The organism is Sphingobium sp. GW456-12-10-14-TSB1 (genome assembly GCF_059424385.1).
This window is the reverse complement of sequence record NZ_JBWKZI010000001.1, coordinates 502,928-617,430: the sequence shown is the minus strand read 5'-3', so window position 1 is coordinate 617,430 and position 114,503 is coordinate 502,928. Positions and strand designations below refer to the sequence as shown.

General features: G+C 61.6%; 102 protein-coding genes, 2 tRNA genes and 6 pseudogenes (2 of these 110 running past the window's edge). 48 read left to right on the top strand and 62 right to left on the bottom strand.

What is annotated here, in order from left to right; all coding sequences use genetic code 11:
• The 3 genes from AC07X9_RS03095 to AC07X9_RS03085 form a co-directional block, all read right to left on the bottom strand.
• A protein-coding gene (locus tag AC07X9_RS03095) for a sensor domain-containing protein (RefSeq protein WP_086485474.1) crosses the window boundary here: on the bottom strand, nt 1–2,407 show its 5' portion. It extends 92 nt beyond the left edge of the window; 2,407 of the gene's 2,499 nt are visible here — the first part of the coding sequence; its start codon is at nt 2,405–2,407; its stop codon lies beyond the left edge, outside the window.
• A gap of 147 nt (nt 2,408–2,554) precedes the next feature.
• A complete protein-coding gene (locus tag AC07X9_RS03090) occupies nt 2,555–3,373 on the bottom strand; it encodes an arginyltransferase (RefSeq protein ID WP_017182541.1) in 819 nt (272 codons plus the stop codon).
• A 114-nt stretch (nt 3,374–3,487) separates the two neighbouring features.
• Nucleotides 3,488–4,735: a threonine ammonia-lyase gene (locus tag AC07X9_RS03085; RefSeq protein WP_017182542.1), complete on the bottom strand. Its 1,248-nt coding sequence runs from the start codon at nt 4,733–4,735 to the stop codon at nt 3,488–3,490.
• Nucleotides 4,736–4,831: 96 nt separating this feature from the next.
• Between AC07X9_RS03085 and AC07X9_RS03080 the strand changes: the two genes are divergently transcribed.
• Nucleotides 4,832–5,701, top strand: a complete 870-nt coding sequence (locus AC07X9_RS03080) for an NAD(P)-dependent oxidoreductase (protein ID WP_026002285.1) — start codon at nt 4,832–4,834, stop codon at nt 5,699–5,701.
• A 14-nt stretch (nt 5,702–5,715) separates the two neighbouring features.
• The gene (locus AC07X9_RS03075; RefSeq protein ID WP_414711420.1) at nt 5,716–7,437 is read left to right on the top strand and encodes an amidohydrolase; all 1,722 of its coding nucleotides are present in this window, start codon (nt 5,716–5,718) and stop codon (nt 7,435–7,437) included.
• 6 nt (nt 7,438–7,443) lie between these two features.
• On the opposite strand, the gene AC07X9_RS03070 is transcribed toward AC07X9_RS03075, so the two are convergent.
• The 20 genes from AC07X9_RS03070 to AC07X9_RS02975 all read right to left on the bottom strand — a co-directional run bounded on the left by AC07X9_RS03070 (nt 7,444) and on the right by AC07X9_RS02975 (nt 32,616).
• Entirely contained in the window at nt 7,444–9,186 is a 1,743-nt protein-coding gene (locus AC07X9_RS03070; protein ID WP_026002286.1) for a hypothetical protein, read from the bottom strand.
• 2 nt (nt 9,187–9,188) lie between these two features.
• Nucleotides 9,189–9,935 (bottom strand): FkbM family methyltransferase, encoded by a 747-nt coding sequence (locus AC07X9_RS03065; protein WP_017182546.1) that lies wholly within the window; start codon nt 9,933–9,935, stop codon nt 9,189–9,191.
• Nucleotides 9,932–11,077, bottom strand: coding sequence for a glycosyltransferase family 4 protein (locus AC07X9_RS03060; protein WP_017182547.1), 1,146 nt, complete (start codon nt 11,075–11,077; stop codon nt 9,932–9,934). Before AC07X9_RS03060 ends, AC07X9_RS03065 begins: the two co-directional genes overlap by 4 nt.
• Nucleotides 11,074–12,354 (bottom strand): hypothetical protein, encoded by a 1,281-nt coding sequence (locus tag AC07X9_RS03055; protein WP_037514363.1) that lies wholly within the window; start codon nt 12,352–12,354, stop codon nt 11,074–11,076. Before AC07X9_RS03055 ends, AC07X9_RS03060 begins: the two co-directional genes overlap by 4 nt.
• 14 nt (nt 12,355–12,368) lie before the next feature.
• Nucleotides 12,369–13,121 (bottom strand): class I SAM-dependent methyltransferase, encoded by a 753-nt coding sequence (locus AC07X9_RS03050; RefSeq protein ID WP_026002287.1) that lies wholly within the window; start codon nt 13,119–13,121, stop codon nt 12,369–12,371.
• Nucleotides 13,122–13,183: 62 nt separating this feature from the next.
• Nucleotides 13,184–14,311 carry a glycosyltransferase family 2 protein gene (locus AC07X9_RS03045; protein WP_017182550.1) on the bottom strand — a complete coding sequence of 376 codons (1,128 nt, stop codon included), beginning with the start codon at nt 14,309–14,311 and terminating at the stop codon, nt 13,184–13,186.
• A 2-nt stretch (nt 14,312–14,313) separates the two neighbouring features.
• On the bottom strand, nt 14,314–15,645 hold the full coding sequence (locus tag AC07X9_RS03040) for a sugar transferase (RefSeq protein WP_174703657.1): 1,332 nt from the start codon (nt 15,643–15,645) through the stop codon (nt 14,314–14,316).
• A gap of 123 nt (nt 15,646–15,768) precedes the next feature.
• Nucleotides 15,769–17,664 carry an XrtA/PEP-CTERM system amidotransferase gene (locus AC07X9_RS03035; protein ID WP_017182552.1) on the bottom strand — a complete coding sequence of 632 codons (1,896 nt, stop codon included), beginning with the start codon at nt 17,662–17,664 and terminating at the stop codon, nt 15,769–15,771.
• Nucleotides 17,665–17,674: 10 nt separating this feature from the next.
• A complete protein-coding gene (gene xrtA, locus AC07X9_RS03030) occupies nt 17,675–19,210 on the bottom strand; it encodes an exosortase A (RefSeq protein WP_017181314.1) in 1,536 nt (511 codons plus the stop codon).
• A complete protein-coding gene (locus AC07X9_RS03025; protein ID WP_017181315.1) occupies nt 19,207–20,430 on the bottom strand; it encodes a TIGR03087 family PEP-CTERM/XrtA system glycosyltransferase in 1,224 nt (407 codons plus the stop codon). The genes xrtA and AC07X9_RS03025 overlap by 4 nt, the downstream gene beginning before the upstream one ends.
• Entirely contained in the window at nt 20,427–21,500 is a 1,074-nt protein-coding gene (locus tag AC07X9_RS03020; protein ID WP_086485473.1) for a FemAB family XrtA/PEP-CTERM system-associated protein, read from the bottom strand. Before AC07X9_RS03020 ends, AC07X9_RS03025 begins: the two co-directional genes overlap by 4 nt.
• Before the next feature lie 66 nt (nt 21,501–21,566).
• On the bottom strand, nt 21,567–22,637 hold the full coding sequence (locus AC07X9_RS03015) for a FemAB family XrtA/PEP-CTERM system-associated protein (RefSeq protein ID WP_017181317.1): 1,071 nt from the start codon (nt 22,635–22,637) through the stop codon (nt 21,567–21,569).
• Nucleotides 22,634–23,482 (bottom strand): XrtA system polysaccharide deacetylase, encoded by an 849-nt coding sequence (locus AC07X9_RS03010; RefSeq protein WP_017181318.1) that lies wholly within the window; start codon nt 23,480–23,482, stop codon nt 22,634–22,636. The genes AC07X9_RS03015 and AC07X9_RS03010 overlap by 4 nt, the downstream gene beginning before the upstream one ends.
• A gap of 44 nt (nt 23,483–23,526) precedes the next feature.
• Nucleotides 23,527–25,014, bottom strand: coding sequence for an XrtA/PEP-CTERM system-associated ATPase (locus AC07X9_RS03005; RefSeq protein ID WP_017181319.1), 1,488 nt, complete (start codon nt 25,012–25,014; stop codon nt 23,527–23,529).
• A gap of 21 nt (nt 25,015–25,035) precedes the next feature.
• On the bottom strand, nt 25,036–26,637 hold the full coding sequence (locus tag AC07X9_RS03000; RefSeq protein ID WP_086485472.1) for a hypothetical protein: 1,602 nt from the start codon (nt 26,635–26,637) through the stop codon (nt 25,036–25,038).
• Entirely contained in the window at nt 26,634–27,548 is a 915-nt protein-coding gene (locus AC07X9_RS02995; protein WP_017181321.1) for an AAA family ATPase, read from the bottom strand. Before AC07X9_RS02995 ends, AC07X9_RS03000 begins: the two co-directional genes overlap by 4 nt.
• Before the next feature lie 14 nt (nt 27,549–27,562).
• Nucleotides 27,563–29,083 carry an XrtA system polysaccharide chain length determinant gene (locus AC07X9_RS02990; protein WP_017181322.1) on the bottom strand — a complete coding sequence of 507 codons (1,521 nt, stop codon included), beginning with the start codon at nt 29,081–29,083 and terminating at the stop codon, nt 27,563–27,565.
• A gap of 2 nt (nt 29,084–29,085) precedes the next feature.
• The gene (locus AC07X9_RS02985) at nt 29,086–29,733 is read right to left on the bottom strand and encodes an XrtA/PEP-CTERM system exopolysaccharide export protein (protein WP_017181323.1); all 648 of its coding nucleotides are present in this window, start codon (nt 29,731–29,733) and stop codon (nt 29,086–29,088) included.
• A 133-nt stretch (nt 29,734–29,866) separates the two neighbouring features.
• The gene (locus AC07X9_RS02980; RefSeq protein WP_026002079.1) at nt 29,867–31,099 is read right to left on the bottom strand and encodes a pyridoxal-dependent decarboxylase, exosortase A system-associated; all 1,233 of its coding nucleotides are present in this window, start codon (nt 31,097–31,099) and stop codon (nt 29,867–29,869) included.
• Complete coding sequence (locus AC07X9_RS02975) at nt 31,096–32,616, bottom strand: acyl-CoA ligase (AMP-forming), exosortase A system-associated (protein WP_017181325.1); 1,521 nt, start codon at nt 32,614–32,616, stop codon at nt 31,096–31,098. The genes AC07X9_RS02980 and AC07X9_RS02975 overlap by 4 nt, the downstream gene beginning before the upstream one ends.
• 62 nt (nt 32,617–32,678) lie before the next feature.
• On the opposite strand from AC07X9_RS02975, the gene AC07X9_RS02970 reads away from it, so the two are divergent.
• Both AC07X9_RS02970 and AC07X9_RS02965 read left to right on the top strand, forming a co-directional pair.
• Complete coding sequence (locus tag AC07X9_RS02970; RefSeq protein ID WP_026002080.1) at nt 32,679–33,695, top strand: GNAT family N-acetyltransferase; 1,017 nt, start codon at nt 32,679–32,681, stop codon at nt 33,693–33,695.
• A gap of 28 nt (nt 33,696–33,723) precedes the next feature.
• The gene (locus AC07X9_RS02965) at nt 33,724–34,014 is read left to right on the top strand and encodes a phosphopantetheine-binding protein (RefSeq protein ID WP_017181327.1); all 291 of its coding nucleotides are present in this window, start codon (nt 33,724–33,726) and stop codon (nt 34,012–34,014) included.
• A 107-nt stretch (nt 34,015–34,121) separates the two neighbouring features.
• Here the strand turns inward: AC07X9_RS02965 and trxB are convergent, their stop codons facing one another.
• The 5 genes from trxB to AC07X9_RS02940 form a co-directional block, all read right to left on the bottom strand.
• Nucleotides 34,122–35,084, bottom strand: coding sequence for a thioredoxin-disulfide reductase (gene trxB / locus AC07X9_RS02960; protein WP_017181328.1), 963 nt, complete (start codon nt 35,082–35,084; stop codon nt 34,122–34,124).
• A 183-nt stretch (nt 35,085–35,267) separates the two neighbouring features.
• Entirely contained in the window at nt 35,268–36,005 is a 738-nt protein-coding gene (locus AC07X9_RS02955; protein ID WP_017181329.1) for a proteasome-type protease, read from the bottom strand.
• 24 nt (nt 36,006–36,029) lie between these two features.
• Nucleotides 36,030–36,902: a transglutaminase family protein gene (locus AC07X9_RS02950; protein WP_017181330.1), complete on the bottom strand. Its 873-nt coding sequence runs from the start codon at nt 36,900–36,902 to the stop codon at nt 36,030–36,032.
• A 21-nt stretch (nt 36,903–36,923) separates the two neighbouring features.
• Nucleotides 36,924–37,856 (bottom strand): alpha-E domain-containing protein, encoded by a 933-nt coding sequence (locus AC07X9_RS02945; RefSeq protein ID WP_017181331.1) that lies wholly within the window; start codon nt 37,854–37,856, stop codon nt 36,924–36,926.
• 145 nt (nt 37,857–38,001) lie between these two features.
• Nucleotides 38,002–39,411 (bottom strand): circularly permuted type 2 ATP-grasp protein, encoded by a 1,410-nt coding sequence (locus tag AC07X9_RS02940; protein ID WP_026002081.1) that lies wholly within the window; start codon nt 39,409–39,411, stop codon nt 38,002–38,004.
• Between the two features lie 133 nt (nt 39,412–39,544).
• On the opposite strand from AC07X9_RS02940, the gene AC07X9_RS02935 reads away from it, so the two are divergent.
• From AC07X9_RS02935 to AC07X9_RS02910, 6 genes are all read left to right on the top strand, one after another.
• Nucleotides 39,545–40,387 carry an alpha/beta hydrolase gene (locus tag AC07X9_RS02935; protein ID WP_017181333.1) on the top strand — a complete coding sequence of 281 codons (843 nt, stop codon included), beginning with the start codon at nt 39,545–39,547 and terminating at the stop codon, nt 40,385–40,387.
• A gap of 97 nt (nt 40,388–40,484) precedes the next feature.
• Nucleotides 40,485–40,561: transfer RNA gene (locus AC07X9_RS02930), tRNA-Met, on the top strand.
• A 317-nt stretch (nt 40,562–40,878) separates the two neighbouring features.
• Complete coding sequence (locus tag AC07X9_RS02925; protein ID WP_254908028.1) at nt 40,879–42,429, top strand: type I restriction-modification system subunit M; 1,551 nt, start codon at nt 40,879–40,881, stop codon at nt 42,427–42,429.
• A complete protein-coding gene (locus tag AC07X9_RS02920) occupies nt 42,419–43,702 on the top strand; it encodes a restriction endonuclease subunit S (protein WP_140159555.1) in 1,284 nt (427 codons plus the stop codon). Before AC07X9_RS02925 ends, AC07X9_RS02920 begins: the two co-directional genes overlap by 11 nt.
• A gap of 8 nt (nt 43,703–43,710) precedes the next feature.
• Nucleotides 43,711–44,397, top strand: coding sequence for an abortive infection family protein (locus AC07X9_RS02915; RefSeq protein ID WP_086485470.1), 687 nt, complete (start codon nt 43,711–43,713; stop codon nt 44,395–44,397).
• Nucleotides 44,394–47,540 (top strand): type I restriction endonuclease subunit R, encoded by a 3,147-nt coding sequence (locus AC07X9_RS02910; RefSeq protein WP_086485469.1) that lies wholly within the window; start codon nt 44,394–44,396, stop codon nt 47,538–47,540. Before AC07X9_RS02915 ends, AC07X9_RS02910 begins: the two co-directional genes overlap by 4 nt.
• Nucleotides 47,541–47,568: 28 nt before the next feature.
• Here the strand turns inward: AC07X9_RS02910 and AC07X9_RS02905 are convergent, their stop codons facing one another.
• Together AC07X9_RS02905 and traA are read right to left on the bottom strand one after the other, a co-directional pair.
• Complete coding sequence (locus AC07X9_RS02905; protein ID WP_086485468.1) at nt 47,569–48,330, bottom strand: DUF6118 family protein; 762 nt, start codon at nt 48,328–48,330, stop codon at nt 47,569–47,571.
• Nucleotides 48,331–48,348: 18 nt separating this feature from the next.
• A complete protein-coding gene (gene traA / locus AC07X9_RS02900; protein ID WP_086485467.1) occupies nt 48,349–51,342 on the bottom strand; it encodes a Ti-type conjugative transfer relaxase TraA in 2,994 nt (997 codons plus the stop codon).
• 173 nt (nt 51,343–51,515) lie between these two features.
• Here traA and AC07X9_RS02895 point away from each other — a divergent pair, with 173 nt between their 5' ends.
• Together AC07X9_RS02895 and AC07X9_RS02890 are read left to right on the top strand one after the other, a co-directional pair.
• Complete coding sequence (locus AC07X9_RS02895) at nt 51,516–51,821, top strand: conjugal transfer protein TraD (protein ID WP_086485466.1); 306 nt, start codon at nt 51,516–51,518, stop codon at nt 51,819–51,821.
• A gap of 22 nt (nt 51,822–51,843) precedes the next feature.
• Nucleotides 51,844–52,074 carry a conjugal transfer protein TraD gene (locus tag AC07X9_RS02890; protein ID WP_086485465.1) on the top strand — a complete coding sequence of 77 codons (231 nt, stop codon included), beginning with the start codon at nt 51,844–51,846 and terminating at the stop codon, nt 52,072–52,074.
• On the opposite strand, the gene AC07X9_RS02885 is transcribed toward AC07X9_RS02890, so the two are convergent.
• Together AC07X9_RS02885 and AC07X9_RS02880 are read right to left on the bottom strand one after the other, a co-directional pair.
• A complete protein-coding gene (locus tag AC07X9_RS02885) occupies nt 52,071–53,585 on the bottom strand; it encodes a HEPN domain-containing protein (protein ID WP_086485464.1) in 1,515 nt (504 codons plus the stop codon). The two genes, AC07X9_RS02890 and AC07X9_RS02885, sit on opposite strands and share 4 nt — an antisense overlap.
• Nucleotides 53,582–54,034 carry a hypothetical protein gene (locus AC07X9_RS02880; RefSeq protein ID WP_495197978.1) on the bottom strand — a complete coding sequence of 151 codons (453 nt, stop codon included), beginning with the start codon at nt 54,032–54,034 and terminating at the stop codon, nt 53,582–53,584. The genes AC07X9_RS02885 and AC07X9_RS02880 overlap by 4 nt, the downstream gene beginning before the upstream one ends.
• A gap of 317 nt (nt 54,035–54,351) precedes the next feature.
• On the opposite strand from AC07X9_RS02880, the gene AC07X9_RS02875 reads away from it, so the two are divergent.
• A complete protein-coding gene (locus AC07X9_RS02875) occupies nt 54,352–54,609 on the top strand; it encodes a hypothetical protein (RefSeq protein ID WP_086485462.1) in 258 nt (85 codons plus the stop codon).
• Nucleotides 54,610–55,159: 550 nt separating this feature from the next.
• Here AC07X9_RS02875 and AC07X9_RS02870 read toward each other — a convergent pair.
• Nucleotides 55,160–55,732: pseudogene (locus AC07X9_RS02870) on the bottom strand (IS110 family transposase); the annotation flags it as partial.
• A 463-nt stretch (nt 55,733–56,195) separates the two neighbouring features.
• Here AC07X9_RS02870 and AC07X9_RS02865 point away from each other — a divergent pair.
• The 12 genes from AC07X9_RS02865 (at nt 56,196) to AC07X9_RS02810 (ending at nt 69,028) form a co-directional block, all read left to right on the top strand.
• The gene (locus AC07X9_RS02865; RefSeq protein WP_086485461.1) at nt 56,196–58,766 is read left to right on the top strand and encodes a TonB-dependent receptor; all 2,571 of its coding nucleotides are present in this window, start codon (nt 56,196–56,198) and stop codon (nt 58,764–58,766) included.
• 67 nt (nt 58,767–58,833) lie between these two features.
• Entirely contained in the window at nt 58,834–59,364 is a 531-nt protein-coding gene (locus tag AC07X9_RS02860) for a cupin domain-containing protein (RefSeq protein ID WP_086485460.1), read from the top strand.
• The gene (locus AC07X9_RS02855) at nt 59,357–60,541 is read left to right on the top strand and encodes a cytochrome P450 (RefSeq protein WP_086485459.1); all 1,185 of its coding nucleotides are present in this window, start codon (nt 59,357–59,359) and stop codon (nt 60,539–60,541) included. The genes AC07X9_RS02860 and AC07X9_RS02855 overlap by 8 nt, the downstream gene beginning before the upstream one ends.
• A 25-nt stretch (nt 60,542–60,566) precedes the next feature.
• The gene (locus AC07X9_RS02850) at nt 60,567–61,646 is read left to right on the top strand and encodes a Rieske 2Fe-2S domain-containing protein (protein WP_086485458.1); all 1,080 of its coding nucleotides are present in this window, start codon (nt 60,567–60,569) and stop codon (nt 61,644–61,646) included.
• Between the two features lie 110 nt (nt 61,647–61,756).
• Entirely contained in the window at nt 61,757–62,419 is a 663-nt protein-coding gene (locus AC07X9_RS02845; protein WP_254908027.1) for an FCD domain-containing protein, read from the top strand.
• Between the two features lie 216 nt (nt 62,420–62,635).
• Nucleotides 62,636–63,499 carry a fumarylacetoacetate hydrolase family protein gene (locus AC07X9_RS02840; protein WP_086485456.1) on the top strand — a complete coding sequence of 288 codons (864 nt, stop codon included), beginning with the start codon at nt 62,636–62,638 and terminating at the stop codon, nt 63,497–63,499.
• A 46-nt stretch (nt 63,500–63,545) separates the two neighbouring features.
• Nucleotides 63,546–64,424, top strand: a complete 879-nt coding sequence (locus tag AC07X9_RS02835) for an alpha/beta hydrolase (RefSeq protein WP_086485455.1) — start codon at nt 63,546–63,548, stop codon at nt 64,422–64,424.
• Between the two features lie 24 nt (nt 64,425–64,448).
• On the top strand, nt 64,449–65,486 hold the full coding sequence (locus tag AC07X9_RS02830) for an Ldh family oxidoreductase (protein WP_086485454.1): 1,038 nt from the start codon (nt 64,449–64,451) through the stop codon (nt 65,484–65,486).
• Between the two features lie 28 nt (nt 65,487–65,514).
• Nucleotides 65,515–66,057 carry a VOC family protein gene (locus tag AC07X9_RS02825; RefSeq protein ID WP_086485453.1) on the top strand — a complete coding sequence of 181 codons (543 nt, stop codon included), beginning with the start codon at nt 65,515–65,517 and terminating at the stop codon, nt 66,055–66,057.
• A gap of 27 nt (nt 66,058–66,084) precedes the next feature.
• Nucleotides 66,085–67,206 carry an alcohol dehydrogenase catalytic domain-containing protein gene (locus AC07X9_RS02820; RefSeq protein WP_086485452.1) on the top strand — a complete coding sequence of 374 codons (1,122 nt, stop codon included), beginning with the start codon at nt 66,085–66,087 and terminating at the stop codon, nt 67,204–67,206.
• Nucleotides 67,203–68,639 carry an aldehyde dehydrogenase family protein gene (locus tag AC07X9_RS02815; RefSeq protein ID WP_086485451.1) on the top strand — a complete coding sequence of 479 codons (1,437 nt, stop codon included), beginning with the start codon at nt 67,203–67,205 and terminating at the stop codon, nt 68,637–68,639. The genes AC07X9_RS02820 and AC07X9_RS02815 overlap by 4 nt, the downstream gene beginning before the upstream one ends.
• Nucleotides 68,636–69,028: a nuclear transport factor 2 family protein gene (locus tag AC07X9_RS02810; RefSeq protein ID WP_086485450.1), complete on the top strand. Its 393-nt coding sequence runs from the start codon at nt 68,636–68,638 to the stop codon at nt 69,026–69,028. The genes AC07X9_RS02815 and AC07X9_RS02810 overlap by 4 nt, the downstream gene beginning before the upstream one ends.
• On the opposite strand, the gene AC07X9_RS02805 is transcribed toward AC07X9_RS02810, so the two are convergent.
• Nucleotides 69,020–70,144: a CaiB/BaiF CoA transferase family protein gene (locus tag AC07X9_RS02805; RefSeq protein ID WP_086485449.1), complete on the bottom strand. Its 1,125-nt coding sequence runs from the start codon at nt 70,142–70,144 to the stop codon at nt 69,020–69,022. The two genes, AC07X9_RS02810 and AC07X9_RS02805, sit on opposite strands and share 9 nt — an antisense overlap.
• Nucleotides 70,144–71,328 (bottom strand): acyl-CoA dehydrogenase, encoded by a 1,185-nt coding sequence (locus AC07X9_RS02800; protein ID WP_086485448.1) that lies wholly within the window; start codon nt 71,326–71,328, stop codon nt 70,144–70,146. Before AC07X9_RS02800 ends, AC07X9_RS02805 begins: the two co-directional genes overlap by 1 nt.
• Nucleotides 71,329–71,420: 92 nt before the next feature.
• Between AC07X9_RS02800 and AC07X9_RS02795 the strand changes: the two genes are divergently transcribed.
• The gene (locus AC07X9_RS02795; protein WP_086485447.1) at nt 71,421–72,308 is read left to right on the top strand and encodes a LysR family transcriptional regulator; all 888 of its coding nucleotides are present in this window, start codon (nt 71,421–71,423) and stop codon (nt 72,306–72,308) included.
• A 103-nt stretch (nt 72,309–72,411) separates the two neighbouring features.
• On the opposite strand, the gene AC07X9_RS02790 is transcribed toward AC07X9_RS02795, so the two are convergent.
• Nucleotides 72,412–73,538 (bottom strand): IS3 family transposase gene (locus tag AC07X9_RS02790; protein ID WP_217884237.1). Its coding sequence is split into 2 segments (ribosomal slippage): nt 72,412–73,310 and nt 73,310–73,538, totalling 1,128 coding nucleotides; the frame shifts between segments, so codons are not numbered across the junction.
• A gap of 58 nt (nt 73,539–73,596) precedes the next feature.
• Here AC07X9_RS02790 and tnpC point away from each other — a divergent pair.
• Nucleotides 73,597–74,430: pseudogene (gene tnpC / locus AC07X9_RS02785) on the top strand (IS66 family transposase); the annotation flags it as partial.
• Between the two features lie 17 nt (nt 74,431–74,447).
• Nucleotides 74,448–74,693, top strand: a complete 246-nt coding sequence (locus tag AC07X9_RS02780) for a hypothetical protein (RefSeq protein WP_086485446.1) — start codon at nt 74,448–74,450, stop codon at nt 74,691–74,693.
• 415 nt (nt 74,694–75,108) lie between these two features.
• Here AC07X9_RS02780 and AC07X9_RS02775 read toward each other — a convergent pair whose 3' ends face one another.
• Together AC07X9_RS02775 and AC07X9_RS02770 are read right to left on the bottom strand one after the other, a co-directional pair.
• Nucleotides 75,109–75,414, bottom strand: a complete 306-nt coding sequence (locus AC07X9_RS02775; RefSeq protein WP_086485445.1) for a type II toxin-antitoxin system RelE/ParE family toxin — start codon at nt 75,412–75,414, stop codon at nt 75,109–75,111.
• On the bottom strand, nt 75,411–75,716 hold the full coding sequence (locus AC07X9_RS02770) for a type II toxin-antitoxin system RelB/DinJ family antitoxin (protein WP_086485444.1): 306 nt from the start codon (nt 75,714–75,716) through the stop codon (nt 75,411–75,413). The genes AC07X9_RS02775 and AC07X9_RS02770 overlap by 4 nt, the downstream gene beginning before the upstream one ends.
• A gap of 549 nt (nt 75,717–76,265) precedes the next feature.
• On the opposite strand from AC07X9_RS02770, the gene AC07X9_RS02765 reads away from it, so the two are divergent.
• On the top strand, nt 76,266–76,481 hold the full coding sequence (locus AC07X9_RS02765; protein WP_021316615.1) for a helix-turn-helix transcriptional regulator: 216 nt from the start codon (nt 76,266–76,268) through the stop codon (nt 76,479–76,481).
• Nucleotides 76,478–76,672 carry a helix-turn-helix domain-containing protein gene (locus AC07X9_RS02760; protein ID WP_086485443.1) on the top strand — a complete coding sequence of 65 codons (195 nt, stop codon included), beginning with the start codon at nt 76,478–76,480 and terminating at the stop codon, nt 76,670–76,672. Before AC07X9_RS02765 ends, AC07X9_RS02760 begins: the two co-directional genes overlap by 4 nt.
• Here AC07X9_RS02760 and AC07X9_RS02755 read toward each other — a convergent pair.
• Nucleotides 76,647–77,861 (bottom strand): tyrosine-type recombinase/integrase, encoded by a 1,215-nt coding sequence (locus AC07X9_RS02755; RefSeq protein ID WP_086485442.1) that lies wholly within the window; start codon nt 77,859–77,861, stop codon nt 76,647–76,649. The two genes, AC07X9_RS02760 and AC07X9_RS02755, sit on opposite strands and share 26 nt — an antisense overlap.
• 527 nt (nt 77,862–78,388) lie before the next feature.
• On the opposite strand from AC07X9_RS02755, the gene AC07X9_RS02750 reads away from it, so the two are divergent.
• The 4 genes from AC07X9_RS02750 to AC07X9_RS02735 all read left to right on the top strand — a co-directional run bounded on the left by AC07X9_RS02750 (nt 78,389) and on the right by AC07X9_RS02735 (nt 79,547).
• Entirely contained in the window at nt 78,389–78,604 is a 216-nt protein-coding gene (locus AC07X9_RS02750; protein WP_006948571.1) for a cold-shock protein, read from the top strand.
• 77 nt (nt 78,605–78,681) lie between these two features.
• Nucleotides 78,682–78,894 (top strand): hypothetical protein, encoded by a 213-nt coding sequence (locus AC07X9_RS02745; protein WP_017181334.1) that lies wholly within the window; start codon nt 78,682–78,684, stop codon nt 78,892–78,894.
• 96 nt (nt 78,895–78,990) lie between these two features.
• Nucleotides 78,991–79,188: a hypothetical protein gene (locus AC07X9_RS02740; RefSeq protein WP_017181335.1), complete on the top strand. Its 198-nt coding sequence runs from the start codon at nt 78,991–78,993 to the stop codon at nt 79,186–79,188.
• Entirely contained in the window at nt 79,188–79,547 is a 360-nt protein-coding gene (locus AC07X9_RS02735; protein WP_017181336.1) for a glycine zipper 2TM domain-containing protein, read from the top strand. Before AC07X9_RS02740 ends, AC07X9_RS02735 begins: the two co-directional genes overlap by 1 nt.
• A 60-nt stretch (nt 79,548–79,607) precedes the next feature.
• Here the strand turns inward: AC07X9_RS02735 and AC07X9_RS02730 are convergent, their stop codons facing one another.
• The 4 genes from AC07X9_RS02730 to AC07X9_RS02715 form a co-directional block, all read right to left on the bottom strand.
• Entirely contained in the window at nt 79,608–80,537 is a 930-nt protein-coding gene (locus AC07X9_RS02730; RefSeq protein WP_017181337.1) for an electron transfer flavoprotein subunit alpha/FixB family protein, read from the bottom strand.
• Nucleotides 80,534–81,283, bottom strand: coding sequence for an electron transfer flavoprotein subunit beta/FixA family protein (locus AC07X9_RS02725; protein WP_026002082.1), 750 nt, complete (start codon nt 81,281–81,283; stop codon nt 80,534–80,536). Before AC07X9_RS02725 ends, AC07X9_RS02730 begins: the two co-directional genes overlap by 4 nt.
• A gap of 96 nt (nt 81,284–81,379) precedes the next feature.
• Entirely contained in the window at nt 81,380–82,579 is a 1,200-nt protein-coding gene (gene sucC, locus AC07X9_RS02720; RefSeq protein ID WP_017181339.1) for an ADP-forming succinate--CoA ligase subunit beta, read from the bottom strand.
• A 146-nt stretch (nt 82,580–82,725) separates the two neighbouring features.
• The gene (locus AC07X9_RS02715) at nt 82,726–83,049 is read right to left on the bottom strand and encodes a hypothetical protein (RefSeq protein WP_017181340.1); all 324 of its coding nucleotides are present in this window, start codon (nt 83,047–83,049) and stop codon (nt 82,726–82,728) included.
• 74 nt (nt 83,050–83,123) lie between these two features.
• Here AC07X9_RS02715 and AC07X9_RS02710 point away from each other — a divergent pair, with 74 nt between their 5' ends.
• On the top strand, nt 83,124–83,522 hold the full coding sequence (locus tag AC07X9_RS02710; RefSeq protein WP_026002083.1) for a low affinity iron permease family protein: 399 nt from the start codon (nt 83,124–83,126) through the stop codon (nt 83,520–83,522).
• Between the two features lie 11 nt (nt 83,523–83,533).
• On the opposite strand, the gene AC07X9_RS02705 is transcribed toward AC07X9_RS02710, so the two are convergent.
• Together AC07X9_RS02705 and nhaA are read right to left on the bottom strand one after the other, a co-directional pair.
• Complete coding sequence (locus AC07X9_RS02705) at nt 83,534–83,713, bottom strand: hypothetical protein (RefSeq protein ID WP_140159554.1); 180 nt, start codon at nt 83,711–83,713, stop codon at nt 83,534–83,536.
• A gap of 121 nt (nt 83,714–83,834) precedes the next feature.
• Complete coding sequence (gene nhaA, locus AC07X9_RS02700; protein WP_017181343.1) at nt 83,835–85,031, bottom strand: Na+/H+ antiporter NhaA; 1,197 nt, start codon at nt 85,029–85,031, stop codon at nt 83,835–83,837.
• Between the two features lie 98 nt (nt 85,032–85,129).
• Between nhaA and AC07X9_RS02695 the strand changes: the two genes are divergently transcribed.
• The 5 genes from AC07X9_RS02695 (at nt 85,130) to AC07X9_RS02675 (ending at nt 90,780) form a co-directional block, all read left to right on the top strand.
• Nucleotides 85,130–86,542, top strand: a complete 1,413-nt coding sequence (locus AC07X9_RS02695) for a glycosyl transferase family protein (protein ID WP_086485441.1) — start codon at nt 85,130–85,132, stop codon at nt 86,540–86,542.
• Nucleotides 86,543–86,766: 224 nt separating this feature from the next.
• The gene (locus AC07X9_RS02690; protein WP_495197977.1) at nt 86,767–87,642 is read left to right on the top strand and encodes a hypothetical protein; all 876 of its coding nucleotides are present in this window, start codon (nt 86,767–86,769) and stop codon (nt 87,640–87,642) included.
• Between the two features lie 57 nt (nt 87,643–87,699).
• Nucleotides 87,700–88,614: a sulfite exporter TauE/SafE family protein gene (locus AC07X9_RS02685; protein WP_017182574.1), complete on the top strand. Its 915-nt coding sequence runs from the start codon at nt 87,700–87,702 to the stop codon at nt 88,612–88,614.
• Entirely contained in the window at nt 88,614–89,372 is a 759-nt protein-coding gene (locus tag AC07X9_RS02680; protein ID WP_017182573.1) for a TIGR02186 family protein, read from the top strand. Before AC07X9_RS02685 ends, AC07X9_RS02680 begins: the two co-directional genes overlap by 1 nt.
• Nucleotides 89,373–89,463: 91 nt before the next feature.
• Nucleotides 89,464–90,780: a DUF3422 domain-containing protein gene (locus tag AC07X9_RS02675; protein ID WP_086485440.1), complete on the top strand. Its 1,317-nt coding sequence runs from the start codon at nt 89,464–89,466 to the stop codon at nt 90,778–90,780.
• An 11-nt stretch (nt 90,781–90,791) separates the two neighbouring features.
• On the opposite strand, the gene AC07X9_RS02670 is transcribed toward AC07X9_RS02675, so the two are convergent.
• The 6 genes from AC07X9_RS02670 to AC07X9_RS02645 form a co-directional block, all read right to left on the bottom strand.
• On the bottom strand, nt 90,792–91,778 hold the full coding sequence (locus AC07X9_RS02670) for a threonine ammonia-lyase (RefSeq protein ID WP_017182571.1): 987 nt from the start codon (nt 91,776–91,778) through the stop codon (nt 90,792–90,794).
• Between the two features lie 137 nt (nt 91,779–91,915).
• Nucleotides 91,916–91,991: transfer RNA gene (locus AC07X9_RS02665), tRNA-Ala, on the bottom strand.
• A gap of 84 nt (nt 91,992–92,075) precedes the next feature.
• Nucleotides 92,076–92,528, bottom strand: a complete 453-nt coding sequence (locus AC07X9_RS02660) for a MaoC family dehydratase (protein WP_017182570.1) — start codon at nt 92,526–92,528, stop codon at nt 92,076–92,078.
• Between the two features lie 238 nt (nt 92,529–92,766).
• A complete protein-coding gene (locus tag AC07X9_RS02655; RefSeq protein ID WP_017182569.1) occupies nt 92,767–94,719 on the bottom strand; it encodes an acetyl/propionyl/methylcrotonyl-CoA carboxylase subunit alpha in 1,953 nt (650 codons plus the stop codon).
• Entirely contained in the window at nt 94,716–95,105 is a 390-nt protein-coding gene (locus tag AC07X9_RS02650; RefSeq protein ID WP_026002292.1) for an endonuclease domain-containing protein, read from the bottom strand. The genes AC07X9_RS02655 and AC07X9_RS02650 overlap by 4 nt, the downstream gene beginning before the upstream one ends.
• A 101-nt stretch (nt 95,106–95,206) precedes the next feature.
• Nucleotides 95,207–96,808 (bottom strand): carboxyl transferase domain-containing protein, encoded by a 1,602-nt coding sequence (locus AC07X9_RS02645; RefSeq protein WP_017182567.1) that lies wholly within the window; start codon nt 96,806–96,808, stop codon nt 95,207–95,209.
• Nucleotides 96,809–96,871: 63 nt separating this feature from the next.
• Between AC07X9_RS02645 and AC07X9_RS02640 the strand changes: the two genes are divergently transcribed.
• Nucleotides 96,872–97,210 carry a DMT family protein gene (locus tag AC07X9_RS02640; protein WP_017182566.1) on the top strand — a complete coding sequence of 113 codons (339 nt, stop codon included), beginning with the start codon at nt 96,872–96,874 and terminating at the stop codon, nt 97,208–97,210.
• 65 nt (nt 97,211–97,275) lie between these two features.
• On the opposite strand, the gene AC07X9_RS02635 is transcribed toward AC07X9_RS02640, so the two are convergent.
• Nucleotides 97,276–98,421, bottom strand: coding sequence for an isovaleryl-CoA dehydrogenase (locus AC07X9_RS02635; RefSeq protein ID WP_086485439.1), 1,146 nt, complete (start codon nt 98,419–98,421; stop codon nt 97,276–97,278).
• An 86-nt stretch (nt 98,422–98,507) separates the two neighbouring features.
• Between AC07X9_RS02635 and AC07X9_RS02630 the strand changes: the two genes are divergently transcribed.
• The 5 genes and pseudogenes from AC07X9_RS02630 (at nt 98,508) to AC07X9_RS02610 (ending at nt 103,417) form a co-directional block, all read left to right on the top strand.
• Nucleotides 98,508–99,398 (top strand): LysR family transcriptional regulator, encoded by an 891-nt coding sequence (locus AC07X9_RS02630; protein ID WP_017182564.1) that lies wholly within the window; start codon nt 98,508–98,510, stop codon nt 99,396–99,398.
• An 86-nt stretch (nt 99,399–99,484) separates the two neighbouring features.
• Nucleotides 99,485–101,932: a TonB-dependent receptor gene (locus AC07X9_RS02625; RefSeq protein ID WP_017182563.1), complete on the top strand. Its 2,448-nt coding sequence runs from the start codon at nt 99,485–99,487 to the stop codon at nt 101,930–101,932.
• A gap of 49 nt (nt 101,933–101,981) precedes the next feature.
• A pseudogene (locus AC07X9_RS02620) lies at nt 101,982–102,041 on the top strand (hypothetical protein); the annotation flags it as partial.
• 72 nt (nt 102,042–102,113) lie between these two features.
• Nucleotides 102,114–102,281: pseudogene (locus AC07X9_RS02615) on the top strand (transposase); the annotation flags it as partial.
• 89 nt (nt 102,282–102,370) lie between these two features.
• Nucleotides 102,371–103,417 (top strand): glycosyltransferase family 2 protein, encoded by a 1,047-nt coding sequence (locus AC07X9_RS02610; protein ID WP_198430265.1) that lies wholly within the window; start codon nt 102,371–102,373, stop codon nt 103,415–103,417.
• Here the strand turns inward: AC07X9_RS02610 and AC07X9_RS02605 are convergent.
• The 10 genes and pseudogenes from AC07X9_RS02605 to AC07X9_RS02560 form a co-directional block, all read right to left on the bottom strand.
• Nucleotides 103,327–104,904 carry a glycosyltransferase family protein gene (locus tag AC07X9_RS02605; protein WP_495197986.1) on the bottom strand — a complete coding sequence of 526 codons (1,578 nt, stop codon included), beginning with the start codon at nt 104,902–104,904 and terminating at the stop codon, nt 103,327–103,329. The two genes, AC07X9_RS02610 and AC07X9_RS02605, sit on opposite strands and share 91 nt — an antisense overlap.
• A gap of 120 nt (nt 104,905–105,024) precedes the next feature.
• Nucleotides 105,025–105,351 (bottom strand): annotated as a pseudogene (locus AC07X9_RS02600) (GtrA family protein); the annotation flags it as partial.
• The gene (locus tag AC07X9_RS02595) at nt 105,339–106,148 is read right to left on the bottom strand and encodes a glycosyltransferase (protein WP_017182559.1); all 810 of its coding nucleotides are present in this window, start codon (nt 106,146–106,148) and stop codon (nt 105,339–105,341) included. The pseudogene AC07X9_RS02600 and the gene AC07X9_RS02595, both read right to left, overlap by 13 nt.
• A 10-nt stretch (nt 106,149–106,158) precedes the next feature.
• Nucleotides 106,159–106,911, bottom strand: a complete 753-nt coding sequence (locus AC07X9_RS02590) for a cephalosporin hydroxylase family protein (RefSeq protein ID WP_017182558.1) — start codon at nt 106,909–106,911, stop codon at nt 106,159–106,161.
• 34 nt (nt 106,912–106,945) lie between these two features.
• Nucleotides 106,946–107,851, bottom strand: a complete 906-nt coding sequence (locus AC07X9_RS02585) for an NAD-dependent epimerase/dehydratase family protein (RefSeq protein WP_026002291.1) — start codon at nt 107,849–107,851, stop codon at nt 106,946–106,948.
• Complete coding sequence (locus tag AC07X9_RS02580) at nt 107,844–108,386, bottom strand: dTDP-4-dehydrorhamnose 3,5-epimerase family protein (protein WP_017182556.1); 543 nt, start codon at nt 108,384–108,386, stop codon at nt 107,844–107,846. The genes AC07X9_RS02585 and AC07X9_RS02580 overlap by 8 nt, the downstream gene beginning before the upstream one ends.
• Nucleotides 108,386–109,627, bottom strand: a complete 1,242-nt coding sequence (locus AC07X9_RS02575; protein WP_017182555.1) for a class I SAM-dependent methyltransferase — start codon at nt 109,625–109,627, stop codon at nt 108,386–108,388. Before AC07X9_RS02575 ends, AC07X9_RS02580 begins: the two co-directional genes overlap by 1 nt.
• Nucleotides 109,624–110,691, bottom strand: a complete 1,068-nt coding sequence (gene rfbG, locus AC07X9_RS02570) for a CDP-glucose 4,6-dehydratase (RefSeq protein ID WP_017182554.1) — start codon at nt 110,689–110,691, stop codon at nt 109,624–109,626. The genes AC07X9_RS02575 and rfbG overlap by 4 nt, the downstream gene beginning before the upstream one ends.
• The gene (gene rfbF, locus AC07X9_RS02565) at nt 110,688–111,578 is read right to left on the bottom strand and encodes a glucose-1-phosphate cytidylyltransferase (RefSeq protein ID WP_198430264.1); all 891 of its coding nucleotides are present in this window, start codon (nt 111,576–111,578) and stop codon (nt 110,688–110,690) included. The genes rfbG and rfbF overlap by 4 nt, the downstream gene beginning before the upstream one ends.
• A gap of 133 nt (nt 111,579–111,711) precedes the next feature.
• Nucleotides 111,712–112,178 (bottom strand): annotated as a pseudogene (locus tag AC07X9_RS02560) (transposase); the annotation flags it as partial.
• Between the two features lie 119 nt (nt 112,179–112,297).
• Here AC07X9_RS02560 and istA point away from each other — a divergent pair.
• A complete protein-coding gene (istA, locus tag AC07X9_RS02555; protein ID WP_021238707.1) occupies nt 112,298–113,812 on the top strand; it encodes an IS21 family transposase in 1,515 nt (504 codons plus the stop codon).
• Nucleotides 113,799–114,503, top strand: the 5' portion of a protein-coding gene (istB, locus tag AC07X9_RS02550; RefSeq protein ID WP_031304487.1) for an IS21-like element helper ATPase IstB. It continues 24 nt past the right edge of the window; 705 of the gene's 729 nt are visible here — the first part of the coding sequence; its start codon is at nt 113,799–113,801; its stop codon lies off the right edge, out of view. The genes istA and istB overlap by 14 nt, the downstream gene beginning before the upstream one ends.

Here is a 114,503-nt window from a genome sequence, read left to right as displayed (position 1 = left end):
GGTCGGCCTGCGCTGCGCTCTCCACCCCTTCGGCGACGACATCCATGCCGAAACTGCCGCCCAGCTTGACGATGGCGTCGACAATGGCCGCGTCGCCCGCATCCTCTTCGATGTTCGAGACAAAGCTGCGATCGATCTTCAATATATCAACCGGATATTGTTTGAGGTGGCTGAGCGAGGCAAAGCCGGTGCCGAAATCGTCCAGCGCGACGCGCACCCCCGCCTCTGAAAAATGCTGCAATGCCCGCTCCACCTGCCCGGCGCCGCGGCCCAGGAAAACAGTCTCGGTCACCTCTATTTCCAGATGTTCCGGCGGCACGGCGAACAGCGCAAGTTGTTCCAGCACCCGATCCGCAAAGTCCCCCCGCGCAAAATCGGCGGCGGACGCATTGATCGCGACGCGACCGGGATCATGACCGGCCTGCAACCATCCGCGCACATCGCGCAAAACGCTGTCGAGCATCTGTTCGGTCAACGCCACGGCAATTTCGGCATGTTCAAAACCAGCCGCTATGCTGCCGGGCAATTGCAGGCCCAAACGCGGATGATGCCAGCGCAACAGCGCTTCATAACCCAATACCTGGCCATTACGCAGATCAACCTTGGGTTGATAATAGGGTGTCACCAGCCGATCGGCGATGATGCTCCGGGCCATGCCGATCATTGAACTGCGCTGCTGTGCCTGCGCGCGCAGATCGGAATGGAACAGGGTCAGGCGGCCACGGCCGGCGGCTTTCGACGCATAGAGCGCCAGGTCCGCCGCTTTAAGCAGATCCTCCGCCCGATCACCATGATCGCCAAACACCGCGCCGCCGATGCTGACCCCGCAATCGATCGAACGGCCATTATGGACATGGGGCGTGCGCAGGCTTTCGATCAGCTTCGCGCTCCACGCCTCCAGTGCCGCGCCATCGGTCAATGACGGCGCGATCAGGCCGAATTCGTCACCCCCCAGCCGTCCCAGAAGCGCGTCCGGCGGGGCAATCGCCGCAAGGCGTCCGGCAAAGGCGCATAGCAAGGCATCGCCCGCGTCATGGCCCAGCGAATCATTCGTGCGTTTAAGATCGTCAATATCGAGCAGAAGCAGGCCAAAGCGTTTGCCGGTTTGCCCCTGTCGTTCGGCCATATCGTCGAGCGTCGCCTGCCATAAGGCGCGGTTTGGCAAGCGAGTCATGGGATCATGCGTTGCGGCCCAGCGGATGCGGTCCTCGGCATCACGCTGATCGGTCACGTCCAGAAATGTCACGATGACGCGCTGCGCCCGTCCGGATTCAGATCGTGTGGTCCAGCCGCTGCTCCTGATCCAGCGCAAGGCGCCATCACTGGCGCGGTGGACCCGCAATGTCGCCTCGAAATGGGGCGGAACGGCGCCGGAAGCGACTGCGTCCAGCATGACCCGCAGGGTCTCACGATCGTCAGGATGGACGATCGACAGCGCCAGTTCGCTGGTCGCAGGTTGATCCTCGCTCAGACCCAGCATCGCGCGAAATTCAGCCGACCAGCGGCGTTCGCCAGTTGCGACGTCGAAATCCCAAATGCCCAGCCGCGCCGCCTGCACCGCCAGACGCGAACGTTCCTCGCTGTCCGCCAGCGCGCGCAGGGCGAGCTTTTGCGCGTGCACATCCTCCAGCGTGCCATACCAGCGGACAATCTGCCCCTGCTCGTCGCGGCGCGCCGCCGCGCGGGCACGCATCCAGCGATAGCCGCCATCGCGCAGCCGGATACGATAATCGATGTCGATCGGCGCGCCGGATGCCAGATGCTTGGTCCAAATGGTGATAGTCCGGGGCAGATCGTCCGGGTGGAGCGCGACAAGCCAGCCGGTTCCCAGCGCCTTCTTCGCGACCATGCCGGTCAGGTTCAGCCAGCGCGGTCCAACTTCCTCAATCGCGCCATCGGGGGCAGCGGTCCACGGTACCTGCGGGCTCAGTTCGACTGACCAGCGATAATGTTCCCGGCTTTCGGCCAACGCCCTTTCCAGCGCGCGAGCCTGGCTATCGTGGCGATCGTGCACATCTTCCAACGTGCCATAATAGCGGACCAGGCCTTCCGTGCTGGTCATCCGCCGCATTCGAAGAAGGCACCACCGCCGCTGGCCGTCCGTGCCCGGCAATCGCACGGTCAGGGGCTGCGGCTGCTCCTCCGCGATCGCGGCCTTCAGCAGGACGCGACGGTCCGCGCGGTCCAGCAATGCGCGCCATGTCTTGCCGGCCAAACCAGCATCCTGGTCAGTCGCCAATATCCGGCCCCGTGCATCGGCGATCCAACGCGACAAGGAAGGCGACAAATGATTAAAGACCGGCGAAAACAGTATTTCATTTCGATCATGTAATGAAATGTCGATCCGCTGACCGTCATCCAGCGCTCGCCGGAAATCATCGAATCGGCGTTCAGCAAAGCGATCCATCGCCAGCCTCCGCCCATGTCGCCATCATTGCGTTCATCATGGCAGGACTAGCCGAGAAAGTTAAACAACCTCCTCACACTCTGTCATTCTGGTCGGATTTACTTGCCGCGCGCGCGAAAATAATAGCAAATCTATGGAATAGGGCCGCTATTTGCGAAACATGCTCGCCAGTTCGATTGGCAGCGGAGGCTCGTCACGCTGCGCAACGTGACGAATAGCCTGATCCTGCTCATCAGGATCGAACCGGACCCAGCCGGCCCGGCTCAGCTTTTCGAGCGGTCGATAGCGGACCTTATATTGCATCCGCGCCGAACCGTCGACCCAGTAACCCAGATAGACATAGGGCAGGCCCGCCGCCGAAGCGCGCAGGATATGGTCCATGATGATGAAATTACCCAGCCCCGGACGATTGTCCAACTCTGTGTCGAAGAAGCTGTAGATCATCGACAGGCCATCGCCCTGCCGATCCGTCAGGCAAGCGCCGACCAGCTTGCCGACGCGCCCGTCGACGCCGGGTTCGCGATATTCAACGACATGGCTGTCGACCGGGGTCTGTTCGACCATGTCGGCAAAATCCATCTCGTCCATCTCGGTCATGCCGCCGCCGGGATGACGTGCCGACAGATAGCGCTGGAGCAGCGCATATTGTTCTTCGGTCGACCATGGCTTGCAGGCGGTGACCGTCAGGTCGCTGTTGCGGCGGATCAGCTTGCGCTGGGTCGCGTTGGGGCGAAATTCGTCCGTGACGACACGCACCGAAACACATGCCGAACAATCGGCGCAACTGGGGCGATAGGCGACATTCTGGCTGCGGCGAAAGCCGATGCGGCCCAGCGCATCGTTGAGTTCGGCGGCGTTGTCCCCGTTCAGTTCGGTAAACACCTTCCGCTCGCTGCGCCCCGGCAGATAGGGGCAGGGCGACGGATTGGTCACGAAAAAGCGGGGAAAACGAAAAGGTGCAGTCACGCTCCAATATCCCCTTCGTGGCGGCGGCGCGGGTGGATCATGCCGCGACTATGCCGTTGCGACGCGCCTATGAAAAGAGCGTTTACCACGAAATGTTAAGAGATCGTTCGCGCGTCACGCAACCTCGATCGGCGCAACCTCATAGCCAGCCTCGCCCAGTGCCGCGATGAGCCGCTGGAGATGGGCGCGATCGCGCGTCTCGCATTCCACGTCCAGGCTCAGCCCCTTGGCCGGCAGGTTCGTGAAAATACGCTGATGCGCCAGTTCCAATATGTTGACCGCTTCCTGATCGAAAATCTTGGCCACATGAAACAGCGCGCCCGGCCGGTCCTGCAGAATGATACGCAACCGCGCCAGACGGCCCGACCGGGCCAGATCGCGCAGCAGAACATTGGCCAGCAGTCGGGTATCGATATTGCCGCCGGTCAGGATAAGCCCGACATTGCGGCCGACAAATTGGTCGCGATAGGTCAGCAGCGCGGCAAGGCCCGCCGCCCCTGCCCCTTCCACCACGGTCTTTTCAATCTGGAGCAAGAGGCTCAGCGCCTCCTCCAGCCGTCGTTCGTCGACCAGCAGCACATCGTCCGCCAACCGTTCGACAAAGCGGCGCGTCAATTCGCCCGGCTGCTTGACGGCAATGCCTTCCGCCAGCGTGTCGCCGTCACAGGCAAGGTCCGCGCCCTTGATGAAATCATACATGGACGGATAAAGTTCGGCCTGCACGCCGACCAGCCTTATATCCGGCTTCATCGCCCGTGCGGCCGTCGCCATGCCGGAAAACAACCCGCCACCGCCGATCGGAATGATCAGCGTATCGATCTCCGGCGCATCCTCCAGCATTTCGAGCGCGACCGTCCCCTGCCCCGCCATAATGTCCGGCTCGTCAAAGGGATGGATGAAGGTCAACCCCTGCTCCACCTCCAGCAGCCGCGCATGGGCATAGGCGTCATCGAACTTTTCGCCATATTGCACCACGGTCGCGCCATGACCCTGGGTCTGGGTGACCTTCACCGTAGGCGTCGTCGTGGGCATGACGATGGTGACAGGCACGCCCAGCCGCTTGCCATGATAGGCCAGCCCCTGCGCATGATTGCCCGCCGACGCGGCTATGACACCCTTGGCCTTGGCCGCGTCGTCCAGCTGCAACAGGCGGTTGAGGGCGCCACGTTCCTTATAGGCTGCGGTGAATTGAAGATTTTCAAACTTCAGATAGACCTTGCAGCCCAGCATCGTCGACAGAGTCTGGCTGATCAGCGTCGGCGTCTTGACGATCGAACCGGCAATCCGGGTCCGCGCGGCAAGAATGTCATCGACGGTGATCGGCAGCGGCAAGGCGCTCTCTATCTTCGCTAAGCTGTTCATGGCCCGCCCCCTAGCGGAAAATTGCGCGTGAAGAAACTGGCACTGTCGGAAAACTGGCCCTATGGCTTGGTCTGGCGCACTAAATATACGGGGCATATGGCTAATATCGCGTTTATCGGCCTGGGCGTCATGGGCGGCCCGATCGCAGGCCATCTGGCAAAGGCGGGGCACAGCCTCACCGTCTATAACCGCTCCATCGGCAAGGCGAAAAGCTGGGCGGAAGCCTATGGCGGCACGGTGGCGATCAGCCCGGCCAAGGCGGCCGAGGAAGCGGACATCGTCATCAGTTGCGTGGGCAATGACGACGATCTGGCCCAAGTGACGCTGGGGCGCGAGGGCGCATTTCGCACGATGAAGCCGGGCGGGCTGTTCATCGACCACACAACGGTATCGGCCCGAATCGCGCGGCAATTGTTCGTCGAAGGCGAAAGCCGGGGCATCCACAGCGTCGATGCGCCGGTATCGGGCGGTCAGGCAGGCGCGGAAAATGGCCGACTGTCGATCATGTGCGGCGGCAGCGAACCGGCGGTCACCGCCGCGAAGATCGTGATGAACGCCTATGCCGCGCGGATCGTCCATGTCGGCGGCGCGGGGGCTGGCCAGACGACCAAGATGGTGAACCAGATCTGCATCGGCGGCGTGTTGCAAGGGCTGGCCGAAGCGCTGCGCTTTGCGCAGGCGGCGGAACTGGATCTGGACGCGGTTTTTGAAGCGATCTCCGGCGGTGCGGCGCAGAGCTGGCAAATGGACAATCGCTGGAAAACGATGGCGCAGGACCGTTTCGATTTCGGCTTCGCAGTCGATTGGATGCGCAAGGATCTGGGGCTGGCACTGGAAGAGGCGCGGGCGAACGGCGCCACCCTGCCGGTGACGGCGATGGTCGATCAATTTTACGCAGACGTGCAGGCGCTGGGCGGCAGCCGGCAGGACACGAGCGCGCTGGTGCGAAGGATTACGCGGGCGTGAAGGCTGACATTCCTATGGTTCGCGCTGCTGCATTGGCCCGCGCAGGTTGCTTGACGATCGCGGCTCTGACCGCCTCCACCCTCCCCGCCTTCGCGTCCGGGGTCATTGATAACGTCAACGGCATGGCGGTCGATCCCAATGGCAAGATCGTGCATTTTCGCGCGCTGCTGATCGACGATGACGGCAAGGTCGAAAAATTGCTGCCTGATCGCTATCAGGAGCCGGAATATAAGCCCAAAAAGCCCAAAAAGGGCCAACCCTGGCCCGAACGGCCCAAAGGGTTGTCCTTCCGCATGGATGCGGGGGGCAAGACGCTGATCCCCGGCCTGATCGACGCGCACGGTCATGTCATGGGGCTGGGCCTGGCGCTCATCACGCTGGACCTGTCAGATACCAAGTCTTTGGCGGAGGCGCAGGCCAAGATCAGAGCCTATGCGCAGGATGGTGCTGGCCGCAAATGGATCATCGGCACGGGCTGGAATCAGGAACAATGGGGGCTGGGCCGATTCCCGACAGCGGCGGATCTGGACGCGGCGGTCAGCGATATTCCGGTATGGCTGGAGCGGGTGGACGGCCATGCGGGCTGGGCCAACAGCGCCGCAATCCGCGCGGCGGGCGTGACGGCGGCGACCAAGGCGCCTGTCGGGGGCCGGATCGAAATGGCGGCGGGCAAGCCTGCTGGCGTGTTCGTGGACAAGGCAATGGACCTGATCGCAAAGGTCGTCCCCGCCCCTGCGCCGAAAGACCGCGACATCGCCTTTGAAAAGGCGCAACGCGCGTTGCTGGCGACCGGGATCACCGGCATTGCCGACATGGGGACGAGCATAGAGGATTGGCAGGCATTCCGCCGATCCGCCGACCGGGGCGCATTGCGCGTGCGGATCATGGCCTATGCGGCGGGCATCGGCAATATGACCCTGATCGCCGGGCCGGAACCGACACCATGGCTGTATGACGACCGGCTGCGGCTGGGCGGGATCAAGCTGGTGCTGGACGGGGCGCTGGGATCGCGCGGCGCGTGGCTGAAGGCGGACTATGCGGACGCGCCGGGGCAACGCGGTCTGCCGATGATCCCCGACACGCAACTGCGCAACATCATGAGCCGCGCGGCGATGGACAATTTCCAGATCGCCACCCATGCCATCGGCGACGCGGCGAACAGCGAGATATTGGACGCGATCCAGGAATTGTCGGAAACCTATAAGGGCGACCGGCGCTGGCGGATCGAACATGCGCAGATTGTCAGCCCTTCCGACCTGCCGCGCTTCGCGCAGTTCGGCATCATCGCATCGATGCAACCCGTGCATGAAGCGTCCGACTGGCGCATGGCGACCGCGCGGCTGGGCGAGGCACGACTGGCGGGTGCCTATGCGTGGAAGGCGATGCTGGATAACCGGGTGCCGCTGGCCTTTGGCTCCGACGTGCCGGTCGAAAGCCCCAATCCCTTTGTCGGCATCGCCGTCGCGATGAGCCGCGAGGATGGTAAGGGTGAACCGATCGGCGGATGGCTGCCGCAGCAAAAGATCAGTTTCGAGGCGGCACTGGACGGCTTCACCCGCCAGGCCGCCTATGCCGGTTTCGCGGAAAAACGCTTTGGCAGTCTGGTGCCGGGGCAGCGGGCGGATTTCCTGCTGATTGATCGGGACATTGCCACCGCCCGCCCGGCCGACATTCGCGCGACGCAAGTGCTGGAAACATGGATTGGCGGCAAGCGGGTCTATGTGAAGGGGCAATAGCCCGCTTCACATGGCATTGTCGGCGGCTTCCAATGCATCCTCGAATGTTTCGGGGAGCGGCGGCTGGACCGGCTTGTCGCAGCCTTCTTCCTTCATATGCGCGCGCAGGGCGTCCATGCGGCCCAGGTTCCACCGCGCCAGCGGCACGCCGAGGGGCCGGAATTCGGCGCGATCGAACAGTTCGACGACATAATTATGGCATAGCTCATCGACCTGATCGAGCGTCAGCATCCCCATATTCATGACCATCGGCTTGCCCGGCACGCCATTGCGGCCGCGCACCAGATCCGTGACGTAAAGGCCGCCACGCGGATCGACCAGCACGACATCGGCCTGGCTGGAATCGATCAGCCGATGGCTGGCGGCGTAGGGCGCGACGAATGCATGGGTGCGCCAGACCAGAAAGATGCTGGCAAGGCCAGTGATGAACAGGCCGATGATCAGCGGCCTGAGCGCATCGCGCGGCCGGAAACGCGCCCAGCCAAGCCCGGCCAGCAGACAGAAGGGGCCGATATAGCCATGGGCATAGCGAAAGCCCCAGCCATAGCCCTGCGCCAGCGCCAGCGCGCATCCGGCCAGACAGCCAAGCGCCAGCGGCAGCGCGATTTCCTGCCCCCTGATCGCCCGCTTCCACCGCATTGCGGCGATGCCGAGCGCAGCCAGGGGCACCATCAATATATTATTCCAGGCGACGAAGCGGCTGAGATTGACCAGCGGCTGCCAGCGATCGCCCAGCCGCTGGAACAGGCTGCCAACCTTGTCCGCAACGCCGGCGGAGGGACGGACGTCCGCTGGCGCGCCGAGCATATCGAGCAGGAAGGCCGGCCAGATCTTGGCCCAGACGATGACGATTGCCACAAGGGTCAGCGCATGGAAGGCCGCCACCGTCCAGCGACGAGCAAGCAGCATCCACAGGATGAACGGCGCGATGAAGATGGGCGGAAAATGCCATTGATGCAGCCCGGCGGCGACCAGCGCTACGACACCCGCGCTGACATGGCCGAGCACCCCGCCCCGCAGCACCAGCGCCAGCCACACCATGTTGAGCGCGAAATGCCCGGTCATGGCATAGGGCGTCATCGCCGTGATCCACAACTGGCTGGACGAACAACCCAGCAGGACAGTCACCCACACCGCATCGGGCCGATCGGGCATCAGGTGCAGCGCGACGCGCCAGAGGGCGAACAGGCCGGTGATCAGCAATACCGGGCCCGCCATGTTGGGATCCCCCAATTGCCAGAATAGCGCCTGGATCGCGCTGTTCACCGGCAGATAAGCCGCCGTCCAATAATCCGCAGCGCCGAAGGGGGAAAAGAATTCGGGCATGATCGCGCGGCGATAGGGTTCCCATTCGATCGGGATCGGCCGGGCGAACAGCCCCTCACGCATATAGGCGGCGGCGAAACGGGCGACCTCCTCATCGCGGGAAATGGCGTAATCCTGAAACAGGGCGTAATGACCCGCCCAGGCCGCCAGCCCCATCAGCACGATCAGCGGCACGACGATCCGCGCGGTGGGTCGCGGCAGGATGATCCCGCGCCCTTCGGCAAAGGGTGCGGCGAGCGCCATCAGCAGCAAGGGCATGATCAGGGCGGGGAAATCCTGATCCAGAAACAGGATGACCGCCAGGCTGATCCCCTGACGATAGGTGACGTGCCACAGGAACGTCGCGCCCAGCCACAATGTCAGGCCGATCGCCCCCGCCAGGAACAGGCGGCGCGCGCTGAAAAAGGACGCGGGCGACTCCATGATCAATCCTGAACCAGCGCCCGGTTGACGAAAATGCCGTCCATTTCGACGAGTAGCGGGAAATGCCCCTTATTATTGGCGAAGAAGGCCGAAGGGATGAAGGCGCGCGCGTCCAGCCACTCGATCATCGCGCGATAGCCGGTGCCGCCTTCGTAAATGGGTCGCACCCCCAGTTCGGTCTGCACGCCCGTCATCTGCGCCAGTGCCGCGCCCGCTCCTTCGCAAACCGACAGGTCATGTCCCTGCGTATCCATTTTCAGGAACGGTCGGGAAAAACCATGCTGCGCGATCAATTCAGGCAACAGCGTATCTAGGCGGCGACAAGGTGTGGCGAGTGTCTGCGTCACCTTGTTACGGCGCGCGAAAATATCGTCCTGTGCGCTGGACGGCGCCTTGAGCGAGGAAAATTGATCGGCGGCCATGATGTTGAAATCGGCGGTGCCGTCAAAATCCGACAGCGCCATGTTGAACACATGCCAGCGGCGGTCCGAAGCCGCGCGCATTTGCAGTTCGGCGAACACGGCCGGGTTCGGCTCGAAGGAAAGGATCAGGCCGCGATAGCCCGCATCCTTGCGTGCCATCGTCGCATATTGGCCGCGATTGGCGCCGACGTCGAACAGGCAGTCGACCTTGAACCCCGACAGAAAGCGCTTCAACGCCTGAATTTCGGGATATTGATGCACGCGACCGGCCAGCGCCAGGCGCAGCGCAAGCAGGCGATCGGCGGCCTCACGAACATAGCGGTTCATGCGCGCGCGGCCAGCACTGCGTTGTAGATGCCGATCGTCGCCACCGCCATGTCCTTCCAATCCCCCATTATCGTCCCATAGGCGCGCGCCTGGCCGCCCTGTTTTTGCCTGATGGCGGCGCTTTGTACCAGCGGCAAGAGGGCTTGGGCGAGCGCCGATGCATTTCCCGCCGGAAAGCGGGTCGCTACGCCTTCGGGCAATTGGCCGAACATGCCTGCGTCCGACGTCACCATCGCCTTGCCATGGTGCAGCGCGGACAGGAACGCGCCGCTGGAATCGATATGGCGATAGGGGAAGGCGATGACATCGGACTTGACCATATGCGCGTCGAGACGGCCTTCGGTCAGGAAGCCGAAATCGGTCAGCAGACGATCGGCAAAGCCAGCGGCGCGGACCTTCTGGAGCAAGGGCGCGACATCCATGAAGGGTTTGCCCGCCAGCACCAGTTCAAAGGCGTGGCCCGCCTGCCATTGCTGAAGGCAGGCATCGATCAGCAGATCGACGCCCTTATAGGGACGGATCGTCCCGAAGAAGAGGATGCGCGGCACGGCTGGATCGAGAACGGAGGCAAGGTCTGCGGCAGTGGCCGTCATCAATTGCATCGGCGGGTGCGGCGTCACATGGATATGCGCGGGATCGATCCCCTGCCCCACCAGCGCGGCGCGCGTGGTGTCGCCATGGACGACCAGCGCGTCGAACTGATCGAGCAACGCCCGATAGCCCCTGCCCTGCACCCCGGCATCGGCATGATAGGCGTCGGCATTGTGAACGGTGTGGACCAGCGCGGTGCGGCCCTTCAACCGGCGCAGCATCAATCGGTCGGCAGGCGCCAGCGGCAGCCACTGGACATGGACGACATCGGCGCGCGCAAGCGGCCCCATGTCGCCGAGCGCGCAGGACAGCCCATATTCCATCGCCTTGGCGACGCGGAAGGGGCGGCCTTCGCCGATCCGCTTGCGCAGCGCCTCACTATGGCGGAAGAAATGCGGGACATAGCGATAGCCCTGCGGGTCGATCGCGTCGGTCGCGCGCATCGGGCGGGCAAGCAGGGTCACGTCCGCCCCCGCCCCGGCCAGCGCCGCGCAGAGGCTGTCGTCATAGCGCCCGGTAAAGAGCGAGGGATCAAGCATCGCGACCTTCATCGCCGCACCAACCGGCGCAGCGAGACTGCATGCAGGGCCGCGGCCAGCAGCAGCGTCAGCGCATAGAGACCAAGGAAGGCAAGATCGAAACGTTCCGGCCAGAGCAGGCGGGCGAGCGGGACGCTGAGCAGCGACCCGGCGAGGAAGGGAAGCGAACGGGCGAGCAGATGCGAAAAGCGGCCCAGCGCCGCCTGCACATAGACCGACACGCACAGCAGCGCGAGAGCGAGGAGCGCGACGACGATAAGGATGAGATCGGCGCGATCGATGCTGGCGCGACCGTCGAACAATATGGCGAACAGCCGGTCGCCAGCGCCCAAGAGCAGGGCGGACAGCGCCAGGGCGAAGACCATCGCAGCCCCCAGCGCCCGGCCAAGCAACTGGCGCAGCCGTACCGCGTCGCCCGCATGATAGGCCCGGGTGATGCGGGGGAGCGCGGCTTCCACCAGCGCGCGGACCAACATCGACAGTGACCTCGACATCTTGAAGAAGAAATCGAACAGCAGCATCGGCCGGGCGTCGCTGGTCGCCAGCGCAATCGTGAAATAGGGGGCGTTATAGGCGATGATGTCGGAAACGGTGAAAGCCGCCGACGCCCCTATGTCGCGCAGATAATGGGTGCGGACATGGCCACCGCCCACGCGGAAGGCGATCCAGTGGCGCGGCCGCATGCCAAGGCGATGGTGGACATGGGCGATCGCCCAGCCGATGACGAGGAGGCTGACCAGGAGTTGCAAGGCAAGCGACAGGCGCGGGTCCAGCCCGGCCAGGATCGACAGCAGCAGCGCGATGGTGACGACCCGCCGCCCGCAATCGAGCGCTTCCCACAGGAAATTGCCGTCCACCGCCGCCAACGCCCGCTTGGCCAGCAGGCCCGGCAGGTTGAGGCAGGCGGACAGGAAAAAGAGGATGAACAGCAAGGGCATGGCCGTGCCGATCCATCCCGCCGCCAGCGCGACGAGCAGGATGATCGTACCGCCCGCGACGATCAGGCCAAGGAACAGGAACAGCACCCCCATTTCCTCCAGGCGGAACGCGCCTATGTCGCCTTCACTGCCGCCCAGCCAGTGGCGTCGCAGCCGGGCGTAGATGATGCTGGTCAACCCGAATTCGGCCGAAATGGTGAAATTGCCGAAGGCGACGAGCAGCAGGAAGGACTGGAATTCGGCCAGCGGCAGGGCGCGCACGAACACGAAGGTGACGGCGAAACCCCAGATGAGGATCAGGCCGACATTGGCAAGCTTCACCAGCGCAAGGATACGGGCGGACGCCTCCATCCGCGCGAGGCTGCTCACCGCGCGGCGGCCCCGCCGGGTTTGCGGGCGCGAAACAGCCGGTCGTCCAGCGCATAGAAATGGCGGGTCGCGACGTCGATGCTGGCGGCGTCGATTTCCTCCAGATCGAAACCCGCCGCGCGGATGCGATCGGCAAAATCCGGCCCATATTGGCGGACATGGTCCCACTGGCCAAAGCGGCGCTCCCGCTCGCGCGGGGGCATGGCGAAGCTGCCATCCTCGGTCGGCTTTTCCCATAAAGGCACGATCAGCCAGGCTTCGCCACCGGGTTTCAGCGCGCGCAAAATGTTACGCAGCACGGCCATGTCGTCAGGCACATGCTCCATCACATGGCTGGCGTAGAACAGGTCGTAGCGATCGGTATCGGCAAGTTCCATCAGGTCGACGCGGTGCATGTTCGGCACGGTGTAGCGCGACGGGTCGAGATCGGCGGGGATATAGTCGGCAGCGGCGGCAAAGCGGCGGACAAGGCTGGCTTCATTGGGCGCCATATGCAGGATCGCGCCGTCGGTCGGCACCGTCAGCGTCCCCTGGGCCATCAGCCAGTTCATCAGCCGCTCGCGCGGCGATGCGCCGCATTCCGGGCACCCCCATTCGCCATTGTCGCCATAGCGAAAGAAACCGACGACCGTCGCGCCACAGGCCGGACAGCCGCGGTTAGCCCGCGCGCCCAGCGCCTTGCGCAGTTTCAGCGCGGTTCGGGTCAGATGCTTGCCGACAGCCTTGGCCACCCGCTGAACAGTAATCACGTCATTCTCCGATGGGGAACAGCATTGGCGCTATACAAGATCGCACGGCTTTGACGAGAGGGTCAGCGCGACTTGGCCGGATTCCAGATGGTGACGGTGCGTCCGGTCATCGCCTTGGCCACGCCTTGCAGGGTCGCGGCATAGGCGATCAGCACGTCGACCAGTGCGGCGAAGGGGCCGCTTCGGGCACGGATGCCGCGCCAGATGACCAAGGCGACGACCAGCGCGCCGATCAGATAGAGCATCGGCGATATGCGCAGCGCCAATGCGCCCGCCGCGATCGCGCCGGTCAGGATGAACAGCCCGCCGAACCAGCGGACAATCTTGCGAGAGGCATATTTGAAGCGGTCGATCGCGGCCATGCGGCGCAATTGCGGGCCAAGATGGCTGTGCGTGTGCCAGGCGCGGGCAGCGATGCGTACCTTGCGCCGATATTCGTCCTTGCGAGCCGTGACCAGCCGTTCGCGCGCGATCACATCCTTTGCCTTCACCAACCGTTTTCCCGCGAACACCACCGCCATGGAGACGGTGAGGTCGTCGAGCACGCTGTCGGGGAAATCGGGATAGAGGCTGCGGCGGATCGAGAAGATCGAGCCGTCCGCCCCCAGCACATTGCCGGTGCGCGATTCCTCGTCCTTCAACCGCTCCTCGATCCGCCAGTAGAGCGATCCGACCGAAGCGGTCGCACTTTCGCCCTGTCCGACATAATGGAGCGACCCCAGCACGCCGCCAATGTCCGGGTCAGCATAGCGGGCGAGCAGATTGTCGATCGCTTCGGAATCGAGCAGCACATTGGCGTCGGTGAAGATCAATATGTCGCCGCGCGCACGCGCCGCGAGCTGCTTCATGCCATGGGCCTTGCCGCTGCGACCGGGGCCACGGATCAGCGTGACGAGATCGCCCTGCGCCGCGATCAGATCGCCCGTGCCGTCGGACGATCCGTCATCGAAGGCCAGCAGTTCCAGGCTGGGGTGCTGGCGTTTGAGCATGGCCAGATTGGCGAGCTTTTCGGGCATCGCATCCGCCTCGTTATAGGCGCAGAACAGCAGCGAGGCGCTGGGCGTCGGTCCCGCGACGGGCCGTTCGGGCTGTGTCGGCAATGCGCGCAACACGAGCGGATAGAAGAGGAACGGCCACAGCACAGCGACCAGCGAGACGAGAAGGAGCGCGCCAAGCCAGAGGTCGGTCATGCTCAATAGGCCTTGTGATGGAAGAGCACGCCCAGCGTCGCGACGATGATCCGCAGGTCGCGCCAGACCGACCAGGCGGTGACATATTCAAGGTCCGATTGCAGCCGGTCGATCAGATCCTGATGATGATCGGTCGATCCGCGATGGCCGCGCACCTGCGCCAGGCCGGTCATACCCGGCTTGATGCAATGACGCGCCCAGTAGCGGGCATCGACTTCCCAATAGAGCGTGTCGCCTGCCTTCGCCGCTGCGGCATGAGGACGCGGGCCGACAATGCTCATGTCGCCGTTCAATACATTGAAAAGCTGGGGAAGTTCATCGATGCTGGACTTGCGCAGGAAGGCACCGACGCGGGTAACCCGATTGTCGTCGCGCGCGGTCAAAGTCTCCGCCCTGCTGTCGCTCGCCTCGGCGCGCATCGAGCGAAATTTGTAGATCTGGAAGGACCGCCCGTCCTTGCCGATGCGCGGCTGGCGGAAGATGACGGGGCCGGGGCTGGTCAGCTTCACCGCCAGCGCAGCGACGACGAGAATTGGCGACAGGATGATCGCCGCCGCGCCCGCGACGATGACGTCAAACAGGCGCTTGATCAGGCGGTCGCGGAACTGGAGCGGGCCGCCCGCGACGATGATGGTCGGCTGGCCGTCAAATTCATCGACCCGCGCAGGCGCGAAGCGGAGCAGTTCGGGCACGATGATTTCGCCCCGCGCCGACAGGGATTTGAGCGCCGCTGACCATCCATCCATCCGGTCGAGCGGACAGGCGACGATGACCCGTTCGGCCATGCCGACCGCTTGCGCCAGCCGCGCCGCCATGTCGGCGTCATGCCGTTCGGGGCGCAGATCGGCGGCGGCCGCTTCGATGATCAGCATGTGGGGGCCGGTTTCCACAGCGACGCCGTCCATGATGACGGCGGTCAGGTGCGGCACTTCGCCCAGCAAGCGCTTGGCAAGCCGCACAACCAGAAGCCGCACCAGCACGACCGCTATTGCGCCCAATCCCAGCCCGACAATGAAGGTCAGGCGCGAAAGCTGTTCGGCGATCTTGCCCAGATAGACGATCAGCAGCATCAGCAAGGCCGCCTGCGCCAGCGCCAGCAGCGCGCGCGAAATGCCGCGCCGGACATTTTCCAGGCTGTGGATGCCATAGCCGCCGCCCTGCACGCCAAGCAGCGCATAGAGCGGCGCGATCATCGCGAACATGACGAGGCCGTGCGGCTTGCCCGGTTCCCCCCAAAGCGCGCCCAGCACGAACCAGTTGGCCGCGAGAAACGCACACACCAGCCCTGCCATGTCGCCAGCCAGGCTCAGGGCATAGAGCCGCAGCCGGACCATTTCCTTGGAGACTGTCACTGATGCGCCCTGCTTATCGCCATGTGCCCCGTTGGCACCGGGCGCGATCGGTTGCAAGGGGGAGAGTCAGCACCCCATCCGTTCGTAAGACATGCACTATTCGGGTTAAATCCCGAACAGCCGTTCCAGCGACTTGTCGAGCATCAGCAATTGCCAGAGCAGCCGCCCATGATCGGCCATGCCGGATTTATGGTCCGCCGCGATTTTGGCCAAAGCCTTGGGATCGAACCATCCCGTGCGCGCCAGCGACGATCCGCCTGCGATCGCCGTCGCCTCGCCCGCAAGCGCGCCACGGAACCAGGCGCTGATGGGGGTGACGAAGCCCATTTTCTGGCGATAGAGTATGTCCTGCGGCAAATAGGGTTCCATCGCCTTTTTCAGCAGATATTTGCCGCTATTGCCCCTGATCCGCTGATTGACCGGCAGGCGCGCGGCAAATTCGACGAGGCGATGGTCGAGCAATGGTTCGCGTGCCTCCAGGCTGACGGCCATGCTCATCCGGTCGGTCTTGGTGAGGATGTCGCCGGGCAGCCAGATGCGGATGTCGGCATATTGGGCGCGGTCGAGCGGATCGCGAGCAGGGGCATCGGCCATTGCCTTGATGTAGCGATCTTCGGCGCGATAGGCGCCCAAACGGCTTTTCATGTCCTGATCGTAGAGCCGGTGGCGCAGCGCATGCGGCGTGACTCCGACCGACGCGGCATAGGCAGCCCCGCCCTCCCCCGCCAGTTCAAGGAAGGTCGATTTGGCCCGCAGCGCGCGCGGCGCCCAGTCCGCCTTGGGATAATATTTGCCGAGCGCGCCGAACAGGGGCTGACGGACGGAAGCCGGGATGAGGCCGCGTATCCGCTCCCCCTGCATCTGGAAGCGATGGCGGCGATAGCCTGCAAATGCTTCATCCGCGCCATCGCCCGACAGCGCCACTGTGACCTGTTCCCGCGCCAGTTCGCACACGCGAAAGGTCGGCAAGGCGGAGGCGTCGGCAAAGGGTTCGTCAAAATGGAAGGCAAGCCGGTCGATCAGGCCGTAGTCGTCTGGCGACACGATACGGGTGCGATGGTCGGTCGCAAAGCGGCGGGCGATGCGATCGGCAAAGGCGGTTTCGTCGAGCGAGGCGACATCGAAGCCGATGGTGCAGGTCTTGACCGCCTGGGACGAAGCTTCCGCCATCAGCGCGACCACGCTGCTACTGTCCACCCCGCCCGACAGGAAGGCGCCCAGCGGCACGTCCGCGACCATGCGGGACCGGACGGCCTGCCGCATCAGGGCGACCAGTTCTTCCTCCAGTTCCTGCGGTTTCGCCTTGGTCCGATCGGCGAAGCTGACGTCCCAATAGCGTTGGGGCTGGGGCAAAGGGCGACCGCGCACCAGCCGCAGCGTTTCGCCTGCGCCCAGCTTGCGCACGCCAGCGACCATGCAGGCGTCGTCGGGGACATAGCCATAGGCCATATAATCCTCGACCGCGCTCAGATCCGGCGCGCGGCGCAGCAACGGATGGGCGAGCAGGCTTTTCAGTTCCGATCCGAAGATCAGGCTGCCGTCGGACAGCAGGGCATAATGGAGCGGTTTGACTCCCAGCCGGTCGCGTACCAGCCAGAGCGATTGCGCCCGCGCATCGAACAGGGCGAAGGCGAACATGCCGTTGAAGCGGTGGACGCAATCCTCGCCCCATTGGCGATAGCCGTGGAGGATGACTTCGGTGTCGCTATGGGTGCGGAAGATGTGGCCCTTGGCCTCCAGTTCCGCGCGGACTTCGCCGAAATTATAGATTTCGCCGTTGAATATGACCGCCAGGCTTTTATCCTCGGTCAGCATGGGTTGCGCACCGGCCTCCAGGTCGATGATCGACAGGCGCAGATGGCCAAGGCCCACGCCGGGCGCGGTCCAGATGCCGCTGCCGTCCGGCCCGCGATGCGGCATCGCGTCGAGCATGGCGCGCACGCGCGCGGGATCGACCGGCTTGGCCGTTTCGAGATGAAAGATACCTGCTATGCCGCACATGGTGACCGCCCTAGCGCAAGCCCATCGCGCGGTCAGCCAAAAGCTTCACGTCACCCATATCGTCCAGGAAAGCATTGATGGCAGCGTCGGCGGACTGGCCTTCGCCCTCTTGCGCGGAAATGAGGATGGCGACGGCGCGCTGATCCTGTCCCAACAGGCGCGCTTTCATCGTTTCGATCTTGACCGCAGGGCGGCTGCCCGTGGGGTTTCCTGCCCCCACGACATAGAAGCTTACGACATGACGGACCACAGGGCCGGGCGCCGTGATCTGTTCGCCGCGCGCATTGGCGGGTGCGCGGGCGGGCGAGGACCAGACCCATTGGCTGTCCGGGTCCGCCGCGCCCTGACCAAAGCCGACCAGTTCGCGGCCTTCATCCTGCCGGGCATAGGCAATGATGGTCAGGTCGACGACCTGCCCCTTGTCATTGCGATAATGGCCAGTGACGCGATGATCCGCACCGTCGAAACGGGGTGTCCAGGGATAGCTTTGGTCAGAAGCGGTGCGGGTCCAGCCATCGACCAGCGGCAGATCGATTCGCGAAGGCAGCGGATCGGCGGTGGCGGCGGTTGCGGCGAGCCAGAGCGGCGCAGCGATAATCAGCACCAGGGCGATGCCGGCCACGGTGCCAGCCGACGTCCGATGCCGCACCGCCCCCTGCAACTGCGCCGGATCAAACCATGGATCGCCCGGCTTTCGATCGAAAAAGGGCCAGGCGGTGGCCATCACGACAATCATGATGATCGCGAAGAATATCCAGCCATAGACAACATGGTCGAAACCGACCGCCGCGTCCACGCTAGTCAGATGGGCGACGAGGATGGTGGCGAAGGCGCGCACGCCATTGGCCAGCACCGACAGGCCCAGCGCGCCGGTCATGAAGATGATGCGGCGCGGCCATGTGCGGAAGCAGACATTGCACACCAGCACGCCATAGGCCGTCATCGCGATCAGAAATTTTGCCCCGGAACAGGCCTCGGCCACCTCGAAATAGCCTGTCGGCGTCGTGATGAAGATGCCCTCCATATGGGCAGGCACCCCCGACAGGTCGAGGAAGAACATAGCAAGGCGGGCCGTCACCAGCTGAAGCGGCGGAACGATCTCCTCACCAAAGGGGACCATGAAGAAGGCATAGAAGAGCGGGAAGATGAGCGCGCGCGCGACCGCCGGGCCGAGCAGCGCGATCGTCACGCCCTGCAACATCATGACGAGCGCGCCATGGCGAACCATCGCCACGCCAGCCGCCGCGCCAACCAGCCAGGCCAGCGCTCCCAGCGCCAGCCAGACCAGCCCCGGCGGCCATGCCACCGGCTCCAGTTGGCGCAGGCCGGGCAGACGTTGCTGCACCAGCCAGGCGACGAGCAAAGGGATGAAGAGGCAATGGCCAAAGGTGGAGGCCGTCCACCAGATGGTGACCATCGACCAGAGATCGGCATGGAACAGCGCCAATATGGCAGAGGCAACGATGCCCAGCGCGGTCAGATGGCCGCGCCATCCGGTCCGGTCGATCAGCGGCACCCGGCCAAGCGAAAGCGCCCGAACGCTCATGCCGCCTGCGACCCCGCGTCGTGGCCGAACAGCAGATCGGGCAATCCGGCAAGTGTTGCCGACCAGCGGTAGCGCGCCTCCATCCGGGCGCGGCCAGCCAGACCGATCCGGGCGGCGCGGGCGGGGTCGGCAAGCAGGGCGATGACCTTCGCGGCCTCTTCAGCCGGGTTGGCGGCAATCAGAAATTCGGTGTCGTCGGCTGCGTCGATCCCCTCCGCAGCCTGTGGCGAGGCCACGACCGGCCGGGCCATCGCCATGGCTTCCAGCACCTTGTTCTGGATACCGCGCGCGATCCGTAGCGGGGCGACGACAATATCGGCCGCCGCCAGCCAGCCGCGCACATCGGGCACGCCGCCGGTGACGATAACGCCGGGCCGATCAGCCAGCGATTCGACCGCTTTGGTCGGGTTACGCCCGACAATGGCGAAGCGCGCCTGCGGGTGGACGGTCTGGATGGCAGGCAAGGTCTGGCGCGCGAAACTTTCCACCGCCTCGATATTGGGGCGATAATCCATCTGCCCTGTAAAGACGAGCAGCGGGCCAGCGCCATGGTCAATGGCGGGAAAGGCGGCGGCGGGATCGAAATAATCGAGCGCCACGCCATTTTCGAGTGCCACGATACGGTCCGGTCCCAGCCCGGACGCAGTGCGGAACAGCGCGGCTTCGGCTTCGCTGACGAAGGAGCAGGCGTCGGCGCGAGCGGCTATGGCGCGTTCGAAATCGAGCAGCACCCGCCCCTCGCGCCGGTTGATCCAGGCCATGGGGCCAGCGCCTTCCGCGCCATAGGCGGCATATTTGGCCGAATCGAAATCGACAAAATCCATCAGAAAACGGGTCTGGGGGGCAAGTTGGGGCACGAAATGCGCCATCTGCGCCGAATAGGCGACCACCGCCGCGATCGGCCTCTGCGACAATGTCTGCGCCACCCATTGATGCAGGCCGGGATGGTCGAACAGGGAGACCAGCAACGACTGGCCTTTGGCGAGGCCGGTCAGCCCGGCCACGACTTTCGACCGATCGCGCCGCAACAGGCACTGGCTGGCGGCCAGCTGCGCCAGATCGCCCCCATAGTCCATGTCGCGATCGTCATCGCCAAAGCAGCCGACATGGACCGGCGCAATCTGGGCCAGACGCTGAAGCAAATGATAGGAACGGATCTTGTCGCCGCGATCCGGCGGGAACGGGATACGGTGACACAGGAACAATATGTCGCCGGTCATCCCAGCCCCCGCGCGATGTGCGGGCCGATCAAGGTCGCGATCGCTTCGGGCAGCTTCTTCCAAAGCTCCACCTTGCGCCGATATTGCGGCGAGAGCGGATTGACATCGCGCGTCTCCTTGCCGGGCGCCGTGCGCAAATAATAGCCGAGCGGTTCACCGGCAAAGCCCCAGGTCTTTTTCCAGGCCGCCGGGCCAGTGCCGACCTTTGATCGGCCAAAATCGAATGTCGTCAGGCCACGTTCGCGCGATTGCCGCATCAGCAGGAAATAGAGGACTTCGTTGGAGCGCATCGCCCGTGCGCCCTCCGCCGCGCCATGCCAATAGGGCATGCAGGCGCCGTGATGATAGAGGCTAATGACGGCCGACAGCGGCTTGCCGTCCTTCGATACGATCGCGATGTCGGCATCCTTCCCCATATGGTCGAGCATGGCGTCGAACAGCCCACGGGGAAATACCGGCGTGCCCAGATTATGCACGCTGTGCGCATAGAGGCGGTAATGAATGTCGCGCAGCCTTTTGTCCCGGCCACATTCAAAGGTCAGGTCGTTGCCCAGCCCTTTGCGGATTTCGGCGCGATGACGCTTGGGCACGGCCTTCAACTCCGCCTCGTCATCGGCGGCGAGCGGTCGGGAGAAGCCCAGATAGGCGTCGGCCTTTTCCTGCCACACCGCGCCATCGGGCGCTTCGCCCCCACGCAGTTCCAGCGTGGAACAGCCCAGTTGTTCCGCCAGCGTCCAGGCCGCGTCGGCAAGCGCGGGGCCAGCCTTGCGATGCGTGGTCAGCAGTCCGCCATCGACCGCAAAGCCACTGCCGACCAGCGCACGACCAAACAGGGCGGAACGGATATAGGTGAGCGGCAGCACGCCGACAATGTCGCCGCCCGCCCGGCGCGCCACCAGCATCTTCGCCTTCTGGCCCGTCCCGGCCTCTACGCCCATGATCCAGGCGGGGCGTTGAAAGGGCGTCGAATCGGGATGCGCACAGACCCATGCGTCCAGTTCGGCGACGCAGGCTGCATCCGTGAGCCGCGCCTGCTCGACGATGACTGTCAGTCCGCTCATCATATTCATCGACGTTATTCCTATTGTCGCCCCGCCACCGATCTACGCGTGGAGGCTGAACATTTCGTATCCGTTTCAACCCAGTCCGCGCGAAATGAACGGGCCGATGAAATTGGCGATCGGTAGCGGCAATTTTTTCCAGAGCGCGACGCGGCGCTGATACCGGGCGCTGCCCGGATCGATGTCGCGCTGCGCGCCATCCGCCGACCAGGCGTGATAGACGAGGGGCAAGGGATAAAAGCCGAAACTCTTTTTCCACGCCGCCTGCCCGCTGCCCGCCTTCGACCGGCCGAAGTCGAACAGTGTCATGCCGCGCGCTCGGCCATGGGTCATAAGGCGATAATACATGAGTTCATTGGAGCGCAGCCGCCGTGCATCGGCAAGCCCACCGCCCCAATAGGGCATGACCCGCCCCTGATGGTAAAGCGTCAGCACCGCGGAAACGGGTCGGTCGCCTTCCCGGACGATCAGAATATCGGCATCCGCGCCAAACTGGTCCAGCACGGCGCGGAACAGGCGTCGCGGGAAAACCGGCGTGCCAAGGTTGCGGACGCTCGTGGCGTAAATATGATAATGGTCCCGCAAATGGCGCGCATCACGACCGATCTCTACGCTGAGCGCCGGATTGGCGAGCGCCTTGCGCAGTTCCGCGCGATGCTTGCGCGGGACGGCGAGGAGTTCCGCATCATCGTCCACGGCCAGCGGGCGCACGAAGCCGACATGCGCTCCATCCAGCCTTTGCCAACTGTCGCCGGGCGCGGGACCGCCCCGCAGTTCCAGCGACAGGCCGCCGCGTTCGCCCGCCAGCCCCTGCGCCGCCGCCGCCAGCACGGCGATGGCGCGATCATCCTCCGCCAATATGCCGCCACCGACCGCGAAAGCCGTGGACACGAGCGCGGCGCCGAACAGGCGGCTGCGCACATGATGCAGAGGCAGGATGCCCCTGATCTGGCCCGATGGCCCGACCGCTGCCAGCAGGAGCGCGCGATTGCCGGTCGCCTGCTCGGTCGCGTGCAGCCAGGCGGGACGATGGAAAGGCAATCCGTCGGCATGCGCGAGCACGAAGACATCGACCGCGCGCGCCTGCGCCGGATCATTCAGGTCCATCAGGATGACGGCCAGGTCAGCCCCATTACCCAGCATCATGGCGCGAGCGCCGCCTGCGCGTCAGCCAGCGCATCCACCCGTGTCCAGGCGAAATCGCGGGTCAGGCGGCGCAACTTGGCCGCCATGACCGACAGGTTGGTATAATGGCGCAGCCGTGAGCGCAGCGGCGCGTCGGCGCGGCGCGGCTGGCCGGGATCGATCTCCCATGGATGGAAATAGATGATCGCGGGTCGCCCGGCTTGCTCATTGACCTGCCGGATCGCCCAGCGGGAAAATTGATAGGGCAGCAGCCGGAAAAAGCCCCCGCCCCCCGCCGCCAGAGTCCGCTTGCCAAGCTTTGCGGTCGTCACGGGCAGCTCGACCAGATCGGACCCGGTCACCGGCTTCCATGCAAAGCGCGGCGAATCGGGCCAGCCATAATGATCGTGCCGGATCGGCGCGACGCTGGAGGAGTAGCGATAGCCCTCCTCCGCCAATATGGTATGCGCCCATGGCGTGCGTGGGTCGATGGAGAAGCTGGGCGCGCGATAGCCGGTGACCGCCTGCCCGCTGGCATCCTCCAAAATCGCGCGCGATTTGCGCAGGTCGGCGCGGAACTGATCGGGCGTGAAGGTGAACACCCGCGCATGATCATAGCCGTGGCTGGCGACCTCATGCCCCGCGTCGGCAATGCGGCGCATCAATGCGGGATAACGTTCGGCGACCCAGCCAAGCGTGAAGAAGGTGCCGGTCACACCCGCTTGGGCGAACAGGTCCAGCACCGCATCGGTATTGCGCTCGACACGGTGCGTCAGGCCGTCCCAGTCGGCGCGCCGGATCGTGCGCTCGAACGCGCCGACCTGAAACCAGTCCTCGACATCGACGGACAGGGCGTTCTGTATCATATGGCGCACCTTGGCCGGGCTGCCCGCACGGGGCAAGCCATGTGTCAGGCAGCAGCGCTGTCGCGCGGCGCCGCCATTCGTTCTTCCCGCTCGACCCAATCGACCAGCAGGGTCAGCACCCGGCGCAGCGCCGTGTCCTGTTCCTCGGCGCGAAATTCCAGCGATTGCAACCGCTCCTCGATCAGGGTGAAGCAATCCTTGAGCGCTTCGGGATCGACTGTCTGTGCCGGCGTGAAAGGCACATGCGCCTGCACTGCCCGCAGCGAGGAAATTTCCGCGCGCAGCGCTTCAATCTCGGCCAGCATGTCGTGGCGCAGGGCGTCGACCTGATCCGCGTCGATCGTGGCGACGGGTTGCGGCTCGATCTGTTCAGGCTGTGACTGTTCGAAGGTCGCCGATTCCACCATCTCTGGTTCCATTATCTCTGGCTCCTCCTCCGCTTCCTGCGCGTCCCAAGCTTCGACCGGCTCCTCGACAGCATCGAATGCCGTGTAGAAGGGTTCGCCGATTACAGCGTCCGGGGATGCCTCTGCCACCGGCGACTCATCGACCTGCGGCGCGGCAAAGGGTGCCGCGAAAGGCGCAGGCGCGGTAGCTTCCGCCTCTTCCTGCTCGACGACAGCCTCGCTGTCGGCCTCATCTGCGATCTCAGCGGCGGGTGCCTCCTCTACCTCCGCAACGCTATCGAGCGGCGACGGCGCGACCGGTTCGGGTGCGACATCGACGTCCAGCCCCATATCGGCCACGACAGCCTGCACCACATCCGCGTCAATCTCGCGCAACTGGTCGATCGCGCCCATCAGCAGCACGCGGCTCACCAAAGCGTTCAGGCGGCGCGGTACGCCACCTGTCGCAGCGTAGAGCGCGTCGAAGGCGGCGGGGGTGAATGTCGGGTTGCCCACCCATCCCGCGACCGTCAGGCGATGGATGATGTAAGGCTCGACCTCCTTGGCCATCATCGGTTCGAGATGATGGGTGGCAATGACGCGCTGGCGCAATTGTTCAAGCTGGTGCGATTTGAGCAGGTCGCGAAATTCCGGCTGGCCCAGCAGAAAAATCTGGAGCAGCGACTGTCCGCCAAGCTGAAAATTGGACAGCATCCGCAATTCCTCGATCGCGGACACCGGCAGGTTCTGCGCCTCGTCCACGATCAGCAGCGTGCGCCGTCCGGCGCGCGCCTGGCCATGGAGGAAGGCTTCGACCTTTTGCAGCGTCACGGCCTTGGACAAGCCATCGGTCGCCAGACCGAAGCTCTGCGCGGCGAGGCGCAGCATGTCATCGCCGCCCACCTGGGTCGACACGATCTTGACCGCCGTCAGCCGCGCCGGGTCGATCGTCTGCATCAGATGGCCGACCAGCGTCGTCTTGCCCGCGCCGATGTCGCCGGTAATGACGATGAAGCCTTCGCCCTGCGCCAAGCCATAGCCCAGATAGGACAAGGCCTTGCGATGGGTGGCGCTTTCAAAATAATAATGCGGGTCCGGCGTCAGCTGGAACGGGCGGCTCTGCAATCCATAATATTGATCGTACATCAAAATTCTCCAACCGACCCGTTAGAAACTGTAACGCAGGCCGACCTGCCCCATCGCGCTGATCACCGTGTCGAGATCATCCGCCTTAACGCCGTCCACACCGACCGACGCCGACGCCGAAAGACGACGGGTCAAACCCTTGTAATAGCTGGTGAACCCGCCATAGTTGAGAACATCTGGGCGCGCGTCGCTGGCGTCGAAATAATTGACGTAAACAACGGTATCGATGCTGTCGCGATTGCCCAACATATAGGTCATCGACGCATTGCCATACCAGTTCTCGTCCTTCGACCCGCGCACCAGGACAGTCTGTCCCTGCGGCGTGACAAACTTGCGCTGCGAATAACCGGCGCCCACGCCCCAGCCCCACTGGCCGCGGCGCAGCGAATATTGCGCCGAAACGCCGCGATAACGGAAATTGGCGTCGGTGATGCCCGACAGCGCATCATTGAAACATTGCCCGCCGCCGGTGGTGGAGAAGGCGCAACCGGTAATGTCGCCGGTGAAGGGGTTGCGCGCCACGTCGAAGCTGCTGCCCGACAGCGCGGCGGCATTGGCGGTGATCAGACGACCGAAGCTGTCGATACCGTCGAACAGGATGACGGCAAAGCTGCTGTTCGCGCCCTGCCAGGTAAAGCTGCCCTGATAGGTCATGCCGCCATAGCGCTGACCGACCTGCGCCTGAAGCGACGTGCGACGGCTGGGCCGCCACAACACGCCCGCGTCCCAGATAATATCGTCAAATTCATAGACCAGCGCGCGCGGCGAGCTTTTGTCAGTGACATAGCGACCGTTGCGGATGACGGGCACACCCGTTGAATCCAGCAGCGGCGAACGCTGGCTGATTTCGATCTGCTCATATCCAAGACCACCGATCAGCGCGACGGTGCGCGATACCGGCAGCGTGGCGTCGACGCGGCCCCATTTGTCCTCGAACCGCTGATCGAGCTGGCTGGCATCCTCACGGTCATAACCTGCGCTGGCGGTCAAGCCGACAGGCAGCAAGGTGCCGGGGCCAAAGCCCACCGATCCCATCAGATTATGCGTCCAGCTGTCCGCGAAAGATCCGCTGACAGGAGCGTTGGAGAGGTTGGAGTCCAGATCGTCCTCGACCCGCGCATAGCCGAGCCGATAGGACGCGTTGACGGTGATGTCACCGATCTGCGTCGTGTAGGCCGGACCGATATAACCGGCATAGACCTGACTGGTGTAGCTGTCGTTGAGCGTCGATGCGCCCGAAAGTCCATCCGTCCGCACCCGCGATGCCAGCCCGCCGGTATGGATAGACAGGCCGCGCGCGACATTGACGGTCGCGTTGGCGATGCCGCTCAGCACATCCTGGTCACCGATCTGGTTGCTCCAGCTGAAGCTGTGATTATATTGCAGATCGACGGCGGCTTCGACCCGGCGGGTCTGGACCTGCGCCGTCACGCCTGCGGTGACATTGGTGTAGGTCAGCACATCGCCATCGCCCTTGAGCGGCGCCATCACCACCTGATCAACGCCCAGATAGGGCGTGACATTGACGCGCCGGTCCGCGCTGGTCGTCTGGGCGAGCGCAGGCGCACTCCCCGCGGCCAGCACGGCGAGCGATGCGCCGCTGATCCACTGACGGACAGTCATGACGAACTCTTCCCCTTGGCATAATAGCTGCCGAACCGGCGACCGCCGCCGTTGAAGCGGACCGCGTTGAGCAGAAGCTGAACCTGTGCGCCGCCCTTGAGCATCCCGGCAGCATCGCGCAGCGCGCTTTCCGATGTGCTGTCGGCGCGCACGACCAGCAGCGCGATCGCGACATGGCTGGCCAGCACGGCGGCGGGCGATGCCGCCAGCAACGGCGGCGAATCGAAAATGATGATGCGTTCGGGCCGTCCTTCGGTCAGCCGCGACAGCAATTGTTCGGTGCGCGCGGACGCAAGATATTCCGTGTCGGCATTGCTGCGTTGCCCGGCAGGCAGCACTGACAGCGACGGCAGGTCCGTGCGGATGATGATATCCTCTATCGCGATCATCGGATCGGCGAGCGCGTCCATCAGGCCGGGGCCGCTTTCCAGACCCAGCGTTTCGGGGATGCCGGGCTTGCCGAAATCCGCATCCACCAGCAGGATTTCGCGGTCTTTCTCCGCCGCCAGGCTGAGCGCCAGATTGATGGCGCAGAATGTCTTGCCATCGCCGCTATGGGCCGAACAGATGAGGATGCGATTGCCGCGCTCCTGCCCCTGTAACTGGGCGAGCAGGTCGCGCTTGAGCAGCCGGAACTCCTCGCTCATCGCGGTGACTGCGCCGTCGGGGCGCAGGAAACCGGCCTCCTCCAGCTTGATGCGATCGATCGGCTGGACCGGGCCGGTCCAGGGCAGGGCGCGAAAGGCCGACGGTGAAGGCGACACAGGGTCGGCCATGACCGGCGCTGGTGGCAGGTCCGCCGGAACGTCGACGGCCGGGGCGGCACGACCGCGCAGGGCAGCCGAGAAATCGTAAATCTCCGTCGCCCGCTCGATCAGCGATCCACCCTGGATGGAGCTATGCTGGTTCATGGTTCCTGGCTCCTTCACGCCATACCGCGCTGGACGAATTCGACGACGATCAGCAGCAGGCAGACAGCGGCCAGACCACCGCTGGCGCCTGCGAACCATTTCATCCGCTGTTTGTCGATGGCGACCTGCGCGGCGCTGATCGTCTGGCTGATGGAGCCTGCGACCGGCAGGCCGATCGCCCGCTCCAGCCGCGCGGCGGTGGGGAATGTGCCCTTGAGCTGCCCCATGGCGAAAGCCACGCCGACGCCTGCACCGATCCCCAGGACCAGCACAGCCAGCAACAGCAGCGGCCGGTTGGGCGCGGCAGGCGCGGTCGGCATGCTGGGCGGGTTGATGACGCGGAACTGGACGGAGCCGGTCTCGGTCTTTACCTCGCCACGCAGGCGGATCTCCTCCCGATCGGCCAGCAGCTTGTCATATTGGGTTTTCAGAACCTCATAGTCGCGGTCCAGCTTTTCCTGCTCCGACGCGATGCCCGGTTCATCGACCTGCTTGGCCATCATCGTGTTGAGATCGGCCTGTAGCTGCGCCTTGCGGGTCGAAAGCGCCTGCACCGTGGCGGCGCGTTCAGCCTGCATCGACTTGATCGACAGATAGGCAGGATTGGGTGTGCCGCCACCGCCCGAACTGGCGCCGCCGCCGGACTTGCGCAGGGCGTCCACTTCACGCTGGGCAGCGATCACGTCGGGGTGTTGCGCGGTCCAGCCGCGCGCGCGCATTGCGGCCAGATTGGCCTGCGCCTGACCCAGCGCCGAAGGGCCGCCCGAAGGGCCGACGCCCGGCAGGCTTTGCGGCGTGCCCGCCAACTGGCCGTTCATGGCACTGAGCGCGCTTTGCGCCTGGACCAGTTGCGAATCGATCGTGTTGATTTCCTGCCGCGCGGCATCCATCCGCTGGCTGATCGAGCCAGCACCGGGCAAGAGGCCGACATAGCGCTGCGCAAATTCAACGCGGCGCTGGTCGGCGGCTTCCAGCTGCTTGCCCCGCGCTGCGATCTGCTGATCCAGGAAGGCAAGGCTCTGCTTGGTTTCATTGCGGTCGCCGGAGAGATTTTCCTCCTGGAAAATATCGATCAGCTTTTGCACGATCTGCTGCGAAATCCGCGCATTCGCGCCGTCCGACAGGCTGCTGTCCGCGGAAATCGCGCTGATGTCGATCATGCTGGGGTCAGCCTGCGCCATCACCGTGATATTCTCGCGCAGCTTCGTGATCTTGGCCGCGATGTCGCGGGGGCCGGACACGCTCTGCGACAGGTCGGTGTTACGCACGACCTTTTCCAGATTTTCCGCGCTGGCCAGCGTATTGCGGACCCGGTCTAGATCCTGCTGCGACTGGACCTGGGTGATGCCCACCTTGTCCTCCAGCAGCGACTGGGTGTTTACATAGACCCGCGCCTTCGACTGGTAGCTGTTGGGGATCAGGGCGACGCCCAGCCAGCCCAGCATGCATACGCCCCAGGCCACGCCGAGCGCGATCCAGCGTCGGCTCCAGACGCCGTGGAGCAGCAGCAGCAATTCTTCGTAGAGACCGGCCATGATCAGAACATGCTTTCAGGGATGATGATGACGTCGCCGGGCGCGAGCATGACGTTCGCCTTCGTATCGCCCTTCTTCAGCAGGTCGTTGATGCGGACCTGATATTCCTGCTGCTTGCCGGTATTCTTGTTGAAGCGGACCAGCCGCGCGCGGTTGCCCGCTGCAAATTCCGACAGGCCGCCGACAGAGATCATCGCATCGAGCAGCGTCATATTGGCGCGATAGGGGATGGAGGCGGGCTTTTCCGTCGCGCCCACGATCCGCACCTGCTGGCTGAACGTACCGCTGAAATTGTTGACGATCACCGAAACCAGAGGGTTTTCGATATATTGGGTCAGCGCCAGCTTGATGTCATCGGCCAGCATTTTGGGTGTCTTGCCCACCGCCGGCATGTCGGTGATCAGCGGCGTGGTGATGCGGCCATCCGGGCGCACCTGAACCTTTGCCCCCAGTTCGGGGTTGCGCCACACGAAGATGGTGAGATCATCGAGCGGGCCGATCACATATTCCTCGCCCGGCCCTTCGCGGGTCGACACGAAAGAGGCTGGCGGCAATTGCGGTCCGCTGGCGCCACCCGCAGCGCAGCCCGACAGGACAAGCGCGGGCAGCGATGCACCGATCAGGAGCCTGGAAACCGACACGAAACGCATAATCTCACCTCTTTGTGCGGCCATGCGCGACCAGCCGCCAAAGAGGGCAAGGCGGGCCGGTCAGCACAGGGCTTCCGAGCTCTTCTTGCCGGGAAAGGGTAAAGATACCGTTAGGAGTTAAGTCACCAACAACTCAGCCAAGTAAAACTTCGCGAGGACTTGGATGACCAAGAAATGCCGCCGGACTGGCTGATGCGCCATAGGCACCGGCAAGGAAAATGGCGATCAGGTCGCCTTCCTGCACTGGTGGCAGCGCAATCCTGTCACCCAGCCGGTCGATGGGCGTGCAGAGGCAGCCAACAACCGTCGCGGGATCGGCGGCTGGCGGCGCGCCGAAATGGTTGGCGAGCGCGATCGGATAGTTGCGGCGAACCACCGTGCCGAAATTACCGCTGGCCGCCAGTTGATGATGCAGCCCGCCATCGACGATAACGAAGGTTTCGCCCTGGCTGATCTTCACATCGATCACGCGGGTCAGATAGACGCCCGCCTCCCCGACCAGCCAGCGGCCCAGTTCGATCGCAAAGGCGCTGCCCTTGAGAATATCCGGCAGCGATTCGAACGCTGTGTCGAGCGCGACGCCGATGGGGCGGATGTCGAGCGGCACGTCGCCGGGGAAATAGGCAAGGCCAAAGCCGCCGCCCAGATTGACCAGCGGCGGCGTGACGCCCACCGCTTCGGACAGGCGGGCGGCCAGCGCGATCGTCGCCGCCTGCGTTTCGATGATCGCCATCGCATCGAGATTCTGGCTGCCGGCAAAGATATGCCAGCCGCGCCAGTCCGCACCGCCATCGATCATTGCGCGCGCGAGCGCGGCGGCGCGATCGGCATCGACGCCAAAGGGTTTGGCCCCGCCACCCATCCGCATCCCTGATCCTTTGAGATCAAAGTCCGGGTTCACCCGCACGGCGACGCGCGGGGTCTTGCCTATCCGCTGGCCGATGGCGAGCGCGCGCCGCCCCTCCCCTTCGGATTCAAGGTTCAGCGTGACCCCGGCAAAGATCGCCGCTTCCAGTTCGTCATTGCGCTTGCCCGGCCCGGCAAAGCTGATCCGTGCCGGGTCCATGCCCGCCGCCAGCGCCATCTCCAGTTCACCGCCCGACGCAATGTCGAAGCCGTCCACCTGCTCCGCCATCGCCGTCAGCAGCGGCGCATAGGGGTTCGCCTTGATCGCATAATGGAGGTGAAGCGCCTGTGGCATGGCTTCGCGAAAACGGCGGATCTGCGCCCGGACAATGTCCATGTCATAGGCAAAGAGCGGCGTATCGCCCACTTCGTCGACCAGACTCGCCGCGCCATAGCCGCCGATCAGCAGCATCCCCTCTTCGCCCGCAAACCACGCCGGGATTGGTCCCATCGGTTTCAAATGCCATACTCCCGCGCCAGCGCGACTCGATCAATCTTGCCGTTGGGATTGCGGGGAAATGCCGCCAGCACAAGGATTTCGCGCGGTTGCATGAAATTGGGCAGTTCCGCCTTGATGTGCGTGGCGACCGCCTGGGCAACGTCCGGGTCGGCGGAGCGGATCAGCAATTTGACCGCCTGCCCCAGCCGTTCATCCTTCACCCCCAGTGCCACCGCTTCGGCGACGCCCGGCACCGCCACCGCAGCCTCCTCTATCTCGGTCGGGCTGATCCGGTTGCCCGCCGACTTGATCATCGCATCGTCGCGCCCGACGAAATAGAGCAGGCCATCGGCATCGCGCCGCACCGTGTCGCCGGACCAGACCGCCATGCCGCCATAGCGGGACGCGGATGGCGCGGGCTTGAAGCGCTCGGCGGTACGGGCCACGTCGCGCCAATAGCCCTGGGCGACGAGGGGGCCGCAATGGACCAGTTCGCCCGGTTCGTCATCGTCAGTGATGCTGCCATCGGGACGGACCACCAATATCTCGGCAAAGGGGATCGCCGACCCCATCGAGTCGGGGTGGCTCTCAACCAGGGCGGGCGGCAGGTAGGTGGAGCGAAAAGCTTCGGTCAGGCCGTACATGGGATAAAGATCGGCCTTGGGAAACAGCGCGCGCAGCCGGGATACCAAAGGTCGGGTCAGCGCGCCGCCACTGTTGGTCAGGCGTTTGAGCTTGGCCGCGACCTCCGGCGGCCAATCCAGTTCGGTCAGTTGCCCCCACAGCGGCGGCACACCCGCCAGCGTCGTGATGTCGCGCCGGTCGACCAGCTTCATGACGTCACGGGCCGTCAGATAGTCGAGCGGATAAACGCAGCCGCCGGCAAACCAGGTTGAGAGCAGCTGATTCTGGCCATAATCGAAGCTGAACGGCAGGACGCAGGCTGTGCGGTCCTGCGGCGTCAGACCCAGATAGTCGGCCACCGCGACCGCGCCCAGCCAGAGATTGGCGTGGCTGAGCATCACTCCCTTGGGCCGCCCGGTCGATCCGCTGGTGTAGAGGATGGCGGCGAGATCGTCCGGGGCCGCGGTCGATGGTGCAAGCGCCGCCCCCCCGCTCATGGCGCAGGCGGCGTCATCCTCCCGATGCAACTGGCACCCCTGCGGCACATCGCCCGGTGCCAGCGTCGCGAGTCGCGCCGTCGTGCCGATCAGCAGCGCCGCGCCGCTATCGGCCAGAATATGCGCCACCTGCGCATGTTTGAGCAGCGGATTGACCGGGACATGGACAAAACCCGCACGCGGCGCGGCGAGCGGCATCAGCGCCGCCACCGGCCCTTTTGCGATCCAGCTCGCCACCCGTGCGCCCGGTTCCAGTCCAAACCCCGCCAGCCAGCCTGCAAGCCGCCCCAGCGTTTCTTCCAGCTCGGCAAAATTATAGCTGCCCGACCGCCCGTCCAGCGCCGCCCGGTCCCGATCGCCACGCAGCAGCAGATGGTCGATCGGCAGGATCGCCATGGTCTGGTCTGTCTGGCGCATGCTTAACTCCATTTCCAGACTTTGCCCCTAAGCCTCACCTTCACGCATGCGGAGATAGTCGGTTGCCGACGACAAGGGAATATCACAGCCTCGCGCAAGTGCGGGACGCGCTGCAAGGCGGTCTTGATCGCGACGCCGTGCCCGGCCTGTTTGGCCGGTTCGACTGGTTCGATCTGCTGCATCGTCATTGTCTGGCCGATGTCCCGGTTCGGGTGGTCATGTCAGAGGATAATGGCGCACAGGCCTGGCTGTTCCTGCTGGAACATGAAAGCCGTCGTCTGTCTGCGCTGGCCAACTGGTATAGTTTCGACTGGTCGCCGCTGTTCACGGGCGACCCCGATGCTGTGCAGCGGGCGCACCTGCTCGACACGCTGAGCCGCCACCTGTTGCGCACCGCCAGCCAGATCGACCTCTATCCGGTCGAATCGAGCGTCGAACTGCTGGCCAGCCTGCGCCGGACCGGATGGTTTGCGCTGTCGCGGCCAATGGGCGGGCGGCATATTCTGGCGGTCGCCGGGCGGAATTTCGCGACCTATTGGGCCAGCCGCCCCGGTCGGCTGCGCACGCTCGTCAGGCGCCGGGCGCGGGCCAACCGCTATGACCTGTCGATCAGCGACCGGCTGACCGACGATCTGTGGCGCGATTATGTCGATGTGCATGGGCGCAGCTGGAAGGAGGCGGAACCCGGTCTGAATTTCCTGCGCGCGCTGGTCGAGCAGGAAAGTGATGCCGGGACGTTGCGGTTGGGCTTTGCGCGGGAGGCCGAGGGGAACAGGGGCCGCGCGGTCGCCACCCAATTATGGACGGTGGAAAATGGCGTCGCGCTCATCCACAAACTGTCCCATGATCGCGCCCACGACGCGGGATCGCCCGGCACGCTGCTGAGCCATGCGATGTTTGCCCAAGCGATCGATGGCGATCGGGTCGCGACGATAGACTATGGCACGGGCGACAATCCCTACAAGAGCGACTGGATGGAGGAGCGAGTACCGCTCCACCGCATCGACGCCTTCAACCCGCGCCATGCGTCCAACTGGCTGCCTGCGGCCCGGACAGCCATTTCCGCGCTTGTCGGATAGGGCGGGAATGACTAGGACGACGCCCATCATGCGGGCGCAATCTCCTCAGCCGGTCGACCGGACCGATGACATCGAGCTTCTGACGCGGGCGCTGTTGCGCGACGTGCTGGGCCTTTCGCAGGATCAGGTCGACGGGTTTGCGGCTGACACGCCCTTGTTCGGCGCGCTGCCGGAGCTGGATTCGATGGCGGTTGCTGGCTTGCTGACCGAGATGGAAGATCGTTTCGACATATTGATCGAGGATGACGACATCGACGGCGACACGTTCGAGACGTTCGGGTCGCTGGTCGCCTTTGCGCGGAGCAAGGTGGCGCAGTAATATCCGTTCGCCCTGAGCGAAGTCGAAGGGTCCGCCTGAACGTAGTGATGGCACTTCGCTCCGCTCAGTGGAAGGCTTCGACTTCGCTCAGCCCGAACGGCAAGTAGTCACGTCTCGACCATCGCCTCGAAATCCGCCTCGGCCAGGAATTTCTCCACGTCCAGCGCCGCCATGCAGCCCATGCCGGCCGCGGTCACCGCCTGGCGATAGATTTTGTCGGTCACGTCGCCTGCCGCGAACACACCGGGGATCGAGGTGCGGGTGGTGCCCTTTTCGACCAGCAGATAGCCCTCATCCATCGGCAGCTTGCCGGTGAAGAGTTCGGTTGCGGGATGATGGCCGATCGCAACGAAGCCGCCGTCGGTAGGCTCATGCGACTTTTCGCCGGTTACCGTGTCGACAAGGTCCACGCCGACCAGCCCTTCAGGCGTGCCGCCGCCGACAAATTTATCGACCGCCTTGTTCCACAGCACCTTGATATTCGGATGGGCGTGGAGCCGTTCCTGCAAAATCTTTTCGGCGCGCAGCGTGTCGCGGCGATGGATCAGGGTGACGTCATGGCTGTGGTTGGTGAGGTACAGCGCTTCCTCGACCGCAGTATTGCCGCCGCCGATGACCACCACCTTCTTGCCGCGATAGAAAAAGCCGTCGCAGGTGGCACAGGCGCTGACGCCCTTGCCCTGCAAATGCTCTTCCCCTTCTACGCCCAGCCATTTGGCCTGCGCGCCGGTGCAGATGACCAGCGTATCGGCGACATAGACGACACCGCCGTCCCCGGTCAGGCGAAAGGGCCGCTGCGACAGGTCCACATCGACAATCTGGTCATACATCATCTGCGCGCCGACATGCTCGGCCTGCGCCTGCATCTGCTCCATCAGCCATGGCCCCTGGATCACATCCTTGAAACCGGGGTAATTTTCGACGTCGGTGGTGATGGTGAGTTGCCCGCCCGGCTGCATCCCCTGCACCACGATCGGCGCCAGTCCCGCACGCGCGCCATAAATGGCGGCGGACAGGCCAGCAGGGCCGGAACCGAGGATGAGCATACGGGTCGAATGGGTGGCGGTCATATCAGGCTTTCAGATGCGATTCGTGTTGATGGGAGAGATAGGCGGTGACGGCGCGCAGGCAAGCGAAGGATTTGCTTGGGCGGTGCGAAGCGGGGGTGTGGGTAGCGCAAGAGATCCGCCGCCGTCGATCGGCGCAGCCCTGTGGCGCAAACGGGGCCGCGTCGCCTCCCCCTCCGGCCCTGCTCAATCCAATACGTTGGGCAAATCCTCGAAGCCCTTGCGCAGCGCGGCGCTCCAGCCCTGGGAGATCATGGCGAATTCTTCATTGTCGGCTTCGATGCGGGTGCGGACGCGGAAGTCGAACCTGTCGGTCGGGATGACCGTCAGGTCGAGCGGCATGCCGACGGACAGGTTGGAGCGCAGGGTCGAATCCATCGACACCAGCACCGCCTTCGTCGCGTCTTCCAGCGTGGTGTCGCGCGTGATGATGCGGTCCAGAATCGGCTTGCCATATTTATGCTCGCCGATCTGGAAGAAAGGCGTGTCCTCGGTCGCTTCGATGAAATTGCCCGCGCTGTAGACGAGGTAAAGTCGCGGCTTGCCGCCCCGGCGCTGGCCCGCGATCATGATTGAGGCGCTGGCGCCCGAACCGCCCATTTCGATGCTTTCGCGGTATCGCGTCTGCATGGCGCGCATCGCATCGCCCACGATCTGCGCGACGCGGTGCATGGTGCTGCAATTGAGGATGGTTTCGATGTCGGGGTCGAGCTTGGCGTCCTTGATCGCCTTGCTGAGCGTGGCCTTCACCCCCTGCGTGATCGACAGGTTACCTGAACAAAGCAGGGTGATCGCCCGTTCGCCCTCGACCAGATAGGTGAAGCTCTTACGAAAGCGGGCGATATTGTCCATGCCCGCATTGGTGCGGGTGTCGGACAGCATGACCAGCCCCTGGTCAACCCGCACCGCCACACAATAGGTCATTCGTCCCCGTCCCCGAAAGCTGAATCAAAGCTGCGCGTTGGACGGCGGGATAGACTGCTGCTGTTGCCGCTGCAACTGCCGTTCCTCGACGCCATCAACCGCCTGCGCGATACGGACGTCCGCGTCAATCGAGATATCGCCCGCAACCGTGATCGTGCCCCGGATCGGCGCGGCCTCATCCGCGTCCAGCCCGCTGGCGACGCGCAGATAGCGTTCGGTCACGCAGACGCGATTGGACGGATCGAAGCCTACCCAGCCCAGTTCGGGCACCAATGCTTCGGCCCAGCCATGGGTTTCATGCAATTCGCTGCCGTCACCCGCCAGCAGATAGCCCGACACATAGCGCGCCGGGATGCCGAGCGATCGCGCCCCGGCAATGAAAATCTGGGCATGGTCCTGACACACCCCTGCCCCCAGCGCAAAGGCCTGCGCGGCGGTGGTGGCCGATGTCGTGACGCCCGCGCGATAGCCTACCGCATCGATAACGGCGGCGGACAGCGCGTGCAGCCGGGCGAGCGGGCCGTCGCCTTCTGGCGTGGCGCGGGCCATGGCGGCGATACCGTCCGACGCGCGGGTGAGCGGCGTTTCGCGCAGGAAATAGCGCGGATTGACCCGGCTGACCGGCGCACCGACGACGCCATGAGTCTCGCGGGTTTCGACCAGCCCTTCGGCGACGATGACGGCATTGTCCTGCCGATCATGGCGAATCCAGATCGTTTCCATCTCGCCATAGCTGTTGGGGCGAAAATCCGTCAGCACATCGCCATTCACGCTGACCTGCCAATCCAGCACGGTCTGCGCCGGGGTATCGACCGGCATCAGCTTCAGCCGCATCGCCACGCGCCCGGCCGATGCGTCATAGCGATAGACGGTCTGGTGGCGGACAAGCAATTTCATGAAAGGCCCCCCTTCCCCCTTCTAGCCGAAATGATAGGCCTGGGCGATTTCCATGCCCAGTTGGTTGGTCATTTGCAGGCCATGCTGCACCGTTTCATGCAGGCCGAAGCGGAAGATTTCCCCACTGTCGAGCTGTTCGAGCGCAGTCACCATCTGCTGCACCGTTTCATGGCAGGGGTTGCGCGTGCCGTGCCACCCTTCCAGCCGGTGCAGGCGATAGGCCAGCTGGTCGTAGCAATAGGCTACGCTGCGCGGAAACATGCGGTTGAGCATCAGGAAATCGGTGATCTGCCAGGGCGTATAAGTGCCGCCATAGACATGATGATAGGCACGGCTGCCTGACAGTGCATGCAGCACCGATGTCCATTGATAATGGTCGCGATTGCCGCCGATGACTTCGGTTTCCGGCAGCAGGACATAATATTTGACGTCAAGCAACCGTAGCGTCATCTGCGCCCGTTCCAGCGCGGAACCGCAGCGCAGGAAATCATGGCCTTCATTGCGCAGCTGGCCCGAATGGGTAGCGCCGCGAAAGGTCATGACGCGGGTCTTGACCCAGTCGATAAGGGCCGGAAGTTGCTGCCGCGCTTCGGACACATCATAGCTGTCGAGCTTACGCCAGCCGTCGTTGAGCGCTTCCCACATATCTTGCGTTAGCATGGTGCGCGCCGATTTGGCGTTGGACCGGGCTTTGAGCAGGCAGGAGCGGATCGAGCTGGGATTGTCGAGGTCCAGCATCAGGAAGGAGACGACATCGCTTTCCGTCACCTGCACCCCTTCGGGAAACTGGTGGCCGCTGCCAGTCGCGCGCACGACGGAACGCCATTCGTCGCGATGATGCGCGCCGGGCAATATCGCCATGCGCTGCCCCATGGTCAGCAGCCGGGCGGTGGCTTCGGCCCGCTCCATATAGCGCGCCATCCAGTAGAGATTTTCGGCGGTCCGGCTCAGCATGTGGGATACCCCCTTCCCCATTCGCCCTGAGCCTGTCGAAGCCTGTCCTGAGCTTCGCCGAAGGCGGCTGTTCTTTCTTCAAGAGACGTGCAGGGCTTCGACAAGCTCAGCCCGAACGGATGTAGGTGTGTGTGACGAGCCATCATCAATCCTGCATGACCCATGTGTCCTTCACGCCGCCGCCCTGGCTGGAATTGACAACCAGCGATCCTTCGGTCAGCGCAACGCGGGTCAGGCCGCCCGGCACCAGCCGCAATTGCTTGCCGACCAGGCAATAGGGACGGAAATCGGCGTGGCGACCCACGACGCTGGCGGGGCCGAGCGTGGGGACGGTGGACAGGTCCAGCGTCGGTTGCGCAATGAACTTTCCCGGATCGGCGCGGATGCGCGCGGCATAGGCCTCCACTTCGTCTTTCGACGATTTCGGCCCGATCAACATGCCGTACCCGCCCGATCCATGAACTTCCTTGGCCACCAGATCGTGCAGATTTTCCAGCACATAGGCGCATTCGTCCGGCTTGCTGCATTGCCAGGTCTGGATATTGTCCAGGATCGGCACCTCGCCCAGATAGAAGCGGATCATTTCGGGCACGTAGATATAGACCGCCTTGTCATCGGCGATGCCCGATCCGGGTGCCGAAGCCAGCGTCACGCCGCCATTGCGATAGACGTTGAAAATGCCCGGCACGCCCAGCAGGCTGTCCGGGCGGAACACCAGCGGGTCGAGATATTCGTCGTCGATACGGCGATAGATGACGTCGACGGCCTTCGGTCCCAGCGTGGTTTTCATCCACACCCGGCCTTCATCGACGAACAGGTCCGCCGGCTCGACCAGTTCGACGCCCATCAGGTCGGCGAGGAAACTATGCTCATAATAGGCGCTGTTAAGCGATCCAGGCGTCAGCACGACGACGACCGGATCGCCGGTGCAGGCGGGTGGCGCGACTTCTTTCAGGCTCTTCAACAGCTCGGCGGGATAGTCGTCGACCGGCGCGACAATTCCCTGCGCGAACAGTTCAGGGAACATGCGCGTCATGATGTCGCGATTTTCAAGCATGTAGGACACGCCCGACGGGGTGCGGCAATTATCCTCCAGCACTTCGAAACTGCCCGGCCCGGTGCGAACGATGTCGATGCCCACGATATGGCTATAGACTTTGCCGGGGGGCGAAAAGTCGGCCATTTCGGCCAGATAGGCGCTGTTCTGGTAGATGATGTCGGCAGGCATGATGCCGGCCTTCACAATCTCCCCGCGATGATAGACGTCGTGCAGGAAGGCGTTGAGCGCACGGGCGCGCTGGCGAATGCCCTTGTCCAGCACACGCCATTCCTGCGCGGTAAAGATGCGCGGCAGCAGGTCGAAGGGGATCAGTCGTTCAGGATCGCCCCCCTCCCCATAGACGGCGAAGGTGATGCCGATGCGGCGGAAGATCGCCTCTGCCTCGTCCAGTCGACGGTTAAGCCCGGAAATGCCCGTTCGCTCCACCCATTTCTGCACTTCAGCGTAGCAGGGGCGTATCGAACCATCAGGCTCAAACATTTCATGGAAGGGCAAGTTGTCGATCCTCCCTCAGCCAATATGGCTGGTTGTGCGTTGCAACATTAGGACGTGGCGCAAAAAAGATTGCAACAGAAAAATCGCGCAGACGCCCGCCATTACGCTATTCCCGCCTCCAAACGGCATGGGAATGATGATGCAGGGCAGAAAAACATGGCTGGTCGCGGCGGCATTGATGCTGGCGTCCTGCGCTTCGGGCATACGCGAACAGATATACAAGGCCGACGCCACGCCCATCAGCGTCGCCCAATGGACCAAGGCGCCGCCCCAGCCTTTGCCGGTACGGACCGAGGACGGTTTGTCACTGACCGGCTATTATTGGCCGGGTGATCCCGGCGATCATGACGTCATCCTCTTCTTCCACGGGCGCGGATCGAACCAGGGGGTCGCCGCGCGCTATGCCGAACATCTGACCGGGCATGGCGATCATGTCATCGTCGTGTCCTATCGCGGCTTTGGCGGCAATCCGGGCAGCCCGACACAGGCAGGACTGGTGGCCGATGGCCGCGCTTTCGTCGCGCGGGCGCGGCAACTTGTCGGAACGGACGCCCATGTCTTTCTGGTCGGCCATTCGCTGGGCGGCGCGGTGGCGCTGCATGTCGGGGCGACAGCGCCGGTAACGGGTGTGGTCACCCTGTCGACCTTCGACAAGCTGGCGGAATCGGCACCGGGCGCAGTCGGCCTGCTGCTGCCAGACAAATGGAACAATCTGGATGCCGCGACCAAGATCCATGCACCGCTGGTGATGATGCTGGGCACTGCCGACGACCGGGTGGAATTGAGCCAGGCCGACGCGCTGTTCGATGCCGCGGGCACCCCCGCTACCTTGCTGACCATGCCGGGCGCGGGCCATAATCCCGACATGAGCCAGCTTGGCCCGCTGGTGAACGAAGCCGTCGGCGCGATCGATTCGGGCACGATCGCGGCTTATCCCGCGACGCTGCCGCCAGGCTGGAGCGTGCGTCGCAAATAAGTTGCGTTCTACCCGCATTACCCCCGTTGACCGACCCGTCCCTGCTGCGTATAGCGCCGCCTCACCGCAGGGCCACACGCCCCGCGCGGCCCCATGGGGCGGAGTAGCTCAGCTGGTTAGAGCAGCGGAATCATAATCCGCGTGTCGGGGGTTCAAGTCCCTCCTCCGCTACCATTCAAGTATTTTATCTTGTTGTTTTTGAACGATAAGGTTGTTCCTGAATCAATCGCAGACCACTTTTGTTCCCACTTTTTATGTGAGTTGGGATGGTATGATTCGGCACAAGTCGGGACGACGTCTCCCATTAGATCTGGCGCAGGCTACGCCAGAGGGTGATGCCTCTCCAACGGGCCGAGGAGATCTTCCTATTGGGAAGATAGATTTTATCGTCTAGGCTTGGAATTGTTCTGCCCGGCGGATAGGGACCACCTAACTTGTCGAAACTGGGGAATGTTGAAATGGCTCGTGGACGACCAAGGAAAGTCGCGACGGTGCCAGATAAGCCGAATTCTCGCGAATTTGAGGCTCCTCTTTGGGCTGCGGCTGACAAGCTTCGCGGCAACATGGATGCGGCGGAGTATAAACATGTCGCGCTTGGGCTGATTTTCCTCAAATACATTTCTGATCGCTTCAACGAGCGCAAGGCGGAAGCCGAAGCTGACTCGGAAAGCGCCTTCCTTGCTGATGAGCGGGATTGGTATGCAGCCGAAAGCGTGTTCTGGGTGCCAGAACATGCTCGGTGGGAGTATCTCAAGGAAAACGCAACCAGCACCACGCCAACCATTGGCGAGCTGATCGACACCGCAATGATCGCCATCGAGAGCGAGAACCCAACCCTCAAAGGCGTGCTGACCAAGAATTATGCCCGGCCAGAGCTGGACCAGACCAAGCTGGCCGAAGTGGTCAAGCTTTTCTCCGATCTGGCATTCCGCGATTCTCATCATGGGCAAGACGTGCTGGGCCGCGTCTATGAGTATTTCCTTGGCCAGTTTGCCATCGCAGAGGGTAAACGCGGCGGGCAGTATTATACTGCCGGGTGCGTCGTACGCCTGCTGGTGGCGATGATCGAGCCGTTCAAGGGCCGCGTGTATGACCCATGTTGCGGGTCAGGCGGCATGTTCGTGCAATCCGAACAGTTCATTGAGGCGCACGAGGGCGGGCGAAACGACATTTCGATCTATGGGCAGGAGTCCAACCCCACGACATGGCGGCTGGCCAAGATGAACCTGGCCATCAGGGGCATCGAGGCAAACCTTGGCAGCAAGTGGGCTGACAGCTTCCACGAGGATATGCACCCCAGCATCAAAGCGGATTACATCCTTGCCAACCCGCCCTTTAATCAGAGCGACTGGGGACAGGAACGTTTGCAAGGCGATGTCCGCTGGCAATTCGGCACGCCGCCCGGTGGCAATGCCAACTTCGGCTGGGTTCAGCATATTTATCACCATCTGGCTCCGCACGGCATCGCGGGCTTTGTGCTGGCCAATGGCTCGCTGTCTAGCCAGCAATCGGGCGAAGGCGAAATCCGCCAGCGGCTGATTGAAAAAGACGTGATCGACTGCATCGTGGCTCTTCCCGGCCAGCTTTTTTCGACCACACAGATTCCGGTGTGCTTGTGGTTCGTCGCACGCGACAAGTCGAACGGTATAGTGAAGGACAAGAAGCTGCGTGACCGACGCGGCGACGTGCTGTTCATTGATGCGCGCAATCATGGAGCGATGGTAACGCGGACGCTGAAAGAGCTGACCGCTGAGGACGTGGCGACCATCGCTGATACCTATCATGCATGGCGGGAAAAGAACGGCAAGTATGAGGACGTGCCCGGCTTCGCCAAATCGGTGAAAATCGAAGAAATTGCTGCCAAACGGTTCGTGCTGACGCCGGGCATGTATGTGGAGCAGGCGGCGCAGGCAGAGGATGACGAGCCTTTTGCGGAAAAGATGGTCCGGCTCACCACAACACTAAAAAAGCAGATGGAACGCGGCAATGTGCTCGATTTTGAAATCCGCAGCCAACTGAAGAAGGTTGGTTATGGCTGGTGAGTGGCAACAAATGGCTGCTGCTCAGGCGTTCATTATCAACCCAAGGATAAAGCCGCCACATGCGAGAAGTTTGCCGTTTGTGGATATGGCGGCGGTTGATGGCAGCGCTCAGTATGTGGAAGCCTCGCAAACGCGCGGCCTAGGTGGCGGTTCACGCTTCGAAGATGGCGATACGCTCATGGCCCGCATCACGCCGTGCCTTGAAAACGGCAAGATTGCACGTTTTCGGTCCACAGATCGGCACGGATTTGGTTTCGGTTCAACGGAGTTCATCGTGTTTCGGGGCCGCGATGGTGTGACAACATCGGACTTTGCCTTTTACACGGTCAAGAGTCAGGTGTTTCGAGATTTTGCCATTTCTCAGATGAGCGGCACTTCAGGGCGCCAACGTGTTCCGACAACATGCTTTGAACACCTGCACTTGAGCATCCCGCCAATCAAAGTGCAGGAAGATATAACAGCCGTTTTGTCCTCGCTTGACGAGAAAATTGAAATCAACCGAAAGGCTGCTGCAACGCTGGAGGAAATGGCGCGGGCGCTTTTCAAGTGCTGGTTTGTCGATTTCGATCCTGTCCATGCAAACGCCGAGGGTCGCGACACTGGTTTACCCGCTGACATCGCCGCACTTTTCCCGGATTGCTTTGACGATGAAGGGTTGCCGAAGGAATGGAAGCAAAGCACTGTCGGTGAGCTGTTTTCTATCGTGGCCGGAAACACGCCGTCCACTAAGCAAGCCGAATACTGGGGCGGGGCTCATGCATGGGCGACTCCTAAGGACATGTCTGGCCTACCGGGACCACTGCTAACCCAAACCGACCGCTCGTTGACCGAACAGGGCTTCAATGTTTGCAGTTCGGGGAAAATACCAGAAATGTCTCTGCTGATGTCGTCGCGTGCGCCTATAGGATACCTCGCCTTTAACGCTCTGCCTGTAAGCATCAATCAGGGCATTGCGGCATTTGTGGAAAAGACGCTTTCGCCTTTCTATGCTTGGGCTTGGTGCCATGAAAACATGAAGCTTATCAAGTCGAATGCTAACGGATCGACTTTTCAAGAAATAAGCAAAGGCGTTCTGCGGACCGTTGCCATGATTAAGCCTTCTCCCGCTGTCCATGATGCGTTTGTTGCAATCATGAAAACAACATTCTCCCGCATCGTGCAATTGGCTGAGGAAACCGCATCCCTCACCAGCCTTCGGGATGAATTGCTGCCCAAACTCCTGTCTGGTGAATTGGGCGTTGCTGACACTGAATCCGTGATCGCGGCTGCATAGAGGAACGCATGGCCTATCAGCTCCAGCTCCTTCGCAACCTCATCGAGGGGCACCCGGAGCAGGCCGGCAATCTTGAGCTGCACGTCCGGGCGCTGGAACAGCGCATCGAGCAACTGCCCGACACTTGCCTTGCCAGCGTCCGCACAATCTTTGAGGCTGCGCAAGCATCCATCGGACTGTCTCTGAATATCGAGTTTGGCCGCGATGGCCTTCCCGGTCGCATGACCAAGGTTATTGAAGCCTTCGACTTCACGATGACCGATCACCCGGACGGCGACAAAATCCATGAGGAGTTGTCCGCACTCATCAAGGGCATTGAAGAAACGACCACCGCGCTTGCCCGTCTGAGCAACATTCCCAACATGCGCCACGGCGGCGCGCTCGATTGGGCCGTGCTGCAGCGCCAGCACGCTTACATGCTTGGCGGGTTGTGCGATGCGCTGGTGTCGTTCCTGCTCGATGTCGCTTGGAGCCGTCCATCAAAAGATTTCGAAGCAGCGTCCGGCCCATCCTATGATTTGGCAGGCGCATTCAACGACAATCTTGACAGCGAATATGAGCTGGTTGAAATCGCTGGGTCGATTTTTGAACCAAGCCGCATCCTGTTCACGCTGGATGCCACACAATATGAGGCGGCACTGACCGAATGGCGGCTGACCAACCCCGCCGATGGTGAACTGGAAGCCGCCGCATGACCTACCCCACCGGCGGCGCTTCACCCCCAAGCCGATTCAACGAGGGCGCGGTTGAACTGGCGGCACTGAGCTGGCTCGATCTTTCCGGGTGGCAGGTGCTGCCAGGTGATTATCTGGCACCCGATGGCCCCATGAGTGCCCGCACCAACTACAAGCAGACGGTGCTGGAGGGGCAACTCCGCGATGCGCTTGCTACGCTCAATCCCGATGCAACTTCAACGCTGGTTGAAGCGGCCGTTCGGGCGGTATTGGCCGCGCCAACCCAGAATTTGCTGGAAAACAACCGGGCCTTCCATGAGCTGCTGGTCTTCGGCGTGCCAGTGGAATTGAACGAGAATGGCGAAAGCCGGACTGTTCGCTTGCGTTTGATCGATCAGAAGAAGCCGGACAACAACAGCTTCATCGCTGCCAACCAGTTTGTCGTGCAAGCTGAGCGGCATACGATCAGGCCGGACATCGTTCTGTTCATTAACGGCTTGCCGCTGGCAGTGCTGGAATTGAAAAATCCTGCCGATGAAAACGCCACGATGGATCGGGCGCACGAGCAGCTTCAAAACTACAAGAACAAGGCGCCAGAACTGTTCCGCTTCAACGCGGCGCTGGTCATCAGCGACGGGATGGAAGCGCGCATCGGCTCGCTGACTTCCGGGCTGGACCGTTTCCAGCCGTGGCGGACCATCGACGGCGAAAAGCATGACGACTTTGGCCGGGCAGAACTGGAAGTGCTCATCAAGGGCGCACTCGATCCGTCGCGGCTGCTGGACCTGGCGTTCGATTACACGGCCTTTGAAATGGCCGATGGTGTGGTCAAATCGAAGAAGCTGGCAGGCTATCACCAGTTCCATGCCGTGCGTCGGGCGCTGACATCGACCGTAAAAGCGGCGGGCGAAGGCGGACACCGCAAGGGCGGCGTGATCTGGCATACGCAAGGCAGCGGCAAATCGCTGACCATGCTGTTCTATGTCCGCCAGCTTCAACTGGCGAAGAAGTTGAAAAATCCGACAATTGTTGTGGTGACGGACCGCAACGATTTGGAGGATCAGCTCTTCAAGACCTTCACCGCCCACGGTAGCGCCATTCGTGGTGAGCCGCGCAACGCTGAAACAGTGGCGGCGGTGCGGGAACTGCTCAAGGTTGATATTGGCGGGCTGGTGTTCACGACCATACAGCGGTTTCGCGGTGACGATGGTGAGCACCCGTTGCTGACTGATCGCAGCAACGTGATCGTGATCGCCGATGAAGCGCACCGTTCGCAATACGGCCTCAACCGCCGCTTTGTGACTCGCGGCGATGAAGTGCGCGAAGAAGTAGGCTTCGCTGAATATCTGCGCCAAGCCCTGCCCCACGCCACGTTCATCGGCTTCACCGGCACGCCGATTGACGAAAAGGATCGCAGCACAGCGGCGGTGTTTGGCGACGTGATCGACACTTACGACATGACCCAATCGGTCATCGACAAAGCGACGGTGCCGATCCACTATTCTGCCCGGCTCGCCAAGCTGATGCTTCGGCTCGATGCGGAGCAACGCGAAGAGCTGGACGCGCTTGCCGAAGAACTGACGGAAGGCAGCGACGTGCGCGCCGCCGAACAGTTGAAGGCAAAGTTTAGCCGGTTTGAGGAAATTGTCGGCTCCAAGGAGCGGGTCGAAACCGTTGCCGCTGACATCGTTGCGCATTTCGAGGAACGCAAGGTTGCAATGGGCGGCGGCAAGGGCATGATCGTGGCGATCAGTCGCCAAGTCGCTGTTGCCCTTTATGATGAGATCGCCCGTTTGCGCCCGGCGTGGGTTGGCGCTGATCCGGCGAATGATGGTGACGGCATGATGAAAGTCGTCATCACCGGCAACAATGCCGATCCTCAAGCCATGCAGCCCCACATCCGCACAAAGTCGCGGCTGGAAGAAATTGCAGACCGTTTCAAAAATCCCAAGTCCGGCTTTGACCTCGTGATCGTGCGAGACATGTGGCTGACGGGCTTTGACGCGCCTTCGCTCCATACCCTCTATATCGACAAGCCGATGCGCGGGCATGGCCTCATGCAAGCCATCGCACGCGTCAATCGCGTGTTCGGTTCTAAGCCCGGCGGCCTAATCGTCGATTATCTCGGCATAGGTGCAGAGTTACGCGCGGCGCTGGCGCAGTACAGCGCGCGCGATCAGGAGCAGGTCAGCCTCAACATGGATGAGGCAGTGCGCCAGCTTCTCAGCAAGGTTGAATCTGCACTTGCCTTGCTCGGCAAGGTCAACTGGAATGCGTTTTTTGATGCTGAGCCAACAGCCCGCCTAACCATCCTTAAACAATGCCTTGAGGAAATCCTGTCCAGCGATCACCGTGCGGAGTTCGTTGATCTGGCGACCCAAGCCGAAGCAGCCTTTGCCATCGCGGCGGGTGACGAACGCGCCTCTGCCAAACGGCAGGAAGTTGCCCTGATCGTCGCATTGCGGGCGAACCTCGTCAAATATACGGCTGGCAAGGGCGGGCGCGGCAGGCATGCGATCGAGCAGGAAATCCGCCAGCTCATGTCGCAAGCCGTAATGTCAGATGGCATTCTTGACGTGTTCAAGGACGCGGGGCTTGAGCAGCCTGATCTTGCGATACTGTCCGATGACTTCCTGCTGGAAGTAAAGCAAACCAAGCAGCCCAATTTGGCAGTAGAAACGCTGCGGCGGCTTTTGCAAGGAAACATCAAGGCGCGCGAACGACTGAACATCGTCGAGGCGCGAAAGCTCAGTGAGAGACTCGACGATGTGCTGACCAGGTATCACAATCGCGCAGTGGACAGCTTGCAGGTGATCGATGAGTTGATTTCGCTTGCCCGGGAAGTGGCCGCGTCCGCCAAGCGCGGCGAAGAGCTGGGCATGGCCCCAGAAGAGCTGGCATTTTACGATGCCTTGGCTGAGAATGGATCAGCAAGGGATTTGATGGAACGCGAGACGCTTCGCACCCTTGCGCAACTATTGGTCAAAGCAATTCGCAGCACCGTGACTGTCGATTGGACGCAAAAAGAAAGTGTCCGCGCTAAAATGCGGATCGAGGTTCGCAAGTTGCTGGCCCGCTATGGCTATCCGCCCGATTTGCAAAAAGCGGCAGTCGATCTGGTTTTAGAGCAAGCAAACGCAATAGCAATCGACTGGGCTTTGTAGCTCTTTTGAAAAAGGTGGTGAACTGACTCTAATTCTTGCTTCGCATTTCGATTTTAATAATGCATCGAGCTGACTGATTAGTCTTGGCTGCCTGCCGCTCGCATGCGTCGATGGCCTCGCGGTTCTCCCGCGCCAGGTCGGCGGCATCCACGATCGCCTGCCAGCCTTCCGGGTCCCCGGCGCGCATCATGCGGATTCCTGCGTCCCATAGCGATGCCTCGCCCAGTGTGCGACGGGCCACCCGTTCCGGCCAAAGCCAGCTTTGCGGGCCGATGCTGGCCGCCCAGCCGGGATATATCAGCCAGAGAAGCGACACGGCTAGCGCCGCGCCGCTGCCGCAATAGAACATTTGCCAACGCTGTTCCCGCTTGGTGCGAACGGTGCCGATCGCGCGCATCTGATCCGCATGGGCTTGATGATGCAATTCCAGCGATTTCTTGATGGTCGCCTTGTCCGTCGCTCGTGCGGCATCCGCCGCAACGTCGATCCGCTCCGCCATGCTCTCCGGCGTCAACTGCATGGCGGGCGCATCCATGATCTTCTGCGTATATCCTGCCAGCGTTGCGAGATAGCCGTTCATCTTGGCAAGCGTCGGGCCATAGTCGGGGAATTCGAGGCTCTGCTTCTCGATGGCGATATGCTCAAGCGCGCGGGCCACCACGGCCATGCGCCCTTCAAGCCGTTCCTCCATAACAGCCACGCGCTCCGAGAGGTGCGCGAAAGCTTCGGCGGCGGCATTGGGCTGGGGTTCGGGGGCCGATTCGTTCAAAAGGCTCTGCTCGTCGTCCATGTCATGGTCTCCTTGGGGTTAGCGGCTCATGCCGCGACTGATGTCGCGTCCGTGATCGAAGGGGATGGAGGATGCGAGGTCGTGGGAGAGGCTGCGCGCCCCCTGCTGGCCGATCTCAAGCCCAAGTTCACGGCTGCGCAGGCCCAGCACCGATTCAAGCTGAGCGTCGCGCTCAAGGCTTTTCGCCATGCCCGCCATCTGCTGCGCGGCACTTTTCGCGCCCCGGAAATTGCCGTCGCGCACAAGCTCGGCATGATGGCGCTGCAATTGCTGCCACCCTTCCACGAACCTGTCGGCCCGCTGGAAGGGGTCCATGCGGATTTCGGTCTCCAATTGCATCGCCCGCACGGCGGCCTGGCCGCGCCCCTCGGCAGTCTCGCGGACAAGCTCCGGGCTGTTATGGAACGCGCTATTTAGGTCGGACGAACCTTCGGGCCGGATGGCGTCCAGAACATCGCGCGCCTTGTCGAGCGACTCGCGCTGGTGCGGCATGGCGTCCAAACCTTGCGCGCGCGTCTGCTGGATCGATTGCCATGCCTTGGCGTAGCGCTCCACCGCGCCGCGTACGCCGCCAGCCCGAAGCGGCTGCGCGTCATGTTCGGGCTGGCGCTGAACGGCCCGCTCCTGCGCGGGCGACTCAGCCTTGGGCTGGAAGCCCGCAAATATGTCGCGTTCCTGCTGCGGCGGAATAGTGGGCCGGAAATTGTCGAAAATCCCGCGCGCTTTCTCGACCATGGGCCTGACGATTTCCGCGATCCGCTCGCCAAAGGTGATACCGCGCCGCTCGGCATATTCCCTTGCGGGGTCTTCCTTCTGGTAGTCGGTCGCCATATCCTTGCCGCGCTCACGGCTGAGCGTGCGAACAAGCCGGGACTGATCGCGGAAATCGTCGCGGCCATAATGGAGCGCCATGCCGTCACGATGACGGGACATGGCAACATAAGCCCCGTGACGATCCATCCCCGGCGTCGCCAGCACATGCGCCCTATCCACGGTGATGCCCTGCGCCTTGTGGATGGTAGCGGCATAGCCATGGTCGAGGTCGCGATAATCCTTGGTGTCGAACGATACGACACGCCCGTCATCGGTGCGGACGGACATACGTCCTTCACTCACATGTTCGATGGTGCCCAGCGTGCCGTTCTTCACCTCAAGGCTGCGTTCGTTGCGCAGGAACATGATGCGATCGCCCGACGCGAACAGACGGTCACCGCGCTCGGTCTTCACCTGGCGCTCGTCGACCAATTCACCTGCGCTTCGCATCGCCGCGCGCGCGGCATCATTGATTTCGCGCACCTCCGCATTGGTGTGGGTCAGGATGATGCGGCTCGCATCGGGATTGGCTTGCCGCTCGCGATCCCAACGCTCGACCAGCTCACGCCGCGCGTCTTCGCGTGTCTCGGCCTGATGCACCATGTTCTTGTCGGCATAGGCGGCAATCGCCTCGCCGGTCCTGCCGGTCGCCAGATGCCGGGTAGCATTCTGCTGCCATCCTTCATGCTGGCGGCGAACCTGGGTGATCTCCACGCCGCCATGGCGCTCATGGATCGCGCGGAACGCTGCGCCTGCCTCGATCGACTGCAATTGCTGTGGATCGCCGACAAGCACGACCTTCGCGCCAGCCTCGGCGGCATGGGACAGGACACGCTCCATCTGGCGCGTACTGACCATGCCCGCCTCGTCAATCACCAGAACGTCGCGGTCGGTCAGAAGATCGCGACCCTGCGCCCAGCCATGTTCAAGTGCAGCGATGGTGCGCGACGCGATGCCGGAGCCGTTCTCCAGCCCCTCGGCGGCGATGCCCGCAAGCGCTGCGCCGCGCACATTCAGCCCCGCGCTTTCCCACACGTCGCGGGCCACGCCCAGCATGGCGCTTTTGCCGGTCCCGGCATAACCCAGCACCAGTGACAATCCGCGTCCACCGGTTATATGGCGCAGCGCGGCTTCCTGCTCTGCTCCCAGGGCAAGGCCACCCCTCTCGGCGGCGCGACTGGCGTAGGTCGCAGCCGCCGAGAGACCATCGCTCCGGTCCATCGCAAGCCGGTCAGCGGCGCGGCTCATCCGCTGTTCGGTCTCGATCATATCGCGCGACGTGAACCGCTCGTCGCCGCGCCCGTCCTTGCCCAGGGCGATCAGGTCCGGCGAACCGCGTACCGCGCGGATGGCGGCGTTGAACTGCTCGTGCCCGTCGCTATGCCGGTGGATGAACATCGCCATATCGCGGTTGGTGAACGTCGCCTGTTGGTGAGTAATGGCGTTGAGCGCGATGCCGGGATCGGCGATGATGCGTTCGCCATTCTCCCGCGCGATCTCGCGGTGCATCTCGGCGCGGTCGGCTTCCAGCCCCTGGGCGTCCATCCGGTGCGCGGGGCCGCCGATCTTGCTTTGTGGCTCAAGGTCGATGCCCTGATCGGCCAGACTGCGGCGATCGATGCGCGCGTCTATGTCGAGTTCGGCAAGGCGCACGTTGACGTGACTCTCCCAGCGTTCGCGCCAGCGCTCGACATTTTCATGATCGTTCCATTCGCGCACCTTCGCCCCGAAGCCAGCGGTGCCGTCCTCGTGCTGCACAACCTCCCGCATGGTAAGCATGACATGGGCGTGCGGTTTGGGTTGGCCGTCCGCGCCTATATCCCAATGCACGTTGAGGTCGGCGATCATGCCGCGATCGACAAACTCGGCGGATACGAAATCGCGGGCCAGTTCGATGCCCTGCGCCTTGGACATTTCGCGCGGAATGGCGAACTCGACCTCGCGGGTAAGCTGGGCGTCCTTGCGCTTCTCGAATACCTCGACATCATTCCAGAGGCGTTCGCGGTCGCGCCATTGTTCCGGCGCGCCCTCCGGCAACAGTATTTCGCTATGCTCGACGCCGGAGCGGGCACGGAAATCATGGTCGCGATCAAGGCGCTCGTCGTGCAGGCGTTCGCCCGCACGATAGGCGGCAGCGGAGACGGCGGAACGGCCCGCCGCGCGACTGATGACCTGCACGGAGAAATGGAAAATCGCCATGACGATCGTCCATCTACCCCGCACAAGCGCACGTCGGAACGACGTATAAGCGCGCCCTTCTCGAAAATTTCTCGGACGGGACTAGGCAGTGTCAGGCTGTCCCGGCGACTCTACTGCGCAGCGGGCAAGATCATCTTATCATAGCCTCATCGTCACTCAATGGAGACTTTACGATGCGCAAGCCCCGCGATTTTGATTCGGAACTCAAAGCCCTGGCCGACAAGGCCAAGGCGCTCAGGGAGCGGCGCGTGCGCCAGCTTGGCGAACTGGTGACGGCGACCGGGGCCGATGCGCTCGACGCCGATGTGCTGGCCGGGGCGCTGCTCCATGCCGTCACGGTGAAAGACGCCGCGACGAAGGAGGGCTGGCGCAAGGCGGGCGCGGCGTTCTTTCTCGGCAAGGGCGGCAAGCCTGCGGGCGGATCTTCTGGCCAGCAAAGCGGCACTCTCCCGCTCGACGGCAGCGCGGCATCGGCTTGAGGCTCGGAAAGCGCGAACCGACATGCGGGACTGGCAGGTCAAGCGGCGGGAGAGAACGCGGCATCTGATCGAAATGGGCGGCCTCGTCATCAAGGCGGGCCTTATCGATCTGACCAATGATGACCGGGCGACGCTCTACGGCGCGTTCCTCACGGTTGCCGACCGGTTGCGCGGCGAGGAACGCGCCAACGCGCTTGCCCTTTGGAAGCGCAAAGGTAAGCGGGCCTTCGAGGCGGAACAGGACGGAGGTTAGCGCGAAACTGACAAGCGCACATTGCTGTCTGGTTCTGCCTGATACTCGACCATCGCCGCCATTGGCGGGCGGCTCTTGTCGCAATAGCGCACGGTGATGAAGTCTTCCCGGATCGCAGGGCACAGGCCGGAGCCATAGAGAATGTCCGCGAGTGCGTCGAAGGTCGTCGCTTTGGCGCGATAGGCTCCGGTCCACCGCACAGTCCAAATGTCGTCGTTGGCTTTGACTCGGTAGCCCGCCCTCTGCGCAACCCCCATGACCGCGCCAAGCACCGTGTCCGCGCGCACGTCGAAGTCCAGCACGGCGGACAGGTCGGCGGGTTCGGAACGGACGGCCTGCGCGGACTTTACCCGCCATAGCGTTGCCTCGGCACCCGCCATGAAGAAGCACAGGCAGACAATCGCCAAGGGCATATGGTCAACCCAGTCCCTGCACCTGTCGGAGCGCCAGTACCGGCGAACGGGAACGAGCGGATTCCATCGGCCCTGTGGCGGGGCGATACGTCGCACAATCCGCCATGTCCGTTGCAGCATATTGGCGCGGCGAGCAGGCTGGGAAAGGTCTATCGCTGTCGTCGGCTCTGCCGGTGGCGGGAGCATTGGCGCTGGCAGGCTTTCGGCAAGCAAAGCTTGATGATCCGCGCAGGCGAACGCTGCCCGTACCTGCAATATCTTCACCCGCGCGAACGCCCATGCCAGTTCCTCGTCCGAAATGCGGTAAGATTGCCCATAGCGGGCTTCGACATAGGCTCGGCGGATACAGCCGAACGCGCGCCGCTCGAAGCGGCTGTCTCGCGGCCATGCCGAACATAGGTGCGGGTCCAGCGCCTCCGCCGCCTCGCGCAGTTCATCGAGCGCATGGGTGCGCGGGGCGTGAAGGCTGATCGACCGCAACACACACAGATAGAAATGCTCGCAGGCTTGATGCAGCATCAGCGCTGCCATCGGCCCATCGCCCCGGTGCCGATAAAAAGCCGCACCGTCCAGAAATCCGGTTCCGCGATTATGCCACCGGATGAACTCCGCCACGCCCCGGATAGCCCGTTCCCGCACCGGAAGGTGGCGCGGCTCTTTCAGCCGCAAGCCATCCATCTGGTAGAGCACGATACCCTGCTCTGCGATGGTGACGAAATGCGGGACGCCTTCGACAAGAGCGCCGTTCATCCGCTCAAGGCTCTCCATAGACAGCCGTACCGGCCGGGTAATTTCGCCATGCTCCCACGCGCGACGAAGACGGTCACGCACCAGCCGCCAGTCGCGTTCGCTGCGGGCAAGGCGGGAATAGTTGACGATCGCCAGCAGCCGGAACGCTTCCCCCGGCGCGACCTCTTCCCAACCATTCTCGGTATGTGGGCCATGCAGGATCACGGTTAGGATGCGGCCCGCCCGGAAATGTTCGGAGCAACGGCCTTTGGTCGTTTCCTCGAACGCCTCGAACAGGATCGTGGTGACGTGAAGAAGCTCCTCGCGGATCGGTGCAGGCAGATGGTCGGCATCGGTGCGCAGCATCATGACCGCGCCCCCTGTGGGCGGCGCTGGCAACCTTTTGGGCGCGGGTGACCGGTCACGTCATGGACGCGATCCACCAGGGTACGCACAAGGGGCGTAATCATGGCGGGAATGAAGCCGCCCGTGCGGGGCCGGTCTTCCTCCCAATCATGATAATGATAGCCCCATTTCCAATAGGGCGAGAGAACCGTCGCCAGCCGCGCCATGTCAGGGCAGTCATGGCCAAAGCCGCACGCATTGGAGTAGGCAAGTGCCTTGGCGATGTCCTGCTTAATGTGGCTCGCGTTCCACGCATCGGCAAAGCCCATATCCAGCAGATAGGCGCACAGGGCCTGCTGGGTCACGAAACCGGCCTGATGTAGCGCTTCCTTTGCATGTCGCGGCTCGGTGAGGAAATCCGCTTCCAGCGTGGTCATCCACCGTTCCGCATTGTGATAGCGGAAGCGGCTCATGCTTCGTCCCCCTCTCGTCCGCACAAGTGTCGCGGGTTCGTCTTCGTAGCGTTGGTGAAGCGCCGACAGTGCGCCACCCCAGGGCGAGGCAATCGCCGACGCGGCGACCGGCGCGATAGCCAATCCGCACAGCAGGGCGCGGCGAGATTTGGAGACAAGCATACGCACCTCCGTTCCGCATCCATCGCAAGAAGGCGAGATATGACGGGCGGATACGGAACGGTCCCGGCACTCCCACGTGATTCGCGATGCCGATTGCGCAATGGCCCTTCGAGAAAGCCGCTGCATCATATACGCCATCGTTTAATCAGTAAACGATGGCGTATATTCAAATAAACGGTGGCGTCAATAGGTTTGATTTGGAAATTAAGATTCTACCCGATAGCGACAAGTCGATGGGACGCCCGCCACTTGGAATGAAGCCGACGACGATCAGGCTAACTACCGACACGATCCGTCGTATCGAGGCGCTTGTCGGCAACCGCAGGCTTGCCTTGTTCATCCGCGAGGCGGTGGAGAACGAATTGCAGCGGCGCGAGAATCCGGAAGCGTCCACGGGTCCGGGTAACCCCTGAACGAAACATTTCGGCGGCGGTTGTCGGACGCCTGGCCAATCCGACAGTGATTGCCAGGAACTCCGTGAAACGGCGTAGCCACGCGGCACCGATTTTAATGGTATCGACGCAATAATGCGCCGCTAGTGGCCGAAATTGGTGATTTCCGATTGGCGAATGTGCGCCAATCCAGGCCGTCCAATTAGGAAAATAGAGCGCCAATGAGCGGTCAGTCCGCTTATGACGGGGGCTGGGACAAGGACGAACCCGTTGCGCGGGAGTGGCGTTTGGCGCGAGGTTGCGGCGTAATGGCACGGTGTTGAGCGACGCGGAGTCGCCATGAGATTGTGAGGTTCCTTGAACGCAAAGGAACTCACCATGGATACCACGATTACCACCGCGTCAAGCGGTTCGCTGCGCCAGCGGATGTTGCAGGATGTGAAGATTCGAGGCTTGGGGGCGCATACTCAGAAGGACTACATTCGCCACGTCCGATCCTTGTCGCCTTTCTGGGCCGTCCTCCCGATACAGCCAGCGCAGAGGACCTCCGGCGATTTCAACTTGATCAGCATCGACGCGCTGTGGGGCCGGCGACCATCGGCATCATGATAGGTGCAAGGTCGCCGCGCCCATCCAGTAGACGACAAACATGCTCATCGAACTTGCCTCCCTTGGCGGAAGGGACGATCAGGCCAAACGTCTTCATCAGCCCGCGGATCTGGTTGGAAAGCTCGACCGCAATCCTCAGCAGCCTGTTGCGGGCGGCCATGCGCGTGCGTGAAATCATACTCTCAAAGCCCTTCACACGCACTTCGCGGAAGAAGCCTATCTCGGCCAGATGCGCCAGTCCGTCGGCATCGTTCGCATCGGTCTTGTTAGGCGCCATATCAAGGGCCGCCTTGGCATGCCGTGCGTCGATGCAGATCGCTGGTAGCCCTTCGGCCTTCAAGGCATGGAAAAACCACACCGACAGCGGCCCGGTCTCAAATACAACGCGCTTCGCATAGGGCGCCCGCTTGCTGACAAGCTTTGCCAAAGCTGCAGGGTCTGACGCGCACTTGCCGCGCCAAATCCGCTTGCCCTCACGACGGTTAGAAACGGCAGTCTCTTTCATCGACACGTCCAGTCCGATATACTCTTCCATGGCTGTTCTCCGCTAGATGCTTGGGCCCGGCGTCCAGTCGTGAGCCCGTACTTCCATCTTATCGGGGGGCAGCCACCTCCTCTTCAACACCTGCGCGCAAACATCTCGATGACTCGCTCCCGCGATTCCCCATGTGTGAAAACTCTGAAGCGGCGGCTTTGAGAAGGGAGTCCATTTCACAAACTGCGTTGCCGGGAGTTGAACGCAGCGGTGCCTTTAAGTCGCAATGGCTTTCAGGATTGCCTTGCTACCCATGATGGTGAGCACCGTCGTGTGTTTGCGAAATTTTTCACATATTTTAGAATGCCATCTCGCCCAAGGCTCATCCAATTTCCTCCAAAGCCCTATTATAAAGGCTTTTGCGCTCCACGCCGCGGAAACTTATATAATTACGAAATTTATTGCATTTGCCGAAATTTGGTGAGAAACAGGCATCGATAGAAAAACAAAGGGGAGATTTGGGATGTTTCGTCATAAGGCAGTTTTGCTTGCCGGGCTGTCGCTAATTGGCGTGGACGCGCCAGCTTGGGGCCAAGTAGCAGCCCAGGATCCCGGAGTGGATCAGCCAACGGAAGGCGGCACTCCTTCACTGGCTGAAATCGTTGTTACTGCCCAAAAACGCGCGCAGAACGTACAAGACGTTCCCATCGCCATCGCCGCTTTCGGTGGACAAGCCATCCAAGAGCGCGGGATCACCGACGTGTCGGCCCTCGGCAACATTACCCCCAGCGTCGTTTTGGACGCAGGCACTCCATTTGCTGGATCGGGTGCTGCCCTGGGGGCGACAATCCGAGGCATCGGCCAGAATGACTTTGCGGTCAATGTGGACCCCGGTGTCGGGGTCTACGTCGACGGAGTATACCTGGCGCGAACAGTCGGTGCGAACGTCTCTCTTCCCGATGTCGAACGCATTGAAATTCTGAAAGGGCCTCAGGGCACCCTTTTCGGTCGTAACACGATCGGTGGCGCAATAAGCATCGTCACCCATGACCCCGGCGACGAGTTCCGGTTCCGGGGATCGGTAACGACCGGAAAATACAGCCGTCTCGATGTGGCCGGGACAACTGATATCCCGATCTCCGAAACGCTAAAATCCTCGTTCACCTTTGCCAGCAATAGCCGCGATGGTTTTGTCAAACGCGCTCCCTACACGCAAGCAACGCCTTTCGTTCAAGAGTCCAACACGCTCTATCGAGAGGTTGGCTATCGCTCTTCCGACCGCGAAGGTGGCATCAGTGATTGGTCCATCCGCAGCAAGTTGAAGTGGGAAGCTGCCCCCAACTTCAAGGTCACGCTGACCGGTGACTATTACAAGCAGAACACCTCAGGGCTGCCGAACCTTGTGCTGGACGTGCTGGATGATTTTCCGGGAAGCTTTGCAGGTCAAGGGGTGCCGCTGGTCCCCGGTTCAGCTTTGACGCCAGGAACTGGCTTCAACTTCGCCGGGCTTTACAACTTCTGCATCAATTCAACGCAGGCCCAGATTCTTGCGCGCAACGCGCAGTCAATATGCGGGCCACGTGGGTCCGAGCTTAACCCGTCCAGCATCCTGCCTCCGCTGGGCGCTGCCAATACCGATGCCGATCCGAGCAATAATCGCCTTCCCTTCGATGATCGCTGGGTAAACAGCGATTGGAACCGAAGCTATGCCACTGGCAACAGCTTTGCCAAGTCAAAGACATGGGGCTTTTCCAGTACGATCGACTGGGACATTTCAAAGGATATCACACTCAAGTCCATCACCGGTTACCGTGAGCTAACCTGGGCATCGGGTTTTGATGGCGATAACTCCCCGATAAACTATCTGCACGTATCCAACTCGGCCAAGCAGCACCAGTTCAGCCAGGAACTGCAGCTGATCGGTAAGACCGATAGCCTCGGCGGCACGCTCAATTATGTCCTGGGCGGCTACTACTTCAAGGAAAAGGCTGCTGAAGACAGTTATGTCACGATCGGCAACGGACTTCTGCAAATTCGCGGTCCGATTGACGTGGACAATGAAAATGTCGCCTTCTTCGGACAGGCTGACTGGCGCATCAACGACTGGCTCGGCTTCACTGTCGGTGGTCGCTACACTTCCGAGACCAAGGCGTTCGACGCGCGGCAAACCGATTTTGCCGGCTTCAACTATGACCTGTTCAATTGCCCGGTTTCCGTCCCGGTTTGCCCAGGCATTCTTGGCTTTCCGGTGCCATCTGAACCACTTCGGGTGTATCCGGCCAACACGCCTGATCGTAAGTTTGAAAACTTCTCGCCGAAGTTCGGGGTCCAGCTTTACCCGACAGAGGACACGATGCTGTATGGCTCGTATACTGAGGGATACAAAGTTGGCGGATGGAGCACGCGACTTCAGAACCCAACGGCTGTCGCACCAGCTTTCGATGATGAGCAGGCGACGACTTACGAAATTGGTGTAAAAACAACGCTGCTCAACCGTCGCTTGCGCGTCAACGTGGCTGCGTTCAAAACCGACTACCGCAACATCCAGTTGCTCTTCCAGCGCGGCACCAACCCGGTAATCGAAAATGCCGGTGTCGCAGATATCAAGGGTATCGAGGCAGATGTAACGGCATCAATCACCCGGGACATCAGCCTGACGATGTCGGCAGGATATCTGGACGCAAAGCTGACGAAGGTCGTTGGCCCAACCGGTCCCGATAGCGTGCAACTTGGCACCATCGCAGGGTCAACGCTTCCCAAGGTGCCGAAATTCACCTTCAACATCTCGCCACGCATCGAATTGCCTCTTGGCGCCGGAGACGCCAAGCTAGTCGCGCAAGGTGACTACACCCATACGTCGTCGATGTGGAACGATGCCCAGCGCACGTTCCTGCTGCAACGGCCGGTAACCGATGTATTCAATGCCAGCCTGATGTTCGATAGCGGCAATCACTGGACCTTGACGTTCGGCGGAAGCAACCTGTCAAACGAAAGGTTCATCGTGAACGGCGTGGGGCAAAAATCAGGCGGCCTGACTTATGCATCCCCAAATCGTCCCCGTGAATGGTACGCACGGTTTGGAATCGACTTCTAACTCGACCATAAAAGTCTGCATATCGAGGGGGAGAGCTGCGGCCTCCCCCAATTTGGGAGAAAAGTCGATGCGGCGCGTTGTTACTGGCGTGATTGACGGCAAAGCCGTATTTTTAGCCGATGGCGAGCCGGAAAATGCCCATGATTATGTGGGTTGGCCCGGGCATATGACATCAGTGATCTGGGCTACTGCAGCCTCTGTGCAGTTGCCCCTGCAGTTGGCCGACCAGCCAGTCTCTGGCTCGCAAGTAGCACCCGGCCCCGGTGAAACGCGCCTTATGATCGTTCGCTTTCCGCCCGATACCATCTTCGCTGATCCGAGGTTCGACGGTCCAGGCTATGGCGCGGAGGCGGCTGTCCACTTACCCGGCCTTATCGATGCCTTCGAACCAGATGGCAGCGGTTTCCACACCACGCTCAGCGTGGATTACGATGTTGTTCTCGACGGGGAAATCTGGCTCGAACTGGATGACGGGGCTGAAACCTGCCTAAAGCAAGGCGATGTGGTCGTCCAAGGCGGTACTCGTCATGCCTGGCGCAACCGTAGCGATCGCGATACCACGATGCTGTTTGTCCTGATCGGCGCAATTCATGGTTGATCTTGCCACGCTCCCGCCCTCGCTCGACGTCGATCCATTTGCAGATTCCGTGCGCGCTGATCCTTACGAGTGCTTTCGGCAAATTCGTGATGAAGGGCCCGTTTGCTACCTCGACAAGTACGGCGTCTATGCCATCGCACGTCATCAGGAGCTGAAAGATGCGCTGCTCAACTGGACAGATTTCAGCTCGGCAAGCGGCGTGGCACTTAATGATCTGATGAACTCACTTATGGTGGGCACGGTCCTCACCAGCGACCCACCAGACCATACGCAACTTCGCCAGATACTTGGCCGCCCACTCGCTTCTGCGCGACTTGCGCTCCTGCGCCAGCAGCTCCGCGAACTTGCCCATGAACGGGTGAAGAAGCTTGTGCGGCGCGGGCGAATAGATGCGATGGCCGACATTGCCATGCTTCTTCCGATAACAGTCGTTTCAGAAATGGTCGGACTTCCCGAAGAGGGTCGAGAACGAATGCTGGAATGGGCCGGAGCCGCCTTTAACGGCATGGCTCCCGCCGGGCTTCAGCTTTGCGATGACGCCTTTCCGATAATGGGCAGCCTGGTCGAATACATTACAGACCCTCAACTGGTTCAGAAGCTAAAGCCCGACAGCTGGGCCGCTCAATTGTGGTCCACTGTCGAAGCTGGCGAACTGTCCGCCGAAGCGTTCCGGTCGATCATCCAAGGTTATGTTTCACCCTCACTCGACACGACCATTTTCGCCGTCGGCAATCTCATCTGGCTGCTAGCCACAAACCCTGCACAGTGGGCCGAACTCAAGGCCGACAGAGCACTGATACCGCGCTGCCTGAACGAGAGCCTGCGGATAGAAAGCCCTGCCCTAGGCTTCTCGCGAGTTACACGTCGAGACGTCGAAATCGGCGGCATCGGCGTTCCTAAAGGCGCAAGGGTCATCACCCTACTCGCCGCTGCGAACCGCGACGAACGTAGATACGCAGAGCCTGACCGCTTCGACATTCGCCGTGATGCCCGTGACCACCTTGCATTCGGTGGGGGCGTGCATCGATGCGTAGGCGGGAACCTTGCGATGCTTGAGCTGACAGCTGTTCTCGAGGCACTCGTAGACCAGGTCGACAGCATCGAGCTTCACAGCTTTGTCCGCGCACAAAACGCGATATTGCGAGGCTTCGAGAAGCTTGAAGTCACACTGAATTGAACCGACGACGGGTTGGAGATCCAAGATGTTTCCGAAGAATTGCTGGTATGTAGCAGCGACGACATCTGAAGTGCAGGCGGGCAGCATTCTGGCTCGAACAATCTGCGAACTTCCAATGGCTATTTTCCGGACTGGCGATGGAGAAGTTGGCATTCTCTTGGATCGCTGCCCTCACCGGCTTTTCCCGCTATCAGAAGGAAACATCGAAGGGCCGGGTCTGCGCTGCGCTTATCATGGGCTCGTATTTGAAACAGACGGCAAATGCAGCGAGATTCCCAGTCAGCCTGAAATTCCGGCCAACGCGTGCGCAACTGCTTATCCCGTTCGCGAACAGCATGGCCTTATCTGGGTTTGGCCGGGGGAAACGGCGCTGGCCGACGAAACCCCTCTACCCGCGTTTGAGACAGGCGCCGGCTATCTGGCCGGTCTTGATTTCAGCTGCCTTGAGCCATCCGAAACCTGGGGTGTGGCCGGACCAAATGTAATCCACCTCAACGCAGGTTACATGCTGGCAGTCGATAACCTGATGGATCTGACCCATACTGCGTTCGTTCACGCCAAAACCTTTGATAACGGCGGAATTCTTGGCTCAGACCGCACCGTCAAAGCCGTAGGCAAAAGTCAGCTCATCGATTTCTTTGCATTCAAGAACACCATGTCTGCGCCACTGCGGACGGGATACATGCTCGACCCAGAAGTGCCGCTGTTTGACAACTTCCTCGAAACCTACTGGCAAGCGCCCGGCGTTATGATCCTAGTTCATGGGGCAGTGCCAGAAGGCGGCGACCGGGAAGCCGATGGTGCGATTGTCCTGAACACCAATATTCTCACGCCTGCGACCCGGACCACTTCGCACTACTTCTGGGCGCAGTCGGTCTACAAGAATCGCGGCGACGGCAGCGTTCGCGATCTGTGGGACGTCATGACACAAGCAGCCTTTGCCGAAGACGAGGAAACACTCGACAAACAGCAGATGAACCTAGACAGGTTCGGCAGCATCACGCTCGACGACGATGTTGCACTCGTACTCAAGGCCGACAAGGCCATTGTCTTGGCACGCCGCATCGTAAATCGTATGGTCAAAGAAGAGGCGACGGTCGGGTGAACCTGATCGCGCACCGGAGCGCAACCGTCTTGCGCATCTGATCAGACGAGGTTTTCTTGGCGGCACTTAGCGTAACTCCGGCCCGGTCCCATTCGCTTTCGGGGGGAACCTTGGCTACCGACGTGTTGCGGCGCCTGCGGGAAGACATCATCACTTGCGTGCACAAGCCAGGCGAAAAGCTTCGTTTTGAAGCGTTACGGGGCTTCTATGGAGTGAGCTATTCCACGCTGCGTGAAGCCCTTTCCCGACTAGCGTCGGAAGGACTTGTAACCACTGAAGGTCAGCGCGGCTTCTATGTCTCCCCGATATCCGAGGAAGATCTTCTGGATATTGCAGATGCCCGTGTTGTGCTCGAACTGGAGTGCCTCGAACGAGCAATGACCCGCGGCAAGGCTGATTGGGAAGCAAACATATTAGCTGCCTTTCATCGGCTCGACCGGCTGGAAGATTCGATGGGTGAAGAATTGCGGACCACGCCGGATTGGGATGATCTGCATATGCAGTTCCATGACGCGCTGGTTGCAGCAGCCGAATCCCCTACCTTGAGCGAACTACGCCATCTGCTCTTTGAACGGGCACGCAGATATCGCAGAATTTCTGCAATCGTCCGAAAAGAGCCACGCAAAAAATCAAGTGAGCATCGCGTGATGATGGAGGCAGTGATCTCGCGCGATGTTCAAAATGCCAAGGACATCATGGAGCGTCATATCCGTGAGGTCGCGCAGAATGTCTTGCACAACGGCCTGCTGATCGGGGCCGTGAAGGTCGCTTAGTCGCGCGACAGCCCCATCAACCTCGAGCCAAGGTATCGCCCCCCTACGACTCGCTTATTTCAGTTTTTCGAAATTTCTGCACAATTCATGAAGCAACATCGCATTTTGCGAATTTTGGGCGATTTTCTAACAAATATTCCTTTCAGAATTTCGAAATTATGGTTATGCACCTGACGGTGACCGGTAAGAACGGACACTGTTGGGAAGGCTCTGCAGATGAAACTGGTCAGCTTCGCGGTAGATGGCGAGTGCGGCTATGGCGTGGTTGATGACGATGTCGTCATCAGGCTTAACCATTCAAAAAACGCACCGGCTGATCTCAGGTCAGCTATTGCCAAGGGTGTGTTAAACGCTCTTGCAGCGGACGACGGAAATGCACGCATTCCGCTTGCCAGCGTCGAGCTGCTTGCGCCCATTCCCAACCCCGGCAAAATCCTCTGCGTGGCAACCAATTTCCGCGAGCCATCGTTGGAAAGCAAGCCAGAACCTAGTTTTCCACTTGTTTTTACGAGGTTTTCCGATTCCGTCGTGGGACATGGCGAGCCTTTACGGAAATCGTCCCTCACGCAAAAATATGACTTCGAGGGCGAGCTTGCCGTGATCATCGGCAGGCCTGGCTACAAGATCGAACGTGCCCATGCGATGAATCATGTCGCCGGATACTCGTGTTTCAATGACGGTAGCGTGCGCGACTGGCAAAAGCATTCGACCCAATTCACGCCCGGCAAGAACTTCTACAAAAGCGGCAGCATGGGTCCTTGGCTCATTACTGCCGATGAGGTGCCGAACCTCAATGAACTGACCCTGCAAACCCGCGTAAATGGAGTGGTCAAGCAATCCATCGGTGTGGGTCAGATGATTTTCGATATTCCTTGGCTCATTGCCTACTTTTCGTCATTCACACCACTGAATGCCGGAGACATCATTGCCACCGGCACACCATCAGGCTTTGGCTCCACTCGCAATCCACCTGAGTTTCTCAACGACGGCGATCTTGTTGAAGTCGAGATCAATGGTGTCGGGTTGCTGCGCAACACTGTTCGGGATGAGCCCGCATTATCACCTGCCAGTGGCAAATAGCCGCATGGCCGTCACCCGCTGACATCAGCCATTACGGAGAATTGACTTGCAAGAAGCAATCACATTCCAATCTGACGGATTGACCTTGTCGGGCGTGCTGCATGTCCCAGAACGCTATACTGGCGAGCCACTTCCGGCATTTATAGTCTGTCACGGCTTTGTCGGTTCCAAAGATGAAAGCCACGCCCAAATTCAAGCGGAAATGATGGAGCAGTTCGGCTACGTCGCCCTGCGATTCGACTTCCGGTGCTGCGGTGAGAGCGAAGGCGAACGCGGCCAAGTGCGCTGCTTTGACCAGGTAGCTGACGCCAAGAATGCTCTGACTTGGCTGGCGCAACGTCCAGAAGTCGATGGCAAGCGCATTGGCATTACAGGCCATAGTTTCGGTGCGGCGGTGTCTGTCTATACAGCAGGCGTCGACGACCGCGTCGCTTGTTGCGTCTCGTCATGTGGCTGGGGCGACGGTGAACGCAAGTTTCGCGGTCAGCACCCGACGCAGGAGTCCTGGGACCGCTTTGCTGGCCTTCTGGAAGAAGGACGCAAGCACAAGCAGGCAACAGGTGAAAGCCTCTGGATGTCGCGTTTCGATGCGGTCCCCATCCCCGAAGCCTTGCGCAAGAATCTGTCACCTAAAGCGATCATGGAAATTCCGACCGAGACGGCCTGGTCGATGATGAACTTTCGCGCAGACGATGTTGTAGCCAATATCGCACCACGTCCTTTGCTGCTGTTCCACACAGCCAACGACACGATCACGCCTACCATCGAATCTGTCAGAATGTTTGAAAGGGCCGGCCAGCCAACCGAGCTTCTGCTGGTTGATACGACGGCCCACTTCCCCCTGGCGCCCGCCGATGCGCCACGAACGAAGGCGATCATGAAGGGGTGGCTGGACAAGTTCTTCCCTTCGCCCCTCGCCAAGTGAACAGCATCTCCAAGGAATGACCTTATGGCCGTGATCGCCGCCCAGGACCTGAATACATTTGCGGCAGCCATCCTGGCGTCGGCAGGATTTTCACGCGACGACGCCGCGCAAATGGCGGACCTTCTGGTCTGGGCCAATTTGCGCGGTGTCGCTTCGCACGGAGTGTTACGGCTACCTCGCTATGTTGAGATGCTGCAGCAAGGTGAGGTTCTCGCAGATCACGACATCAGTGTCGTGAAGCGGTTCGGTGCAGTAATGGTGCTCGATGCCGGAAAAGCACCCGGTGCTGCAGCAATGAACCGAGCTACGACCGAAGCAGCAAACCTTGCGCAAGAATCCGGCATCGGCTGGTGCGGCGTGCGCAGGACATCGCACGCCGGAGCCATCGGCTACTTCGTGGCCAAGCTTGCAAAACTGGGCCTTGTCGGCATTGCGATGACAGCGTCAAAACCATTGATGAGCTATTACGGCGCCAAGGGTGAAGCGCTTTCAACAAATCCATTGGCGATTGGTGTCCCAAGCCCGGATGGCGCCCCGCCCTTGATCCTGGATATGTCGACTGCTGCCGTTGCCCTGGGCAAGATCATGGCGGCCAAGGATTCATGCCAAAGCATTCCCTTAGGATGGGGTATCGACGCTACAGGTGCCGATACAACCGACCCCCACAAGGTCGCTGCAGTTCTGCCAATGGCAGGGGCGAAAGGCAGCGGACTGTCCCTCATGATCGAAATCTTATGCAGCGTCCTGGTCGGCAACCCCAACATCGCACCTGCCCTGTCAGGCGGCGAGGGTGGCGGCTTTAACGGCATGGTTCTGGCGATCGATCCTGCAGCTTTTGGTGACGCAGGCGGGTTTCTCGCAGAAATTGGCAATCTCGTGAATGCCATTCATGGGCTGGATCCGGTTGCCGAGGGTGGGCGGGTCCTGCTTCCCGGCGAGCGCGGGCACGAAAGCGAGCTTCTGCGACGCGACCAGGGAGTGCCCATACCCGAGGGAACCGTAAAGCGGCTGATTGCCCTCGCTGGACAGCTCGAGGTTCCCGTCCCCGCCGCGTTTCTTTGATCCACACCGCTTTGGAAGGCATGAACCAATGTCAGTTATCAGACCATCGCTGGCTCACCTCGGCATATTCGTGTCCGATCTTCCACGAATGGAAGAATTCTACACCGGAGCCTTCAGCCTGATCGTCACCGATCGCGGCGTTGGAGCGGTCTTCAAGAATGAGCTCGTCTTTCTAAGCGGAGCCGCTGACCAGCACCATCAGATCGTCTTGTCTAGCGGACGGGCAATTGAAACCCCAAGTACCGTTATGCAGCTCTCGTTCAAGGTAAAGTCACTGACAGAGCTGCGCGCCATGCAAAGCCGCGCTTTGGATCATGGCGCCACCGAAATGATTGGACTCAATCACGGTAACGCCTGGTCTATCTATTTTTATGATCCTGAACTGAATCGTATCGAGATCTATCTCGATACCGAGTTCCATACTCCCCAGCCTTGTGGAGCACCCCTGGATCTCAGCCGCAGCGATGATGAAATTCTTGCCGATACACAGGCACTCATTGCCGGACTTGCGGGGAGCATGCCCCGCCCAGACTTCATCGCAGCAATGGGCAAGGCTCTGGCTGCAAACTAAACGACATCGAGATTGGGAGACTATAACATGGTGCCAGCAAAAATGCGTGCGGCGCGGATGTACGATGTAGGTGCGCCAATGGTGATCGAAGAAGTCGATACACCTTGCCCCCAGTCGCTGGACGTAGTGGTCAAAGTTCATGCCTGCGGCATCGTCCCTAATCTTGGCAACGTGCTCAAAAACTGGAGCAGTTGGTTTCCGCAACTGCCCTTGCCAAAACTACCCGCAACCTTTGGCCTCGATCCTGCCGGCGTTATCGTGGAAGTAGGTAGCGGTGTGACAGGGCTGAAAGTCGGTGATCGCGTTTACGTGAACCCTGGCAGGTCATGCGGAAGCTGCCGTGCTTGCCGTGCAGGTAACCCTACCGCTTGCAACTCGATGATCCTCCAAGGATATTTCGGCTACTCGCCAACTGCCCAGGAGACCTTCGACCGCTATCCGTTCGGTGGCTTGTGCGAATATACGCTCGCTCCAGCCAGCGCCTGCGTCGTGCTGCCCGATAACGTCACTTTCCAACAGGCTGCCAGGCTTGGGTATACCGGCACCGGTTACTCTGCGCTGCGCAAAGGCAATGCCGGCCCCAACGTGGTAACCCTGATCAACGGGGCAACCGGCACGCTCGGCCTTCCCACAGTGCTCTGTGCACTCGCACTTGGCGTGACGAAGATTCTCGCAGTGGCACGCAATCCCGATCTGCTGGAAGAGCTGAGGCTGCTGGCACCGCAACGGATATTCACCCATTCGGTCAATGATGGTTCTGTCCGCGATTGGGCCATCGAGATGACAGGCGGCGAAGGCGTCGATCTCGCGCTTGACTGCGTAGGGCCGGGCGGCACGGGTGACCAGATGCGCGAACTTTTGCGCACGCTTCGACGGTCGGGAAAACTGGTCAATGTCGGTGCCGTTGCAGATCCTGTGCCGATGAACGTCCACAAAATGATGGACTGGAATCAGGGCTTTCAGGGGTCTGTCTGGTTCTCGACTGCCGAAGGACAGGATATGGCGGAGATGATCCGTGCCGGAACACTCGACATGAACCTGTTCCGCCAGGAAGCCTATCCGCTAGACCGCATCAATGAAGTGCTGGCCGGTATCGAAAATCGACACGGCGGCTTTTCGAACTTCACCGTCGTGCCCAACCCCGAATGAACATTACCCTGACCCATCGCATCGGTGGGGAGCGGATTGGCGGCGCATGCGTTGCCGAACGCCGCAACCCATCCGACCTTGACCAGATCGTGTCGCTAACTCCTGAAGGAGATGCTGATCTAATCAATCAGGCGATCGCGGCCGCCTCAGATGCACAGCCCGCGTGGGCCGACGCCTCTCCCGAAAACCGGGGCGACGTGCTTGACCGGGCGGGGGCATTGCTGATGACGCGGTGCGATGAGATTGGTCGCCTGCTTGCCTGCGAGGAAGGCAAGACTTTGGCGGAAGCACGCGGCGAGGTCCTGCGTGCTGCTCGCATATTGCGGTATTTCGGTGGCGAGGCCTTGCGCATCCACGGTCGCCAGCTCGCTTCTGTTCGTTCGGGCATCAATGTGTCCACGCGGCAAGAACCAGTCGGCGTCGTCGGTCTAATCACCCCGTGGAACTTCCCGATTGCGATACCCGCTTGGAAAGCAGCCCCTGCACTCGCATTCGGCAACGCCGTGGTTCTCAAGCCAGCGGGTATTACGCCTGCTACGGCATCGGCTCTGGCTGATGTGCTGGAAGAGGCCGGAATGCCACCCGGCGTGTTTAACCTGGTATTTGTTCCCGGCAATGTGGCCGGTGTCCTTGCCGAAGACCGCCGGGTTGCCGCACTATCGTTTACAGGATCAACAGGTGTCGGGCGAAGCCTTGCCCAGTCCGCTGCGCTGAATGGCAAACGCATTCAGCTCGAGATGGGCGGAAAAAACCCTCTGGTGGTGCTGGATGACGCAGACCTTGATCGGGCGGTGGTGATCGCCCTCGACGGGTCCTTCTTCGGATCAGGTCAGCGTTGCACCGCTTCAAGCAGATTGATTGTCACTCAAGGCATCCATGATCGCTTTGTTGCCGCGCTGGGCGATGCAGCTCGTGCCCTGAAAGTAGGTCACGCACTCGATCCAGCTACCCAAATAGGGCCGGTAGCCAGTGAAGAGCAACGCCGCACGATCGAAAGTTACATGGGCGTGGCTGTTCAGGATGGTGGTCGGATCGTTTGTGGGGGCGAGCGTGTGCCCTGCCCCACCCAAGGCTATTTCATGTCACCGGCAGTCATCAGCGATACGTCTGCCGATATGCGCATCAATTGCGAGGAAGTGTTCGGCCCGGTCGCTTCGGTCATTCGTGTAGAGAATTTCGAGGAAGCGCTGGCTGTAGCCAATGGCAGCGAATTCGGCCTTTCAGCCGGAATTGTCACCACCTCCCTGGCTCACGCAAGCCATTTTCAGGGCAAGGTCCAGTCCGGCATGGTCATGGTCAACGCGCCAACTGCGGGCGTGGATTACCACGTTCCATTCGGAGGCACCAAGGCGAGCAGCATGGGGCCGCGAGAGCAGGGTTTTGCCGCTCAGGAATTTTATACCCGTACCAAGACGTCCTACGTCGCACCATGAACTCGCAAGCCAAGGAAGTCGCTGTGAATAATGAACAAAACGCAGTAGCCATGGAAGATCGCCGCTTCGGGGCAATGGCGACCAGCAACATTGACGAGCTGCAAGCGGTGTTGGCCGATGATCTGCACTACACTCACGCCAACGGCATGGTTGAAGACAAGGCAGAATTCATCCGCAAGATAACCAGCGGTGAGCGCGAATACCGCGCCGTGAGACTAATAGGCCGTAAGGTTGTCTCGCAGCCAGGTTTCACTGCGGTGTTTGGGCAGGTAGAGGTCGATGTCATGCGAACTGCCGGGCCGCTGATCAATCGGCTCGACTATACCGCCATTTACCGTGACCACGACCCGCGACTGTTCGCCTGGTCAGCCGTCAAATCTTTAGGGTGAGGTCTTGTTCAAGCGAGGTGATGGTGTCGGAAGCGCTAGTTCGGATCTGCTGAACCGTATTGGCAAGCGAACTCCAGGGATCATTCTGCCGGTTTCGTCAGGCATATCGATTTTCATGTCCCGGTAGAGAATTTGTGGGTCTGCAAAAGCCTGCTCAACTGTGTTGATCGGGCCTGCTGGCACGTTTGCCTGTTCGAGCGCCGTCAATAAATCTGCCCGGGACCACGTCAAAGTGGCATCACGAATTTCAGCGCTTAGAACCTCTCGCCGTTCCAGCCTTTGAGCGTTGGAAGCGTAATGTGCAGCAGCAGGAATACCCACCACTTCGCAGAAGCGCCGGAATTGCGCATCGTTGCCAACGGCCAGAATGAACCACCCATCCCGCGTTGGCAAAGCCTCATACGGAGCAATGTTGGGATGGGCATTGCCAAGCCGCGTGGGCGAGTTTCCTGATACCAGATAGTTCATCGCTTGGTTGGCAAGTGTGCCAACCATGACATCGAACAGCGCCATGTCCACGTGCTGTCCCTTGCCGCTCCTTTCGCGTTCGGCAAGAGCAGCCTGAATTCCAACGACAGCATAGAGGCCGGTCATGATATCGGCATAAGCCACCCCGATCTTCTGCGGGGCACCGTCCGGCTCGCCCGTCAGGTCCATGATCCCGCTCATCCCCTGAACGATAAAATCATACCCTGGCCGAGATGCATGAGGACCATGTTGGCCGAACCCGGTGATCGAGCAATAGATCAGGCGTGGATTGATCGCGGACAAGGTTTCGTAGTCCAGCCCATACTTGGCCAGCCCCCCCACCTTGAAATTCTCGATCACGACATCAGCGTCGAAAATCAGCTGCATCACCCGCTGCCGTCCTTCAGGCGTCGTGAAGTCCACTATCTCGCTGCGCTTTCCCCGATTGGCAGCGTGGAAATAAGCCGCATCGCGCGAACCATCTGCGTTCTCCACAAAGGGTGGCCCCCATGTGCGGGTGTCATCGCCAGCCGGGCTCTCGATCTTGAGCACATCGGCACCAAGGTCAGCAAGAATCTGGCCAGCCCAAGGACCAGCCAGGATTCTTGCCAGCTCAATGACCTTAAGGCCATGAAGCGGGGTCGCCATCAAAATGCCGCGATGCCAGTGATACCGCGCCCAAGAATGAGAGCATGGACATCATGCGCCCCCTCATACGTGTTCACCGTCTCGAGGTTCACCATGTGTCGCATGACTTGGTATTCCTCGGAAATCCCGTTTCCGCCATGCATGTCACGAGCCATCCGCGCCGCATCGAGAGCCTTCCCGACGTTGTTGCGCTTGACCATCGAAACCATCTCCGGCGCGTAACGTCCTTCATCCATCAGCCTTCCGACGCGCAAGGATGCTTGCAACCCAAAGGCGACGTCACACATCATCTCAACCAGCTTTTTCTGGTAAAGCTGCGTGGCGGCCAAGGGGCGACCGAACTGCTTGCGATCCAGACCATATTGACGTGTAGCATGAAGGCAGAATTCAGCAGCCCCCAATGCCCCCCACGAGATACCATAGCGCGCGCGGTTCAAGCACTCGAACGGACCTCTCAACCCTTCAACCTCTGGCAAGAGCGCATCAGCCCCCACCCTGACCTCGTCCATCAAGATCATCCCGGTAGTGGACGCACGCAGCGATAGCTTGCCCTCGATCTTCGGAGCCTGAAGCCCTGGCATGCCCTTTTCCAAAACGAAGCCGCGGATCTTGCCGCCGTGGGCTTCAGACTTTGCCCAGACAACGAACACATCTGCGAACGGCGCGTTGCTGATCCAGGTCTTTGAACCATGTAGAATGTAACCGTCGCCGTCCTTTCGGGCGACAGTGCGCATACCGCCAGGATCTGAACCAGCATCAGGTTCAGTCAGGCCAAAGCAACCGATGAGCTTTCCAGATGCAAGGCCGGGCAGATATTTGCGCCTCTGCTCTTCGGATCCGAAAGCATAGATCGGATGCATGACAAGACTCGACTGAACCGACGCCATCGATCGATAGCCTGAATCGACCCGTTCGATTTCACGCGCAACGAGCCCGTAGGCAACGTAGCTAGCTGCAGACCCACCGTATTGCTCCGGCAGCGTCATTCCAAGAAGTCCGGCTTCGCCCATCAGCGGGAAAAGTTCAGGTGCATCAACCTCTTCGCGATATGCATCGATTACACGTGGCTGCAACTGGTCTTGTGCGACGCCATGCGCCGCATCGCGGATCATGCGTTCGTCCTCTGTCAATTGGCTCTCGAGATTAAGCGGATCTTCCCAGTTAAAGGCGGTTGCTGCTGCCATCGTCGTTCTCCTCTGATGCCATCACTCCACCACTTGTGTAATCTCAACAACATTGGATATGGCATTATTCTAATCTCGAATTGGAATAACAGATGATCGATGGAGATGGCTTGAACGCCTTTGTCGCGATAGCGGAAACACACAGTTTTTCACGCGCGGCAGATCGTCTCGGACTTGTTCAGTCCGTCGTCAGCAAACGCCTCAAGCGGCTGGAGGACCAACTAGGCGCAGTCCTTGTCGATCGCGCAATACGCACACGCAGCACTTTGACGCGTGTCGGTGAACTCTATTTGCCAGAAGCCAAAGCCACACTGGCCCAGCTTGAAAAAGCCGAGCGAACCGGGCGCAATCTTGCCCGAGGGACAACTGGCCCATTACGCATCGGATATGTGTTCTCAGCGGCGATGAATGGGACACTGGGGAGAGTTCTCACAGCCTTGAACAAGGGTGTGCCAGAACTGATAGTTCACCCTCGCCTGCTAGAAACTCCCGAACAATTGATCGCCCTTGAAGCAGGCACACTGGATCTTGGGCTTATTCGCCCCCGTCCAACTTATCCGCCCTTTTGCATAGCCCGCGATGTGCACCAAGAGCCCCTCGTTGCATGTATGACGGCACACCATCGACTTGCAAATGAGTTAGCCATCACGCCACCCATGCTGGCCGGTGAGCACTTCATCATTCCACAATTCCATGAACACGTCGGCCTGATTGACAATCTTCGCAGGCTCGGCGTCGCCGGCGGCTTTGTGATCTCAGACATTGAAAGAACAGCGGACTTTCTGACGGCAGCGAGCCTCTCTGCGGCAGGCTATGGCATCGTTCTAGCCCCCGCGTCGCTGGCTAAACTCAATCTCGATGGACTGGTCTTTCGGCAGATAGCACAATTCGACGACCGTGTTCTCACCACGTTCATTCACAGGACCGATGCGCCGCGCCAAGCATTGGATCACTTGACGGCCTCACTTGGCCCACTGTGAAGTTACCTTCCGGCCGGAGCATCAAAATCCAGAACCGGGCCTACAGGCACAGTGTCAATGGACACCTGGACTTGTAACGGTTTTGCGCCGGTCACCTATCTCATTACGCCACCTTGGCTTCGAACGCGAGTGGGCTGATGCCTCCCAGATATGAATGGCGGCGGCGGGTGTTGTAGAAACCGTTGATGTACTGGAAAATGGCGGCTTCCGCCTGACGCCGGGTTGGCCAACTCTGCCGCCAGATCATTTCCGCCTTCAGGGATTTGAAGAAGGTCTCGACAGCAGAGTTGTCGTAGCAATTGCCCTTGGCGCTCATCGATGGACGCAGGCCATAGGCCTGCAGCTTCTTCTGATAGTCATAGGAGCAATATTGGCTGCCGCGATCGGAGTGGAAAATGCAGCCCTCGGGCGGCTGACGGAGCCGCACCGCCATGTCCAGCGCCCGGATCGCCAAATCCTTTTTCATCCTGTCGCTGACCGCCCAGCCCACGACCCGACGGCTGTGCAGGTCGAGAATGACGGCCAGATAGAGCCAGCCCTCTGACGTCCAGACATAGGTAATGTCGCCTGCCCATTTGCGGTTGGACGCATCGGCGGCAAAGTCGCCGTCCAGCCAGTTCGCCGCGACACCCAGGCGGTGGTGGCTGTCCGTCGTAACCTTGTGCTTGCGCGTGCGGACCGGCTTGATACCGTTGATCCGCATCAGCCGCCCGACACGACGCTCACCGACATCAAGGCCGGCCTCTTTCAACTCCATCGTCATTCTCGGACGACCATAGCTGCCAAGGCTCAGACTATATTGCTCCCTGATATGTGCCAGCACCTTCATGTCCGTCCGCTCTCGATGGCTGATCGGGCGCGAACGCCAGGAACGGTAACCCCGCTCGCTGACCTGCAGGACACGGCACATCAATTCCACCGGCCAACGATGTCGCCAGCTGTGCACAAAGGCGAACCTCACGGCCTTTGGCTCGCGAAGAACTGAGTCGCCTTTTTTAAGATTTCCCTCTCCTCCCGGAGCACGCGGTTCTCAAGGCGAAGCCGTTCATTCTCTCGTGCCAGATCTGCCTGCGGCGCTGCCACCAGGTCCGACGGACGATAGTGCGAAACCCATTTGTTCAGAGTCGACTTGCCCACGCCCAAATCCGACGCGATCCGTTCGCGCGATAACCCGCTGGTCAGCGCAATCCGCACCGCCTCCTGCTTAAACTCTTCACTATGCTTCATCATCTCGTCGGTCTCCTGGCACGAACATAAAACGCTCAAGTGACCGGCGCAAAACCGTTACAAGTCCAAGACCGATACCGGTCGATTATGGGATTATGTCCGGGATGACCGTCCATTTGGCGGCGCCGATCCTCCGGCGGTGGTTTTCTATTATTCGCGCGACCGGCGCGGCGAACATCCCCAGGCGCATCTGGCGTCCTGGTCCGGGATTCTGCAGGCTGACGCCTATGCGGGCTATTTCGAGCTGTACGCTCCCAACCGCCAGCCTGGTCTCATCCTGGAGGCAGGATGCTTTGCTCACGCGCGCAGGAAGTTCTTCGAACTTGTTGACGTCGAGGGCGCTGCGCGCAAGAAGAGCCGCGGCGAGCGGACTGGCCCGATCTATCCGATTGCGCTGCAGGCGGTGCAGAAGCTGGACGCCCTGTTCGACGTTGAGCGCGGTATCAACGGTAAGGCACCAGCGGAGCGGCTTGCCGCCCGTCAGGAGTTGAGCGCGCCACTGATCGCCGAACTGCACGACTGGTTGAACGCCCAACTCGCCAAGCTGTCGCGTAACCATGATCTCGCCAAGGCCATCAACTATATGCTCCGGCGCTGGGACGCATTCACCCGCTTCCTCGTCGATGGCAGGGTATGCCTCACGAACAACGCAGCGGAACGGGCGCTACGCTGTGTGCCACTCGGGCGGAAAGCATGGCTATTTTGCGGCTCCGATCGCGGCGGTCAGCGCGCCGCCATCATGTTTTCACTCATTCAAAGCTGTCGCCTCAACGACCTCGATCCCCAGGCTTGGCTCGCCGACGTCATTGCCCGCATCGCCGGTCATCCAGCTAATCGGCTTGGCGATCTACTCCCATGGAATTGGAAACCAACAGCGTTGAAGCTGGAGCCGTGATCTCATAGCATCACGGCATGGAATTTGGCCCGCAACCCGAACTGATTGAATCCTCTCTCTGCCGGTCCATCGAACAGGCGGGCGTACGGCTGACCATCAACATCGTGCGGCTCGTCACCGAGCGCGGTTGGTCCCTCGAGGTCGTCAACCAGCACGGCACCTCGACGGTCTGGGACAATCTATTCCCCACCGACCGCGATGCCGATGCTGCATTCCGCGATGTGCTCGCTCAAGAAGGCGTCGAGGCCTTCCTCGGCAAGTAAGATGCCACATCCCCCAGGAAACCGTCAGTAGCCGCGGTCCTCACCGGATGCGTACTTACGAGCTAGGGCGACACCCAGTGTTACGAGGTGTCGCGTTGCATGAGAGGTATGATTTCAGGGGTGGGGAGCATGCTCCCCACCCCTGAAATTTCGTTGACGAAGATTGATGGTTAGGCCTTGAAGGCGTCCCGTGGGGATGAACATGGCTTTCTTGGCCGCGTCCTCCCTCCTTTCCGAGGAACGGTTTGACGTGAAGGTGATGGCAGGTGCTGTCTGAAGTGGCCGTTCGCGCGCTCAACCTGGAATGGCTTGGATTGGTCGGCAGGCGACGCAGCGTAAGCGGCAGCTATCCCCATATCTGCGCTCCAAACACGACAGTCGCCTACCGGCCAATCTTGGCAGCGTTTAGCGCTCTTTACTCCGGCTCGAATTCCGGGGGAATGTCGTGGGGCCACATGCGCGCGCCATGGATTACGCGAAGAACGCGCACGGTATCCCCGATGATCTGGTACGGTGCGATATAGGGCGTGCGCGCGATCACCAATTCGCGCGTGCCTTCGATCCGGCCCGGACGCCCGCTATTCGGGAAATCTCTGAGGCGCTGGGCTGCTGCCTCGATCCGGTCGTCAACATCGGCGGCAGCTTGAGCGTTATCCTCGGCAATCCAGATGAATATCGCGAGACGGTCGGTCGTAGCGCGATTGGACCAAGCGAGTTTCATTGCACCTGCTTGATGCCCTTTCGCGCGTTCGCGCGAAGCTCGGCGAACCGCGCGGAAACCTCGGCGTCGTCAATGTCGGGTCGATCATCGTCCAGCGCTTCCTGCACTCGCTCCCGGAACCATTGGTCATAGGCTTGCCGCTCCACCAACAGTTCCATGGGGGCAACACCTTCGCGCGCGGTGCGGGTCAGCAGGATGCGCACCGCGTCTGATACCGTAAGCCCCATACGCTCGAAAACGGCGGAGGCGCGGTCCTTTATGTCCGAATCGATGCGTGTCTGGATCAGGGCATTATTGGCCATGAGATCACTCCTTGGGCATCTATGTAATTCAATCGCATGACAATTACCACCAGGAAACCGCAATCGCTGTGGTGCGAGTGCCACCAGAATGTGCAAATCGGCACCGCAATGCCGAAAGCGGCAGTATAGTGCCTATTTCAGGAACTTCATTTCCTATCCACTTGCACACTCGAAAAAACCGAGACAGCATACGCACCGGAGGCATAGCACAAGACGGCTTGGCGGGTCGTCAACAAGAGGTCCGCCATGGCGTGCGACTCGAACAGGTCGATTGCTATCATGTCACGGGCTAAACGCCCGCTGCTTGCCCCTGCAAGTCACCGCCCCGCTCTGTCTCGGCAAAAGGCAACCGCAGCTTGCCGCCTGGGGCCACCGATGATCCCCTATGGCTGCCGCCTGCGCGAAATCTCCGCCGATCCCCGACATTTGCCGCCGTAGGCCCGCCATAGCCCTATGCGCGCCGATTGCCCCTTGCGGGCTGAGGGACGGCCCGCATTGTTCAACTCTCATGGGGGAAAGGAATAACTAGCGCATGTATGGAATAAGTCGATGTCCAACACCGATCGTATCATCCGATTAAAGACCGTTCTGGCCCGCACCGGGCTTTCCCGTTCAACCCTTTACCGCAAGATCGCGGACGGGACATTTCCCGCTCAAATCCGGATCAGCGTTCATGGCGCTGGCTGGCGGGAGTCATCCGTCGAACGCTGGATGGCCGATCCTGTCAGCTATCGAGAGGAACGGGCCGGGAGCCATGCCCAATGACCGCGCTCCCGCCCCCCGACCCGATCTGCGTCCGCGTTAATGAAGCGGCGCGCATGATCGGCGTCGGTCGCACGAAGCTCTATGAACTGATCGCGGCTGGCGAGATCGAAACGGTAAAGCTTGGCAAGGCAACCCGTATCACCACCGCCAGCCTGCACGATTTGGTCAGGCGGCAACGCGGCGCGCTGTAGGGGCGGACGCCGTTCCTACGGCGTCCTTCCCCTTGCCGTTCTGGGTCTCTGTGCGGTCGAGATATTCGGCCCAACGCGCCATGAGGCTGCGCCGCTTGTCGAAAAAGTCGGTGCGGCGATAGGCGGCTTCGACCTTGTTGGGCAGCTTGTGCGCGAGTGCCTTGTCGGCGACCTCCTTCGGAAAGCGCGTGCGTTCGGCTGCCCAATCGGTAAAGGATGAACGAAAGCCATGGACCGTAATTCCTGCGATTCCATCATCTCGCAACAGCTTGGTCATGGTTACGTCGCTGATAGGCTTCTCGCCGTTATGTGAGAACACAAGCCCGGTGTCGCTGGTGCGCTCGCTCCACCGCTTTCGGAGCAGCGCCACGGCGGGCGCGGACAGCGGCACGATATGGGTCTCTCGCGCCTTCATGCGCTCGCCGGGTATGGTCCAGATGCCTTTATCAAGGTCGAACTCGGTCCAGACGGCAAAGCGCGTCTCGTTCGAGCGCACGGCGTTGTATATGGTAAAGCGCAAGGCATCGCGCCCGGTTGTGGGCGAAGCTCCCGCAAGCTTTTGCATGAGCGCCGGGACTTCGGCATAGGGCATGGCTTCCATATGACCGCGCTTGTCGTTCTGGCGGGGAAGCCCTTTCCGAACGGAGCGGAGTGACACTTCCTCCGGCACCCATCCCTTGACGTGCGCAAAATCCAGAACGACGCTGATGCGCTGGAGGATGCGGCGGGCGGTTTCCGGTATTTCGAGCCAGATTGGCGCAAGCGCCTCGACCACGCAGGCGCTGTCCACTTGGTCTACCGGCTTCTTGCCGATTTTAGGGAAGACGTGCTTTTCGAAGCTGGACAGCCACTTTGCATGATGCCCACCTTTCCAGCCTTCACGCAGCGTCTTATGACAAATTCGAGTCGCGGCTTCGAAGTTGGGCACGATCTTTCGCGCCTTCCGACGCTCGGCGACTGGATCGAAGCCCTCTCGAACACGGCGGCGTAACGCCGTTGCTGCTTCGCGTGCCTCGGCTAGCGATACGTCCAATGCTGATCCCAGCCCGTAGTCACGGCGTTGTCCGTTTCTCTGCATTCGCAGAACCCATGTCCGCGCCCCGCTCTCCTTCACGAGCAGGCAAAGACCTCTGCTATCGGTATGCCGACCAGGCTTCGCGTTCTTCACTTTCAAGGTTGTCAGCGCCATCGGGTTTGGTTCCCTGTTAGGGAAATTTCTGCCCGTGTTCCCACAAAACGGTCCCACATATTGTAGCAAGAAATGATCCCACTTTTGTTCCCACATTTCGATGCGGGTTCAGACAAATCAGGGCGACCGACCGCGAACAGGCTACAAGAAAAATTACCGATGTTACAACGTGCTTACGGACGCCATGAACCCGCCTGACACGATACTTTTAGCGCCTCCTCCGCTACCATTTTCCAAACATTTATTATTCGCGAGCGCCCAGTTGCAGCGTCGCTGCATCAATTGTCGCGATTGCCGGGAGGACGTGCCGGTCAAGCCGGATGACCGATCGGGTGAATCGGGTTGCGCGGAAGGCCGCGGATCGTTGCGTGATTTGCTATTTGCCGTCGCCTGCCCTACATGGGCGCTGCTACAGTCGCAAATCGACGGTCTTCGGCGCTTTGCGGCACCTACTTCCTTCTTTCCCTGCCCCTTAGCAACCCGGCGCGTCCACACGGGGTTCGCCGCACAGAAAGAAGGAATACCACATGAGCAGCATCACTGGCGTCGTCAAATTCTTCAACGCCGACAAGGGCTATGGCTTCATCGCCCCCGACAATGGCGGCGCAGACGCATTCGTTCACATCAGCGCCGTCGAGCGCGCTGGCCTGGCTACCCTGCGTGAAAAGGACCGCGTGTCCTATGACCTGGAGCAGGACAAGCGCGGCAAGATGGCTGCGGTGAACATCGCCCACGCTGAATAATTCAGACGGCCCGGATCGGGCGCGGGGGTCTTCCTTCGCGCCCGGCCCATTCATCCTTTGACATCAAGGAGAGCCAAATGGCCGTTACCGACTATCATAGCCTCGCCGCGCAAGCCCGCTCCGATGCTGACGCCGCGACGCTCAGCAATGTCCGCGACCGCTGCCTTCGCGCCGAAGCCGCCTGGCTGGCAATGGCCAAACGTCAGGATCTGACCGACACGGCCCGCGCCCGCCGGGAAGCCGCCGCTGCCGACGCTCGCGCCGAACGGCTGTCCGACGAGGCCGAGTAACTTTCCCGCTCTCTTTGTTGCCCGCACCGCCGGAACCCATGGCGTCGCCGCCCGTTGATCGGCCGACATCTTGGACACCAACAAAGGAGCCACTCCATGATCCGCACCCTGATTTTCGGCGCTATCGCCGGCTATGTCGGCAAGAAGCTGTATGACGACGGCAAGCTTGACCAGTTCCGCGACGATCTCGTCGCCCGCTACAATCAGGCCAAGGCCGACCTGTCCGACCAGCGCGTCGCCGACAGCAAGCCGGTGACGCAGGTGAACCACAACACCAGTCCGCTGGTGTCGTGATGCGCAAACCCCTCCTGGCCATAGCCATGGTCGCGATGCTGCCGCTGGGCGCATGCGTATCGGATGGTGGCGGAAACCGAGGCTATGGTTATGACCGCCCCGGCGATCGCCGCGGTCCGCCCCGTTACCAGCGCCGTCCGATCCGCGATGACGAACAGATTTACCGTGATCGCGATGGCCGCTATTATTGCAAGCGCGACGACGGCACGACCGGCACGATAGTCGGTGCGATTGCCGGCGGCGTGTTGGGCAATGTCATTGCTCCGGGCGGTTCCAAGACGCTCGGCACGATCCTTGGCGGCGGCGCAGGCGCCCTTGCCGGACGGGCCATCGATCGGAACGACGTAAGCTGCGAATAACATCAAAAAGGGCGCGGGATTTTCCACCCGCGCCCTTTTTTTTCATTGGCGTTTGCCCGATTACAGCTTGCCGGTCAGTTCCGGCACCACCTTAAAGAGATCACCGACCAGGCCGATGTCGGCCACCTGGAAGATCGGCGCGTCTTCATCCTTATTGATCGCGATGATGGTCTTGCTGTCCTTCATGCCGGCCAGATGCTGGATCGCTCCGGAAATGCCGACCGCGACATAGACTTCCGGGGCGACGATCTTGCCGGTCTGCCCGACCTGATAGTCGTTGGGCACATAGCCTGCATCGACCGCCGCGCGCGACGCGCCAACAGCCGCGCCCAGCTTGTCCGCCAGCGGGAAGATAACTTCCTCGAACGTCGGCCCATCCTTGAGCGCGCGGCCACCCGACACGATGATCTTGGCGCTGGTCAGTTCAGGACGCTCCAGCTTGGCGATTTCCGCACCCACGAAGGACGACATGCCCTTGTCGCCAGTCGAGCTCACGGCTTCCACCGTTCCCGATCCGCCATCCCGCGACGCCTTGTCGAACGCCGTGCCACGCACGGTTATCACCTTCTTGGCGTCCTTCGACTTGACCGTCGCGATCGCGTTGCCCGCATAGATTGGCCGGGTGAACGTGTCTTCGCTCTCGACCGACAATATGTCGCTGATCTGCATGACGTCGAGCAGAGCGGCAACGCGCGGCGCGATATTCTTGCCATTGCTGGTGGCGGGCGCAACGAAGGCATCATGATGCCCCATCAGTTCCACGATCAGCGGCGCGATATTTTCGGGGAGTGCATGGCCAAAGGCCGCGTCATCAGCGACATGAACCTTGCCAACGCCCGCAATCTTCGCGGCCTCCTCGGCAACCGCGCTGACGCCTTCGCCAGCGACCAGCAAATGCACTTCGCCCAGCTTTGCCGCTGCCGTGACGGCGGAAAGCGTGGCATCCTTGACGGCACCGCCGTCATGTTCGACCCAAACGAGCGTTTTCATGCGGCAACTCCCATAGCCTTGAGCTTGGCAACCAGTTCATCGACATCGGCGACCTTGACGCCCGCGGTGCGCTTGGGCGGTTCGACGACCTTGAGCGTTTCCAGCCGTGCGCCGATGTCGACGCCATAATCGGCCGGTGTTTTCTGCGCGAGCGGCTTGCTCTTCGCCTTCATGATGTTGGGCAGCGACGCATAGCGCGGCTCGTTCAGACGCAGGTCGGTGGTGACGATCGCGGGGGTGGACAGCTTGACCGTCTCCAGCCCACCATCGACTTCGCGGGTTACCGACACGCTGTCGCCTTCAACCTCTACCTTCGATGCAAAAGTGCCCTGCGGCAGGTTCAGCAGCGCCGCCAGCATCTGGCCGGTCTGGTTGCTGTCATCGTCGATCGCCTGCTTGCCCAGGATGATCAGGCCAGCGCCTTCCTCTTCCTGCACCTTGGCGAGCAGCTTGGCCACGCCCAGCGGCTCGACCTCGTCATCGGTCTGGATCAGGATCGCCCGGTCGGCGCCCATGGCGAGCGACGTGCGCAGCGTTTCCTGCGCCTTGGCAACGCCGATCGACACCGCGATCACCTCGGTCGCCACGCCCTTTTCCTTCAGACGGATGGCTTCTTCGACCGCGATCTCGTCAAACGGGTTCATGCTCATCTTGACGTTCGCCAGATCAACACCCGTCCCGTCCGCCTTGACGCGCGGTTTTACGTTATAGTCGATCACCCGCTTCACGGGGACAAGGATCTTCATTTCAACATCCTCCATTATAAATGCCAACACGGGCGCGGGCAGCCCGAAACCGGACTACCCGCACCCAAATGGTGTCAGTTCAGGTGAAAAGCGGCCTCAGGCTGCCTTCCTCACTTCTGCGACGATCTTGCGTGCTGCGTCGCCCAGATCGTCCGCCGGGACGATGGCCAGGCCCGAAGCCGCGAGAATGTCCTTGCCCTGCTGCACATTGGTGCCTTCCAGGCGAACCACCAGTGGGACCGACAGGTCAACTTCCTTGGCTGCAGCCACGATACCATCGGCGATGATGTCGCACTTCATGATGCCGCCGAAAATGTTGACCAGGATACCCTTGACCGCCGGGTCCTTCAGAATGATCTTGAACGCTGCGGTTACCTTTTCCTTCGAAGCGCCACCGCCGACGTCCAGGAAGTTGGCGGGGAATTCGCCGTTCAGCTTGATGATGTCCATCGTCGCCATCGCCAGGCCAGCGCCGTTGACCATGCAGCCGATATTGCCGTCCAGCTTGATATAGGCGAGGTCATATTCGGATGCTTCGACTTCGGCCGCATCTTCCTCGGTCAGGTCGCGCAATTCGGCGATGTCCTTGTGACGGAACATGGCGTTACCATCGAAACCGACCTTGGCATCGAGCACCAGCAGGTTGCCCTGCTTGGTCAGCGCCAGCGGATTGACTTCGATCTGCTCGGCATCGGTGTCCAGGAAGGCGGCATAGAGCGAGCCTGCAACCTTGGACGCCTGCTTGGCCAGATCACCGGTCAGGCCCAGCGCGGCAGCCACCGAACGGCCATGATGCGGCATGAAGCCGGTCGCCGGATCGACGGAGAAGCTGTGGATTTTTTCAGGGGTCGAATGGGCGACTTCCTCAATATCCATGCCGCCTTCGGTCGATACGACGAACGCGATCCTGCTGCTGGCGCGATCGACCAGCAGGGCAAGGTAGAATTCCTTGTCGATGTCGGCGCCGTCGGTGATGTAGAGGCGGTTGACCTGCTTGCCCGCGTCGCCGGTCTGGATCGTCACCAGCGTGTTGCCCAGCATGTCGGCCGAGTGCGCCTTGACCTCATCCAGATTGAAGGCGAGGCGAACGCCGCCCTTGGCTTCGGCGGGCAGTTCCTTGAACTTGCCCTTGCCGCGGCCACCGGCATGGATCTGCGACTTTACGACATAAAGCGGTCCGGGCAGCTTCTTGGCGGCCTCGACAGCTTCCTCGACCGAGAAAGCGGCATAACCGGCGGCGATCGGCGCGCCATATTTCGCGAGCAGTTCCTTCGCCTGATATTCATGAATATTCATGGAGCGTGCCGTCCTTTTCCATCGAACCGTGATGGCGACGGCTAAAGCACAGACAGGATTGCAGGGCCAGAGTGATTTCGCAAAACGACTTTGCAAAATTGCAAAACCTTTGCGAAGCGTCAGCGCGGATTATTGCAAAATAACGCCTAGAGGGCGCAGTTGATCGCTGCCTTGCTAGTGACCAGAAAAATCTCCGGATCCTCCAGCGCGCGTACCTTATAGAGGAACCGATCCACGCTCATTTCGCCCATGTGAGACTTGCGGAGCGATGCGAGCGACTGGAGCCGGCGCAACTGCGTCAGGCTGAGCCGGTCGACCATGCGTTCGGCCATGCAGCCCGCCATCCGGGGCGACAATCCGGCTTCCACCAGCCCGGCACGCAGACGTGATTCGGGCGAAACAGTGGCACAGGACGCCAGCAGGGATGCGGTGAGAGCGCAGGCAAGCGCGCGAAAAGCGATGGCTGTCATGCGCGCTTCATGGCAACTAGCGCCTGAACGCAGCATAAATGCACGCCGCGCGGCGCGCCAAGGAATAGAGCATGATGGACAGATTTTTCGCCGCCCTGTCGCACCGGGTCGCCAGCTGGGCCGGACAACCATTGGCCTTCATTCTGGCGAGCGCCGTCGTGCTGGTCTGGGTCGCCACGGGTCCGATCTTCAATTATTCCGACACTTGGCAACTGGTCATCAACACCGGCACCACCATCGTCACATTCCTGATGGTGTTCCTGATCCAGAACGCGCAAAATCGGGACGGATCAGCGATCCAGGCGAAGCTGGACGAATTGATCCGCGCCGTGGACAATGCGCGCAACGATTTTATCGGCATCGAACATCTGACCGAAGCCGAATTGCAGCGGATCAAGGCAGTGCTGGAAAAGGAATGTGGCGACGACGCGACTCATCATCTCGCGATCGAGCGATTGCTGGAGCGTCGCTGACGTCCGCACCATCAATGGGCGCGGACGATCAGCCTTTCATTTTCCTGCCGATAGGCATCGACCTGTTCGATGTAGCGCTGCGCCATATCTTCATAGGCGATGCGTCCTTCGCGTGACGGGCTGGCCTGCGCCTTGATCAGCGAGATCTGCTGACGGTGCAGCAGATAATTGATGTCCGTCTCCATACTCATATTCGCCCTCCTCCGGTATCGCGACTAGAAGAATTGGTCGATTATTGGCGGCATGGCGCGACGCGCGCAGCCATGCAGCGAGTATGGGTATAGCACAGGAACATCGGCTTGGCGAACCGACCTAGCGCAGCGATGGCGCAGCCCAACGCAACAGGGCATAGCCACCAAGAGCCGAGGCGATCGACCCCATCAAGATGCCGCCCTTGGCCTCTTCGACCAGCAGCGCCGATCCGGGGAAGGCAAGCGCGCCGATGAACAGGCTCATGGTAAAGCCAATCCCGCACAGCATCGCCATGCCATAGATCTGCGCCCAGTTCGCGCCGTTCGGCCGTTCCGCTATGCCCAGTCGCGCCGCGGCCCAGACGCTGCCAAATATGCCGAGCTGCTTGCCCAGAAACAGGCCCAGCGCCACGCCCATCGGCAAGGGGTCCAGCAACGCGCTGAACACCTGCGCGTTCAACGCCAGCCCGGCATTGGCAAAGCCGAACAGCGGTACGATCAGATAGGCGCTCCAGGGATGCACGCCATGTTCCAGCTTGTGCAGCGGGCTGTCCTCCGCATCGGGCGCGCCCGGCGTGCAGCGGATCGGGACCGTCATGGCGGCCAGGACGCCAGCGACCGTCGCATGAACGCCCGACAGCAGCATCAAATACCACAACAGCACGAACCCGATGAGATAGGGGATCAGCGACTTCACCCCTGCCCGGTTCAACCCGAACATCACAACCAGCACCGCAGCCGCCCCGGCAAGCGCGGCCATATCGAGACCCTGCGTATAGATCAGCGCGATAATCGCCACCGCGCCCATATCATCAACGATCGCCACCGCCGTCAGGAACAGCTTGAGAGAGGCGGGCGCGCGATTACCCAGCAGCGCCAGCACGCCGATCGCAAAGGCAATGTCGGTCGCGGCAGGGATCGCCCAGCCATTGGCCAGTTCCGGCTGTCCACCTGTTACCAAGAGATAGACGAGCGCTGGCACGACCATGCCCGCAACGGCGGCGATGATCGGCAGCCGCCGCCGCTCCCATGTCGACAGCCCGCCATCCAGAAACTCCCGCTTGATCTCCAGTCCGACGAGCAGGAAGAAAATCGCCATCAGCCCATCGTTGATCCACAGATGAACGGTCATCGGCCCCAGCTTCGGGGTCAGTTCCGGTCCAAGCTGCGCATGAATCAGGTCGTGATAGAGATGACCGCCGCCACCCGGCAGATTGGCCAGAACCATGGCCAGCGTCGCCGCGATCATCAGCAACACAGCGCTGCCCGCCTGACTGGCAAGGAATTCGCGTAATACTGATGGGCGTGGCTTTGTCATTCTTTCGATCTTCCTGTTTTTTTGCCTCCCTTTTGCGCAATTTGCGCAAAAGACTTGGAAGCGGCTGACACCAATGCCATCCTCTCCCCTGTCGAGGCATGGGGGTCAAGGCTTTGGGGGACATTTTGGTCGCTGGCCTTGCGCTCCTTCATCATGAAATCCTGCTATTTGCCGCCGTTGGACTGGCCATCGGCGGTGTGGACGATTTTCTGATCGACCTGCTGTTCCTGGCGCGCAAGGCATGGCGCGATCTGTTCATATATGGTCGCCATGACCGTATGACGACGGCAACCCTGCCACCATCGCCCAATCCCGGCCGTATCGCCATTTTCGTTCCCGCCTGGCGCGAAGCGGACGTGATCGGCCCGATGCTGCGCCATGCGTTGGGGCGCTGGGGCGATGCGGATTATCGCATTTTCGTCGGCGCCTATCCCAACGACCCCGCGACGATCGACGCCATCGCCGCCGTTGCGCAGGGCGATCCGCGCATCCTGCTGGGCATCACCCCCCATCCCGGTCCCACGACCAAGGCCGATTGCCTCAATCTTCTATGGCAGGCGATGCTGGACGAAGAGACGCGCGAAGGATTCCGTTACAAGGCGATAGTGCTCCACGATGCAGAGGATGTCGTCCATGCCGATGAGATTCGTCTGTTCGACGTGATGATCGACAGGTTCCAACTGGTGCAATTGCCCGTGCTGCCGCTGCCGGGCCAAGGCAACTGGCTCTCCCGCGCCATCGCCAATCACTATTGCGACGAGTTCGCAGAAAGCCATGGGAAATATCTGACCATACGCGAAGCGCTGGGCGCGTCCGTGCCATCCGCCGGGGTCGCCTGCGCGTTCGAGCGGGACACGCTTGCAGCGCTCGCCCGCGATCCAGGCCATGGTCCGTTCGATCCGTCATCGCTGACGGAGGATTATGAAGCCGGCTTGCGGATTCGCGACAATGGCGGGCGCGGCATATTCGTCCGGATGCGCGACGCAGACGGCGAACTGGTTGCGACCCGCGAATATTTCCCGGACACGATCGACAGCGCCGTCAGACAGAAAGCCCGCTGGATCGTGGGCATTTCTCTGGCGGGATGGGACCGGATGGGTTGGCGCGGCGGACCGTTCGAATGGTGGATGCGCCTGCGCGATCGGCGCGCAGCCCTGTCCGCCTTTGTCCTGTTCGCCGCCTATCTGACGATCGCTCTATGGGGGATGCTCTGGCTCATCAGCCTCGTCCTGCCAATCCCGCCGCGGCCGCTGTCCCCCATGATCGTGGCGCTCCTGTGGATCAATGTCGGGCTGATGAGTTGGCGCGGCCTGATGCGCGTGCTGTTCGTGGGGCAGGCTTATGGCTGGCGTCACGGCTTTGGTGCAGTGCCGCGCACCTTCATCGCCAATCTCATCGCCATACTCGCGGCGCGGCGCGCCATCTTCCAATATGTGCGGTCCTTGCTGGGCCGTCCGCTTGCCTGGGACAAGACCCAGCATCGCTTTCCCGACATGCAGTCCGATCCATGATCGCAACCGCCAGTGGCCGTCCACTCCGTTTCTTTGGGCTATTGATGGTCGGCTGGATCGCGATCCGGCTGTGGAGCCAGCCGGAACCACCACTGCCATTGATAGCCCACCAGAAATTCGCGGCATCGGCAACCACGCGCCTGCCAGCGTCGCAACCCATAAGGTCGGGGAATAATGCCCCCGAATTGACCATGCCTTCACCGCACAAGACCTGGACAGTCCAGATGGCGTCCCTTGTGCCCCCGCCGGCCGTCGCGGTCATGGCAAATGCCCGTCTCCACCCGGTCCTGGCCAAGGGTCCAGCCCCGACCTACGCCCGCGTCCAAGACGCCATGCCGGTCGACCTGCTGAATTTCATCGCCTTTTCCATGGCCTTTGCCAACCGCCACTATGCGAGCGATTCGGATGCTAATTACGGCACTCCCTCCCCCGCGCCGCTGTTGCGCTCGGCGTCGACACGGCCGGATCGCTGGCATGGCAGCGCATGGATGCTGTGGCGGGACAATGGCACGTCACCGACTGATGCCGCCCTTGGTCGGCTGGGCGCGTCGCAGGCTGGCCTGCGCGTCGATTATGACCTGACCCCTTCGGCCCCGATCCGCACCGTCGCCTATGCCCGCGCGACCAGTGCGCTCCAGCGCCCGGCTGCCCCGGAAGCAGCAATCGGCTTTGCGATCCAGCCGGCGCGCACCGTCCCTGTCAGCCTGGCTGTCGAACGCCGGATCGCGCTGGACAAGCGAGCGCGCAACGCGATGGCGATCATGGCCGTGGGCGGCTTTGGCCCCACGCGGGTCGGAGGCGGGCTGGAGGCGGAAGCCTATGCGCAGGCAGGCATGGTCGGGCTGAACCAGTGCGACGCTTTCATCGACGGCAAACTCTCACTGCTAGCCCCGATCGACACGACAAGGCTGCGAATCGGTGCGGCCCTGTCCGGCGGAGCGCAGCCGGGCGTCGAGCGTGTCGACATTGGCCCGGAAATGCAGATTCGATTGCCATTGCCCAACATCCCCGCCCGCATTGCGGTCGAATGGCGGGAACGCATTGCCGGTCGCGCCGCGCCCTCGTCCGGCCTTGCGATCACCCTGGCTGCGGATTTTTGACGCTGGGCGCATCGCGCGCTTTCACTCGACACATTTTGCCACTACCCCGGTCGGGCCATGGATCTTTACCTGCCCATCGCCAATCTTTCGGTGAACGCGCTGGTCATTGTTGGCCTGGGCGGGATCGTGGGTCTGCTGTCGGGCATGTTCGGCGTCGGCGGCGGTTTTCTGACGACGCCCCTGCTCATCTTTTACGGCATCCCCCCCACCGTCGCCGCCGCATCCGCCGCGTCGCAGGTGACCGGTGCCAGCGTATCGGGTGTTTTCACCCATATATCGCGCGGCACTGTCGATTTTCGCATGGGCGGCGTCCTGATCGCCGGCGGCGTGGTCGGCGCCGGGCTTGGCGTGCTGATCTTTCGCCTGCTGCAATATCTGGGGCAGATCGATACGGTCATCGGCATCCTCTATGTGCTGATGCTGGGCGGCATCGGCCTGTTGATGGCCAAGGAATCGATTCAGGCGCTGATCGCGCTCAAGACCGGCAGGCGTCCGCAGGCGCGCAAGCGGCGGCACCACCCGCTCGTCGCGGCGCTGCCGATGCGCTGGCGCTTCTATCGTTCCGGCCTCTATATCTCGCCGCTCGCCCCGTTGCTGCTGGGGATGGCAACCGGCATCCTGACGATGCTGCTGGGCGTGGGCGGCGGTTTCATCCTTGTCCCAGCCATGCTCTATCTGCTGGGCATGACTACCCAGTCCGTGGTGGGCACATCGCTGTTCCAGATCCTGTTCGTCACCATGGCGACGACGATGATGCACGCAATGACGACCAAGGCCGTCGATCTGGTGCTGGCGATGCTGCTGCTGATCGGCAGCGTCACGGGCGCGCAGGTCGGCACGCGGCTGTCGATGACGATCCGGCCCGAATATCTGCGCGTGTTGCTGGCGCTGATCGTGTTGCTGGTCGCTGCGCGCATGGCGCTGGGGCTGGGCTGGCGGCCCGATGAAATCTTCACGATAGAGTTGAACTGATGCGGCGGCGTGACCTTTGGCGGCTGGCGCCGGTCCTGTTGCTCGGCGCGGCCACTGCGCCGCAACTGGTGCCAGACGTGTCGCAGCGCGACATCGATATCCAGTATAGTTTCACCGGCGCTGACCTGCTGCTGTTCGGCGCGATCGTCTATCCCGATGGCAACCGTCCGGAAAAGCCTGCCGATATCGTCGTGGTGCTCAAGGGGCCGGAACAGTCGATCACCATGCGCGAAAAACAGAAGGTGGCCGGCATCTGGGTCAATGCCGATCGCGCCAGCTTCCGGTCAGCGCCCAGTTTCTACGCGATGGCATCGTCCCGCCCGATCGACCGCATCGTCGACGAGCGCACCGCCGCGATATATGAACTGGGCGTCGACAAGCTGCAATTGTCGCCATCTTCGCTCAACGACAGCGCGGAAATCAGCCGGTTCCAGGAAGGGCTGGTCGATCTGCGCGAACGATCCGGCCTGTTCGTCGAACGGCCGGGCACGGTCGAAATCAGTGACGGCGTGCTGTACCGGGCGCGCCTGCCGCTATCGGCGCGTGTGATCGTGGGCGATTATACTGCGGAGACTTTTCTGGTGCAGGACGGGCGCGTGGTCGCCGCCGCCGTCCGCGACATTACGGTGCGCAAATCCGGCTTTGAACAGTTCATGGCCGTTGCGGCGGAAAAATGGTCCTTCCTCTACGGACTGACCGCCATCGCGCTGGCAGTCGGCATGGGCTGGGCCGCGGGCGCCATTGCCCGGCGCGTCTGACGGCGCTGGCCATCGCCTCTCATCCTTTGGCATGATCCAATTGCGCGGGCGCCTTTTGTCAGACTAGAAGCCGATCAGGGGGAGCAAAAACATGACCGACGACGCGCAGCACCGGGACGATCCTTTCACGGCGCTTCAACTGCGCGATCATCCCCTGCGCGCGCCCCTGTCGCAGGAAATGCATGTGCGTACCATGCCCCGGCTGTCCGCCCCGGCCCGCCTGCTGCAATTCGTCCTGCTGGTGGATGAGGACGAAGCGCGCGAGAGCAGCGGGGCGCTGGCCGCGCTGCTCGCGGCCCATGGCGTCACCGCCGATACTGGCGACCGCTTCCTGACCTGCAGCCTTGGCATGCTGGAATTTTCCTGCGAACGTCACACCGAATTCATGACGTACAGCTTCATCGCGGACGGCGATGGCGACCCTTTCGACCTGACGCCCTTTGCCGCGACGGCACAGTGGATCGCTGGCCTGCCGGGGCGGATCATCCGATCGACCCAGATCGCGCTGGTCAGGACGCCCCCGTCCGACGCCATGATCGCCAGCCATTTTGCGACCGATGACCTTATCATTTCCGACGTGGCGCAGGGCCGCGCCCGCATCTGGAGCGACTTTCGCCTGCACGCCAATGGCTTTGGTCGCCTGTTGATCCGCGACAATGGGCTGGCCGGTGCGGAGCCTTCGCAGTTGATTCAGCGGCTTCAGGAACTGGGCAATTATCGCAAGATGGCGCTGCTGGGCCTGCCCGAAGCGCAGCGGGCGACGCCGGTCGTCACCGCGCTGGAGCAGCGGCTGACCAATATCACGGCGCGCGTCGCGGAAAAGGACGCGGACGCCGACAGCGTGCTGGCGCAACTGTCCGCGCTCAGCGCCGAACTGGCGCAGATCGTCGCCCACACCCGTTATCGCATGAGCGCGACGCACGCCTATGCCGAACTCTGCTTCGACCGCATCCGGCGGCTCGACATGGCGACGGTGCGGGGGTTCCGATCGCTCGACGATTTTACCGAACGGCGGCTGCTCCCGGCGATGCGTACCTGCGACGCCTTCACCCGGCGGCTGGAGGACCTGTCGCAACGCACCGCCTGGACCAGCGCCATGCTTCGTACGCGCGTCGACACCGCGCTGGCGCGGCGCAATCGCGATTTGCTGGCGTCGATGGACCGGCGCACTGGCCTGCAACTGCGCTTGCAGCATACGGTCGAGGGACTGTCGGTCGTCGCGATCAGCTATTATGCGCTGGGCCTGTGGCATCATCTTGAAGCAGCGCTGGAACGCCAGGGCGCGCATCTGCCCGGCTGGATCAACATCGCGCTGTTGCCGGCCACATTGGTCACGGTATGGCTGGGCGTCCGGCAGATCAGGAAGGTGAAGCGTCCGCCCGCGCGTGGCGAGGCTGCACCGCACTGACAGTCCTTCGATCATCCGGCGATGATCTCCGCAAACATGGCTGGATCGACATTGCTGCCCGACATGACGACAACGCTCGCACCGTCGCATGGCGGTGCGAGGCCTGCGAGCATCGCCGCCAGCGCCACCGCGCCACCCGGTTCGACCACCAGCTTGAGCGTCGAAAAGGCAAAGCGCATCGCATCGCGCACCTGATCGTCGCTGACGGTCAGCCCAGCGGTCACCAGCGCCCGCATGATCGGCAGGGTCAATGCACCGGGGCTGGGCGAGAGCAAGGCGTCGCATATGGAACGCGCACCGGGCCCGACCTGTTCGCGCACGCCACTGATCAGCGACCGGGCGGTATCGTCAAAATCGCTCGGCTCGACGCTGTAGATGGCGGTGGCGGGCGACTGCGCCTTCACGGCGGTCGCGATCCCGGCGGTCAGCCCACCACCGCCGCAACACACCAATATCTGGCCGACCGACGCGCCCGCCGCATCCGCCTGCGCCAATATTTCCAGTCCGGCTGTCCCCTGCCCTGCGATGATATGAGGATCATCGAAGGAGGGCACGATCGTCGCGCCCCGATCATTCGCCAATTGGGTCGCTATCGCTTCGCGGCTCTCGCGATGGCGGTCATAGGTCACGACGTCTGCGCCCAGCGCGCGGGTGTTGGCCAGCTTGATCGCGGGCGCGTCCACGGGCATCACGATGGTCGCGGGGATGCCCAGCAACCGGGCGGCGGCGGCCACGCCCTGCGCATGATTGCCCGATGACCAGGCAACGACGCCAGCGGCACGTTCTACCGCATTTAGCCGGGCCAGCCGGTTATAGGCCCCGCGAAATTTGAACGATCCGGTATGCTGTGCGCCCTCGAACTTCAGGAAAACCCGGCGGCCAGCCAATGCGTTGAGTGCCGCATTTTCAAGCAAGGGCGTGATGATGGCGGCGGGCGCGATGATGCGGGCGGCATCGGCGACGTCATGGGCGGTGATGGCGAAAGATGCGTTGGACATGGACTGATCCCCCTATTGCTGCCGATCTAGTGCGGCAGGGCCGACCGGAGAAGGGCCATTGCCGCCAGAATGGAGCCGGGGACAAACGGGAAAAGCCGGACTTCGCTGCTGCGCGAAATCCGGCTTTTCGGGAATATTGGTGGAGCCTAGCGGGATCGAACCGCTGACCTCGTCATTGCGAACGACGCGCTCTCCCAGCTGAGCTAAGGCCCCGATGTGCGCGGCTATAGGCGAGGGAAATCGGGCTGGCAACGGTCTTTTGCGCAAAATATTGGCCATGACCCGCCCGATCATCGCTCAGGCCGTCGCCTTCTTGAGCAGCGCCATGCGCAGGCATTGGCAGGTGATTTCGTCGCGCTGATTGATCAGGCGATGGGTGAAAGTGACGATTCCCGCGTCCGGGCGGGACCGGCTTTCCTTCAGGTCCGTGACTTCGGATTCGCAGCGCATGGTGTCGCCGATGAATACCGGCTTTGGCATGACGAGCTTGTCATAGCCCAGGTTCGCGACCAGCGTACCGAGCGTCGTGTCGCCCACCGACAGGCCGATCATCAGCGCGAAGGTGAAGGTGCCGTTGACGAGAATCTGGCCAAATTCCGAGGCTTTGGCGGCTTCCGCGTCGAGGTGGAGCGGCTGGGGATTATGGGTCATCGTCGTGAAGAGGAGATTGTCCGTCTCCGTCACGGTGCGGCGGATGTCATGAGCGATTCTGTCGCCGATGGTCCACTGGTCGAAATAGCGTCCGGCCATTTTTGCCCCCTTTTTGGGTCTAACTTTTCGATCTTCGCCCATATGAACGATGGGATTTAATCGAAAGTTAGCGATTACAGTTGGTTATAGCAGATGGAAGTCCGGTAGGACAGCGGGCTGCCCGTCTCTCTGCCCAATAGGACATACGGCCCGTTCGTTTCGAGCGAAGTCGAGAAACGGCGCGCATGGGTTTCTCGACTTCGCTCGAAACGAACGGCGGGAGGGCGTGATGCGCGCCTTACCCTTCCGCCTTCTCGATCTTTGCCAGCAGCACGCCTTCGCTCACCTGCCCGCCTTCGCTGGCGTTGAGTTCGGCCACGGTGCCGTCGAAGGGGGCGATGAGGCTGTGTTCCATCTTCATGGCTTCCAGCGTCAGCAGTTTCTGCCCCTTGACCACTGCGTCACCCGCCGCGACCGACACGGAAATGATGCGGCCCGGCATCGGCGAGAGGATCGCGCCGTCGGAGGCTGCGCCTGCGGCCGCGCCATCGGTGCGGGCCACCTCAAATTTCCAAGTCTGCCCTTGAGTTGCCGCCAAGATCGCGCCATCCGACGGCGTGAGCGAGAACCAATCCGCGTCCTGCAATCTCTGCACTACATCCCGTCCGACTCCGGTTGTCGCATTGAAGACATTCTGCCGGTCCTTGAGGCGAACAGCCAACTGAGGCACCCCATTGAGACGAAATCCCCTCAATTCCGTTGGCAGAGACCTATCAACCAGAGCGTCAGCGACAAGCTCCAGCAGACCCTCTGGCGGCTCCAGATCATACACCACATCCTCACCTAGTTGCTCGATCAGCCCGGTGTGAACCGCCCCTGACGTGAAGTTGGGATCGACCAGCAAGGCGTGCAGAAACGTGGCATTGGTTCGCACAGGCCATGCCTCTACGCGGCGGACGAGGTTAGACAATCCGCGCGCCGCATCACGGCGACTATCGGCCCACCATATCAGCTTGGCGATCATCGGGTCATAAAAGGGAGAGATGTCGCTGCCTTGTTCGACGCCCGTTTCGATGCGCGGATAGCCGCAATAATTGAGCGTTTCCAGACTGCCAGTAGAAGGCGCGATATAACTGTATGGATCAAGGCTACGGGGGATGGAAAAATGTTCCAGCCGCCCTGTGCTGGGCAAAAATCCGGTCGCCGGATTTTCAGCATAAAGCCGCGCTTCCATGGCGTGGCCGTTGATGCTCAGTTCCTCCTGCCGCTTCGGCAGCGGTTCGCCCGATGCTACGCGGAGTTGCCATTCGACCAGATCGACGCCGGTGATTTCCTCGGTCACGGGATGTTCGACCTGAAGCCGGGTGTTCATTTCCATGAACCAGATGCGGTCGGCGCGCAGCCCTTCCGATCCGTCGGCGATGAATTCGATCGTGCCTGCGCCGACATAGTCGACCGCCTTGGCGGCGCGGACCGCGGCTTGGCAGATGGCTTCGCGGGTGGCGGCGTCCATGCCCGGTGCGGGTGCTTCCTCGATCACCTTCTGGTGGCGGCGCTGGAGCGAGCAGTCGCGTTCGAACAGGTGGACGACATTGCCGTGCGTGTCGCCAAACACCTGCACCTCGATATGGCGCGGGTTGGTGACCCATTTTTCGAGCAGGACGTGGTCGTTGCCAAAGCTGGACGCCGCTTCGCGCTGGCAGGAGGCGAGTGCGTCGGCGAAATCGGCGGGACTGTCGACCTTGCGCATCCCCTTGCCACCGCCGCCCGCGACTGCCTTTATGAGGACGGGGTAGCCGATGGCGTCGGCCTGCGCGGCCAGATGAGCGGGCGACTGGTCCGCGCCCAGATAGCCGGGCGTGGTGGGGACGCCGGCGTCCTGCATCAATTGCTTGGCCGCGTCCTTGAGGCCCATGGCGGTGATGGAGGACGGGTTGGGGCCGACCCAGATCAGCCCCGCGTCGATGACAGCCTGCGCAAATTCGGCGTTTTCGGACAGGAAGCCGTAGCCGGGGTGGATCGCCTGCGCCCCGGTCTGCAGGGCGGCGGCGATGATCCGGTCACCCAGCAGATAGGATTCGCGCACCGGGGCCGGGCCGATATGGACGGCTTCGTCGGCGGAGCGGACGTGGAGCGCCGTCGCGTCGGCGTCGGAGTAAACGGCGACCGTGCGGATGCCCATCGCACGCGCGGTGCGGATGATACGGCAGGCGATTTCGCCGCGATTGGCGATGAGGAGGGATTGGATCATGGCAGGCGTCCTTCTACCTCCCCGAAACGGGGAGGGGGACCAGCCGAAGGCTGGTGGAGGGGTTGGCGCTCACGGCAGGCGGAGACAATGGCGATGACGACCATGTCGACCGATTGCAGCACTTCTCTCGCGGGAATGCGAATTGTGTCGAACCCGCGCCCGCGCATATGAGCATCGCGGACGGAGTCGCTTTCCGGTTGATCGCCGCGATTATGAACTTCGCCGTCGATTTCGATGGCAAGCCGTGCGGACAGGCAGGCGAAATCCAGACTGTATGGGCCGATCGGGTGTTGGCGGCGGAACTTGAAGCCGCCGGGGCGCTGGCGCAACGCGCGCCACAATATCACCTCAGGAAGATTGCCGGAGCGTCGTTCGCGCCTTGCCATCCTGATCGTCGCGGAGGTGGTGTTGAATGCCCCTCCACCACCCTTCGGGCGGTCCCCCTCCCCGTTCCGGGGAGGTATGGCGTTGTCCTGCCTCACCCCCATCACATCCGGAACACGCCGAATTGCGCCCTCTCAGCCACCGGCGCGTTCAGCGTTGCGGCGAAGGCCAGGCCCAGCACGTCGCGGGTTTGCGCGGGGTCGATAATGCCATCGTCCCATAGCCGCGCGGTGGCGTAGTAGGGATTGCCTTCCTCTTCATATTTCTGGCGGACCGGCGCCTTGAAGGCTTCGGCGTCTTCCGGCGACCATTTGCCTGCGTCGCGGTGGACGGTGGCGAGGACGGATGCGGCCTGTTCGCCGCCCATCACGCTAATGCGGGCATTGGGCCAGGTGAAGAGGAAACGGGGCTGATAGGCCCGGCCGCACATGCCGTAATTGCCCGCGCCAAAGCTGCCGCCGATCAGCACGGTGATTTTGGGCACCTGCGCGGTGGCGACGGCGGTGACGAGTTTCGCGCCATGCTTGGCGATCCCCTCCGCCTCATATTTGCCGCCGACCATGAAGCCGGAAATATTCTGGAGGAAGAGCAAGGGTATCCGTCGCTGGCAGGCGAGTTCGATGAAATGCGCGCCCTTTTGTGCGCTTTCGCTGAACAGGACGCCGTTATTGGCGAGGATGGCGACGGGCATGCCCCAGATATGGGCGAAACCACAGACGAGCGTGGTGCCATAGAGCGGCTTGAATTCATGAAATTCGGAGGCGTCGACGATGCGGGCGATGACTTCGCGCACATCATAGGGCGCGCGGACATCATCGGGAATGATGCCGTAAAGGTCGCTCGCGTCATATTTGGGCGGGCGGGGTTCGCGCAGATTGAGGTCCGGCTTGCGGTCTGATTGCAGGGTCGAAACAATGTCGCGGACGATGGTGAGCGCATGATCGTCATTATCGGCAACATGATCGACCACGCCCGATTTGCGACCATGCAGGTCACCACCACCCAGATCTTCCGCAGAGATGACTTCGCCGGTCGCCGCCTGCACCAGCGGCGGCCCTGCCAGGAAGATCGTGCCCTGGTTGCGGACGATGACGGTTTCGTCGGACATGGCGGGGACATAAGCGCCGCCCGCCGTACAACTGCCCATGACGCAGGCGATCTGGGGTATGCCCTGCGCCGACAGGTTGGCCTGGTTATAGAAGATGCGGCCGAAATGGTCGCGGTCTGGGAATACCTCCGCCTGATTGGGCAGGTTCGCGCCGCCGCTGTCGACCAGATAGATGCAGGGCAGCCGGTTTTCGAGCGCGATTTCCTGCGCACGCAGATGCTTCTTCACGGTGACGGGATAATAGGTGCCGCCCTTTACCGTGGCGTCGTTGCACCCGATCATGACCTGCCGACCGGCGACGCGGCCAATGCCTGCGATCAGGCTCGCGCCGGGGACATCATCGCCATAGAGGCCGTTGGCGGCCAGCTGGCCGATTTCCAGAAAAGGCGAACCGGGATCGAGCAGCCGCTCGACGCGGTCGCGGGGTAGGAGTTTGCCGCGCGCCACATGTTTGTCGCGAGAGCTGGCGGACCCGCCGGCTGAGGCCGCCGCAACCTTGGCGCGCAATTCCTGCGCCAGCGCGCGGTTATGCGCAGCGTTATTGCGGAAGGCTTCGCTGTCGGGGAACAATTTGGTGTCGAGGACCGGCGCGCTCATGCCCTTGCGCTCCCGCGCCCGGTGGTGGCAGTGCGGTTCCCCCTGCCCTGTTCGAGGCCGTTCATGCCCACCATCGCTCTCCTTGTCATTTCAAACCTCTTCATGACCGTCGCCTGGTATTGGCACCTGAAAGGCGGAATGACCAAGCCGCTCGTTGTGGTCATCCTGATCAGCTGGGGCATCGCGCTGGTCGAATATTGTTTTGCGGTCCCTGCCAATCGCATCGGATTTGCCCATGGCTGGTCCGCAGGGCAGCTCAAGATCGCGCAGGAGGCGATCGCGCTGCTGATCTTCGGCGGGTTCATGGTGACGGTGCTGGGCGAACCGCTGCACTGGCGCCATTTCGCCGCCTTCGCCTGCATCATGGCGGGGGTCGCGTTCCTGTTCGTGGGCAAGAACTGATCCGTCAAACCAACCTTCGCTCGAAACGAACGGACGAGGTTGTCACAGCATGACCCGACCATATTCTATGCCCCGACCAGCTCTCGCCCGATCAGCATGCGGCGGATTTCATTGGTGCCTGCACCAATGTCGAGCAGCTTGGCGTCACGCATGAAGCGTTCGACCGGCCAGTCCTTCGTATAGCCCGCGCCGCCCAGCGCCTGCACCGCTTCAAGCGCGACCTTCACCGCATTTTCGCTGGCCAGCAGGATCGCGCCCGCCGCGTCGTAGCGGGTGGTGCGGCCTGCGTCGCACGCTTTGGCGACGGCATAGACATAGGCGCGGGCGCTGTTGAGGGCGACATACATGTCGGCGATCTTGGCCTGCATCAGCTGGAACGCGCCGATCGGCTTGCCGAACTGCTGGCGTTCGCGGACATAGGGCAGCACGACGTCGAGGCAGGCTTGCATGACGCCAAGCTGGATGCCCGCAAGCACAGTGCGTTCATAGTCCAGCCCCGACATCAGCACGCCAGCCCCGCCGTTGAGCGGGCCCATGATATTCTCTTCGGGCACTTCACAATCGTCGAACACCAGTTCGGCTGTGGGCGATCCGCGCATGCCGACCTTGTCGATTTTTTGCCCGATCGAAAAGCCGGGCATGGATTTTTCGATGAGGAAGGTGGTGATCCCCTTCGTGCCGTCCCCGGTGCGGGCATAGACGACCAGCGTGTCGGCTTCGGCCGCGTTGGTGATCCAATATTTGGTGCCGTTCAAGACGTAGCGGTCGCCCTTTTTGTCGGCGCGCAGCTTCATCGCCATGACGTCAGAACCGGCCCCCGCTTCCGACATGGCGAGCGAACCGACATGCTCGCCCGAAATAAGCTTGGGCAGGTAGCGCGCCTTCTGTTCGGCATTGCCCCAGCGGCGGATCTGGTTGACGCAGAGGTTGGAGTGCGCGCCATAGCTCAGCCCTATGGACGCGGACGCGCGGGCAACTTCCTCCTGCGCGACGACATGCTCCAGATAGCCCAGGCCCAGGCCGCCATCGGCCTCTTCCACCGTAATGCCGTGCAGGCCCAGTTCGCCCATTTCCGGCCACAGCGCGCGCGGGAACCAGTCCTCCGCGTCGATCCGGGCGGCCAGAGGGGCGATGCGGTCATTGGCGAAGCGGCGGCTGCTGTCGCGGATCATGTCCGCAGTCTCACCCAGGACGAAATCGAAATCGGTCATTGGCGTCTCTCCATTACCCCTATCCTAGCGCCAGCGTGCCCAAGAGAAAAATTGAAAGGACGGTGCTTAGTGTATAGTTTCTGTCTATGATCGAACGCTATCTGCTGCGCTATTTCCTGGCCGTGGTCGACCAGGGCAATTTTTCCCGCGCGGCGGCGCATTGCCATGTGTCGCAGCCTACCCTGTCCGTGGGCATCGCGAAGCTGGAACAGACGGTCGGCGCGCCGCTGTTCCTGCGCAGCAACCAGCGAGTGGAACTGACCGAGGCAGGCGCGCGGCTACTGGGTCATGCACGGCGGATCGAGCGGGAATTCAACCTGGCCGAACAGGCGGGCGCGCGATCGACGCAGGGCGCGCCGCTGCGGATCGGGTTGCTGACCAGCATTCCCGGCGCCCTGGTGGCGCAGGCGGTGGCCGCTTGCAGCCCCGGCGACGCGCAGGCGCTGGAACTGGTGCCGGGGACGGAGCGCGAACTGCTGGCGCGGCTGGATGCGGAGCGGATCGACGTTGCGCTGACGGTGGTGCGCGACGGGGCGGATCGCTATGCCGCGCGACCGATCATGCAGGAAGGCTATGGGCTGGCCCTGCCCTCCAGCCACAATCTGGCCGGTCGGGCGTGTGTCGCGGCGGAGGAACTGGCAGGCGAAGTGATGATCGTGCGGCGACATTGCGAGGCGCTGTCCGTCACAAGTCGCTATTTCGTCGATCGTGGCGTACGTCCGCATTTCGCCTTTCGCGCGACCAACGACGAGCGAGTGATGCAGATGGTTGCGGCGGGCCTGGGCGTGACAGTCATGCCAATGGCCTATAGCTGGCCGGGCATGGTGCGCGCTGCGCTGGCCGATTTTGGCGCACGACGCACGATCGGCCTGTTGTTCAGCGCGCGCGCACAGGGGTTAAGCCAAGCGATGCCGACCATCCTGACGGCGCTGGAAGCGATTGTTGCCGAAAAGCCACATTCCCCAAAAGACAGGTAATGGGGCCGATTGTATGACAATATCGACCATGCTAATTGTATTCCTGGGACACAAATCAACGATGTCCGGTTCCAGGGAGAGACGCTTTGAAGGCATCCATCAATGCACGCGCGATGTGCGCTTTGTTCGCATCGGTTTCCAGCATCGGGCTGATGCCCGTAGCGCAGGCGCAGACCGACGGCATGGACATCATCGTCACCGCGCAAAAGCGCAGCCAGTCCTTGCAGGATGTCAGCCTGGCCGTGTCGGCAGTTAGCGGCGATGCACTCGCCAATGCCGGGGTGAACAATCTGCAGGACATCCAGCAGCTGGTGCCATCCGTCACCTTCGGCAATGATTTCAACCAGGCCAAGGTGTTCATCCGCGGCGTGGGGGCCAATACGTCCACCACCGGGTCCAGCACCGGCGTCGCGCTGCATGTCGATGGCGCCTATGTCGCGCGGGCAGAAGCGCAACTGACATCCTTGTTCGATCTGGAGCGGGTGGAAGTGCTGCGCGGCCCGCAGGGCAGCCTGTATGGCCGCAACGCGGTCGGCGGCTCGATCAACCTCATCACGGCCAAGCCGACCGCCGATTTCACCGGCTATGCCCGGATCGGCTATGGCAATTATAGCGCGATGATTGCCGAAGCCGCGGTCGGCGGCCCGATCATCGACGCGATTCGCTTCCGCCTGGCAGGCAAGGTGGAGGCGCGGGACGGCTTTGGCGGAAATCCGTTCAAGGGCGGCAGCGATGTCGACGACCTGTTCCGCTATATGGTCCGCGGGCAGATCCAGTTGATCGCGTCGGACAAGGTCGATTTCCTGCTGTCGGGTGAGTATTTCCGTCAGAACGACAATAGCGGCGCGGTGCATTATCGCGGCCCCGCCTTTCCCGGTGTCCCCCGGCTGGCCCCGACGGGTACGGGCGGCTTTGCAAGCAAACCGCGCGATCTGGGCAGCGACGAGCCGCCCTCGGTCGACACCAAAAGCTATTCGGTCACCGGCACGCTCAATATTGAGCTGAGCGATGCGTTGAGCATTGGCAATATCACCAATTATCGCGATTTCAGGACGCAACTGATCCAGGATCTCGACGGGTCGGCGCTGGTCGCCACCCTGCCCAACTCGACGTCGATCCAGACCCGCACCATCGACGCGCAGCAGTTCAGCAACGAATTGCAATTCAAATATGACAGCGCCATCGTGAAGGGCGTGGTCGGCCTTTATTATTTTCACGAACGGCAGCGCCCGCGCGATCAGGTGGGCCTGAGTTCGACCAACGATCTGGCGTCCAACATCACCGTGCTGGCGACGCGGCCGACCTTCGTCGACAATGTCGCTGCGCCCGTGGGTTCCGTGACGCTGGCCGAAGCGCTGGCCATGTGCAACTTCCCGGCCGGCACGTCGCCCAACCGCGTCTGCCTGAAATCCAGCCTTGGCACCCGCGCCTATGCCGCTTTCGGGCAGCTCAATTTCGACATGGGGGAGGCATTTGGGCTGAACGGCGTGTCGCTGAAGCTGGGCGGCCGCTACAGCCATGAAAAGGTCGACAGCGCCAACCCGTCGATCATCCTGACCGCCAATGGCAACCCCGCCGTGGCGCAGGTGCGCAAGACGACGGTCGAAGGCACTTACCGCGAAAAGACGTTCAAGGACTTCACCCCGGAAATCGGCCTGCAATGGCAGCCCAATCGTGACCTGCTGCTCTACTATACCTATTCCGAAGGCTTCAAGGCCGGGTCGGGCGAAAATGCGGCGGGCAGCACCACGATCGTGCGCCCGGAAAAGATGAAGAACCACGAACTGGGGATAAAGGCGGAACTGCTCGACCGGCGCTTGCAGATCAATCTGGCCGCCTATCATTACAAGCTGGACGATTTGCAGATCAACAAGACGATCGGCGGCGGACCTGCTGGTTTTACCACCATCTTTGAAAATGCCGCCAAGACGTCGGCGACCGGCGTGGAAGCCGACATGATGGCCCGTCCGGTGGATGGCGTGCGCCTGCGCGGCTCCCTGTCCTACACCGACAGCAAATATGACGATTTCATCACGGTCGACCCGCTCAACCCCGTCAACGTCGCGCAGGCGGGGCAGCCCGCCTATAACCCGGTCACCAATCCCGATCCGACCGCCTTTGGCGCGCCGTGCGGCCCCGGCGCCCTCAACGCTAATGCGCCGTGCAACATCCAGTTGGCCGGCAATCCCACGCGCAATTCGCCCACATGGGCCTATAGCGCCGGGATAGAGGTCGACTTGCCGATCCTGACCGAAACCGGGACGATGACGCTGAGCGGCGATATGTCGGGCAAGAGCAATGTCTATTTCACCGAGTTCAAGCGACTGGTGGAGGGCACACGCGCCTATACGATGTTCGACGCATCATTGCGCTGGATCGACCGGACCGAAACGGTGACGGCGTCGCTGTGGATCAAGAATATCAACAACACGCTGCGCGAAAGCAGCACCTTTGCGATCTCCACCGGCCGCATCATCGGCGTCACCTACCTGCCGCCGCGCACCTATGGCATGACGCTGGGCTACAAATTCTGACGACGCCCCAACCCGCGCCGGTGCAAGATGCGCCGGCGCGGGTGAGCGTATGATGGATCTGGAGATTGAGGAGGTCCGCGAACGCGGGCGGATCGTCTCGACGGCGGCGATAGTCGCCGTTGGCGTCAACACCGATGGCCGCCGCGAAGTGCCGGGCATCTATCGACCCTTCGGAGACGGAGCCCTCCTGGAAAGCCCTCCTGCCTTTGCTGACGGATCGGGCGAGGATGTGCTTGCCTACATGGCGTTGCTGAAGGACCACTGGGCGCAGGTCGCGTCCACCAATTCGCTGGAAAGGGTAAACAAGGAAATCAAGCGAAGGGCCGATGTCGATGGTTTTCGAAACAATCATCTGGACCCCATGTTCTGGACCTGTTGGTACAGCAGGGCAAAGGCTGTAAGGGCCGAGAAGTGGACACAGGATGGGGAAGCAAACTGGTGAGGCACGCACGTCTGGTAAGCTTTGTTATTCCTGTCTATTGCGAAGAAGACACCCTGCCATTGCTCCACCAACGTATGGTGAGCATCCTTGATCAGGTCGCGGGAAAGGCGGAAGTCATTCTCGTAAACGATGGAAGCAAGGACGGCTCGCTGAAGATCATGCGTGAAATGCGGGCGCAGGATGACCGGTTCAGGATTGTCAATCTGTCCCGCAATTTTGGCCATCAGACGGCGGTTACTGCCGGCATCGATGCCGCGAACGGCGATGCGGTAATAGTGATGGACGCTGACTTGCAGGACCCTCCAGAGGTGGCGTTGCAATTGCTCGGCAAATGGTGCGAGGGATATGATATCGTCCTTGCCCGGCGCGTGGCTCGGTCAGGTGAAAGCTTGTTCAAGCGTACCACTGCGGCGCTTTTCTATCGCTTCATCCGGCGGCTCTCATCGGTCGATATGCCGCTCGACGTAGGAGATTTCCGCCTGATCGATCGCAAGGTCGTCAACGCTCTGGCACGAATGCCGGAGCAGGACCGGTACCTGCGCGGCATGATCAGCTGGCTGGGCTTCAGTACTACAGAAGTTCCGTTCCAGCGTGACGAACGCGTCGCGGGCGAGAGCAAGTATCCGTTACGCGCGATGATTCGGCTGGCCGTAAACGGGGTGGTTGGATTTTCCGACGTACCGTTGCGGTTGGCCTTGTGGTTCGGAATGACGATCTCGGTCCTGGCCTTGCTGTTCGGCCTATACATCCTGACGAGCTGGTTCTTCAACGATCATGTTGTGCAGGGCTGGACCTCGACCGTGCTGGTGCTGACCTTGCTCGGCGGTCTGCAACTGCTGATGCTGGGTATCGTGGGCCTGTATATCGGTCGCATCCACAACGAGGTGAAGCGCAGGCCACTATATTTTGTCGATCCCGAGCCGGATTCCCCCCAAGGAAGCCTTCTCGAGGATCACCAGCCCGAAAACAGGCTAGCTGGGGGCGGTGTTGCAGGCGGCGGTGGAGCTGCCCAGAAGAGACGAAGCGGACCATCGGCGGCATAGGCATATTCGCCGGGGTTCAGACGGACTATCTCGCCGTCCGAATAGGATCTGCCATTTGCGACCAGGCGACCTTGGCCTTCCACGCGGTAAGCGCCGCCGATCTCGATCCGCGTCCGCCCGCTGCCCGTCAGCATTTTGCCGGGCAGGAACAGCGGCCCCCAGTAACGGATATAATTGTCGCGCAGGACATCGAGGTCGGCGCCGAACAAGCCGTATTCGGATCGCTGCGAGTCTTCCGGCGTGATCCGATCAACCGCCAGGAGCGCACGCGTCTGGAGCATGAAGGCGGGCTGATCGTTCCGCACAGTGGCGGCCATCACCGGGTGTCCGCTCTTGCGATAATCGGTCACGCCCCAGCGGCTCATGAAGAAGCCCTTCTTGGGAAAAGATGAGACCATCGAGGTATGATCAATATAGGGCACGGGATGGGGGAACAGGCTGTGCACCAGCGCCAGCGTCGCGCGCTGCTGGGCAAGCCCGTTGTCGATCCGGTGCCAGACCGCACTGGCGGCGCCAAAGAGCAGCAGGACCAGCAGGGCCGTCCGTGTCACGCAGCGCAGACGTGCATAACCGAAACCGGCCAGGACTGAAATCGGCGCGATCAGGAATGGGTGAAAGTAGGGATAGACCTCGCTGTAGATCAAAGGGACGAGCGCGGGAATCGCAAAGGCAGCGAGCGCCAGACGATCGCTCCCGCCCAACTTCGCGTCGTACTGGTCATTGCGGGCAAGCGCGACGGCCCCACACAGCACAAGCACCCAAAAGCCGAGATTGCCTAGCACTGCCGCAGGCCAAAAGACGGACAGGACGGAGTAATCGCCTGTCAGCAGCGTTGCACCGCCGGTGCGTCCAAGAAAGCTGGCGGCCGATGCTGTCTTCTCCAGGCTGGCAGCGTGAAGGCCGAGGATAAGGCCAAGCACGGCCACACTGATCGCCGCACTGACGGCGATGATTTTAGCGGTTCGGACAAAGTCGCGCGACGCCCAGACGTTGACCAGCACCAACAGGCCGATGGAAGGAAGAAAGAATACCGATTTGATCGTCAGCGCGCCGCCGATGGCGATGAGTATGCCCATGGCTACCATTTGTGGCCAGGTCATGATCCGATGCGTTGCCAGCGCAATCGCGCCGATCATTGCCGCACTTGCTAACGTGTCAGTCCTGAAATCGGTGCCATAGAGTAAGGACGCGCCGAAGCAGTTGTAAGCGATAACTGCAACAAGCGCCGGATCGATGGCCATGAACCGGCGAGCGGCATGAAAAATGGCAAGACTGGTGAAAGCGGCGCAGCCGAGAGTGAAGAAGCGGGCGGCGATGAGTTGGTCGACCTCATTGGTCGAGACCAGCGGCAGGCAGTGGAACAGGTGGACGAAAGCAGTCTGGAAGATTTCGGTCATTTCGCCGCGGCGAAAATCGTAGAGCATCGAGAGGTTGAGGAACTCGTCCCAGTTCAACGCCAGATGCGTGACCACGTAGAGCCGCGCCACGAACAAAAGACCTATCAGCCATAGCAGGGCCGTGCGCTGGAGAGAAATCGGTTGCGGCGCAAAGATCACTGTGCGCAAGGCCAGAAAGGAAACCGCATTCACCGGGACGGCGGCAAGCAGGCCGGCCAGATAGAGATCGATCCCGAAGAAAGCGAGCGCGCCGATGAGCAGGATATTGGTGAGATAGAGCAGCGCCCACAGTGCCACGAACGGCACGAAGCGACTATCCAGTTGCGAACGGAAGGCGACCTTGCCCTGAGCCACGAAGCCGCTGCAGATCCCGGCAACCAGCGCTGCGAGGCTGGCAAACTGATAGCCGAGGCCAAGCGCGATACCCGCCGCGTAGATCGCGAAGGCGATGGCTGTGTTTGCCGCTCCTACAATGATGAAACGCAGCAATTGGCCGCTCTCACGGGCCAGATTGGTCCGTGCGCTTAGCCTAGCCACGCTCTGGCCCTGGCATAATAGCGGAAGGCTAATTTCTGCGCCGTGACGAACTGGCAGACCGCCGCTAAACGGGCCCGGCCAATGGCGCCGGGAGCACTATCGTGCTTGCGCGCGAGGCCCAGATATTCACTCAGCGTCGTACCGAGCAGCTTCCATGTCATGTTGTCGTTGGAATAGCGGTTGGCGATCAGCGGCCGATCAATGTGAAAAGCGCCGCCTTTGGACGCCAGTGACCATGACAGGTCGATGTCCATTGCATAGAGAAAATCGTCACCATAGCGCGTTTCGCCAAGCGCGCTGCGCCTGATGGCGATTGGAATGCCGAACAGGTTGCGCCCGCTCGCAAGGCATTTTCTGCCCGTGGCATCCGGATCGAACCGGCCCGATCGGGAGAATCGACGATGCGCCAGTGTACGGCGCTGATCGTCGACGTAAACGAGATCGCAATAGACGCTGGCAACATCGGGATTGTCGCTTAGCGCTGCCTGGGCGAGGTCCAGTGCAGCGGGGTCGGCCAGATAGTCGTCATGGCAAAGCAGCATGTATGCTTCGCTGGTCACGTCATCCAGCAGCGCGTTGAAGTGATCGCGCATTGGCAGGGTCTGTGTTCGGCGGATCACGCGCAGGGGCAAGCGGTCCTGCCACTCAGCCAGGATAGCGGCGGTGCCATCGGTCGAGGCGTTGTCGCTGACGAGCACTTCCACACCATCAAGGTTTTGCACCGCGATCGAACGCAGTGCCTCTGCAAGGAATCGTTCGCCGTTGTAGACGGGTATGGCTACGGTGAAGGCGGCCACCTGCCTGCTCTTACTTGCAGCGCCGGAGGTAGCCTTCGCGGGCAACCGAAATCTGCAGCTTGTCGTGCAGCGCGTTGTCGGTTTCGAACATATCGGTTTCCGCCAGATATGCCTTCACCGCGGTCAAAGGATTATTGCCGTGGCCCCAGGGGCGATCCCCAATGGCTTCATCGGGCAGATGTTCGACAAGGGTATCGAAAACAACGCAATAGCTGCCCAGACTGGTCATCGGGGCATAGGCACGCAGTTCTTCAAGAACATGATCGTGGGTGTGGTTGCTGTCGAGACAGACCAACACGCGCTTGGCATCGCCAACCAATTTGCCGACCTGAGCGATCACGGCGGGATCAATGCTCGATCCCTGGACGAGGTCGATGCGGCGCGAGAGCGGATGGGCCTCGATCGCTTTGCGATTAGGCTCGCGGATATCAATATCGATACCGATCACGCGCCCGCCGCTTGTTGCGGTGCAGGTCTGCAGCAGTTCGAGCATCGAGGCGTAGAAAATCAGCGATCCGCCCCGCGCAACACCAGTTTCCACCACAACTTCAGGGCGCAGTTTCCATATCAGTTCCTGCATGGCAACAATGTCTTGCGGGTACTGAATAATCGGCAGGCCGAGCCAGTCGAAGTTATAGGAATAGCCGAGTTCCTGCGCCTTCCCCAGCCAGTGATTGGTAAGATCTGCCATTGTCTCGTTCGAGCCGAGTTCGGCAACGAGTTCGCTGCGTTGCTGCGCGAAGGCTATGTCGGTGCTAGTCATATAAACTCCTTGCGCGGGATTGGTAAAATTATGGTTAATTTTTCTCTAACGAAGCCTTTGCGGCATCCACCAGTCCACGGGGCAGCGTGATCCGGGGCACGAAGCCGAGTTCCTTGGTCTGGCGCGTAATGTCGGGAACCAGCAGATGTGGTTCGCCTTCGCGGTCGCGCAGGGCGCCTAGCCGGACAAGGTCTGGGCGTTTGACAATGCCGCCAAGCGTTTCGACTATTTCCGCAATAGTCTTGTGCTCACCAGAGCCAAGATTGACGACGCCCTCCAGATCGGAGGCGCCAAGGCGAGCAATGGCAGTGCCAAGGTCGCGTACGTCGAGGAAATCACGGATTTGCGTGCCAGAGGAGCATAAGGCCGGTTCGCCCGCAGTGAGAGCGCGCAGCACGCTCGGCACCAGTCGACGCGGGTCTTCGCTTTCACCATAGGCGTTGAAAATGCGCACCCAGGCATGGCTTACATCAAGGCTGCGCAGGTGTTGAAGCAGAGCGAATTTTGCGCGGCCATAGGGAAAGGGAATCTGCCCCGGCTCAATCGTTTCATCCTCACGGCGCGGAGCGGTGCTATGACCTGAATATTCAGCGCAGGTGCCGCAGGCAACGATCCGCCTGCCCCCTTGTCGCACGAAGGCATCGAACAAGGCCATGCCCGCTTCGAGCCATGCGGCATTTTGGGGATCGTGCCAGAAGGCACCATGTGCGGTGGTCCAGGCGCAGTGGATCAGGATGTCAGGTTTGAGCGTATCGATCAGCGCAGCGCAAGCGCCGGAACTACGCAGGTCGATATTGTGCCAGGTTCCGACATCAGCGCCGCCTGTTTCGCGCGTGGTACAGTGGATATCCGCATCGGAGGGCAGATTTCTCAATACCTGGCGCCCGATGAAACCTGTGGCGCCGGTTAGAAGGATACGGTCGGAGCGCGTGTCAGTCACCGGTCAAGTCTTTGACGAAGGGCAGCGTCCGGTCGCGATCGGAAAGAACGACGGGCGGCATCGGCCAATTGATCGCCAGATCGGGATCATCCCAACGCACGCCCATTTCAACGCCTGGCCGATGCGCTCTGCTGAACTGGTAGAGGACGTCGCAGTCATCCTGAAGGGTGATGAAGCCGTGCGCCACACCGCGCGGCAGGTAAAGCGCATTACCTCGTGCGGCATCAAGTTCGACGCTGATATGCTGGAGGTATGTTGGCGACGCGGGACGGAGGTCAACCGCGACATCGAATATCCGGCCAGCGATGCAGCGGACAAGCTTCGCCTCGCCGTCAGCCTCGGGAATGAAATGCAGACCGCGCAAAGTGCCAGTTGCAGTGTTGCGCGAAATCGCCGCCTGAGCCTCCACCAACTCAAGACCATGCTCAGCAAACGCGGCACTGCAATAGGTGCGCTGGAAGCTGCCGCGCGCATCGGTATGAACCCCGCCGGAAAAGGCAAAAACTCCACCGATCGGGGTCGCGGTGAACTGCATCAGAATATCTCTATCCGAGGAATAGCGACAACGAAGCGACCGCCCCAGTCGCGCAACTGGCATAACTGCGCCGCAATCTCGTCGCGCAGGTTCCAGGGCAGGATCAGGACATAGTCCGGCCGTGCCTCGATCAATTCCTCAGGTGCGAGAATCGGGATGTTGACGCCCGGTAAATAGTGCCCCTGTTTGTGCGGGCTGCGATCGACGGTGAATGGCAGCAGTTCGGGACCCACCCCGCAATAGTTGAGCATGGTACTGCCCTTGGCCGGCGCGCCGTAGCCGAGCACCTTCTTGCCTGCGCGCTTCGTCTTGATGAGGAAATCGAGAAGTTCGATCTTGCGCTGCTCAACTTCATTCGCAAAGCCCCGATAGGTAGCCGCACTGTCGAGCCCCGCGCGCTTCTCGGCCAACCGGACCCGGTCAAGACCAACGGCCAATTCAACACTGCCAAGCCCGGCCCCCTCGTGGCTGGCATATACGCGAAGCGAGCCGCCATGCGTCGGCAACTCCTCCACGCCGTAAACCTCTAGGCCGTACGCGCCCAGCATCCGCTCAACGGTGAGCAGTGAAAGGTAGGAAAAATGCTCATGGTAGATTGTGTCGAACTGGCAGCTCTCAAGCATACGCAAGATGTGCGGAAATTCGATGGTGAAGGTGCCCCCTGGCTTCAAGATGGCCGGGATGCCGCCAATGAAATCCTTGGGATCAGGAACGTGCGCCAAGACATTGTTGGCCGCGATCAGGTCTGCCGCAATCCCTTGCGAGGCCAGCCTTGCTGCCAGTGAGACACCGAAGAAATCGACCACGGTTTCAATACCGTGCTTTTCCTTCGCGGCGCGCGCAGTGTTTGCGGTCGGATCAATGCCAAGCACGGGTATTCCGGCCTGTTTGAAATATTGCAGCAGATAGCCATCATTGCTGGCCAGTTCGACAACGAGGGAATCGCCGTTTAGGGCCTGTGCTGCAATCATGGTATGGGCGTAATCCCGCGCATGGCGCAGCCAGCTTTCTGAGAACGACGAAAAATAGACATAGTCCTCGGTAAAGTGTGCGGGCATCTCGACACGGGTGAGCTGGACCAGCCAGCACGCCTCGCACACCATCGCCTTGAGCGGATAGAAGGTCTGCCCGCGCCCGGCAGCGTCGCGAATATTGCGAAGTTCGTTTGATACCGGCGTCAACCCGAGATCCGCAACGGTGGTGGTCAGCTTGGTCGCGCAGAAGCGGCAAGTCTCGGTCATGCGCTCGCGCCCCCCTGTTCCATGGCTTCGATCTGGCGGATCGTCACGTCCCACATGTCCGCTCCAGCGGCATAGGCTCGATACCATTGCACGGCTTTTTCAACTCCGGTTTCCAGCGGCCAATGCGGGATCCAGCCCAGCCGGTCGGCGGCCTTTGACGAGTCCAGCGCGAGCAACCGTTCTTCAAAAACGCTGTCACTGGCTTGCGTCTCGACGCGCGCGTCGTCCGACCAACTAGCGGCGAGCAGGTGGGCAAGATCGCCGACTGGGCGACAGTCCTGCACGTCGGGACCGAAATTCCACTTGCCGGAATATTGCTTTGGTTGGTTCACCAGTCCTTCCGCAAGAACAAGATAGCCGCGCAGCGGGTCAAGGACGTGCTGCCACGGTCGGGTCGAAGCCGGATTGCGCAGAACCAGCGGCTGGCCGGTCGAGAAAGTGCGGATGGCATCTGGCACCAGCCTGTCCGCCGCCCAATCACCGCCCCCGAAAATGTTGCCGGCGCGGATAGTGGCGACGCCCTTGCCCTGTTCGTTCAGATAAGAGTGCTGCCAGGCATCAACGATGAATTCACTGGCGGCCTTGCTGGCGCTATACAGTTCGCGCCCGCCAAGTTCGTCGTCCTCTGTATAGGGTTCGGCGCGCTCAAGATTACGATATACCTTGTCGGTAGTGACTACGGCAACGGCCTTCACCCCAGGGTTGCGACGAACCGCCTCGAGCAAATTGGCTGTCCCCATGACGTTGGACCTGACAGTCTCGATCGGGTGGGCATGAGCATAGCGCACCAGCGGTTGCGCCGCCAAATGGAACACGACCGAAGGAGCGGCTTGGTCGAGCACACGGCAAAGCTGATCAAGGTCGCCGATGTCAGCCAGAACGGACGAGGCAAGCCTGCTCGGAAGACCGGTCGCATCGAAGAAGGCCGGTTCGGTATTGGGCGCGAGCGCATAGCCGTGCACGTGGGCGCCACAATGGATCAGATAGGCAGCCAGCCAGCCGCCCATGAAGCCGGTATGTCCGGTCAGGAAAACTGATCGCCCGCTCCAGAAATTCTTGCTCACGCCCAGACTTTCCAAGGTGCCCGCCCGGCTTTCCAGTAATTCTCAAGCAAGTGCTTTTCCCGCGGCGTATCCATACACTGCCAAAATCCGTCATGGCGAAAAACGGACAACTGCCCTTCGCGCGCAAGCGGCTGGAGCACGTCGGCCTCCAAAGTGAGATTGGGATCATCGGGCAGGCGTTCAAAGATCGAACGGTGCAGGACGAAAAAACCCCCGTTGATCCAGCCCTTGCCGGTCTGCGGTTTCTCTTCGAACGAGGTGACAGAATCGCCGTCGAGCCCCAGTTCACCGAAACGGGAAGAGGGGCGCACCGCGGTTACCGTGGCGAGTTTACCCGACGTTTCGTGATGAGTGCGTAGCTGATCAAGGTCGACATCGCACAGCCCGTCGCCATAGGTGGCCATGAAGATATCACCCTCAATATGGCGCAATGCCCGTTTGAGGCGCGCCGCAGTCAACGTCGCTTCGCCGGTATCCTGGATCACAACTTTCCAGTCGATCCTGTCTCGCTCGCCGCCCAGCAACGAAACCGAGGAACTGGCGAAATCGATCAGCAAGTCATTGGAATAATTGTCGTAATTGAGGAAGAAATCCTTGATGACTTCCTGCTTGTAACCAGCGCACAGGACGAAACTGTCATGTCCGAATTGCCGATAGAAGCGCATGATGTGCCACAGGATCGGCTTGCCACCGATTTCGACCATGGGTTTGGGGCGGTTTACCGTTTCCTCGCCCAATCGTGTCCCCAGACCGCCGCACAAAAGAGCTACCTGCATTAATATTCGCCCCGTTCCTGCCTGCTTTTCCCACCGCAGCTTACTGTCGGCGGGGCAATTATGGTTTATGGCTGCTAATATGACTTGGTTAACAAATAGGTTATGTCGCAAAGCTTGATCAACCTGAGAATGGTTGGCTGTCGCGGGAAATATCTGGGAAGGAAATTTGATCTGCCCCCTTCTGAATGGTCCAAAATCCCTGTTATTTTGGACGACGAAGGAGTTAGCGGTCAGGACTCACCGATCAGAGCCAGAAAATGACGGTTGCGGTGAGGGCGATGGCGGATAAGAACGCGGTTGGGCATCGATCGTAGCAGGTAGCGACCCGCCGCCAGTCCTTCAGGCGGCCGAACATGATCTCTATGCGGTTTCGGCGCTTGTCATATTTGATGGCCGTGTTCCGGGATTTGCGGCCCAGGATGCAGGGCGTGATCCCTGACTTGGCCCGCGGTCATAAAGAAGCTGAACGGGCGACCATTCGCGTCCGTCACGGCATGAAGCTTGGTGTTCATGCCGCCTTTCGTGCGTCCGATCAGGCGGCTCGCATTCCCTTTTTACCACCAGGCCCGATGTAGTGCGTTGCGGGTTGAGATAGGTCGCGTCGATCATCACCGTGTTGCGCTCGGAAGCCTGGGGCGCAACCAGCCCTTCCATCATCCGCAGGAACACGCCCTTATCGCTCCACCGCTTGTAGAGCGTCTTGTGTGGCCCGGAATGAGGATCAGCGTGCAATAGGCACCCCCTTCGTGGGGTGATCGGCGTGCAAAAAGGACCCCTTCATCCCGGGGATTTAGTCGGCCGACTGGTTTTGATCAGTTGGCGAGAACGGGATGTTGATCGTGGAGACAGTGGTTCGGATTCGGCGTGAGCATGCAGCGGGTAAGGCGATCAAGGCGATCGCTCGTGACCTTCGTTTGTCGCGGAAGGTCGTCCGCAAAGCGATCCGGTCGCCGGAGGCGGCGTTCAACTATCAGCGCAAAGTCCAGCCGCTGCCGCGGATCGGTCCTTATCAGGATCGTCTCGATGCGCTGCTTGAGGAGAACGAAGGTCGCGGCCGCCGCGATCGGCTACGGATGACGCGTATCCATGACCTGCTGGTGCGCGAGGGGTTCGATGGATCCTATGATGCGGTGCGCCGCTATGCGGCGCGCTGGCGTGCTGCGCGGCGGAAGGATGCTGGCGAAGGCGCACCGGCGTTCATCCCGATGACCTTCCAGCCGGGTGAGGCCTACCAGTTCGACTGGAGCCACGAGGATGTGGAGATCGCCGGCAAGCCGATGCGGGTGAAGGTGGCGCATATGCGTCTCTGCGACTCGCGCGCACCCTATGTCCGGGCCTATCCGCGCGAGGGCCAGGAGATGCTGTTCGATGCCCATGCCCGGGCGTTCGCGTTCTTCGGCGGTGTGCCGCGACGCGGTATCTACGATAATATGAAGACGGCGGTGACGGCCGTGTTCACCGGCAAGGAGCGTGTGTTCAACCGCCGCTTCCTGATCATGACCGATCATTACATGGTCGAGCCGACCGCCTGCTCGCCGGCGGCGGGATGGGAGAAGGGCCAGGTCGAGCAGCAGGTCCAGACAATCCGAGGCCGCTTCTTCCAGCCGCGGCTCCGGTTCGCCAGCCTGGCCGAGCTCAACGGGTGGCTGGAGGCCGAGTGCCGGCGCTGGGCCGAGCATCATGCCCATCCCGAACGCGGGGATATTACCGTCGCCGAGGCGCTGGATATGGAGCGACCGGCCCTGCAGCCGATCCTGGCACCGTTCGACGGCTTCCATGAGAGCGAGCATGCCGTCACCGGCACCTGCCTCATCAGCTTCGATCGCAACCGCTACTCGGTCATGTCGACGGCCGCACGCCGGACCGTTCAGGTGCGCTCCTATGCCGATCGCATCGTCATACGCTGCGGCGATGCGATCGTCGGGGAGCATGAGCGCCACTTCGGTCGGAACCGCACGATATACGATCCCTGGCATTATCTGCCGGTCCTCGCGCACAAGCCCGGCGCGCTGCGTAACGGCGCACCGTTCCAGGACTGGGATCTGCCGCCCGCCCTGCACCGATTACGGCGAAGGCTCGGCACCGGGGACGAGGCCGATCGCAGGTTCGTGCGGGTCCTCTCGGCGGTGCTCACCGATGGCCTGGAGCCGGTAGAGGCTGCCGTGCGCGAAGCGTTGGCGAACGGAACGGCCAGCGACGAGCTGATCCTCAACATCCTCTCCCGGCGCCGCGAGCCGGCGACACCCCACAGCATCGTCACTTCGGAAGACCGGATGCTGCAGCATCCTCCGCTCGCCGACTGTGCCCGCTATGATCTGCTGCGAGGCTATGATGCAGCGGCATGATATGATCGACACGATGCGCGGCCTCGGACTCAAGGGCATGGCGGCGGCGTTCGACGAGGCGGTCACCACCGGCCTCCAGCGCAAGCGCACCACCATGGAGATACTGACCGACCTGCTCCGTGCTGAGGCGACCCACCGGGATGCAGCCTCCATCCGCTATCGGATGACGGCTGCGAGGCTGCCCGTGGTGAAGGACCTGGAGCGGTTCAGCTTCGAGGGCACACCGATCAATGAGGAGATGATCCGCTCCCTTCACGATGGCTCCTTCCTCCCGCCTCGCCGCAATATCGTGCTGGTCGGCGGCACGGGGACAGGCAAGACCCACCTCGCCATCGCGATCACCGCCAATGTCGTGCGAAGGGGCGCTCGCGCCCGCTACTTCAACACCGTCGATCTGGTGACACGCCTCGAAGAGGAGACCCGGATCGGCAAAGGCGGGACCCTGGCGGCGCAGCTGTCGCGGCTCGACCTGATCGTTCTCGACGAGCTCGGTTATCTGCCGTTCGCCCGCTCGGGAGGGCAGTTGCTGTTCCACCTCATCAGCAAGCTTTATGAGCGGACCAGCGTCATCATCACCACGAACCTCGCCTTCGGCGAATGGCCGACCGTGTTCGGCGATCCCAAGATGACCACGGCGCTGCTCGACCGCGTCACCCACCACTGCGATATCGTCGAGACGGGCAACGACAGC

What these genes read in the sequence shown, in the direction of transcription:
- AC07X9_RS03085 (WP_017182542.1), bottom strand. Translation starts at nt 4,735, where the DNA reads ATGAACAGCTTAGCGAAGATAGAGAGCGCCTTGCCGCTGCCGATCACC.
- AC07X9_RS03080 (WP_026002285.1), top strand. Translation starts at nt 4,832, where the DNA reads ATGGCTAATATCGCGTTTATCGGCCTGGGCGTCATGGGCGGCCCGATC.
- AC07X9_RS03075 (WP_414711420.1), top strand. Translation starts at nt 5,716, where the DNA reads ATGGTTCGCGCTGCTGCATTGGCCCGCGCAGGTTGCTTGACGATCGCG.
- AC07X9_RS03070 (WP_026002286.1), bottom strand. Translation starts at nt 9,186, where the DNA reads ATGGAGTCGCCCGCGTCCTTTTTCAGCGCGCGCCGCCTGTTCCTGGCG.
- AC07X9_RS03065 (WP_017182546.1), bottom strand. Translation starts at nt 9,935, where the DNA reads ATGAACCGCTATGTTCGTGAGGCCGCCGATCGCCTGCTTGCGCTGCGC.
- AC07X9_RS03060 (WP_017182547.1), bottom strand. Translation starts at nt 11,077, where the DNA reads ATGAAGGTCGCGATGCTTGATCCCTCGCTCTTTACCGGGCGCTATGAC.
- AC07X9_RS03055 (WP_037514363.1), bottom strand. Translation starts at nt 12,354, where the DNA reads ATGGAGGCGTCCGCCCGTATCCTTGCGCTGGTGAAGCTTGCCAATGTC.
- AC07X9_RS03045 (WP_017182550.1), bottom strand. Translation starts at nt 14,311, where the DNA reads ATGACCGACCTCTGGCTTGGCGCGCTCCTTCTCGTCTCGCTGGTCGCT.
- AC07X9_RS03040 (WP_174703657.1), bottom strand. Translation starts at nt 15,645, where the DNA reads ATGGTCCGGCTGCGGCTCTATGCCCTGAGCCTGGCTGGCGACATGGCA.
- AC07X9_RS03035 (WP_017182552.1), bottom strand. Translation starts at nt 17,664, where the DNA reads ATGTGCGGCATAGCAGGTATCTTTCATCTCGAAACGGCCAAGCCGGTC.
- xrtA (WP_017181314.1), bottom strand. Translation starts at nt 19,210, where the DNA reads ATGAGCGTTCGGGCGCTTTCGCTTGGCCGGGTGCCGCTGATCGACCGG.
- AC07X9_RS03025 (WP_017181315.1), bottom strand. Translation starts at nt 20,430, where the DNA reads ATGACCGGCGACATATTGTTCCTGTGTCACCGTATCCCGTTCCCGCCG.
- AC07X9_RS03020 (WP_086485473.1), bottom strand. Translation starts at nt 21,500, where the DNA reads ATGAATATGATGAGCGGACTGACAGTCATCGTCGAGCAGGCGCGGCTC.
- AC07X9_RS03015 (WP_017181317.1), bottom strand. Translation starts at nt 22,637, where the DNA reads ATGATGCTGGGTAATGGGGCTGACCTGGCCGTCATCCTGATGGACCTG.
- AC07X9_RS03010 (WP_017181318.1), bottom strand. Translation starts at nt 23,482, where the DNA reads ATGATACAGAACGCCCTGTCCGTCGATGTCGAGGACTGGTTTCAGGTC.
- AC07X9_RS03005 (WP_017181319.1), bottom strand. Translation starts at nt 25,014, where the DNA reads ATGTACGATCAATATTATGGATTGCAGAGCCGCCCGTTCCAGCTGACG.
- AC07X9_RS03000 (WP_086485472.1), bottom strand. Translation starts at nt 26,637, where the DNA reads ATGACTGTCCGTCAGTGGATCAGCGGCGCATCGCTCGCCGTGCTGGCC.
- AC07X9_RS02995 (WP_017181321.1), bottom strand. Translation starts at nt 27,548, where the DNA reads ATGAACCAGCATAGCTCCATCCAGGGTGGATCGCTGATCGAGCGGGCG.
- AC07X9_RS02990 (WP_017181322.1), bottom strand. Translation starts at nt 29,083, where the DNA reads ATGGCCGGTCTCTACGAAGAATTGCTGCTGCTGCTCCACGGCGTCTGG.
- AC07X9_RS02985 (WP_017181323.1), bottom strand. Translation starts at nt 29,733, where the DNA reads ATGCGTTTCGTGTCGGTTTCCAGGCTCCTGATCGGTGCATCGCTGCCC.
- AC07X9_RS02975 (WP_017181325.1), bottom strand. Translation starts at nt 32,616, where the DNA reads ATGCGCCAGACAGACCAGACCATGGCGATCCTGCCGATCGACCATCTG.
- AC07X9_RS02965 (WP_017181327.1), top strand. Translation starts at nt 33,724, where the DNA reads ATGCGGGCGCAATCTCCTCAGCCGGTCGACCGGACCGATGACATCGAG.
- trxB (WP_017181328.1), bottom strand. Translation starts at nt 35,084, where the DNA reads ATGACCGCCACCCATTCGACCCGTATGCTCATCCTCGGTTCCGGCCCT.
- AC07X9_RS02955 (WP_017181329.1), bottom strand. Translation starts at nt 36,005, where the DNA reads ATGACCTATTGTGTGGCGGTGCGGGTTGACCAGGGGCTGGTCATGCTG.
- AC07X9_RS02950 (WP_017181330.1), bottom strand. Translation starts at nt 36,902, where the DNA reads ATGAAATTGCTTGTCCGCCACCAGACCGTCTATCGCTATGACGCATCG.
- AC07X9_RS02945 (WP_017181331.1), bottom strand. Translation starts at nt 37,856, where the DNA reads ATGCTGAGCCGGACCGCCGAAAATCTCTACTGGATGGCGCGCTATATG.
- AC07X9_RS02935 (WP_017181333.1), top strand. Translation starts at nt 39,545, where the DNA reads ATGATGATGCAGGGCAGAAAAACATGGCTGGTCGCGGCGGCATTGATG.
- AC07X9_RS02920 (WP_140159555.1), top strand. Translation starts at nt 42,419, where the DNA reads ATGGCTGGTGAGTGGCAACAAATGGCTGCTGCTCAGGCGTTCATTATC.
- AC07X9_RS02915 (WP_086485470.1), top strand. Translation starts at nt 43,711, where the DNA reads ATGGCCTATCAGCTCCAGCTCCTTCGCAACCTCATCGAGGGGCACCCG.
- AC07X9_RS02910 (WP_086485469.1), top strand. Translation starts at nt 44,394, where the DNA reads ATGACCTACCCCACCGGCGGCGCTTCACCCCCAAGCCGATTCAACGAG.
- AC07X9_RS02905 (WP_086485468.1), bottom strand. Translation starts at nt 48,330, where the DNA reads ATGGACGACGAGCAGAGCCTTTTGAACGAATCGGCCCCCGAACCCCAG.
- traA (WP_086485467.1), bottom strand. Translation starts at nt 51,342, where the DNA reads ATGGCGATTTTCCATTTCTCCGTGCAGGTCATCAGTCGCGCGGCGGGC.
- AC07X9_RS02895 (WP_086485466.1), top strand. Translation starts at nt 51,516, where the DNA reads ATGCGCAAGCCCCGCGATTTTGATTCGGAACTCAAAGCCCTGGCCGAC.
- AC07X9_RS02890 (WP_086485465.1), top strand. Translation starts at nt 51,844, where the DNA reads ATGCGGGACTGGCAGGTCAAGCGGCGGGAGAGAACGCGGCATCTGATC.
- AC07X9_RS02885 (WP_086485464.1), bottom strand. Translation starts at nt 53,585, where the DNA reads ATGATGCTGCGCACCGATGCCGACCATCTGCCTGCACCGATCCGCGAG.
- AC07X9_RS02880 (WP_495197978.1), bottom strand. Translation starts at nt 54,034, where the DNA reads ATGAGCCGCTTCCGCTATCACAATGCGGAACGGTGGATGACCACGCTG.
- AC07X9_RS02875 (WP_086485462.1), top strand. Translation starts at nt 54,352, where the DNA reads ATGGCGTATATTCAAATAAACGGTGGCGTCAATAGGTTTGATTTGGAA.
- AC07X9_RS02865 (WP_086485461.1), top strand. Translation starts at nt 56,196, where the DNA reads ATGTTTCGTCATAAGGCAGTTTTGCTTGCCGGGCTGTCGCTAATTGGC.
- AC07X9_RS02860 (WP_086485460.1), top strand. Translation starts at nt 58,834, where the DNA reads ATGCGGCGCGTTGTTACTGGCGTGATTGACGGCAAAGCCGTATTTTTA.
- AC07X9_RS02855 (WP_086485459.1), top strand. Translation starts at nt 59,357, where the DNA reads ATGGTTGATCTTGCCACGCTCCCGCCCTCGCTCGACGTCGATCCATTT.
- AC07X9_RS02850 (WP_086485458.1), top strand. Translation starts at nt 60,567, where the DNA reads ATGTTTCCGAAGAATTGCTGGTATGTAGCAGCGACGACATCTGAAGTG.
- AC07X9_RS02840 (WP_086485456.1), top strand. Translation starts at nt 62,636, where the DNA reads ATGAAACTGGTCAGCTTCGCGGTAGATGGCGAGTGCGGCTATGGCGTG.
- AC07X9_RS02830 (WP_086485454.1), top strand. Translation starts at nt 64,449, where the DNA reads ATGGCCGTGATCGCCGCCCAGGACCTGAATACATTTGCGGCAGCCATC.
- AC07X9_RS02825 (WP_086485453.1), top strand. Translation starts at nt 65,515, where the DNA reads ATGTCAGTTATCAGACCATCGCTGGCTCACCTCGGCATATTCGTGTCC.
- AC07X9_RS02820 (WP_086485452.1), top strand. Translation starts at nt 66,085, where the DNA reads ATGGTGCCAGCAAAAATGCGTGCGGCGCGGATGTACGATGTAGGTGCG.
- AC07X9_RS02815 (WP_086485451.1), top strand. Translation starts at nt 67,203, where the DNA reads ATGAACATTACCCTGACCCATCGCATCGGTGGGGAGCGGATTGGCGGC.
- AC07X9_RS02810 (WP_086485450.1), top strand. Translation starts at nt 68,636, where the DNA reads ATGAACTCGCAAGCCAAGGAAGTCGCTGTGAATAATGAACAAAACGCA.
- AC07X9_RS02805 (WP_086485449.1), bottom strand. Translation starts at nt 70,144, where the DNA reads ATGGCGACCCCGCTTCATGGCCTTAAGGTCATTGAGCTGGCAAGAATC.
- AC07X9_RS02800 (WP_086485448.1), bottom strand. Translation starts at nt 71,328, where the DNA reads ATGGCAGCAGCAACCGCCTTTAACTGGGAAGATCCGCTTAATCTCGAG.
- AC07X9_RS02795 (WP_086485447.1), top strand. Translation starts at nt 71,421, where the DNA reads ATGATCGATGGAGATGGCTTGAACGCCTTTGTCGCGATAGCGGAAACA.
- AC07X9_RS02780 (WP_086485446.1), top strand. Translation starts at nt 74,448, where the DNA reads ATGGAATTTGGCCCGCAACCCGAACTGATTGAATCCTCTCTCTGCCGG.
- AC07X9_RS02775 (WP_086485445.1), bottom strand. Translation starts at nt 75,414, where the DNA reads ATGAAACTCGCTTGGTCCAATCGCGCTACGACCGACCGTCTCGCGATA.
- AC07X9_RS02770 (WP_086485444.1), bottom strand. Translation starts at nt 75,716, where the DNA reads ATGGCCAATAATGCCCTGATCCAGACACGCATCGATTCGGACATAAAG.
- AC07X9_RS02765 (WP_021316615.1), top strand. Translation starts at nt 76,266, where the DNA reads ATGTCCAACACCGATCGTATCATCCGATTAAAGACCGTTCTGGCCCGC.
- AC07X9_RS02760 (WP_086485443.1), top strand. Translation starts at nt 76,478, where the DNA reads ATGACCGCGCTCCCGCCCCCCGACCCGATCTGCGTCCGCGTTAATGAA.
- AC07X9_RS02755 (WP_086485442.1), bottom strand. Translation starts at nt 77,861, where the DNA reads ATGGCGCTGACAACCTTGAAAGTGAAGAACGCGAAGCCTGGTCGGCAT.
- AC07X9_RS02750 (WP_006948571.1), top strand. Translation starts at nt 78,389, where the DNA reads ATGAGCAGCATCACTGGCGTCGTCAAATTCTTCAACGCCGACAAGGGC.
- AC07X9_RS02745 (WP_017181334.1), top strand. Translation starts at nt 78,682, where the DNA reads ATGGCCGTTACCGACTATCATAGCCTCGCCGCGCAAGCCCGCTCCGAT.
- AC07X9_RS02740 (WP_017181335.1), top strand. Translation starts at nt 78,991, where the DNA reads ATGATCCGCACCCTGATTTTCGGCGCTATCGCCGGCTATGTCGGCAAG.
- AC07X9_RS02735 (WP_017181336.1), top strand. Translation starts at nt 79,188, where the DNA reads ATGCGCAAACCCCTCCTGGCCATAGCCATGGTCGCGATGCTGCCGCTG.
- AC07X9_RS02730 (WP_017181337.1), bottom strand. Translation starts at nt 80,537, where the DNA reads ATGAAAACGCTCGTTTGGGTCGAACATGACGGCGGTGCCGTCAAGGAT.
- AC07X9_RS02725 (WP_026002082.1), bottom strand. Translation starts at nt 81,283, where the DNA reads ATGAAGATCCTTGTCCCCGTGAAGCGGGTGATCGACTATAACGTAAAA.
- sucC (WP_017181339.1), bottom strand. Translation starts at nt 82,579, where the DNA reads ATGAATATTCATGAATATCAGGCGAAGGAACTGCTCGCGAAATATGGC.
- AC07X9_RS02715 (WP_017181340.1), bottom strand. Translation starts at nt 83,049, where the DNA reads ATGACAGCCATCGCTTTTCGCGCGCTTGCCTGCGCTCTCACCGCATCC.
- AC07X9_RS02710 (WP_026002083.1), top strand. Translation starts at nt 83,124, where the DNA reads ATGGACAGATTTTTCGCCGCCCTGTCGCACCGGGTCGCCAGCTGGGCC.
- AC07X9_RS02705 (WP_140159554.1), bottom strand. Translation starts at nt 83,713, where the DNA reads ATGAGTATGGAGACGGACATCAATTATCTGCTGCACCGTCAGCAGATC.
- nhaA (WP_017181343.1), bottom strand. Translation starts at nt 85,031, where the DNA reads ATGACAAAGCCACGCCCATCAGTATTACGCGAATTCCTTGCCAGTCAG.
- AC07X9_RS02695 (WP_086485441.1), top strand. Translation starts at nt 85,130, where the DNA reads ATGGGGGTCAAGGCTTTGGGGGACATTTTGGTCGCTGGCCTTGCGCTC.
- AC07X9_RS02690 (WP_495197977.1), top strand. Translation starts at nt 86,767, where the DNA reads ATGGCGTCCCTTGTGCCCCCGCCGGCCGTCGCGGTCATGGCAAATGCC.
- AC07X9_RS02685 (WP_017182574.1), top strand. Translation starts at nt 87,700, where the DNA reads ATGGATCTTTACCTGCCCATCGCCAATCTTTCGGTGAACGCGCTGGTC.
- AC07X9_RS02680 (WP_017182573.1), top strand. Translation starts at nt 88,614, where the DNA reads ATGCGGCGGCGTGACCTTTGGCGGCTGGCGCCGGTCCTGTTGCTCGGC.
- AC07X9_RS02675 (WP_086485440.1), top strand. Translation starts at nt 89,464, where the DNA reads ATGACCGACGACGCGCAGCACCGGGACGATCCTTTCACGGCGCTTCAA.
- AC07X9_RS02670 (WP_017182571.1), bottom strand. Translation starts at nt 91,778, where the DNA reads ATGTCCAACGCATCTTTCGCCATCACCGCCCATGACGTCGCCGATGCC.
- AC07X9_RS02660 (WP_017182570.1), bottom strand. Translation starts at nt 92,528, where the DNA reads ATGGCCGGACGCTATTTCGACCAGTGGACCATCGGCGACAGAATCGCT.
- AC07X9_RS02655 (WP_017182569.1), bottom strand. Translation starts at nt 94,719, where the DNA reads ATGATCCAATCCCTCCTCATCGCCAATCGCGGCGAAATCGCCTGCCGT.
- AC07X9_RS02650 (WP_026002292.1), bottom strand. Translation starts at nt 95,105, where the DNA reads ATGGCAAGGCGCGAACGACGCTCCGGCAATCTTCCTGAGGTGATATTG.
- AC07X9_RS02645 (WP_017182567.1), bottom strand. Translation starts at nt 96,808, where the DNA reads ATGAGCGCGCCGGTCCTCGACACCAAATTGTTCCCCGACAGCGAAGCC.
- AC07X9_RS02640 (WP_017182566.1), top strand. Translation starts at nt 96,872, where the DNA reads ATGCCCACCATCGCTCTCCTTGTCATTTCAAACCTCTTCATGACCGTC.
- AC07X9_RS02635 (WP_086485439.1), bottom strand. Translation starts at nt 98,421, where the DNA reads ATGACCGATTTCGATTTCGTCCTGGGTGAGACTGCGGACATGATCCGC.
- AC07X9_RS02630 (WP_017182564.1), top strand. Translation starts at nt 98,508, where the DNA reads ATGATCGAACGCTATCTGCTGCGCTATTTCCTGGCCGTGGTCGACCAG.
- AC07X9_RS02590 (WP_017182558.1), bottom strand. Translation starts at nt 106,911, where the DNA reads ATGACTAGCACCGACATAGCCTTCGCGCAGCAACGCAGCGAACTCGTT.
- AC07X9_RS02580 (WP_017182556.1), bottom strand. Translation starts at nt 108,386, where the DNA reads ATGCAGTTCACCGCGACCCCGATCGGTGGAGTTTTTGCCTTTTCCGGC.
- AC07X9_RS02575 (WP_017182555.1), bottom strand. Translation starts at nt 109,627, where the DNA reads ATGACCGAGACTTGCCGCTTCTGCGCGACCAAGCTGACCACCACCGTT.
- istA (WP_021238707.1), top strand. Translation starts at nt 112,298, where the DNA reads ATGTTGATCGTGGAGACAGTGGTTCGGATTCGGCGTGAGCATGCAGCG.